Below are 115343 nucleotides of genomic sequence, written 5' to 3' on the forward strand. Positions count from 1 at the left end.
GCGGTGACAGAAGATACGATTGCGTTTATGATCGGTCCACGCATTAATGCGGCCGGACGTCTCGATTGTGCTGATCCTGCTGTGCAGTTATTGTTGACGACGGATGCGCATGAAGCGGACATGCTCGCTGAACAAATTGATATGATGAATCGCGAGCGTCAACAACTCGTAAACGACATAACAGAAGAAGCGATTCAACTCGTTGAACAACACTATGGAGACGACCGTGTGTTAGTTGTAGCGAAAGAAGGATGGAATGTTGGCGTCATTGGCATTGTTGCTTCGCGATTAGTGGAACGATTTTACCGTCCGACGATCGTTTTAAGTATTGATCAAGAAAAGGGAATCGCGAAAGGATCAGCGCGCAGCATTGAGGGATTTGATTTATTTGCCAATTTGTCAAACTGCCGCGACATTTTACCTCATTTTGGTGGGCATCCGATGGCTGCAGGGATGACGCTTTCTTTACATGATGTAGATGAATTACGTCACCGTCTAAACGAGGCAGCGATGCAACAGCTAACTCCTGAACATTTCGTGCCTGTTACGCATGTCGATGTATGCTGTTCCATCTCGGACGTTTCCATCGAATTAATTGAGCAAATGAATCGGCTTGCACCGTTTGGGATGGGCAATCCGAAACCGCGTGTGCTTCTCGAACATGTGCAGCTTGATACGTTACGAAAAATTGGAACAGACCAAAACCACTTGAAATTGTTGTTAGTTGAAGATGGAAAGACGTTAGAGGCGATCGGATTTGGTTTTGGACATATTGGCGATGAAATTGCACCGAACGCCCATCTTTCGGTCGTAGGTGAGTTATCCATTAACGAATGGAATAACTTTCGTAAACCGCAATTAATGATTCAAGATATAGCTGTGAATGAGTGGCAATTGTTTGATGTTCGTCATATTCGTCATCCAAGCAAGTTCATTGCATCGCTTCCGAAAGAAAAGCGATTATTTATTGCTTTTCATCCTGACACAGCAGATGCGTTGCAATTGTCGGCATACGCGAATGAAATTGTCTATGTGCAAAACGAACAAGCAGCGACAGTTGATGTGACTGGAAAATATGTCGTTCTTCTTGATTTACCGCCATCACAGCAAATCGTTAAAGTTTTATTAAGTTGTAGTTTACCTGAACGCATTTATGCGTTATTCTATCAAAGGGAGAGTCACTTCTTTAGCGTGTTGCCAACGCGTGAACATTTTAAGTGGCTATATTCCTTTTTGCATAAGCGTAGCCCGTTTGATGTGCGGCGTTACGCTGACGATTTAGCTCGCTCGCGCGGATGGACGAAAGAAACGATTTTGTTTATGATTCAAGTGTTCAGAGAGCTTGGTTTCATTACAGTCGAAAACGGGATCGTTTCTTTAGCTCGTGATGTACAAAAGCGGGATTTAACGGAATCGCCGTCTTATCGTTTGAAACAAGCGCAGGCAGAGCTTGAACATATGTTTTTATATTCATCTTATTCCCAACTGAAACGTTGGTTTGATTCATTGTATGAGGAGGAAAAAGTCAATGGATTTAAAACAATACGTCACGATTGTTCCTGATTTTCCAAAACCAGGTATTCAATTTAAAGATATTACAACGATTATGGATAAAGGGGAAGTATATAAATACGCGACAGATCAAATTGTTCATTACGCACGTGAAAAGAAAATTGATGTCGTCGTTGGCCCAGAAGCGCGTGGATTTATTATCGGCTGCCCAGTTGCTTATGCGCTTGGTGTCGGGTTTGTTCCTGTTCGGAAAGAAGGGAAATTGCCTCGCGAAGTCATTCGTGTGGAATATGGCTTAGAGTACGGCAAGGACGTATTAACGATGCATAAAGATGCGATTAAGCCAGGGCAACGCGTTCTCATTACAGACGATTTATTAGCGACAGGTGGAACGATTGAAGCGACGATTAAGCTCGTTGAACAACTTGGCGGCGTTGTCGCAGGTATCGCATTTTTAATTGAATTAACGTATTTAGAAGGTCGCGAGAAGTTAAAAGGATACGATATTTTAACGTTAATGCAATTTTAAGAAAGGAGGGGCAAAACGCTCCTCTTTTTCGCATCGTTGCTCTTTACATTTAAAAAATTTTTCATGATAATATTGTCAATACGTTTAAAATAAAAGGTGATTGCATGGCAAATGAACAAGTATTAACGGCGGAACAAGTCATTGAAAAGGCGAGCCGTTATTTGTCGGAAAACGACGTACAGTTTATCGAACGAGCATATGAGTTTGCGAAAGAAGCGCATCGCGAGCAATATCGGAAATCTGGAGAACCGTACATTATTCATCCGATTCAAGTGGCGGGTATTTTAGTCGATTTAGAAATGGATCCTGCAACGATTGCGGCGGGATTTTTACATGATGTTGTGGAAGATACACCTGTGACGAAGGAAGATTTAGAAAAAGAGTTTGGCAAAGAAGTAGCGATGCTCGTTGATGGCGTGACGAAGCTTGGAAAAATTAAATATAAATCACATGAAGAACAGCAAGCGGAAAACCATCGGAAAATGTTTTTAGCAATGGCGCAAGATATACGAGTCATTTTAATTAAGTTAGCAGACCGCTTGCACAATATGCGCACGTTAAAACATTTGCCGTTAGAAAAACAACGTCGCATCGCGAATGAGACGCTTGAAATTTTCGCACCGCTTGCGCATCGTCTCGGAATTTCAAAAATTAAATGGGAGCTCGAAGATACAGCGCTTCGCTATTTAAATCCCCAACAATATTATCGGATTGTCAACTTAATGAAAAAGAAGCGTGCAGAACGTGAGCAATATTTAGAAGAAGTGATTCGAGAAATGCGCGAACGGTTAAACGAAGTTGGCATTCAAGCTGAAATTTCTGGACGTCCGAAACATATTTATAGCATTTATCGAAAAATGGTTTTGCAAAATAAACAGTTTAACGAAATTTACGATTTGCTTGCTGTGCGCATTATCGTTGAAAGCATTAAAGACTGTTATGCGGTTCTAGGCATTATCCATACATGTTGGAAGCCGATGCCTGGGCGCTTTAAAGATTATATTGCCATGCCGAAGCCGAATATGTATCAATCGCTTCATACGACGGTTGTCGGCCCAAAAGGCGAGCCGCTTGAAGTGCAAATTCGGACGTTTGACATGCATCATATCGCTGAATTTGGAATTGCTGCTCATTGGGCATACAAAGAAGGAAAGACGATTCGCCCAAATACGTTTGAAGAAAAACTATCATGGTTTCGTGAAATTGTCGAATGGCAAAATGAAACGAACAACGCGGAAGAATTTGTAGAGACGTTAAAGATGGATTTATTTTCTGACATGGTGTTCGTTTTTACACCAAAAGGGGACGTTATTGAACTTCCAGCCGGTTCGGTGCCAATTGATTTTGCATATCGCATTCATTCAGAAATCGGAAACAAAACGATCGGTGCAAAAGTAAACGGAAAAATGGTGCCGCTCGATCATCCGCTTCAAACGGGAGATATTGTTGAAATTTTAACGTCTAACCATTCATACGGTCCGAGTCAAGACTGGTTAAAAATTGCGCAAACGTCGCATGCAAAAAATAAAATTCGACAATTTTTCAAAAAACAACGCCGCGAAGAAAATGTTGAAAAAGGAAAAGAGCTCGTTGAAAAAGAAATTCGCAACATGGGCTTTGATGTAAAAGAAGTGCTTACTGCAGAAAATACGAAACGTGTTGCGGAAAAATTTAATTTTGCCAGCGAAGAAGACATGTATGCCGCTGTTGGCTATAACGGCATTACCGCTGCGCAAGTGGCGCACCGTTTAACAGAAAAGTGGCGCAAACAACGCGACTTAGAAGAGCAAGCGAAACGCCTGTCGGACATGCTACAAGAAGCAAAAACGATTGCACCGATGAAAAAGCGCGATTTTGGCGTATGCGTCGAAGGGGTGGACAATTTACTCATTCGTTTGTCGCGCTGTTGCAATCCGGTTCCGGGCGATGAAATTATCGGTTTTATTACAAAAGGGCGTGGCGTTTCCGTACATCGTGCCGATTGCCCGAACGTACTTGCAGAAGAAGCAAAAGAGCGGCTTATTCCTGTTCAATGGGAGAGCAGTGCAAATTGTCAACGAGAATATACAGTCGATATCGAAATTACTGGTTACGATCGGCGCGGCTTGCTTAATGAAGTATTACAAGCTGTAAATGAAACGAAAACGAATATTTCGGCTGTATCTGGAAGAACAGATCATCGAAATAAAATGGCGACGATTCATATGACGATTTTTATTCATAACGTAAGCCATTTACAAAAAGTTGTTGAGCGTATTAAACAAATTCCAGATATTTATTCAGTAAGACGGATTATGAACTAGAAAGGGTTGTCGGAATGAGAGTTGTCGTTCAGCGTGCAAAAGATGCAAAGGTGACCGTAGCGGGCGAAATTGTTGGAGAAATTGATTTTGGGCTTGTGTTGCTAGTTGGCATTACTCATGATGATACAGAGGAAGATGCGGCCTTTGTTGCAGACAAAATTGCTCATTTGCGCATATTTGAAGATGAGCATGGGAAAATGAACGTGTCGCTCTTAGATGTTGGAGGATCGATTTTATCTATTTCACAATTTACGCTGTACGGGGACTGTCGGAAAGGGAGAAGACCGAACTTTATGGATGCGGCAAAACCGGAACATGCGAAACAGATGTATGAAGCGTTGAATGAACAACTACGTCAAAAAGGGATTCGCGTAGAAACAGGCGTATTCGGGGCGATGATGGATGTGACGTTAACGAACGTCGGACCGGTGACGCTTATCGTGGAAAGCAAATAAAAACCGCGCTCGCATATGGACGAGCTCGGTTTTTTTATCCTCGTGCTAAATGTTTTTTCAGTTTTTGTACGTCACGAAGAGTGAGTCCAAATTCAGAAGCGAGTTCAAACGATGTGAGCTCGTTTTCTTTTTGAATAAATGAGTGAAAATCAACGTGCATAAGCGGGGATTGTGAATGGATAAACTCTCCTTTTTCGCTATGGCGCATAACAAACCTCCTTTCGTGTCGAAGTCGTTCGTATTATTCCCAATTTTTCTATCTTTTCATTCAAAGAAGGATTTTTTTTTATTGACGAAGAAATAAGGTAGCGACTATTGACAACATAGGAGGATGGACAGCATGAAAAAAACGTTTATCGCGTCATTGTTCATTTGTTGTTGTTTGTTGCTGATCGTTCAAACAGCATCAGCAGCAATGAACGTGCGCATCGTTGTTGACCGATTAAACGTACGAACAGGTCCGGGATTAACGTTTACCGTACAAGAAAAAGTCGCAAAAGGAAAGCAATATCCAGTCGTCCAAAAGCGAGGGGAATGGCTACAAATTCGACTTGCTTCGAATCGAACCGGCTGGGTGCATGGGCGATACGTTCAAATTCAAAAAGAGACAACTGAAACGAAAAAACAAATTCAACAATTTGTCGTCTGTCAAGTGGATGGTTTGCGCCTTCGCAAAGGCCCGGGGACAAATTTTGCGGTCATTGGGTATGTGAATCGAAATGAGAAAGGGATGGCAACGATCGCCCAAGGTGAATGGATGTACGTGCGTTGGGATGGAAAAGAAGGTTGGGTGCATCAATCATATGTCGCCAATGTCGAGCAAAGTGAACAAAATAATGAACAACCTACATATGTCCAAATGTTATACGACAATACAAACATTCGCTCTGCTCCCTCTACGCAATCGCCTGTTATTATGAAAGCGAAGCGAGGGGATCAGTTTTCGATCATTCGTAAAGAAGGGCAATGGTATGTTATTCAAGTTGATGCGCAAACAATTGGATATGTAGCAGAATGGGTCGTTCAAGTAAGCAAACAACCATCCCCTTCCGAACCTCAAACGATCGTAGGAAAAACGATTGTCATTGATGCCGGTCATGGCGGCAAAGATTACGGTACAACAGGTGTAAACGGAACGATCGAAAAAACGTTAACGTTGCAAACCGTATTGTTGTTAAGTGAAAAACTAAAACAAATGGGCGCTCACGTCATTTTAACGCGTGAAAATGATCGGTTTTTATCTTTAAGTGAGCGAGTGCAAATAGCGGGAAAAAATAAAGCAGATGCGTTTGTTAGCATTCATTACGATAGCGCGTTAAACCGTACCGCCAGCGGTTTAACGATATATTACTATAAGCCAATCGACCGTTCGCTTGCAGATGCGCTTTTTAATCCGCTCAGCCAATTAACAGGCATTCAGCAACGAGGGGTTCGTGTCGGAAACTACCATGTGTTGCGTGAAAATAGTCGTCCTTCTGTGTTGCTTGAGCTCGGCTATTTAAGCAATCCGAACGAAGAGACGTTCATTGTGTCACCAACGTATCAACAAGCGGCGACAGAAGCGATTTGTAACGGATTAGTCCGCTACTTCGGAAAATAACGGTCATCTTGACAAATGGTTTGTTCGTACGTAATATAAAAAGAAAATTCAACATCTCGCCGATGATGGAGAAAAGTAGTTAAGAGTACACATGGCCAGAGAGGAAATGCCGTAGGCTGGAAGCATTTCTCCATGATGACTTAACGAACGAACACTCCGTAGGTTTCTCTTTGAACGCGCGATCGTTAGTAGGAGAGAACGCTTTCCGGGCGTTATCGGATAAAAGTGGAAGCATGCGCTTCAACTAGGGTGGCACCACGGGAATTCGTCTCTCGTCCCTAATTTATTAGGGGTGGGAGATTTTTATTTGCACAAAAACTAAAGGAGGGAAATATATGTCATTTCAAATTCCGCGCGGGACGCAAGATATATTGCCAGAACAAGCAGCGAAATGGCAGTATATTGAACAAATGGCGCGCGAGCTTTGTCGTCGTTACAATTACCAAGAAATTCGCACCCCTATTTTTGAACATACGGAACTATTTTTACGCGGTGTCGGCGATACGACCGACATTGTTCAAAAAGAAATGTATACATTTGAAGATCGTGGCGGTCGTAGTTTAACGCTTCGTCCAGAAGGAACAGCAGCGGTCGTCCGTTCATTTGTTGAAAATAAAATGTACGGATATCCAAATCAGCCGGTAAAACTTTATTACATGGGTCCGATGTTCCGCTATGAACGTCCGCAAGCAGGGCGTTTTCGCCAGTTTGTTCAATTTGGTGTCGAAGCGCTCGGAAGCAACGATCCAGCGATTGATGCCGAAGTCATTGCTTTAGCGATGGATATATATCGCACGCTCGGATTGAAAAAGTTGAAACTTGTCATCAATAGTTTAGGGGATATTGAAAGTAGAAAGGCGCATAGACAAGCGCTGATCGATCATTTCCAACATCGCATTCACGAATTTTGCGATGATTGCCAAGCGCGATTACATAAAAACCCGATGCGCATTTTAGACTGTAAAAAAGATCGTGATCACGAGTTGATGCGCACGGCTCCGTCTATTCTTGATTACTTAAATGAACAGTCGCGCACATATTTTGAAAAAGTTCAAATGTATTTACAAAAGCTCGGTATCGCGTTTGAAGTCGATCCGCGGCTTGTGCGCGGTTTAGATTATTACAATCATACGGCGTTTGAAATTATGAGTGAGGCAGAAGGATTTGGCGCGATTACGACATTATGCGGAGGCGGACGTTATAACGGCCTCGTTCAAGAAATTGGCGGACCTGAAACGCCAGGTATCGGATTTGCTTTAAGCATTGAGCGCTTGCTTGCAGCATTAGAAGCAGAAAGTATTTCGCTACCAATTTCTGAAGGAATCGACTGTTACGTTGTTGCGTTAGGAGAACAAGCGAAAGAAGAGGCGGTTGCTCTCGTTGCTGCCCTTCGTCAAGAAGGCATCGCGGCAGAAAAAGATTATCAAGATCGAAAAGTAAAAGCACAGCTGAAAGCAGCTGATCGTTTACAGGCGACATACGTTGCTATTTTAGGTGAAGATGAACTCGCAAAAGGCGTCATTAACGTTAAACATATGGCGACAGGAGAACAGCAAGAAGTATCGCTTCATACATTTATTTCACATATGAAAAACGTATTGCAATAGGAGGGGAAATCATGTTTGGAAGGACGCATTATTGTGGAGAAGTAACGGATCAAGCGATTGGTCAAACGGTTCGTTTAAAAGGATGGGTTCAAAAACGTCGTGATTTAGGGGGACTTATTTTTATTGATTTGCGCGATCGAACAGGCATCGTTCAAATTGTATTTAGCCCAGATGTATCGAAAGAAGCGTTACAAGTAGCGGAAACGATTCGTAGCGAGTACGTGTTAGACGTAGAAGGAAAAGTCGTTCAACGCGAAGAAGGACAAGTCAATCCAAATTTACCGACAGGAACAGTCGAAGTGCATGCGACGCACGTAACGATTTTAAGTGAAGCGAAAACACCGCCGTTTCCGATTTCTGATAAAACGGACGTATCTGAAGATGTTCGGTTAAAATATCGTTATTTAGATTTACGTCGCCCTGTGATGTTTCAAACGTTTCAATTGCGCCATCAAGTGACGAAAGCCATTCGCGACTTTTTAGATGAAGAAGGCTTTTTAGAAGTAGAAACGCCAATTTTAACGAAGAGCACGCCAGAAGGGGCGCGCGATTATTTAGTGCCGAGTCGCGTGCATCCAGGAGAATTTTATGCGTTGCCACAATCACCTCAAATTTTTAAACAATTATTAATGGTCGCTGGTTTTGAACGGTATTATCAAATCGCTCGTTGTTTCCGCGATGAAGATTTACGTGCCGATCGCCAACCGGAATTTACACAAGTCGATATTGAAACGTCGTTTATGAGTCAAGACGATATTTTAGCGATGGTTGAACGGATGATGGCACGCGTCATGAAAATGGCAAAAGGGATTGACATCCCTATTCCATTCCCGCGCATGTCATATGACGAAGCGATCGCACGCTTCGGTTCGGACAAGCCAGACACGCGTTTTGGACTTGAACTTGTCGATTTATCTGAGCAAGTGAAAAATTGTGGCTTTAAAGTGTTCGCTAGCGCAGTGGAAAACGGTGGACAAGTGAAAGCGATCAACGTGAAAGGGGCGGCGGATAAATATTCGCGCAAAGATATTGATGCGTTAACGGAATATGTGGCTCGCTACGGGGCAAAAGGATTAGCATGGTTGAAAGTCGAAAACGATGGACTAAAAGGGCCAATTGCGAAGTTTTTTAACGAAGATGAGCAAAAACAAATGATGCAAACGCTTGAAGCGGAAGTCGGCGATTTGTTGTTATTTGTAGCGGATAAAAAATCCGTCGTTGCCGATTCGCTTGGCGCGTTGCGTTTAAAATTAGGAAAAGATTTAAAATTAATTGACGAATCATCGTTCCATTTCTTATGGATTACAGACTGGCCGCTTTTTGAATACGATGAAGAAGAAGGACGTTATTATGCAGCGCACCATCCGTTTACAATGCCTGTGCGCGAAGATGTGCCAAAATTTGAAACAGATCCAGCAAGCGTGCGTGCACAAGCATACGATCTTGTGTTAAACGGGTATGAGTTAGGTGGAGGATCGCTTCGTATTTTTGAACGCGACATACAAGAAAAAATGTTTAAAGCGCTTGGCTTTACTGAAGAACAAGCACGCGAACAATTTGGATTTTTGCTTGAAGCGTTTGAATACGGTACTCCTCCGCATGGTGGTATCGCGCTCGGATTAGACCGACTTGTTATGTTGCTTGCGGGCCGTTCCAACTTACGCGATACGATTGCCTTTCCGAAAACAGCAAGCGCAAGCTGCTTGTTAACAGAAGCGCCGAGCGCAGTAAGCGAAGCGCAATTAGACGAATTGCATTTGCTCGTGAAGGACGTTCAAAAAGTAGACTAAATTTGTAACGTTGCAAATGCATGCGAAGTGTGCTAACATACAAGTAACAACAAGTCCTGATGTGTTTGTCGTATCACCTATTGTTTTGACCGAACAATGTGTGATACGGGAGCCCGGGTTTTCGAGTGGCGTACATGCCTCATTTACATAAAGAGGACGTACATAAGCTTGAAACAGGGCACCCACCTGTGAGAGAGCGGGTTCAAAACAAAGGCCATCAGCGACGGCACGATTGGGACTTAAGAAACAAAAACGAATAAAGCCTTAACGTAAAGAACATGCTTTACGTTGGGGCTTTTTTTGTGCCATAATGCATGTATATCCGATTGAAATACTTACATATGGGAGGAACAATATGTTACATCAATTTTCTCGTAACGAATTAGCGATCGGGAAAGAAGGGTTAAAACGATTAAGTGAAAGTACAGTGGCTGTTCTTGGTATTGGCGGTGTCGGATCGTTTGCGGTAGAAGCGCTCGCTCGCTCAGGCGTTGGACGCCTCATTTTAATCGATAAAGACGATATTGATATTACAAATGTCAATCGCCAAATTCACGCGTTGCTATCAACTGTCGGACGTCCGAAAGTGGAAGTGATGAAAGAGCGGATCGCTGACATTAACCAAGCGTGCGAAGTCATTGCATTAAAAATGTTTTATACGGAAGAGACGTATGAACAAATTTTTTCGTACGATATTGACTATGTCATTGATGCATCAGATACGATTTCATATAAAATTCATTTAATGAAACAATGTTTAGAACGCAATATTCCAATTATTTCGAGCATGGGTGCTGCAAATAAAATGGATCCGACTCGTTTCCGCATTGCGGATATTTCAAAAACACATACAGATCCGATTGCGAAAGTGATTCGTACAAAATTACGAAAAGAAGGAATTAAAAAAGGCATCACGGTTGTTTTTTCAGATGAAAGTCCAATCGTCATTCGCGAAGATGTGCGAAAAGAAGTAGGAAACGATGAGGCGACGATTCGGAAGGCGAAAATGCCGCCGTCGTCGAATGCGTTCGTTCCATCTGTCGCTGGCCTCATCATGGCAGCATATGTCGTGCAACAATTATTAAAAGACATCCCGATCCAACGTGTTGATCAACAGTAAGCGCAAGGGGAAATCCTTTGCGCTTTTCTTGTCGCACATTATTAGTTGCAAATGAAAAAGAATTGAATTATAGTGAAAGTGTGACTGTTCGGTCGTAATAAAACGACCGTTTGGTCATATTTCAAGAAAGAAAGGAAGAGCGGGATGAATTTTTTGACGAGGTTTAGTTTAAAAAACGCAGTCGCCGTATTTATCATTTCATTTTTACTTATATTAGGCGGATTATATTCATTTTCTTCTTTAAAAGTAGATTTACTTCCAAACATTGAGTTTCCACAATTGTCTGTGGAAGTCATTTATCCGGGTGCTTCACCAGAAGATATGAATGAACAAGTGACAGCGAAGTTAGAAGAAAAGTTTAAAGCAATTGAAGGAGTAAAGAAGCTTCAAAGTTCGTCATTTGAAAGCATCGCCATTGTCAATTTAGAATTTCCGTTTAACACCGATATGGAAAAAGTTGAGCAACAAGTTGAATCGCTGATGAAAGAAGCAAATTTGCCAGAAAACGTGCAAACGAAAGTGAATCGCTTCTCATTCGGTACGTTCCCAATTTATAATATTTCTCTATTTGCTAAAGGAGATACGAACGTACAGCAACTATTAGATGAAACAATTATTCCAGAGTTAAAAAAGATTAATGGAATTAACTCGATTTCCGTCGGCGGAATGGAAGAAAAATTCATTCAAATTACAGTAGACAAACAAAAAGCATTGCAATACGGGCTTAGCTTAACGCAAATTAAAGAACAAATTAATGAGAAGTTTTTAGCATTCCCAGCTGGAAACGTTCAAACGGAAACGGTGCAAATTCCGATTCGCGTTCAACAAAAAATTGAAACGATCGAACAGCTTGAAAATTTACCATTATCTTCTCCGATCATGAACGCATCACCAGGTGCGCCGGCAAGCGGACAAGAAGCGCCGACAACGATTACTTTAAAAGATGTCGCGAAAATTGAACCGGTTACCGAACAAGGCGAAATCACGCGCTACAATTTAAATGCAGCGCTGTCGATGGCCATTACAAAAAAGCAAGATGCGAATACGGTTGAAGTGGCAGAAAAAGTGTTAAACGTGCTTGATAAATATAAAGACAAAATCGACTATGCGATCGGATTTGATTCAGCAGAGGGAATTAAAAAGTCAGTTGAAACGCTTGTGCGTGAAGGATTGCTTGGAGCATTGTTTGCATCTATCGCGGTGCTCGTCTTTTTACGTAACGTGCGCGCAACAATTATTGCCATTGTCTCTATTCCGCTTTCGCTCTTAGTGGCATCGATTTTCTTACAACGAATGGATATTTCTTTAAACATTATGACGCTTGGGGGAATGGCGGTTGCTGTCGGACGTGTCGTAGATGATAGCATCGTCGTTATTGAAAACATTTTCCGCCGCGTTCGTAAGTCAAAGACGGGAATGACAGATGAACTCGTCGAAGATTCAACAAAAGAAATTTTAAAGGCGATTACATCATCGACTATTACGACCGTTGTTGTCTTTTTACCGCTCGGTCTTGTTGGCGGTGTGACAGGTGAGTTTTTCTTACCATTTGCGTTAACGATCGTATTTTCGCTTTTAATGTCGCTTATTGTTGCCATTACGATCGTTCCGATTTTAGCAAAATTCTCATTTAAAAAAGTGCCGCCAGAAGAAAAAGAAGGAGCGTTGCAACGAGCTTACGGCAAAGCGATTGAATGGGCGCTCGATCATAAAAAAACGGTGTTGTTCGTGTCTGTTGTATTGCTCGGTAGTTCATTTGCCATCGTACCGAAGTTAGGCTTTACATTTATTCCAAACGAAGAACAAAAAACGCTCATCGCCGCCGTCGAACTTCCTTCTTCGACGCCGTTAGAAAAAACGAATGAAGTATCGCTCCAAGTCGAGAAAATGTTTGATGAGAAGAAAGAAATTAAAGAAGTGACTGCTGGAATTGGCACGCGCGACTTCCGAAGCGGTTTAAAACGAAAAAATCAAGCGAACTATTTCATTACGTTAGAAGAGAACGTAAACGTTTCTCAATTTATTAAAGAGCTTGAAAAAGAAATGGAAGACATTGCCCAAGCGGAAGTGAAAGCGGCGAAAGTTGGCGTTCAAGAATTGCAATCTGGTGGACCGCCATCCAACAATAACGTGAACATTGACTTATACTCGACAAACTTAACGGCATTACAACAAGCAGCAAAAGATGTAGAGTCTTATTTGAAAAAACGTGACGATTTAAAATATGTGACAAACAACTTTGCAGACAAACAGAAGCAAGTCATTGTAAACATTGATCCGCAAAAAGCAGCACAATACGGAGTTTCTGGCTTCCAAATTCTTGGTACGATCGCTGATCAAACTCGTCCGGTGCAAGTGGGAACGTTAAAACTTAACGATGAAGAGCGGACGGTGCAATTGTCATATAACGAACAAATGACGTCGATGGAACAGCTAGAAAACACGCTTATTTTCACAAAGTTTGGCCCTGTTCCAGTCAAACAGTTAGCAGACGTAAAAGAAGTAGATACGTTTACATCGATTCAAAAACTAGACGGAAAAGTATTTGCGCGCGTCTCTGCTCAAATCGTAGGCGATAACATTCAAAAAGTCACACAAGACGTCATTAATGGCGTCAAACAAGACGTACAGTTACCAAAAGACGTCTCACTTGAAGGGGGCGGCGGAAGCGATGAAACGGTTGAAACGTTCCAACAGCTCGGCTTAGCGATGGCTGTTGCCATTGGGCTCGTATATATTACAATGCTCATTACGTTTGGAAAAGCGCGTATTCCGTTTATCATTTTATCGTCGCTCATATTCGTCCCAATTGGTTCATTGCTCGGTTTATTTATTGCGAATGAGCCGATGTCTGTGAGCGTCATGATCGGTTTGCTCATGCTCATCGGAATTGTCACGACTAATGCGATCGTTCTCGTTGACCGCATCGGGCAAAATCGCGAACAAAAAGGAATGGTGATTCGCGAAGCGTTAATTGAAGCAGGAAAAACGCGGCTACGCCCAATTTTAATGACAGCATTTGCGACAGTTGCCGCACTCATTCCGCTTGCGCTCACGAAATCATCAGGAACGCTCATTTCGAAAGGATTAGCGATTACAGTCATCGGTGGATTGACATCATCCACATTGTTGACGCTAATTCTCGTTCCTGTTGTGTATGAACTGTTTTTCTTCCGTCAAGCGAAAAAAGAACGTCGAGCATAATCGGTGACAGGCTGGCTGAAATTCGGTCAGCCTGTTGTGTTATAATAAAACGAGAAAACAATAAGGATGAGGGCGAATGAGCAGAAAAGAGCAAATTATTGAAGTCGCCATGAAATTGTTTGCGGAAAAAGGGTATCATGCGACATCAATGCAAGAAATTGCTGAACATAGCCATTTAGCGAAAGGGTCGCTATACAACTACTTTAAGTCAAAAGAAGAGATTGTTTTATCTATTTTTCAATATCATTACGATCAGTTGTTTCAACAATTTGCGCGCATCGCTTCAGACCGTTCGTTGACGGCGCGCGAAAAATTTTTAAAGCAACTTTCTTTACAAATTGAAGCGTTTGAACAACATAAAGAAATTGTGCAAATGCATATGGGAGATCATGCGCAAAAAGTAAGTGAAGACGTTCATGCGCTCGTTTTACGCATCCGTTCTCATTTATTTGATTGGTACATTCAGTCATTCATCGATATGTACGGAGAGCGTATTCGTCCGTTTGTGTTTGATTGTGCCATTATGTTAAATGGCATGTTAAAAGAATATTTATTTTTTGCTTTGTTCGAAAAACAACCGTTTTCTTTTCAACGTTTAGCCCCTTTTTTAATGGAGCGATTGGACGCTCTTGTCGAAAGTTTACAGCACGATATACCGCTCATTCGGCACGATGCACAAGCAGAAAAAGCGCGTGCGCTTCTGCTTATTGATGAGATGGTTGAGGAAGCACGTGATCATCATACGATGGAATTGTTGAAACAATTGAAAGAAGAAATGGAACGAGAGGAACCGCGGAAAGCGATTGTTGAAGCGTTTCTTTTATATTTACAACAAAGCGACATGCGTCAGTTCGTTCCTGCCTTACGTGCGGCGCTTGCGTTGTGAGGTGAAAAACGATGTTTACTCAAGAACCACTTGCCTATCGGATGCGTCCACGCACGATCGAAGAAGTGATCGGACAAGACGATGTGATCGGTCCACATACAGCATTATATCGAATGATTAAAAATGGATATGTTCCATCCCTTTTACTTTACGGACAACCCGGCGTTGGCAAAACGTCGCTTGCTTATGCGATTGCGGGAACGATGCAACGTCCATTTTATGCGTTAAATGCAACGACGGCAGGGAAAAAAGAAATCGAAGAAATAGTGGCAGATGCCCGCTTTGAAGGGAACGTCATTTTATTTATTGATGAAATTCATCGGTTTACAAAAGCGCAGCAAGATTATTTATTGCCGCATGTCGAAAACGGACTCATTACGCTCATAGGGGCGACGACAGAAAACCCGTTTCATTCGATTAACCCTGCTGTGCGGAGCCGTTTAGGACAAATGAAACAATTACAACCATTAACAAAAGAGAAGACGATCGAGTTATTGCATCGCGCTTTAACGGATCGTGAACGCGGATTAGGAAAGTGGCATATTGACATTAGCGATGAGGCGCTTGCCCTCATTGCCGAAGGAGCAAACGGGGATGCTCGCGTCGCATTAACGATTTTAGAAGAAGCGGTATATGCAACAAAACAAAGCGAGCATCGTGCGGTTGTTGATGCACATACCGTTTCGTTTTGCGTAGAAAAAAGGGCGTTGACGTATGATAAGCAAGGAGATACGTACTATTCTTTACTTTCAGCTTTGCAAAAAAGTGTTCGCGGCAGCGACGTAGATGCTGCGCTTCATTATTTAGCGCGGCTTCTTGAGGGAGGAGACATGACCGCAGTGTGCCGTCGCCTTGCGGTCATTGCTTATGAAGATATTGGATTGGCGAATCCGCTCATCGGTGTGAAGGTCATGAGCGCAATAGAAGCAGCGGAGCGTCTCGGGATGCCAGAAGCACGCATTCCGCTTTCGGTTGTGACGATTGAAATGTGCTTATCACCGAAATCCAATAGCGCATATAAAGCGTTAGATCAAGCGCTTGCGGATGTGCGAAGCGGAAAAGGACAGTCGATTCCGCTTCATTTACAAGACGCTCACTATGCGGGCGCGAAACATCTTGGACGCGGAATAGGGTATAAATATCCACACGATTATCCGTACGGTTGGGTGGCACAACAATACTTGCCTGATGATTTAATCGGTGTGCGATATTATGAACCGAAACGAAACGGAGAAGAAAAGCAGCTTGCTTCCGTCTATGAGCGGCTCAATGAACGAAAAAAGCAGTAACGTTCCTTTGTTCTGCACTTTTATGTTATAATGGCTTGTGTTTCTTTTGATAGTAAATAAGGGGATGATTCGTTTGAAAATATCTACGAAAGGTCGATACGGCTTAACGATTATGATTGAGTTGGCTAAGCGATATGGAGAGGGGCCAATTTCATTAAAGTCGATTGCTCAAATGAATAATTTATCGGAACATTATTTAGAACAACTCATTTCCCCATTGCGAAACGCTGGTTTAGTGAAAAGCATTCGCGGAGCGTATGGCGGCTATATTTTAGCAAATGAACCGTCGAAAATTACGGCAGGCGATGTCATTCGTGTGTTAGAAGGTCCGTTGCAAGTCGTCGAAGAGCTAGAAGACGAAGAGCCAGCGAAGCGTGAATTATGGATGCGCATTCGCGATGCGGTAAAAGAAGTATTAGATAGCACGACGCTTGAAGATTTAGCAAGCCATACTGACGATCACGGTGACGCATATATGTTTTACATTTAAGAAAGGAGAATATATTTGGAGCGCATTTATTTCGATCATGCAGCGACGTCTCCTGTTCATCCACAAGTCGTTGAGGCAATGACTCCGTATATGACGACATATTTTGGCAATCCATCAAGCATTCATTCGTTCGGCCGTGAAAGTCGACGCGCGCTTGATGAGGCGAGGGAGACAATCGCGAAAACAATTGGAGCAAAAGGAAACGAAATCATTTTTACAAGTGGCGGAACAGAAGCGGATAATTTAGCGTTGGTGGGCGTAGCGATGGCGAATCGCGATAAAGGTCGCCACATTATTACAACGTCTGTCGAGCATCATGCCGTATTAAATACGTGCAAATATTTACAAAAACAAGGGTTTGATGTGACGTATTTACCTGTTGATGAGCATGGCATCATTTCGGTTGAACAGCTAAAAAGCGCGTTGCGCGATGATACGATTATCGTATCTGTGATGTTTGGCAACAATGAAACGGGCGTTTTGCAACCGATTTATGACATCGGGCAATTGCTTCGTGACCATGGGGCGTATTTTCATACGGATGCCGTTCAAGCGTACGGTTTAGTTCCGATGGACGTTCGTGAACTTGGCGTTCATTTACTTTCCGTATCTAGCCATAAAATTAACGGGCCAAAAGGAGTCGGCTTTTTATATGTACGCGAAGGCGTTCGTCTTACCCCGCACATATACGGAGGAGAACAAGAACGAAAACGGCGTGCAGGAACAGAAAACGTACCCGGTATTGTCGGATTGCAAAAAGCGGCAGAGATCGCTCAGCAAACGATGGCTGAAAAACGAGCGTTATATGAACAGTTTCAAAAAGTGATGTTAAAGACGTTTGCACAAGAAGGGATTCATTACGCAATCAATGGTCATGAAACATATCGTTTACCACACGTATTAAATGTGTCGTTTTTCGGAACAAATGTGGAAGCATTGCTTGTCAATTTAGATTTAGCAGGCATTGCCGCGTCAAGCGGCTCGGCGTGCACAGCGGGTTCGATTGATCCGTCACATGTGTTAGTAGCGATGTACGGAAATGAATCGGAGCGCATTCGCTCATCTGTTCGTTTTAGTTTTGGGTATGGAAATACGTTGGAACAAGTAGAACAAGCATCATATGACATTGTAAAAATTGTGAAGCGACTAACGAAAGCATGAAAGGAGGGAGACGAATGGCAAGAGTTGTTGTCGGAATGTCTGGCGGTGTCGACTCATCTGTCGCAGCGCTGTTGCTAAAACAACAAGGATACGATGTGATCGGCATTTTTATGAAAAACTGGGATGATACAGATGAAAACGGGGTATGTACAGCGACGGAAGATTACGAAGATGTCGTGCGTGTATGTAACCAAATTGGTATTCCATATTATGCCGTCAACTTCGAAAAGCAATATTGGGAGAAAGTATTTACGTATTTTTTAGAAGAATATAAAGCAGGACGTACGCCAAATCCAGATGTCATGTGCAATAAAGAAATTAAATTTAAAGCATTTTTAGAACATGCGATGGCGCTTGGAGCTGACTATTTAGCGACAGGGCATTATGCGCGCGTCGCTTATCGCGATGGTGAATATCAATTGTTGCGCGGATTAGATGCGAATAAAGATCAAACGTACTTTTTAAATCAGCTCGGACAAGCGCAATTATCGAAAGTGCTGTTTCCGATTGGAGAATTGCAAAAATCGCAAGTGCGTGAAATAGCAAAAGAGGCGGGGCTTGCAACAGCAGGAAAAAAAGATAGCACGGGCATTTGTTTTATCGGTGAACGCAATTTTAAACAGTTTTTAAGCAATTATTTACCTGCACAACCGGGCAAGATGCAAACGCTCGATGGAGAAGTAAAAGGTACGCATGACGGGCTCATGTATTATACGATCGGACAGCGTCACGGACTTGGCATCGGCGGGAGCGGAGAGCCATGGTTTGTTGTCGGAAAAAATTTAAAGGAAAATGTTTTATACGTCGCACAAGGATTTGATAACGAATTGCTTTATTCGGATGCCATTATTGCGACGAATGTCAATTGGGTAAGTGATCGAAAGCCGCACGAACCGATTTCATGTACGGCAAAATTCCGTTATCGTCAACCAGATGTGCCAGTTACTGTAGAAATGATTGACGAGACGACAGCGAGTGTATCATTTAGCCAACGCGTGCGCGCAGTGACGCCGGGACAAGCGGTTGTGTTTTATTATGGTGAACAATGTCTCGGTGGCGGTACGATCGATCAAGTATTTCGCGATGGCAATCGACTCACATACGTTGGCTAACCTTCAACTCGACAGACGAGTTGAAGGCTTTTTTGTTATAATATGCATATGAGGTGAGATCAATGGATTACAATGCACAAGGCATTCAATATATGCAGCAACGTAAATATGAAGAAGCGGTCAAATGTTTTCATGAAGCAATTGAACAAAACCCGAACGATCCTGTTGGCTACATTAATTTTGGGAATGTGTTGGCAGCGGTTGGAGAAGAAGAAAAAGCGATTCGTTTTTTTAAAAAAGCGCTTGAACTTGATGAAAAAGCAGCGACAGCATATTACGGTCTCGGATCCATTTATTATAACCAGCAACAGTTCGAACGAGCGAAAGAACAATTTGAACGAGCTATTCAGGCTGGATTAACAGACGGCGATGTCTTTTTTATGCTCGGTATGTCGCTTATGTACTTAGAGCAGCCGCGTTTAGCGATGCCGTATTTACAACGGGCCGTAGAACTAAACGAGCGCGATGTGGAAGCAACGTTTCAACTTGGGCTTTGTTTAGCACAATTGCAGTTTGTGGATGAGGCGATGACTTATTTTGAACGCACTGTGCAATTAAACAATCGACATGCAGATGCTTACTACAATTTAGGTGTCGCATACGCATATAAGGACGATCCACAAACAGCCCATGCGATGTTCGAACAGGCGCTTGCTATTCAGCCGGATCATTTACTTGCAGGACACGGGAAAAAGCTAATGGAACGAGCGTTACAATAAAAAAGGGGGAGATGGCGTTGCAACAACAGCTAGATTTAGACGAGCGATCGTTTATTAAAGGCGTCCATATTGGCACGATTTTTCATAACGAAGACAATTTATATTCTGTCATTCGTGTACGCGTGGAAGAGACAAATGAAGCGCATATAGAAAAAGACGTTGTTGTAACAGGCTATTTCCCTTTGCTCGGAGAGTATGACACATATACGTTTTTCGGTTCGTTTAAAGAACATCCACGATTCGGGAAACAATATGTTGTCGAGCATTTTCGGAAAGAGTTTCCTGAAACAAAAGAAGGAGTTATTCAATATTTATCAGGTGGCATGTTTAAAGGAATCGGAAAAAAAACAGCCGCCGCCATCGTAGAAACGTTAGGCGAGAGGGCCATTTCTAAAATATTAGAAGACCCCGATGTGCTTGCGAACGTACCAAAATTGACAAAAGCAAAAGCGAAGCAGTTGTATGAAACGTTGCGCGAACATGAAGGGCTAGAACAAATTATGATCGCCTTGTCACAATTCGGATTCGGTCCGCAGTTGTCGATGAAAATTTATCAAGTGTACAAAGATGAAACGTTACAAATCATTCGCACAAATCCGTATCAGCTTGTAGAAGACGTTGAAGGGATCGGATTTGGCCGAGCGGATGATCTCGGTTTGCAGCTTGGCATTTCGGGCAATCACCCTGATCGTATTCGCGCAGGTTGTTTATATGTCATTGAACAACATTGTATGCAAGAAGGGCACGTCTATATGACGTATGAACAACTGCTTACGGAAGTGAAACAACTACTAGAAGCCAAACGTCAAGAACTCGTCGACATCGCTTGTATTTCCCGCGAAATCGTTCATTTATCTGAGGAAGGAAAGTTAATCGCTGAAGAAGATCGTTTTTACATTCCTTCGCTATATTTTGCCGAAAAAGGCATTGTGTCAAACGTAAAGCGACTGCTTGAGCAAACGGGCACGGCTACGTTTTCTGAAGCTGAATTTTTACTTGCGCTTGGAGAATGGGAAGAAGAGGCAAACATTCAATACTCGCAAAAGCAAAAAGAAGCGATTCAACAAGCACTTTGTTCCCCTTTATTTATTTTAACGGGCGGACCGGGCACAGGAAAAACGACGGTCATTAACGGCATTGTTCATTTGTTTGCGAAATTGCATGGGCTATCGCTTGATCCGGCGAGCTATGATGCGGAAGAGCCATTCCCTATTTTGCTTGCTGCTCCAACTGGACGTGCAGCGAAGCGCATGACGGAATCGACAGGATTGCCTGCGATGACGATTCATCGTTTGCTCGGTTGGAGCGGTGACGGATTTCAGCGTGGAGAAGATGAACCGATTTGCGGAAAACTATTAATCGTTGATGAAATGTCGATGGTTGATACATGGTTAGCTAATCAGTTATTAAAATCTGTCCCAACAACGATGCAAGTCATTTTCGTTGGCGACGAAGACCAATTACCTTCTGTCGGTCCGGGACAAGTGTTAAAAGATTTGCTTCGCGCAAACGTCATTCCGACCGTTCGGCTAACAGACATTTATCGTCAAGCGGAAGGTTCATCCATTATTTCGCTTGCTCATGCAATTAAAGATGGAAACATTCCTCACGATTTGACGTCTCCACAAAAAGATCGCTCATTTATTCGTTGTACGAGTGGACAAGTGGTTGACGTCGTAAAAAAAGTTGCTGAAAATGCAAAACAAAAAGGATATCGCGCAAAAGATGTGCAAGTGCTTGCGCCGATGTATCGCGGCCACGCAGGAATTGATCGGCTCAACGAGACGCTTCAACAACTATTTAATCCGAAATGTGACAATAAACGTGAACTTGTTTTTGGTGATGTCGTTTATCGCGTGGGTGACAAAGTGTTGCAACTCGTCAATCAGCCAGACGAAAACGTATTTAACGGTGACATTGGTGAAATTGTTGCTATTTTTTACGCTAACGAAAATGTTGAAAAACAGGACCTTGTCGTCGTTTCGTTTGATGGGAATGAAGTGACGTACCCAAAACAAGAATTGCATCAAGTGACGCATGCATATTGTTGTTCGATTCATAAATCCCAAGGAAGTGAATTTCCGATCGTCATTTTGCCTGTCGTAAAAAGCTATTATCGTATGCTTCGGCGCAATTTATTATACACAGCGATTACGCGCAGTAAGCAATATTTAATTTTATGCGGTGAAGAAGAAGCATTCCAACTCGGAGTGATGCGAACAGAAGATGGAACGAGACAGACGACATTATACGAAAAATTAATCGCTGCTCTTTCACCTGAACAACAACTGCTTCCGATGGAAGATGCGAACATCGGAATGGAAGGTGTTACCCCGTATGACTTTATGGAAAATGACGTAACATAATGACGGACACACATATTCGCACGCTCCTTTTTTCGTTGACGTATGTTTGCGTAAAAAAATGACAAAGATAGAAGAAAAAATAAAAAGGAGCGTGTCCTTTTATGTTAAAGTGTCCGAATTGTCAAAGTAAAGATTTAGGGAAAATCGGTGTGAATCAGTATTATTGTTGGAACTGTTTTATTGAGCTAACCGTTCAAAAAGGTATGATCCATACGCACCAAGTCGAAGAAGACGGGACGCTTAGCTCGCTCGACGATTTGTTTAGTGAACAAGAACGAACTTTGTTTTCGTAATGAAAGGAGAATGACGATGAATCGAACAATCGCTTCTTTAATTGCGATCGGTGCAGGAGTAGCCGCATATCAATTAGCGCAACGAAACGGTGGCATGAACATGCGCAACGTGCGAAAAGTCGGCAAACAAATGTTGCGTCCATTTATGTAACGAAAAACCGGCAATCTCATCTGAGGTTGCCGGTTTTTGTATAACATCTTTCTTTTCACCCTACACTATAAACAAAGGGAGGGATCATCTTGGAACATTCACATCTTCATTTTTTCGTTCGTTTCACGAAATTGTTATTCGTTTTAGTTTGCCTATATTTTATTGTAAAGCTCAAGTCCGTATGGCTACCGTTTTTACACTTATTTATAAAAATTGTGACCCCTTTTTTCATCGCTGCGTTTATTACATACTTATTGCATCCGGTCGTTGAATACGTTCATCAACGCGGCATGCCGAGGGCGCTTGCTATTCTTTCGATTTACGTCTTATTTTTTGGAGGAATCGGTTTTGCCGTCTATAAAGGGACACCGTTATTTATCGCTCAGTTGGAAGACTTAAATAAAAGTTTGCCGATGTTTGTTCGCACATACGAACAATGGACGAATGCCATTCATGAACAAACGGCAACGTGGCCTTATGATGTTCATCAACGCATCGAGGCGATGATAGCGGAAGCGGAATCATTTATTAGCCAGGCGGTCACAGGTGCGATTATCGGGCTGAAACAGATCATTAATCGAGTGATCATTTTTTTTATTATCCCGTTTATCGCTTTTTACATGTTAAAAGATGTGGAACTGATTAAAAAAACCGCGTGGGATTTAACACCGAAAAAATGGCGAAAGCAAGGTGTTCAATTTTTACGCGACGTCGATCGAACGCTCGGTGGCTATATTCGTGGCCAATTGTTCGTTTGCTTATTGATCGGGACGGCTGCCACGCTTGCGTTTTGGCTCATCGGCATGAAATATCCGCTTTTGCTCGGCATCATCGTTGGTGCGACAAATGTCATTCCTTATTTCGGGCCGATTATTGGCGCGATTCCAGCCGCCATTATCGCCGCGACGATGTCAGTAAACATGTTGTTTCTTACTGTCGGCATCGTTTTTTTATTACAGTTTATTGAGGGAAACATTTTATCACCTTTGATCGTAGGGAAAAGTTTACATTTACATCCGCTCATCATTATGTTTTCGCTATTTGTCGGTGGAGAAATAGGTGGAGTGCTCGGTTTAATTGTCGCTGTTCCAATTGTTGCGATCGCAAAGGAGACATTTACGCACATTCGTACGTTGAAAACAATGGTGCATTGACAAAAAAAAGGGGCTTGTCTATAATTTTCACAAGAGTAATACATACAAAAACGATGAAGGATCAAGTATGTTACAGTCCATCTTAAAGCGCTTTTGGCGCACAGAGAGGAATTTCCGCGGCTGAAAGAAATTCCAGATGAAGGGTAACAGAACGCTAATCCGGAGTGCAGGCAAACCCTGCCGACGAAGCCACGTTACGGCGGTTGAGGTGATGGACGCTTTGTCCATAAACAGGGTGGTACCGCGAGCAAGCTCTCGTCCCTGAGCAGGGATGGGAGTTTTTTATATTTTTAAGGGAGGAAGGAAACGTGAAAAAGCTAACATCTGCTCAAGTACGTCAAATGTTTTTAGACTTTTTTAAAGAAAAAGGTCACGCAGTTGAGCCGAGCGCATCGCTTATTCCAATTGACGACCCATCGTTGTTATGGATTAACAGCGGTGTCGCAACGTTAAAAAAATATTTTGATGGCCGTGTCATTCCGGACAACCCGCGCATTTGTAATGCGCAAAAATCGATTCGCACAAACGATATTGAAAACGTTGGAAAAACAGCGCGCCATCATACGTTTTTTGAAATGCTCGGAAACTTTTCAATCGGTGACTATTTTAAGCGCGAAGCCATTCATTGGGCATGGGAGTTTTTAACGAGCGAAAAATGGATCGGTTTTGATCCAAACCGTCTTTCTGTTACGATTCATCCAGAAGATGAAGAAGCGTTTGACATTTGGCATAACGAAATTGGTTTGCCAGAAGAACGAATTATTCGGTTGGAAGGAAACTTCTGGGATATCGGAGAAGGCCCAAGCGGTCCAAATACAGAAATTTTCTACGATCGCGGGGAACAATTTGGTAACGATCCGAACGATCCTGAATTATATCCTGGCGGAGAAAACGAACGTTATTTAGAAGTATGGAACCTCGTCTTTTCTCAATTTAACCATAACCCTGACGGCACGTATACGCCGCTTCCGAAGAAAAACATTGATACAGGCATGGGGCTAGAGCGGATGTGCTCGATTTTACAAGATGTGCCGACAAACTTCGATACGGATTTATTTATGCCAATTATTCGGGCGACGGAACAAATTTCAGGTGAAACATATCGCACCGATGCAGAAAAAGATGTCGCATTTAAAGTCATTGCCGACCATATTCGTACAGTCACGTTTGCCATTGGCGACGGAGCGCTGCCATCAAACGAAGGACGTGGTTACGTCTTGCGTCGCTTATTGCGCCGTGCGGTTCGCTATGCAAAACAATTAAACATTCAACGTCCATTTATGTATGAGCTCGTTCCTGTTGTCGGCGAAATTATGGTCGACTATTATCCGGAAGTGAAAGAAAAAGCACAATTTATTCAAAAAGTAATTAAAAACGAAGAAGAGCGCTTCCATGAAACGTTAAACGAAGGCCTTGCGATTTTAGCGAGCGTCATCGAAAAAGAAAAACAACGTGGTAGCGACACGATTAGCGGCGAAGATGTATTCCGTTTGTACGATACGTACGGCTTCCCGGTTGAATTAACGGAAGAGTATGCAGCCGAAGAAGGAATGAAAGTCGACCACGACGGTTTTGAACGTGAAATGGATCGTCAACGTGAGCGAGCACGTGCTGCGCGTCAAGATGTTGATTCGATGCAAGTTCAAGGCGGCGTATTAGGCGACATTAAAGTGGAAAGTACGTTTGTCGGCTACGAACAACTTTCTGTTTCCTCTGTCGTAGAAGTCATCGTAAAAGACGGTCAACTTGTGAATGAAGTACGTGCAGGGGAAGAAGCACAAGTCATTTTACGTGAAACGCCGTTTTATGCAGAAAGCGGTGGACAAATTGCTGACCGCGGTTGGATCGAAGGAGAAACAGGAAAAGCGTATGTCAAAGACGTACAAAAAGCGCCAAACGGTCAAAATTTACATCATATCGTTGTCGAACAAGGTGTCATTCAAACGAACGGCACATATACAGCGCATGTCGATGAAGCGGCGCGCGTCGATATCGTGAAAAACCATACAGCGACACACTTATTACATCAAGCGCTAAAAGATGTGCTTGGCGTGCATGTGAACCAAGCCGGTTCTCTCGTTGCACCTGATCGTTTACGTTTTGACTTTACTCATTTCGGTCAAGTGAAACAAGAAGAACTTGAACAAATTGAAGCGATTGTCAACGAACAAATTTGGCGCAATCTTCCTGTCAACATTGACTATAAGCCGCTTGATGAAGCGAAAGCGATGGGGGCGATGGCGCTATTTGGCGAAAAATACGGTGACATTGTGCGCGTTGTGCAAGTAGGCGATTATAGCTTAGAACTTTGCGGTGGTTGCCATGTCACAAATACAGCGGAAATCGGCTTGTTTAAAATCGTTTCTGAATCGGGCATTGGCGCAGGTACACGCCGCATTGAAGCGGTCACAGGAAAAGCAGCGTATCGTTTAATGAACGATCAAATTGCTTTGTTAAAAGAAGTAGCGGAAAAATTAAAAACGAACCCGAAAGATGTGCTTATGCGCATTGATACGCTCATGAACGACATGCGCGAATTGCAGCGTGAAAACGAATCGCTTGCTGCTCGTTTAAGCCATATGGAAGCAGAAAACTTAGTCAATCAAGCAAAAGAAATCAATGGCGTTCAACTTGTCGTAAGCAAAGTGAATAACGCCGATATGAACAGCTTACGTGCGATGGTCGATGATTTAAAACAAAAATTAGGATCAGCAATCATTGTGCTTGCTTCTGTACAACAAAATAAAGTAAACTTAATTGCTGGTGTCACAAACGACTTAATCGACCGCGGTTATCACGCTGGAAAACTCATTAAAGAAGTGGCGACGCGTTGCGGCGGCGGCGGTGGTGGCCGAGCAGATATGGCGCAAGCAGGCGGAAAAGATGCGAATAAAGTAGACGAAGCATTGAAATTTGTCGAGCAGTGGGTAAAATCTGTTTAATAAACGGTGGAAATCGTGTACAATGGATGTAAGGATGGATATGCCAGATTTCTCGGAACGTGAGAGTGGGGTGCAAAAAACGGTGAGTTCGTTTGATAACACAATGCAATTTAACTTCTCGGAAGAACCGATGAACGTCGATGTTCGAGAAGTATTGCTTACTGTATACGACGCGTTGCAAGAAAAAGGATATAACCCGATTAACCAAATTGTCGGCTACTTATTGTCTGGTGATCCAGCTTACATCCCTCGCCATAAAGATGCCAGAAACTTAATTCGCAAAGTTGATCGTGACGAATTAATTGAAGAATTAGTGAAATTCTATTTACGAACACATCGCGAGGAATAGCCATATGCGTATTTTAGGATTAGACCTTGGAACGAAAACGCTCGGCGTTGCCGTAAGCGACGAATTAGGATGGACGGCTCAAGGCATCGAGACGATTCGCATCGATGAAGAACATGGCGAATATGGTTTTGACCGTTTGCGGCAATTGATCGAGCAATATGCGGTCGAAGAAATCGTTGTCGGGTTTCCGAAAAACATGAACGGCACGATCGGACCGCGCGGTGAGGCGACAAAACGCTTTGCAGAACAAGTGAAACAAACGTTTTCACTTCCTGTCGTCTTGTGGGACGAAAGGCTGTCTACCATGGCGGCAGAGCGGATGTTGATCGCTGCGGACGTCAGTCGAAAAAAACGAAAACAAGTGATCGATAAAATGGCCGCAGTGATGATTTTACAATCGTATTTGGACCATAAACAATTGAGGTGAACATGATGGAACACGGTGAAAAACACATTACAGTCGTTGATGAAAACGGCGACGAGCAACTTTGTGAAGTATTATTTACGTTTGAATCTGAGAAATTTGGAAAATCTTATGTTTTGTACTACCCAATTGGTGCAGAAGAAGATGACAACGAAGAAATCGAAATTCACGCATCTTCCTTTATCCCAGCAGAAGATGGGCAAGCAGGAGAATTGCAGCCGATCGAAACAGAAGAAGAATGGGATATGATCGAAGAAATGTTAAACACATTCCTCGGCGAAGAGGAAGAAGAAGAGGAAGAGTAAGAGGCTGACTGCGCGTCAGCTTCTTTTTTTATTTATGTCATGTCGGTGTTTGTAGTATAATGTCAGAAGTGAGGGGAGGATAGCGTATGTTACAAGAACATGAAGCGAAAACGGTGCGTAAAATGGTCTTATATATTACTGCACCTTTGTTATTGTTAATGGTTGCCGCGTGCATTGGTATATTTGTATACATTCGTTCAGCGTTGCAGCCTGTTGATCCGAACGATAAAACACCAATTCAAGTTGAAATTCCGATTGGCTCATCTGTATCTACCATTGCGACTATACTAGAAAAACAAGGTGTCGTAAAAGATGCGACGATTTTTCGGTATTACGTAAAATTTAAAAACCATGCCGATTTTCAAGCTGGCAATTATACGTTTACAAAAGCAATGACATTTGAACAAATTGTAAAGCAGCTAAAAACAGGAAAAATCGTGAAAGAAGCGAAATTAAAAATAACGATTCCAGAAGGAAAACAGCTAACGCAAATTGCAACGATTATTTCGCAAAAAACGGGCTACTCTACAGAATACATTATGGCGAAATTAACAAACCGAACATACATTGAAGAGTTAATGAAAAAATATCCTTCTGTTTTAACAGCAGACATTTTAAATAAAAATATTCGCTATGCGCTTGAAGGATATTTATTCCCAGCAACTTATTCATTTACGGAAGAAAAACCGCCGCTTGAAGAAATGATTGAAACAATGATCGCCAAAACGGAAGAAATATTGGCAAAATATACGGAAGATATGGAAACGCGCGGGATGACGGTTCATCAATTGTTAACGATGGCATCGCTTATTGAAGAAGAAGCGACAGAAAAAGCAGATCGCGAAAAAATCGCAAGTGTATTTTACAATCGATTGGAAAAAGGTATGCCACTTCAAACAGACCCAACGGTTTTATATGCGCTCGGAAAGCATAAACAACGTGTATATTACAAAGACTTGGAAGTAAACTCACCGTATAACACATACATGTATAAAGGACTTCCACCGGGCCCAATTGCAAATGCTGGTGAAATGTCGCTTCATGCTGCGCTTCATCCAGCTGACACAGATTACTTTTACTTTTTAGCGACACCAACGGGCGATGTTATTTTTACAAAAACACTTGACGAACATAATCGCGAAAAAGCAAAATATATCGGAAAGCAATAAAACGTTCGCTTTTTATTTTGATTTATGGTAGTATATATAAAGTTATGGATCGTGATGAAACAAGAGTTCAATTCGTTTGAACTCTTGTTTTTGCGAGGAGGACAGTTCGTTGGTAAATCAGGAAATGATTCAATATCTAGAACGATTACTACCAAAAAAAGAAGAAGCAATCGTAGCGATGGAACGATATGCGCGTGAACATAACGTTCCGATTATGGATGCGCTTAGCATCGAAACGATGTTGCACATGTTAAAACTCGTTCAACCGATGCGCATTTTAGAAATTGGCACGGCGATTGGCTACTCTGCCATTCGAATGGCGAAAGCGTTGCCGCATGTACACATTGTCACGATCGAACGCGATGAAGAGCGCTATAAACAAGCGCTCGTTTATGTAGAACAAACGAATACGAAAAAGCAAGTGACGTTATTGTTTGGCGATGCGCTCGAAATGGGCGACGAAGTGAAAAAGCATACTCCTTTTGACGTATTATTTATTGACGCGGCAAAAGGACAATATCGCCGCTTTTTTGAATTGTACGAGCCGCTATTAAGCGAGCGGGGGATGATTATAACGGATAACGTACTATTTAAGGGACTTGTCGCTACACATGAACCGATTGAACAAAAACGCATTCGCCAGCTTATTAAAAAAATCCAAGCATATAACGAATGGCTAATGGCGCATCCGCGCTATGAAACGGTCATCATTCCGATCGGTGATGGAATGGCGATATCGAGAAAAAGAGGTGAATGACATGAAAAAACCAGAATTGCTTGTTACACCAACGAGCGTTGCACATATGGAACAACTTGCTCAAGCGGGAGCAAATGCTGTAATGATTGGGGAACAACGGTACGGCTTACGCTTAGCGGGGGAATTTTCAAGACAAGATATTATCGATGCCATGCACGTGGCACGAAAGTACGATGTGCGCGTATATGTTGCGATGAACGCGCTTTTTCATAACGATAAAGTAGATGAACTAAGTGATTACGTTCGCTTTTTATCCGAACAACAAGTGGATGCCATCGTATTTGGCGATCCAGCGGTGTTAATGACAGTGCGAGAAGTCGCACCGCATATGAAACTGCATTGGAACACAGAAACGACAGCGACAAACTGGTATGCGTGCAACTATTGGGGACGAAAGGGAGCGAAACGTGCCGTCTTAGCGCGAGAGTTAAACATGGAAGAAATTATCGATATTAAAAATCATGCAGAAGTGGAAATTGAAGTGCAAGTACACGGCATGACGTGCATGTTTCAGTCGAAGCGTTCCCTCATCGGCAACTATTTTGAATATCAAGGAAAGTTTATGGAAGTACAACAAATGAAATATGCGAAAGGGCTCTTTTTATACGATAAAGAGCGCGACAATAAATATCCGATTTTTGAAGATGAAAACGGTACGCATATTATGAGTCCAAATGACATTTGCATTATTGATGAGCTCGAAGACATGATTGATGCGGGCGTCGATAGCTTTAAAATTGATGGCGTGCTTCATGAGCCAGAGTATATTACCGAAGTGACAAAACTATATCGTCGTGCGATCGATTTGTGCGCAGAAAATCGCGAGCAATACGAAGAAGAAAAAGGCGAGTTGCTTGCGCGCATTGAAGCCATTCAGCCAACACATCGTCCGTTAGATACCGGCTTTTTCTTTAAAGAAACTGTATATTAAACGAAAAGGAGGGAGACGTATGAGCATATCACAAATCATCAACGGCAAGCGTGTCATTGTAAAAAAACCTGAGTTGCTTGCGCCAGCTGGTAACTTAGAAAAGCTAAAAGTAGCTGTACATTACGGAGCGGATGCTGTTTTTATCGGTGGACAAGAATATGGCCTTCGTTCAAATGCCGACAACTTTACGCTTGAAGAAATGGCAGAAGGCGTACAATTTGCAAAGCAATATGGAGCAAAAATTTACGTCACGACAAACATTTACGCTCATAATGAAAACATTCCAGGGTTAGAAGAATATTTGCGCGGCTTAGAGAGCGTTGGCGTGCACGGCATTATCGTTGCTGACCCGCTCATTATTGAAACGGCACGCCGCGTCGCACCGAAATTAGAAGTGCACTTAAGCACACAACAATCGCTCACGAACTGGAAAGCCGTACAATTTTGGAAAGAAGAAGGGCTAGAACGTGTTGTTTTAGCGCGGGAAACAAGCGCGGAAGAAATTCGTGAAATTAAAGAAAAAGTGGATATTGAAATTGAAACGTTTATTCACGGTGCGATGTGTATCGCCTATTCTGGTCGTTGCGTATTAAGCAACCATATGACTGCGCGCGATTCAAACCGCGGCGGTTGCTGTCAATCGTGCCGTTGGGATTACGATTTGTACAAGCTTGAAGGCGATCAAGCGGTGGCGTTGTTTGATGAAAATGACGACCCGTTTGCGATGAGCCCGAAAGATTTAAACTTAATTCAGTCCATTCCAAAAATGATTGAGCTCGGCATTGATAGTTTGAAAATCGAAGGGCGCATGAAGTCGATCCACTACGTCGCTACTGTCGTTAGCGTCTATCGAAAAGTCATCGATGCGTACTGTGCTGATCCGGACAACTTTGTCATTCGTAAAGAGTGGCTAGATGAACTCGATAAATGTGCGAACCGTGATACCGCGCCAGCCTTTTTTGAAGGTGTTCCTGGCTATAAAGAGCAAATGTTTGGCGTGCATAGTAAAAAGACGACGTACGATTTCGTCGGTCTCGTGCTAGACTATGATAAAGACACAGGCATCGTGACGTTGCAACAACGCAACTTCTTTAAACCAGGCGATGAAGTAGAATTTTTCGGACCTGAAATTGAAAATTTTACACAAGTCATTGAAAACATTTGGGATGAAGAAGGAAACGAGCTTGACGCTGCTCGCCATCCGCTCCAAATCGTTCGTTTTAAAGTCGATCGAGAAGTTTTCCCATACAACATGATGAGAAAGGGGCACTAACATGAGGAAGAAACCGGTTGTCATCGGAGTCGCAGGCGGCTCTGGTTCGGGGAAAACGACCGTCACAAAAGCGATTTATGAACATTTTCAAGGACATTCGATTTTAATGCTTGAACAAGATTTTTATTATAAAGACCAAAGCCATTTACCGTTTGAAGAACGATTAAAAACAAACTACGATCATCCGCTCGCTTTTGACAATGATTTATTAATCGAGCATCTTCATAAGCTTTTAAATTACGAACCAATTGATAAGCCTGTATACGACTACACGCTTCATACACGTTCAAATGAAGTGATTCGCGTCGAACCGAAAGATGTCATTATTTTAGAAGGCATTCTTGTATTAGAAGACGAACGATTGCGCAACTTAATGGATATTAAAGTGTACGTCGATACAGATGCAGATATTCGGATTATTCGCCGTTTATTGCGCGATATTAGAGAACGCGGTCGCACGCTTGAGTCGGTGATCGAACAATACGTCAACGTCGTGCGTCCGATGCACAATCAATTTATCGAGCCGACGAAACGGTATGCCGATATTATTATTCCAGAAGGTGGCCATAATCACGTAGCGATTGATTTAATGGTTACAAAAATTCAAACGATTCTTGAACAAAAGTCTATTTTGTAATACCATAGCATAGATAATATGTAAACTTTTTGTCTTTTGTACGAACAGCTCGTTCGTACATTTTCCATACATAAATAAAAAGGAGTGAGTCACATGTCAATGGAAAAAGAATACCCAATGACGAAAGCTGGGAAGGAGAAACTCGAGCAAGAACTGGAATATTTAAAAACGGTGAAGCGAAAAGAAGTGGTAGAGCGCATTCAAATCGCGCGCAGCTTCGGGGACTTATCAGAAAACTCGGAGTACGATGCGGCAAAAGATGAGCAAGCGTTCGTTGAATCACGCATTCAAATGCTTGAAAATATGATTCGCAATGCGAAAATTATCGAAGAAGATTTAGAAAGCACAGACGTCGTATCGCTTGGAAGAACGGTAACATTTATCGAGCTTCCAGATGGAGAAGAAGAATCGTATACGATCGTTGGTAGTGCGGAAGCAGATCCGTTTGAAGGAAAAATTTCAAACGACTCTCCAATCGCCAAATCTCTGATCGGTCGCCGCGTTGGTGAAGAAGTGACTGTTCATACGCCTGGTGGCGATATGGTTGTAAAAATCGTTGCAGTAAAATAGGTTTTAAAATGTAACACCTCGTCGACAATGAAGACGAGGTGTTTTTTATGATAAAAAAACGAATCATCGTCATGTTAACAATGATACAATTAGGGATACTTGTGCTCACAGGGCGACTTGTTCAACTACAACTAGTTAGCACTGAGTCGTTTCATGGGGTGAATTTAATAGAAGCAAGCGTCGCACAGCGTACGGAACAGCTTGTGATTGATAACGGACGCGGCATGTTCGTCGCCCGAAACGGCGAGCCGCTCACATATGAATACATCCCAACGCTCGTGTTATTTCCTTTTTTAAAGAAAATGGATTGGCCCATTGATCAGATCGCAACGATTGTTTCCATGCCAAAAGAAACGATAAAACAACAGCTTGAAACGGCGAAAGGCCCAATCATTTTGCACGATGGGCAACAACCGATTCAACTGCAACCTTGGCAAATGAAACGGATTAATGATTTGCGCATCCCTGGTGTGATTGCCGTTCATAAACAGTACGAACTCAAACAAAAATATGCGCAACACGTCATCGGTTTACTTGGAGAAAGTGAGAAAGTGTTAAAAGAACGCTATGCGGATCGAAACTTATCTCCAAAAACAAAAATAGGGGTGTCTGGCTTACAAAGTTCATTTGATGAATTTTTAATTCCAGACGAGGAGACGAAGCTACTGTATCACGTAGACGCCCGTGGTGAGCCGTTGTTTGGCATGGATGTGAAATATACAGAGCAGGCGAATCCGTTTTATCCGATTACGGTACAAACGACGATTGATCATACTCTGCAACAACGTGTTGAGCAAATTGTCGCGCAACATGGCATGGAAAAAGGGGCTGTCGTTTTACTTGATGTCGAAACGAATGACGTTCTTGCGTTAGCGAGCGCTCCCGCCATTGATGAACGAGATCCGTACAAAGATGGAGCGATGGAAAATAAGGCGCTTCTTCCTCAAGTGCCGGGATCTGTTTTTAAAGTCGTCGTTGCAGCTGCTGCGCTTGAACATGGACTCATTCACGGACAGACGTTTAACTGTGATCAAAAAATTAACGGTGAGCTGGAAGAAAAAAAGAAAGGGATGCGCACGTTTGAAGATAGTTTTGCCATCAGTTGCAACAGGACGTTTGGAGAGCTAGGAAAACAGTTGATAGCGATAGATAAAAACGTGTTTGAGACATATGCACAAAAACTTGGATTGTTGCCACGCGTTGGTTGGGAGGGAGATGTTTATCATTTTCCATCGTTTCGTCCGCTTCATGAAGAGAAAAAAGGGAACATTTGGGGAGATGAACGGGATAAACATATTCCGCTTGCTGTCGCACAAACGTCGATTGGACAAAAAGATGTGCGCGTCTCACCGCTTGCGGTAGCGAATATGATGGCAACGATTGCGCGAGGTGGTGAGGTGAAACAAGTGCGCATCGTTCAAAAAATGATGTATAAAAATGGAACGACATTTTTCACATTTGATGAGAAGCGGTTAACGATGGATTCATTGCGCAAAGAGACAGTGGACGAACTGCAACAACTGTTACAACTTGTTGTGACGCATCCGGAAGGGACTGGCCGTTCGTTTCAATCGTTGCCTTATGCCGTAGCAGGAAAATCAGGAACAGCGCAAACAGGAAAAAAAGACGTAGTGAACAAATGGTTTGCAGGTTATTTTCCAGCTGACCGTCCAAAATATGCGCTCGTTGTGGTACAATTAGAAACAACGTCATCTGCCGCCGTCACGAACAAAGTATTTGCCGATATCGTTCGTACTACATACGAGTTGGAACAGAAAGGAAGGTACCAAGAGTGAGCAGCCGTTTTGCCAAACGTTCAAAACAAAGAAAAGTAAATCGCTTATTAAATACGTTCATTGCGATTGTGTTTGCGCTTATTTTATTTTTCGGATGGACATGGTTGTTTGCCAACGATCGATCCGTAAAGGAAACGAACGCTTCTCCGCAACCAGTACGAGTTGAAGTCGAAACAAATGAGCCGTCAAACGACGAGCAACCATCCGAAACGGAAACAGAAACAAACGAACAACCGAATGACAACGTAGAAGAAACGGTTGTTGATGATCCGAATTCAAACGTCATTCGCGAAATTGTTAACCCGTCATGGCAGCCGATCGGCACAACGCAATCAGAACCGCATGTGACACAATATGATAAAAACTCTGTTGATTGGAAAGAAATGCTCGATGCCATTAGTTATGCGACAGGCATTCCTTCTTCTGATTTGATCGTCTGGTTTATCGGAAATGGCGGCAGTCCAAACCACGCCGTTGCCACCGTCTCCAAAAAAGATAAAACAGAACATTATAAAGTGTTTATCGAATGGGTGACCGACGAAGGATGGAAACCGACAAAAGTGCAACAACTAAAAGAAATAGAGCGCCGTCCGTGACGCTCTATTTTTTTGCTTTAAAATGCACCATCGCGCTATATAGACGTTGTCCGTTTTCTAGCAAGTGCATATGATACGATACATGATGTACTTCAAGCATAATCGCTTTGTTATGTTCAATTTGTTCATTAATTTTTTTCTCTAATGTCGCTAAATCTGTCGCTTCAAAAAACTCGACTTTATCTTGAATGAGATCAAACGTAATCATCGTCTTCCTCCTTTCTACACGTAGTTTAACACATTTCCATTGAACATCTAAAAAAAATATGATAGATTGAGAACAGCAATACATTTAATTCATACTATACTTATATGAATTATTATATTTATGGAGTGTGACATCATGGGACGTGAGTTTTTAGACATCTTTGAAACGTGGGCGCAGTCGTACGATTCGTCTGTATACGGTCACGATGAACAATACCGTGACGTCTTTGACGGATATGAGACGATTTTAAATACAGTCGTTGAAAAAAGTGGCGATGTCGTGCTAGAGTTTGGCGTCGGCACAGGAAATTTAACGAAAAAGCTTATCGAGGCGAAAAAAACGGTGTACGGCATCGAACCGTCTGCCCCGATGCGCGAGCTGGCGAAAGAAAAACTTCCGAACGTGTCGATTGAAGACGGCGACTTTTTACAATTTCCGTTGCCGAATGAACCGATCGATACGATCGTGAGCACGTATGCGTTTCACCATTTAACAGATACGGAAAAAGAAGAAGCGATCGGCAAATATAGCGCACTTCTTCGTAAAGGTGGTAAAATAGTGTTTGCTGATACAGCGTTTATCGACCGCGAAGCGCATGAGGCGATGATTGCGGAAGCGAAACAAAAAGGATTCGTTGACTTGGCGGAAGATTTACAACGGGAATATTACACGACGATTCCTGCGCTTGAACATATGTTTACAACGCACGGTTTTACCGTCACATTTACGCCAATGAATCGTTTCGTCTGGTTGATGGAGGCTGTGAAACAATAAGTGAAAGAGGTTGAAACGATGAAAATAGCAATCATTGGAGCGATGGAAGAAGAAGTAGCGATTTTGCGCGAAAAAATTGCCGATCGAACAGAAACGACAGTAGCGAATTGTTCTTTTTACAGCGGCACGTTAGATGGGGCGAATGTCGTTTTATTAAAATCAGGCATCGGGAAAGTCAATGCGGCGATGTCGACGACGATTTTACTCGAACGTTTTGCGCCAGATGTCGTCATTAATACAGGTTCAGCTGGCGGTTTTGCCCCATCGTTAAACGTCGGCGATATTGTTATTTCAACCGAAGTTGTTCATCATGATGTCGACGTTACGGCGTTCGGTTATGCATACGGTCAAGTGCCAGGCATGCCAGCGCGCTATAAGGCAGATGAACGATTAGTACAAGCGGCTGAAACGAGCGCCGTGCACATTCGCGATATACAAGTCGCAAAAGGATTAATCGCAACAGGCGATTCATTTATGCACGATCCTGCTCGCGTTGATTTTGTACGCACGCAATTTCCAGACTTATATGCTGTGGAAATGGAAGCGGCTGCGATTGCGCAAGTATGCCATCAGTTTGGTGTGCCGTTTGTCGTCATTCGTGCGTTATCAGACATCGCTGGCAAAGAGTCGAACGTATCGTTTGAACAATTTTTACAAAAAGCAGCCCTTCATTCATCTGAGCTTGTTCAATGGATGGTGAACGAGTTAAACAAATAGGAGAGTTTTCCTCTCCTTCTTTTTATCTTTTGGGAGGTCACAACATGAAAGTAGCGAAAAATGTGCATGAATTAATCGGCCATACGCCGATCGTTGAAATTACACAGTTTCCGCTTCCAAAAGGAGTACGTCTATTTGCGAAGCTCGAATATTTTAATCCGGGCGGAAGCATTAAAGATCGTCTCGGCCAAGAGCTGTTAAACGATGCACTAGCGACAGGAAAGATCAAAGAAGGCGGAACGATTATTGAACCGACGGCAGGAAATACCGGAATTGGTCTTGCGCTTGCAGCGATCGGAAAAAATATTCGCGTCATTTTTTGCGTTCCAGAAAAATTTAGTATCGAAAAACAACAGCTGATGCGCGCCCTTGGCGCAACGGTCATTCACACACCAACGAGCGAAGGGATGGCGGGAGCGATTCGCAAAGCGAAAGAGCTCGCTGCGGAAATTCCGAACTCCTATTGCCCACAACAGTTTGAAAATCCAGCGAACCCACGAACGTATTATAAAACGCTCGGACCAGAAATTTGGGAACAACTGAACGGACAAATTGACGTATTTGTCGCCGGTGCCGGCTCAGGCGGCACATTTATGGGAACAGCCAAATTTTTAAAGGAAAAAAACAAAACAATTAAAACGGTCATCGTTGAACCTGAAGGCTCGATTTTAAACGGCGGAAAACCCGGTCCGCATCGAACGGAAGGAATCGGTATGGAAAGTTTACCGCCATATATGGATGAACGTTATTTTGATGCAATTTATACAATTTTTGATGACGATGCGTTTCGCCGCGTCAAAGAGCTTGCGCAAAAAGAGGGATTGCTTGTCGGCAGCTCATCTGGGGCAGCATTTCATGCAGCGCTATTAGAGGCGGAACAAGCGAAAGAAGGAACAAACATCGTCGTTGTTTTTCCAGATAGTAGCGAACGATATTTAAGTAAAAACATTTACGAAGGCGGGATGTAACGTGAGAAGAAAAACGAAACTCATTCATGGCGGCATTGCGGGAGATGCGCATACAGGTGCTGTATCCGTTCCGATTTATCAAGTGAGCACGTATAAACAAGAAGCCGTCGGGGTGCATAAAGGATATGAATATTCGCGCACAGGCAATCCAACGCGTCATGCGTTAGAGGAGCTTATTAAAGATGTGGAAGAAGGGTATGCAGGTTTTGCGTTTAGTTCAGGTATGGCAGCAATTACAGCGGTCATGATGTTGTTCAATAGTGGCGATCACGTCATTTTAACAGACGACGTATATGGCGGCACATACCGCGTGATGACGAAAGTATTAAACCGACTTGGCATTGCGTCAACGTTTGTCGATACGAGCGACTTAGCGAACATTGAAGCGCACATTCAACCGAATACGAAAGCGATTTATATCGAAACGCCGACCAATCCGCTTTTAAAAATTACTGATTTACAAGGCGCATCAGCCATTGCGAAACGTCATGGACTATTGATGATTGTCGACAACACGTTTAGCACGCCGTATTGGCAAACGCCGATCGCATTGGGTGCAGACATCGTCATTCATAGCGCCACAAAATATTTAGGCGGACATAGCGATGTCGTCGCGGGGCTTGTCGTCGTCAATAACGAACAGCTTGCGAAAGAGATGCATTTTATTCAAAACTCAACAGGTGGCATTCTCGGTCCGCAAGATTCATGGTTATTAATGCGCGGCATGAAAACGCTCGGCATTCGTATGGAAGAACATGAACAAAATACACGAAAAATTGTTGAATTTTTAACAAACCATCCAGCGGTCACACGTGTGTACTATCCAGGGCTTCCGTCTCATCCAAACTATGACGTAGCGAAAAAACAAATGCGCGGCTTTGGCGGCATGGTTTCGTTTGACGTCGGAAGCGGCGAAAAAGCCGAACAAGTATTGACGCGCGTTCGCTACTTTACGCTTGCGGAAAGTTTAGGAGCAGTAGAAAGCTTAATTTCGTTACCAGCGAAAATGACGCACGCCTCTATTCCGAAAGAGCGCCGCGACGAACTTGACATTACGGACGGTCTCATTCGCATTTCTGTTGGATTAGAAGATGTTGACGATTTAATAGAAGATTTAGCGCGCGCGTTGGCATAAATTACATCGCCCCCTTTTTTCTTTTCTATGATACATTGAAAGGAGGAAGGGGGATGACTGTTTTGGATGAAAAAAAGCGAAATTGGTTAGGAAAAGCGCGTGACTATAAAGCATACAGTCTCGTTTTATTTGCGCTTAGTGCGTTTTTATATATCGGCACACTCATCCCAGGCGCGATCGATGAAGCAAAACGACCACTTGTACTTGGCGCAGTATTTATTCTCATGCTCGGCTCGATCTTTTTCACTCACCGTTCAAACGCATACGTACGAAAAATAGAAGAAGACGCATAAACCCCATTTTCGAATAAAGAAAAAACGTGTAAAATAAAAGAAAATGGGCAAAGGGGGAATACATGATGATGTGGATGATTACAGGCTTAGTGATCACAGCCGTCATCGGCTTTGTTATTATTGCGGAAGTGAACGCTGAAGCATAAAACAGTCTCCAAATCGGAGGCTGTTTTTTATACAACAATTGTGAATAACTTCACAACTGTCGTCGACCTCCAATCTTGCAAAAATCCCAGGGGATCGACGACAAGTTATTTTCCGGGATTTTTGCAGACGTAGCAAGGCATATAGCATATTGACTGAATTTTCAAATGTGTGTATAATGACATTGTATATATTTTCCGTATGTTGATATATCAACACTTTTTTGGGGTTTGTATCGTACCTATGAGGAATTGAAACAGGGGAATAGACGGAGCAGTGACATTGCCACTTCTCGTTTGTATCGTACCTATAAGGATTAAAAAAGCTGTTCCGACGTGTTGTTCGGAACAGCTTTTATGCTTCTATAATTTCCAAAGACCTTTCTTTTGTTGACGTGCTTTTCGTTCAGCTGTAATAAAGCGTTGTTGATATTTGACATTTGGTTGAATTGTCATCACTCGTGCATATCCGTCTTTGACAAGCGTTTCGTTATACAGCTCTTTTCCAACCCAAACATATGCTAGAAAACGACCATATTTGTCTTTCACTCCTACATCAAATTCAAGCGTAACCGTTTGATTGGTCAATCGTTTTTTCGTGTAATTAGACGCTTCTTTCCCATATTTCTCTACTGGTTTTTGAGGATGAACGGTTTCTGGCGTATTAACGCCAATGAAACGAACTCGTGATGTTGCACCGTTAGAAAAACGAACATCGATTGTGTCGCCGTCTACTACACGAATAACTTTTACGACATGTTTTGAATTAACACGAATGGCAGGGGGATGAATAGTTTTATTTGTTTGACGAATGATATTACCGTTTTTATCGTGATAATGGTATTCTCCAGATTTTAGTCCCCATTTTTCGCAATTTGTTCGACAAGTATGCCCACCGTTTGCATCTGTTTTTCCAGGATGAGCATATACAGAAGAAGTAAAGAAAATAAAGAAAGCTGTAACAAGCGATAATAGAACCCTTAACAATATCGATCCCTCCCAAGTCCTTATGTTTTTTGCTCCCTTCCCTATTATTTGTATATTTAAAAATTATGTCAAGAAAGTTTAGAGGATAGATGGATATTTTCAAGTTTTTTGATTTCGGATTTATTAATATAATGATTGAATATGCTATGTTTCGAATTGTTAAATTTCATCGAAATTTCTTTTTATTTGACAAAAAACGACAACATGTTCTTTTCTTTTTCGATAAAATGAAGCAAAGGAGGTGTCTTATGAGAGTTATTTGTTCATTCCAAGTGAAAAAACTCCCACTTCATTATCGAATGGCAATTGTGTCGATCATGAAAGGAAGTATACGGGCATCTAGCGAGGAATATTACGAAAAGTTGTACATGAATCAAAAAACAAAACCTTTCGTTTTCTCACCTTTTTTAAAAAACTTCTGTTTAAAAGGTGATGAAATTGAGTTAGATGAATTACGTGTTGTTATTAGTTCACCTGATTATGAATTTTTGCTTCATTTGTATAATGGTTTGCAAAGTAAAAAAAGGTTCGAATATAAAGGATACGAATTTATTCGAAGAAAAATAGTAATGGGAAATGAAAAAAAGATTACATCATCTGTCGTCATATTTCGAACGCTCTCCCCTTTGTTAATAGAAGATGAAAAGAAAATTCCCATTGCTCCAGATGATCCAAATTATGAAAAACATATCAATTACTTAGCCGATACGATTTTATATGAATATCGCGGGAGGGGATTATATAAACCATTGACGGTGCGACCTATTCGATTTAAAAAGATGGTCATAAAAGAATCTAATCATCAATTTACTGAAAAGTATGGGGAACAACAGCATTTATACTTCACTGCGTATCATGGCTTATTTCATATGAGCGGAGAACCTGCCGATTTACAATTGCTTTATCAACTCGGTTTATCAAAACGGCGTAATCAAGGATTTGGAATGCTTGAAGTGGAGGAGGTGAAGGAATGAAGGTTGAATTGTACATGGGGGAATGGATGATTAATATGGGACTTGTCGGGCTATATCGTGTGTTTGAATACGGACGGAAACATGAAATAATTAGCGAAGAACACAAACATAGCGTGACAGTTAAACCATGGGGAATTGAATTGGATACAGAGGTACTTCCACAATTACCAAGAGCATATTTCTTGTATTTGTTGGAGGAGTATAGTGTTGCCAGAAGAGAATGCGAAAGATTGGATGATTACATCGAACAGGTGAAGAATGAAGAACAGTTTAAAAATCATTTGACAGCAACAAAGAAAGTTATATCAGATACGGGGAAAAGAATTCTTAAATATTTCCCTAACCCTGAATTAGAAAACATCGTTGACAAAATGAAAGAAATAAAAAAATACGACCATATGGATCAGCTGCTAGAATATATTCATGCGTTTAAAAACATTGTGAATGAAGAAAAGATTAACGAAAAATTGACCTTCAATTATTTTAAAGCAGCTATATTACAATCTTTTTTTGGCCAAGTATCTTTTTTAAATGTGACAAAGAATGGTTTGGATTTGGATGGACATGAAGAGGAGTTTTATAAAAGTTATGTGTTGCCTGTGATTAACGATCTACAGTTGGAATGCTCTCTTAGAGATAGTCATTCTATTGAAGAGATAAGTTCTTTGTTAGAAAAACAGAGTGAATATCAACCGTTTAAACAATTAAAACGGGCATGGAAGAAAAAAACGTTAGAAGAAGTACAAGAATACATCAAGACAGAAATAAATAAGTGTCTGCTCTTCAATGAACGTCTTGCTTTTTACAACTTCGAAGAAATGGTGTTTTCTCCGATAGGGGTTGCGAAAGACAATGCGTTTAACTTTAGTTGGCATTTTGATAGTCAGCAACCTAAACCGTTGTCTTCATTAGCTAAACTTGTGCTTTTATTCGCACCAATTGGATCGACCATTTATTACAAAAACGAAGGAATAAATGAACAAACAGAACGACGATTGTATGCAGGTTTTGTTCAGACGGATGCCACTTTTGCGGAGGTTTTACAGAAAAACAATCATTTTAGAGAATTAAAGAAAAAAAGAGAGCCTTTTAACAAGATCGTCAGTCAACTCGTTCAAAGCGTGAAAAAAGAATCAGAGTATGTGATCGATCACTTATTTTTCCTGGAATTTTTTTCGGATTATAGCAGTAAAAAAACACACTTGCATTATTACCACCTTCCTATGTACTTAGCCTATTATTTCAAGCAATATGCTGATCGACTTGATTACATCAAACCATACGACTATCGCGAGCAGTTTGTGCAATCTGTGTTGCGCGGTGCTGATCCAATTCATGTCATCTATCACTATTTGCGCGATTGCATCAAAAATGAAAGAAGTACGAACGGTCCGTACATTGCCGTGCGGGAGCGGAATCGAATTTTGCAGTTTAAAAAAGGAGTGAGAGATATGGCCACAACAGACAAAAGAGTAACTGCGTTGTTTATGCAAGGGCGAGAAATTCGCGATGCGATCATCCGTTCAAGCGGTTCGGAGAAAAAAGTGACAAGCATTGCTTATCGTTTATTAAATGCTGCAAAAGCCGGAAATCGAAAAAGTTTTATGGATACGCTTATGCGTATTTATATGTCTACAGATCGTCCGATGTCACCTATTTTCTTAAATGCGCTACATGAACGGGATTTAGATTTTGCGACAGTGGCGAATGCGTTTATTGCTGGATTACTCGCAAACCAATATAAAGAAGAACAGGAGGAAGTTCAAGCATGAAAAAAGCGTTAACAATGACCGTCATTTTTCAAGCAAACTCATTAAACTACGGAGAAGGAATTGCTAATATTTCAGAGTTGAAAAAATTTCATCGCGGCGACGGTGAAGTATATACGTATGCATCGCGGCAAAGTATCCGTTACGATATTGTTCGACTTGGAAATGAACTGTTCGGGTGGAATTTAGATACGGTTGACAAAGCGAGTGGAGTTGTCCAATTTAAAAAAGATGTCACGATTAATGACTCTGTTGAAATGGACTTATTTGGCTACTTAAAAACAGATAAAAATTCGCAAAAACGTCCTGCTGTTGTTCGTCTGAGCCATGCGATTTCGCTTGAGCCATACAAAAGTGATTTGGAATTTCTAAACAATATGGGGCTCGCAAGTCGCATTGGACAAGATGCTAACTTAGCCAATATTGAACAACATCATAGTTTTTACACATATACGATTACCATTGATTTAAACCGTGTCGGTGTAGATGGGGAGATTGAACTTCCAAGCGAAGAAAAAGCGAACCGTGTCCTTCAGTTGCTTGAAGTGTTAAAAGTGCTAAACCGTAACATTCGCGGGCGACAAGAAAATTTATCTCCTCTTTTTGTCATTGGTGGAATGTATAATGTCGCCAATCCGTTTTTCCTCGGGCGCGTGCAACTAAGTGTAACAGGGAACGGATGGGCCATTCAAACGAAGCCAATTAAAGAAACGATGGAACAAACATTTGCTGGGGAAGCGATCGGCAAAGATACACGCATCGGTATATTGAGCGGTGTTTTTGCAAATGAAGGAGAGTTGTACGATTTATTCAACGAGCAAGTGATGCCTGTTGAACCGTTTTTCCAATATGTTTCAAAACAAATCAAAGCGTATTACGGTGTTTAAATATGAAAGCGTTACGATTAAAGTTATTTCAAGAAACAGCGTGCTACAAAAAGCCGTTTGCTTCCAAAGTGGCGGAAACGTATCCGCTTCCGCCATATTCAACAGTAAAAGGAATGATTCACGCTTTGCTTGATGCAAACCAATTCATTCCAATGCGTCTAAGTGTACAAGGGACGTATGAAGCGAAGTTGCTTGATTATCAGCGATATTATTTTTTCAAAAGGAGAGAACTATCCAGCTTTCCACTTGTACTAGATGGGTTAGCACGAATGGAATTTTCTTACGACAAAAATGAAATCACAACGATGCCAATGTACACCCATTTGTTGCACAACGTCCATTTATTAATCCATGTCGAAGCAGAGGAACACATATTAACGCAAATCATTCATGCTATCGAGCATAGTACCACTCATTATAGCCTTGGGCGTTGGGAAGATTTAGTTCGGATTGATGAGTATAAACTCGTGGAAGTCCGAGAACTTGAGGAAGATGAGACCTTGACTTTGCAGCGAGATGCCTATATTCCGAGACATCTTCTTGATCGAGAAACAAAAAGTATTCCTTATCAACTCAATTGGAAATATGAAATTGTCAATGGGATTCGGCAGTGGGAAAAAATTCATGTAGGTTATGTTCAAAAAGGAATTGAGGCTCCAGAAGGAGTATGGATGGATGAAGACGGGGAACTAGTTTTTTATCATCTGTAGGAGGGGCAATGATGGCTTTTTATGCAAAATTGGAAGGAAAAGAGACGATTCGTGAACATACGGATCGTCTCCTTCATAATTTAAATTTATTAAAAGACGCTTATGGCCACAAATTCATGTTAATGGACGAACAAATGTGGAAACTGTTAGAAATAGCTGTGCAATATCATGATGTTGGCAAAGCAAATACGGTATTTCAAAACAAGATCCGTCAGGCGATTCATGAATCGATGTTAGAAACGGATGTAGAAACAAATGTACCTCACAATTACTTATCAGCAGGATGTATCCCACTAAAACAGCTAGACCTCACGAAAGAAGAAGAGCGACTACTTATTCACGCGGTCGGTTATCATCATGAGCGTGACCAGCTTCCAGAGAAAGAAATGATTCGTCATGTTTTAGAAAACGATATAAAACAGCAGTTGCCACAACTAAGTGAACATATGGGATTACAAATGACAGAAAAATTTTCATATCGATTCGTTGATCGATTGTTAAAGCGATATACGTACCATGACGGAGAAGAATTTTGGAAATATGTCATGATTAAAGGATTACTACATCGTTTAGACCATGCGGCCTCTGCTCATATGGATGTCGAAAGGGATGTAGAAAAATCGGTCTACATAAATGTAAATGAATATATGCAAAAACAAGGATTCCATAAAAATGATTTGCAACAATTTACTGAACAACATCATGATAAGCACGTTATTGCTATTGCACAAACGGGAATGGGGAAAACGGAAGCGGCGCTTTTATGGATTCGAGAGGATAAAGCATTTTTTACATTGCCACTTCGAGTGAGCATTAACGCGATATACGACAGAATAAAAGAAAAAATGGGTTATGATGCGGTTGGGTTGTTACACTCCACGAGCGTGCATTATTTAGTAGACAAAGAGGAAAATTGGGAAGAATTAAAACAACAGTCTGAACATTATGCGAAGAAGCTATTGCTTACAACCATTGACCAAATTTTAAAGTTTCCGTTTTACTATAAAGGTTTTGAAAAGGAATTAGCAGCGATGGCGAATGCAAAAATAGTGATTGACGAGATACAAGCATATGAACCGAGGATTGCAGCGATGTTAATTAAAGCATTAGAAATGATCCATCATGTAGGTGGAAAATTTATGATTATGACTGCCACGCTTCCCACTTTGTATTTGGAAGAGTTAAAACAGCGAAATGTGATTCACGATGATGAATTTGTTACAGGGGAGTTCATTGATACAGATGTTCACCGTCACCGCATTTGTTTGCGCTCCGAGTGTATAGAGGAAACAATCGGAGAAATGTTAGAGCTAGGAGAAACGTCACAAGTGCTTGTCATTGTCAATACTGTTCGTAAGGCAATGAGTCTTTATGATAAATTTTTAGATTGTGATACACAAGTCCCTATCTACTTACTCCATTCGCAATTCACACAAGAGGATCGCCAGTTGTTAGAAAAGCGCATTAAACAATTTAATGAAAAGAATGAACGAGGAATTTGGATTACGACGCAACTCGTTGAGGCGAGTATTGACATTGATTTTGATTATTTGTTTACGGAAATGTCAACGTTAGATAGCTTGTTTCAACGTTTCGGACGTTGTTACCGTAAAAGAGCACTTGATCATGATTATGCAATATTCATATTTTCACTGAAAATATCTCCGGCATTCCAAGAGTATATAACGAACATCTTATAAATGAGAGCATTCGGCTGTTAGAGCAATACGATTACCAAATTGTTGACGAACGTGCCAAGGTAGAAATGGTAAAGCAACTATATGATCGAAAACAATTAAAGGGAACATCATTTTTGAAAGAGTTTGAAGATGCCTTATACATGTTTGATAATCTTGATCCATACGGAATGGATAAACGTGAGGCGCAACAAAAACTGCGTGATATTCAAAACATCCAAATCATCACGCGGCAAATGTATGATCAAATTGAGCATCTATTTGAGCAGTATAAGAAAGAAAAAGAATGGAAAGAGCGGTTGAAATTACGAATGGAAATTGAAAAGAAGACAGTTAGCGTTCAGCGATATGTAGCGGAAAAATATGTGTCGGAGCGTTTGCCAAAGCCATTTGACCACATATATATTGCCGATGTTCAATATGACTTTAATCGTGAACAGTTGAAAGGAAAGGGTATTTTATTAGACAAACCTTCATCCAATCAATATTAAGAGGGAGTTTATATTCATGGTTAGTGGTGTGCAAATGCAGTATTACAAAGTGTGTAAGCGGAAGCTATGGTTGTTTTCAAAAGGAATTGCGATGGAAAATGAACATGAACGTGTCATTGAGGGAAAGATTTTACACGAGCGGGCTTATCCGCGTTTGGAAGATAGGGAAATTTTAGTTGATGATATATTCAAGTTAGATGCTTTAGATAAGGAGTATGTTCGCGAAACTAAGATCTCTAGCAAAATGCCAGAAGCCGATCGATTTCAAATGTTGTATTACTTATATGAGCTAAAGAAACGGGGCATTACGAAGAAGGGATTGATTAGCTATACGAAGGAGCGGAAAACTGAAGAGGTAGAACTGACAGAAAAAGATGAGAGCGCGATTGAAAAGGCGATAAAGGAGATTTATGTCATTTTACAATCTCCTTCTCCGCCGCGGTTGAAAAAACTTCCTTACTGTACAAAATGCGCATATTATGAATTTTGTTTTGCGCTAGAGGGTGATGATTAAAATGTTGCGGGATCACTATATTTTTTCTAACGGTAGGCTGAAAAGAAAAGATAATACGCTATACTTTTTTGACGAACAAGAAAATAAAAAGAGCCTTCCTGTTCATCAAACGGATAATTTATATATATTTGGGGAAGTGGATTTAAACTCGTCGCTATTAAATTTGCTGAGCCAGCATGATGTTCATCTTCATGTATTTAATTACTACGGATTTTATGCAGGTACGTTTTGTCCGCGAAATAAAAAAGTTTCAGGATTTACGGTGGTGCAACAAAGTGTTCATTATCTGGAGCATGAGAAGCGGTTATATATGGCGAGGTCGTTTTTGCAAAGTGCCGTGCATCATATGTTGCGGAATATTCGACGATACAAAGAAAAAACGGAGCAATATGTAAAAAACATCGAAGAAGAAGCGAAAAAGATGGATAGTGCTACGACAATTCAAGAACTGATGGGAATAGAAGGACGCATTCGGCAACATTATTATCAGTCATTTAATGCAATTTTGAAACAAGATTTTATCTTTGAAAAACGAACGAAACAACCGCCGCAAGACCCGCTTAATGCCCTTATTTCGTTTGGGAATTCGCTTTGTTATACAACGGTTTTGTCGGAAATTTATAAAACACAATTAGATCCGACTATTAGCTTTTTGCATGAGCCATCAACGAAGAGATTTTCTTTATGTCTAGATTTAGCGGAGATTTTCAAACCATTACTCGTTGATGTTGTGATTATTTCGTGCATTAATAATCGCATCATCACCCAGAAACATTTCGATTTTCTTGATGGAATGGTTTTGTTAAACGAGGAAGGAAAAAAGCGTTTTATTAAAGAATGGGATGAGAAGCTATCAACAACAGTACAGCATCGGAAACTGAAGAGAAAAGTAAGTTATCGTTATTTTATTCGTTTGGAATGTTACAAACTCATTAAACATTTCATTGGCGATGAACCTTATAAACCGTTGAAGGCATGGTGGTAGTTATGTTTGTAATCATTACGTACGATGTTGGAGAAAAACGTGTAAATAAAGTGTGTAAAAAGCTGAGAGAGTACTTAACGTGGACCCAAAACTCTGTGTTTGAAGGGGAGATTTCCAAAAGTTTGCTTATGAAATGCTTGAACGAGATAGACCAAATTATTGATGAAGATGAGGATTCCATTTATATTTACGAAGTGGCTAATCCGAAGAATATCAAGAAGCAAGTATTTGGACAGGAGAAAAACTTTGATGAACTCTTTCTTTAATATTTGCAGTGAACCTCTAATTTTAAAAAATGAATAAAAATGCTTGATATATCAACAAAAAATGCGATATTTTTGGAATAAGGACAAAACACGACTGACGCTTCACTGCAAAAAGTAGGAACTTGTCATATCAACACTTCCCAAAAATCGTTGATATGACAGTACTTTGTGTTTTTAGACTTTAGGGGTTTTATCTGAACGTAGTGGGATGTAAAGCATTGCCTTTGCGAGTTGGGCGTGTGGGTGTGGCTGTTTTATCTGAACGTAGTGGGATGTAAAGGAATTTGTAATTGTACAAGGATATGATTCTAGTTCGGGTTTTATCTGAACGTAGTGGGATGTAAAGAAAGTTGCTGGCACTAAAATAGAACAACATTTCCACGTTTTATCTGAACGTAGTGGGATGTAAAGAAATATCCTCAAGCTTTTCACCAGCACGCAGCCTTTCTAGTTTTATCTGAACGTAGTGGGATATAAAGAGAGAGAAAAATAACAAGTTAAGTTCATAATAACGTTTTATCTGAACGTAGTGGGATGTAAAGTGTTGAAGAAATGATCGCCAAACACTTCTAAAATTGGTTTTATCTGAACGTAGTGGGATGTAAAGCAGATTGTCGAGTACGATGACACAGATGTGTTAAATGTTTTATCTGAACGTAGTGGGATGTAAAGTAGAAAAATTGTGGGCGGTAGGACAAATAACAGCGCAAGTTTTATCTGAACGTAGTGGGATGTAAAGCTTTATGACCATACTCAACAAAACGAGCATAGAACTCCTTGTTTTATCTGAACGTAGTGGGATGTAAAGACAGGAATTGAGACAGGTCGAGCGTCTATTGAAATTTGAGTTTTATCTGAACGTAGTGGGATGTAAAGCTAGTAGTGGTCATAACGTTTTTTAAAACGGTAGGTGATGTTTTATCTAAACGTAGGTGAAATATCCCCCTTTCACCTAATTTTCACCATTCACTCGTACACTTACGGTATACAGTACATGATATGGTGAATCAGGGGGGATATGTGTTGAAGAAAAACATCGTAAAAATCATATTGGACGTCTCAATGGCGATTGCGTTTGTGTTGTTAATGAATCCGAGAGTGTTTAATGGATTGCCGTTTCATGAAATTGCTGGAACTGTAATCGGAGTGGCGATTCTTGTTCATATCGGATTAAACTATCGTTGGGTAATCAACACGACGAAAAAAATATTTTCTTCCGAACTTCCGAAGAAAACGAGGATCAGCTTTGCCTTAAACATCTTGTTGCTTGTTTCGATGGCAGCGGTCATTGTATCGGGGATTTTGATTTCGCGTGTTTTGTTTTCGAACGTCGCACTAGAGGGGAACCATTTTGTACGGGAAATTCACGACCTTTTCGCCAACACAACGCTTGCTTTAGTCGGCCTTCATCTCGGCTTGCATTGGCAATGGATCATGGGTGTTAGTAAAAAAGTGTTCAAAGCAAAGGACGGAACGTGGCGGAAAGGAGCGTTCATTTCTAGCGTGTTGATATTTGCGCTTTTAGCTGGCGGGATGTATTGGAGTTCGCAATATGTCAAGCCAAGCGAAGGAGAGTTCAAACCGAAATTTGCCGAACAAAACGCACCATCCTTTGCTGGAAAGACGGTTGGCACACTGCCAACCCCACCGGACGGAGCGTTTCGCCATGAAAAAATCCTTAAAGAACACGGCACAAACAACCCGCTGCTTGTCTTGCTTCACTACTTTACCATTTGGACAGTGATGATCGTTCCCACATACTACATCGAAAAACGAATGCGCAATAAACGAAAACTGAGCGTATGAAAGGTGTCCCGTTTTTTCGGGACACCTTTTCGTTATGATCCTTTTTTGCCTTTATCGTGCTTATAACATTCGTGATATAGCTTCATTAATGCTCGTTTTTCAATGCGTGAAACGTAGCTGCGAGAAATGCCGAGTTCTTTCGCGATTTCGCGCTGGGTGCGTTCAGGTTGCATGTTTAAGCCGAAGCGGCTAACGATGACTTGTCGTTCACGATCGTCAAGGACGTGTAAATGTTGAGCGATATTTTCAAGCTCATTATTTTTTTCAATCATGTCGATAATGTCTTCATCTTCTGATTTTAATACATCGAGTAGGCTAATTTCATTTCCGTCGCGATCTTGCCCGATCGGATCGTGCAAAGAAACGTCTTTCCTCGTTTTTTTCAGTGAACGAAGGTGCATTAAAATTTCATTCTCGATACAACGAGCAGCATATGTCGCCAGTTTTGTCCCTTTTCCTGTTGAATAGCTTTCGATCGCTTTAATTAAGCCGATTGTGCCGATTGAAATTAAATCTTCTGGGTCTTCTCCAGTATTTTCGAACTTTTTTACAATGTGCGCAACGAGGCGCAAATTGTGTTCGATGAGCTTGTTGCGAGCGTATTCATCTCCTTTTGCCATTTGCTTTAAATACATCGCTTCTTCTTTTGCATCAAGCGGTTGTGGAAAGGCATTGTTTTTCACATAAGATACGAAAAAGACGAGCTCCTTTATAAACAAAGCAAGCGCAGAAAAAATGGCACCCATCATCGTTCACCTCGCAGGTGGTCTTTTGTTGCTTATGTATGTATATGCATTAGAAAACTTGTTCGTGTTTGGACACATGATTTTTCTTTTTTCCCCTTTGTTTGTGAAAAGAAAATCTTGTATAATCGAGGAATGTAAAATAAATATGAAAGAAGGATGAAGCGTGAGAAGGACAATGATGAAACCGTTGAAGCTCACTCCCCCTCAATTGTTAGCGGGCATGTTTCTCTTTCTTGTCGTTGTCGGTGGGGGGTTGTTGAAGTTGCCGATCGCAACAGAGAAGGAAATTAGCTGGCTTGATGCGTTCTTTTTATCGACATCCGCAGCAACGGTGACCGGCTTAGCACCAATTGATCCCGGTTCGACATTTACCGTATTTGGAGAAATTGTGTTAATGGTGCTTATTCAAGTTGGGGGACTTGGAGTTATGACATTTGCGGTGCTCGTTGTTATTGTGCTCGGGAAAAAAATCGGGATGAAGCAACGCATGTTGATGCAAGAGGCGTTAAACCAACCGTCGCTCGGTGGGGTCATTCGTTTGGCGCGCAATTTACTATTGTTTTCTTTATTTATGGAAGTTGTTGGTGCAGTGTTGCTGGCGATCGATTGGGTTCCGAAAATGGGCTGGGCGAAAGGGGTATATTACAGCGTTTTTCATACCATTGCATCGTTCAATAATGCCGGATTTGCGTTATGGCCGGATAATTTATCGCGTTTTGTCGATGATCCGATCGTCAATGTGACCGTCTCTTTATTAATTATCATCGGTGGGCTCGGTTTTACGGTCGTATTTGACGTATTGTATCAACGACGTTGGAGAAAGTTATCTATTCATACGAAGCTGATGTTAGTCATGACGCTTGTTGTGAATATTGTGGCGATTATTGCCTTCTTTCTATTCGAACATAACAACCCGAAAACGCTCGGTTCTCTTTCGCTTCGTGAGCAACTATGGGCATCTTATTTTCAAGGTATTACCCCGAGAACAGCAGGATTTAATACGATTGATATCGGTTCCCTTGAACAACCGACGGCGATGCTTATGATTTTCCTTATGTTTATTGGAGCAGGAAGCACGTCGACAGGCGGAGGAATTAAGCTGACGACGTTTGCGGTCATTATTTTTGCGGTGATGAGTTTTTTAAAAGGAAAAGAAGAAACGGTCGTTTGGATGCGAACGATTCGCCATACGATTATTTTACGAGCATTGGCCATTGCGTCGATGAGCATGTTGTTTATTTTTGTTATGACGATGATATTGACACTTACGGAAGATGCTTCGCTTCTTGCGCTTTTATTTGAAGTTGTATCCGCATTTGGTACAGTTGGTCTTTCGATGAATATGACATCGCATTTATCAACGATTGGAAAAATGCTCATTATTTTCGTCATGTTGTTTGGGAAATTAGGTCCGTTAACGCTCGTATATTCAATTGCGAAGCCGAAAAAAACGAATATTCGTTATCCGAATGGCGATATATTGACGGGATGAAAAAAGCGAGGGGGGCTCCCTCGCTTTTATTGTGCAGGTTCTTGCGGCATAATTAAAATTTCTACCCGTCGGTTTTTCGCGCGTCCTTCAGGTGTAGCATTTGAGGCGATCGGTTTAAACTCTCCATACCCTTTTGCGCTAAATAACTGCGGGTTTAATCTTGTATTTTCAAGCAATAGTTTCATAAAGTTGACGGCGCGCATAACGCTTAATTCCCAGTTGGAAGCAAATTTCGCATTGTTGATCGGCACGTTGTCGGTATGTCCGCTAATGACGATGTTGCGCGGCGGATTCATGACGAGCAAGTTCGATATTTTTTTTGCGACATCGCGATATTGTGGCTTAATATCAGCGCTGCCTGAGTCGAACAACACATCGTTCGCAATCGTTACAAGCAATCCTTCTTCTGTCATCGCGACAGACAATTCTCCGCTTAATTGATTCGTTTTGACGTATTCGTTAAATTTACTTTGAATCTTTTTTAATTCCTCGTATTCTTTTTTTGAAATTTTGACATACGGCTTTTGACTTGGAGAGTCTTTAATGACCGAATCTATTTTTTCCCTATCCATCGGGCTCAAATATTGTAGTGCCCCAGTTCCTCCTGTTAGTATGCTATTGAAAGATTTGGCGATTTGCTGGAATTTTTCTGAGTCAATTTGGCTACTAGCAAATAATACGATAAATAGTGCTAATAACAGTGTTAATAAATCAGCGTATGGAATTAGCCAACTTTCATCTATATGGTCTTCATGATGATGTTTTTTATGCTTTTTCGCCATTATTCTGAGCTCCTTGTCCTAAAAGTTTTTGACGTTCGCTCATCGGTAAATAAGAAGCTAATTTTTGTTCAATCGCTCTAGGTGCTTGTCCTTCAATGATTGAAAGCACGCCTTCAATCATCACTTGACGTACTTTCACTTCTTCTTTTGACTTGCGTTTTAATTTGTTCGCAAATGGATGCCAAAGAACGTATCCTGTAAAAATTCCCATGAGCGTCGCAACGAACGCCGCACTAATTGCGTGACCAAGACGATCAATATCAGACATATCCTGCAAGGCAGCGATCAATCCGACGACGGCCCCAAGTACCCCAAGCGTTGGAGCATATGTACCGGCTTGGGTAAAAATTGTTGCGTTTGCTAAATGACGCTCTTGCATTGCTTCAATTTCTTCAGTCATCACGTCACGAATAAATTCTTGTGACTGTCCATCAATGGCTAAACTTAATCCGTTGCGTAAAAATGGGTCATCGATTTCGGCCACTTTTGCTTCTAGCGCTAACAGCCCTTCGCGGCGAGCGATGTTTGCCCATTCGACAAACAACGGAATGAGTTCTTCAATTTTTGGCGTTTTTGGTTCTTTAAAAATGACCCCGAATAACTTTGGCACTTTCGCAATTTCTTTCGTTGGAAAGGCGATCGTGACGGCGGCCGCTGTCCCTAACAAAATGATTAAAATCGCCGCAGGGTTAATGAGCACAGCCGGACTTACTCCTTTAAACATCATTCCGACACCCACCGCAATAATGCCAAGAATGAGTCCGATTAAGGACGTACGATCCATATTTATCACCTCTAGTTGTAGAATGAAAAATAAAACCAAATTTATCATATAATTTATACGGGTATTTGAAAAGGGAAATTTGTACGAAAAAAACCCTTGAAGTGGAAAGCTTCAAGGGTTACATTTTCTTTAATCGGAATGAACCGACCATTAAAAGAGAAAGCGTAAAAATAATAAAAATAAAGACGTAAGGTGGGAAGTAATGAATTGTTAAATAACTAAGCGTCAATAAACAACCTGCCGCCGTGATCGGCAAACCGGTAAAATATCCGTTGCTTTCCGTAATGTTAAATCGTGCTAGGCGAAAAGCACCGCAACCGATATAAAAAATCGTAAAAAATGAGCCGGGTGCGCCAAATTCGTGCAATAATCCTTGATAAAGTAATAGTGCAGGTGCTACTCCAAATGATATAATATCACTCATTGAGTCCAATTGTTTCCCTAAGTCAGATTCAATATTCATTTTCCGAGCGACCGTTCCGTCAAAACGATCGGCAAGTGCTGCCAAAAAAATAAACAATACAGAGACGTTTAGCTGGCCTTTCACCGCAAATAAAATCGCAAAGCCTCCTAGGCTTAAATTTGTCAACGTCAATACGTTTGCCGTATGCGCTTTAAGTTTTTTAATGGTATGATCAATATAATCGGATAAAAACATACACGTTCACTCCTTTATTAAAATCGTGACAACCCACTTGCCAAAAATATCACTCGGTTACTAATATTTTATTGATAATAAGCAAACTAGTAAAGGACATTCTTTACTTTAGGAGGGAAAGTCGTTGGTCAAATGGCTATATCGCCTGTTTATTGAATTAACAAATCATCCTTTGACATCGAAGTGGCTTGCTTCGTTTACGCGCTCAAAATGGAGTCGGTGGGTTATTCCATCTTATGCGAAAGTATATAAAGTAGATGAAGAAGAAATGGAAAAAAAGTTGCACGAATATGAAACGCTTCAACAATTGTTCGTCCGATCGCTAAAAAAAGGACTTCGTCCGATCGATGAACACCCAGATAGTGTCGTAAGCCCTGTCGATGCCGTTATTGAAGATGTCGGCATCATTACAGACAAAAAAGAAATCATCGTGAAAGGAAAAACGTACTCCATTCGTGAGATGCTTGGCGATGATCGGATCGCTGAAAAGTATTTGCATGGAACGTTTATTATTTTGTATTTAAGTCCAAGCCATTATCATCGTATTCATAGCCCAATATGTGGGGAAGTTGTGAAGCAGTGGGAGCTCGGTGGCAAGTCATACCCTGTCAACCGTCTCGGATTGAAATATGGCAAAGATCCACTTTCTAAAAATTACAGAAGAATTACTGAACTGTGTACAAATGGTATGCATACAGCCATTGTGAAAGTCGGAGCGATGTTTGTCAACAGCATTGAATTAACACATGAACACAACTATGTGAACAAAGGCGAAGAAATCGGATATTTTTCGTTCGGTTCAACAGTAGTGTTATTGTTTGAAAAGGGCGCCTTTACGTTAGATGAACAAATTATTCCGCCGCTTGAAGTAAAAATGGGGCAACGTCTTGGATTTTTTGCGCAAAAGAAAAAGAGCCAGTAACTGAAGGCTCATTACGAAGACTGTTTAATTTTATGGTCAAGACGGCGACGGAAAATTTCTCTTTCAATGAGTTGAATAAATTCTTTGCTTAATTGTAATTCTTTTGCTTTGTAGTATGACTCAATTAACAAGTCGTCAGGCAAACATTTCATTTTTTCGCCTCCTTGGTATACACGGAAAAATGTATACATATAATGGTAGGTTTATCTTCACTTTATCATAAATCAAAAATAAGAACAATTGTTCTAATTATCCACATGTGTTGGTGGATAAGTTGTGGATTTGTTGTTTATAACGATGAGGAAATGTTGAAAAATGAATGTGGATCATGTGCATAAAGTTATCCACATGATATGAAAAATATCGGATTTTGTCGAAAAATTTTACAATTTGTTTATTTATGTAAAAAAGAGAGAAGGAATGAGAACGTATGTTAAAATATTTTTTGCCGAACGAACATGCGAAAAGTATTTTTGAAATTACTCCAGAACATTTAAAACAAAAAGGAATAAAAGGAATTATTACAGATTTAGATAACACGTTAATTGAATGGGATCGTCCGCTTGCGACGCCTGATGTTGTTCGTTGGTTTGAACAAATGAAACAAAGCGGCATTCAAGTCACCGTCGTATCCAATAACAATAAAAAGCGAGTGGAAGCGTTTGCTAAGCCGCTTGGCATTCCGTTTATTTTCGAAGCGCGCAAGCCGTTAACGCGAGCGTTTCAACAAGCGTTGCGCGACATGAAGTTGAAAAAAGAAGAAGTTGTCGTCATTGGCGATCAACTTCTCACCGATGTGTTTGGCGGCAATCGGCTCGGGTTACATACGATTTTAGTCGTTCCTGTTGCACAAACAGACGGTTTTTTCACTCGTATAAACCGAAACATTGAACGAAAAATCTTAAATATGATGCGAAAAAAAGGTATGATTCATTGGGAGTGATGAAGATGAGTGAACAAATGATTTGTATTGGATGTGGAGTAACGATTCAAACGGAAGATGAAACGAAAATCGGATATGCGCCCCCTTCAGCGCTAGAGAAAGATCCGGTGATTTGTCAGCGCTGTTTCCGATTAAAACATTACAACGAAGTGCAGGACGTCTCGTTAACGGATGACGACTTTTTAAACATTTTGCACGGCATCGGACAAGCAGACGGATTAGTCGTGAAAATTGTTGATATTTTTGATTTTAACGGTAGCTGGCTGCCGGGACTACATCGATTTGTCGGGAAAAAAGATGTGCTGCTTGTCGGCAACAAAGTCGATTTATTGCCGAAATCCGTCAAACATGAAAAAGTGACGCGCTGGATGAAACAATCGGCTCGCGAACTCGGTTTACAGCCACGCGATGTTTTTTTAGTGAGCGCCAATAAAGGCTACGGAATGAAAGAAGTGATGGCAGCGATTGATGAATATCGAAACGGAAAAGACGTGTATGTCGTCGGTTGCACGAACGTTGGAAAATCAACGTTTATTAATCGCATCATTAAAGAAGCGACAGGAAAAGGAAATGTCATTACGACATCGTATTTCCCGGGAACGACGCTCGATATGATTGAAATACCGCTCGATGACGGCTCGGCTCTTTATGATACGCCGGGAATTATTAACCATCATCAAATGGCGCATTTCGTCGATAAAAAAGATTTAAAAGTCATTACGCCAAAGAAAGAAATTAAACCGAAAGTGTATCAATTAAATGAACAACAAACGTTATTTTTCGGAGGGCTAGCTCGGTTAGATTACGTAAGCGGTGGAAGACGTCCATTTGTATGTTATATGTCAAATGAATTGTTTATTCATCGAACGAAGCGTGAACATGCAGATGAGTTGTATGAGAAACATCTTGGAGAGTTGTTGCAGCCGCCGCGCAAAAGCTATTGCGAGCAATTGCCGCCGCTCGTTGCCCACCATTTCACATTAAAAGAACCGAAAACAGATATTGTTTTTTCAGGGCTCGGTTGGGTGACATGTCATGAACCTGGTGCTCATGTCGTTGCATACGCGCCAAAAGGCGTCGGTGTGATGTTGCGCAGATCGCTCATTTAACAAAGAGGGGGAGAGGAACTTGAAATTATTTGCGCTAATCGGCTGTCCTGTTCATCATTCCTTATCACCGCTTATGCATAACGATGCGTTTCAATCGTTGCGTATCGATGCGCATTATCATGCGTTTCATGTTGAGCCTCACCTGTTAAAAGAGGCGGTGCAAGGGTTAAAAGCGTTACAATGTGCAGGATTTAATGTGACGATTCCGCATAAAACAGCAGTGATGGCGTATATGGATGAACTTGATGAAACGGCAAAACAAATGGGAGCCGTCAATACAGTCGTCAATGAAAATGGGAAGTGGATTGGTTATAATACAGATGGTGAAGGATTTGTCCGAGCGTTATGTGAGCAAATGAACATTGAATTGTCCGGTGCGCGCATTTTGCTTGTCGGCGCAGGCGGGGCGGCGCGCGGCATTTATTTTACTCTTTTGAAACATCGTGTGTCTGCCGTTGATGTATGTAATCGCACGGCAGGAAAGGCAGAGACGTTTATTGAAAAACAAATATCTTCTGTTTACTCGCTTGAGGAAGCAGAGGAACGTTTAGGGGAGTATGATATCATTATTAATACAACGTCTGTCGGCATGTATCCACATGTCGATGCGATGCCTATTTCTCTTCAAACGTTAAAAAAGGGGACGATCGTCAGCGATATTATTTATAATCCGCTGATGACAAAATGGCTGCAAGAAGCAAAAGAGAAGGGTGCGCGCGTGCAAAACGGCGTCGGCATGTTCGTTTATCAAGGTGCCCTAGCGTTTGAAAAATGGACAGGAATTTTTCCAGATACAAAACGAATGGAACAAGTTGTGATGCAACAGTTAGGAGGAAAAACATGTTAACAGGAAAACAAAAACGATTTTTACGTTCTTTAGCTCATCATTTAACGCCGATTTTTCAAGTCGGAAAAGGCGGCGTGAACGACAATATGATTAAACAAATTGCCGATGCGCTTGAAGCGAGAGAGCTGATTAAAGTGAGCGTATTAAAAAACTGCGAAGAAGAAAAAGAAGTGATTGCAGAGCAGCTAGCGAGCGGAGCAGGGGCGGAAGTCGTCCAACTGATCGGTCATACGATTGTATTATACAAAGAGTCTCGTGAACGAAAGCAAATTGTGTTACCAAAATAGGAGCGGTGCAGTGAAAAAAGTAGGCATTTTAGGTGGGACGTTTGATCCGCCTCATTATGGGCATTTATTAATTGCGGATGATGTACGAACGGAATTAAAGCTCGATGAAATATGGTTTATGCCAAACTACATTCCGCCGCATAAAGATAAAAAGGTGACTGATCATGTGCATCGCGTCAATATGTTGCGTATGGCGATTGCCAATGACCCACATTTTCGCGTTGAAACGATTGAATTAGAACGGAAAGAGCGATCGTATACGTACGACACGATCGTTTTGTTAAGAAAAAGACATCCGCATACGACATTTTACTTCATTATTGGCGGAGATATGGTCGAATATTTGCCGCATTGGTATCGCATTGATGAGCTCGTTCAACTCATTCAATTTGTCGGCGTGAAACGTCCGGGCTATTCGCTTTGTACGCCGTATCCGATTATCGAAGTGGACGTGCCGACGTTTGCGGTTTCTTCTTCGCTCATTCGCGAACGTATCCAAAACGGAAAAAGCGTGACATATTTGTTGCCAGAAGCGGTTCAATTATATATAAAGGAGAATCGATTGTATGAAACGTGAAGAGGCGTTAGCTATCGTGCGCAAGCAATTAAAAGAACAGCGGTACGTTCATACGGTAGGTGTGATGGAAACAGCTATTGAGCTAGCAAAATTGTACGGAGCTGATGTTCAAAAGGCGGAATTAGCTGCCATTTTTCACGATTACGCAAAATTTCGCACGAAAGAAGAAATGAAGCGCATCATTGTAGAACAACAAATGCCGCAAGACTTGTTGGCATATAGTCCGGAATTATGGCATGCGCCTGTTGGGGCATATTTAGTACAAACGGAAGTCGGCATTCAAGATGAAGAGATTTTGCAGGCGATTCGTTATCATACATCAGGGCGACCAAATATGACATTGCTTGAAAAAATTGTGTATATCGCCGATTATATTGAGCCGAATCGTTCGTTTCCGGGCGTTGATGAAGTGCGGGCGCTAGCGCGAGAACATTTAGATCATGCGCTTTTCCGTGCGCTTCAAAATACGATTCAATTTTTAATGGACAAACGCGAGCCCATTTACCCAGATACGTTTCATACGTATAATGATATAGCAAAAAAATTAAAGGGGGTTTCATCGTGACAGAACGAGACATTTTACGCATCGCAGTAAAAGCAGCAGATGAAAAAAAGGCAGAAAACATTGTAGCATTAAATATGAAGGGCATTTCGCTCGTTGCTGATTATTTTATGATTTGTCACGGCAATTCGGATAAACAAGTACAGGCGATTGCGCGTGAAATTAAAGAAAAAGCGGAAGAACACGATGTTGTCGTCAAACGTGTTGAAGGATTTGACGAAGCGCGTTGGATTTTAGTGGATTTAGGAGATGTCGTCGTCCATGTGTTTCATAAAGAAGACCGCGAATATTATAATCTCGAACGGTTATGGGGCGATGCGCCGCTTGAACAAATTGAGAGTGATCTTGGGGCATGACGTACGAACGGTTTGCGAGTTGGTATGATCAATTAATGAGCGATGCCCCATACGATGCATGGTGTGCTCTCGTCGAACGGGCGGTGTCATCTTACCGAACGGGAAAGCGAATTCTTGATCTCGGATGCGGTACGGGGGAACTCGCCCTTCGCTTAGCTGAAAAAGGATTTGATGTGACAGGTGTTGATTTATCGGAACAAATGTTGGTGATTGCGCAAATGAAAGCGCAAGAACGTGGAGTTAATCTTTCATTTTTTCAGCAAGATATGTGCGACTTTGGTCCGTTTGAGCCGTTTGATACGATCGTCATTTTTTGCGATTCACTCAATTATTTGTTGCAAGAAGAAGATGTGATCGCTACGTTTTCGCGCGTATACGATCAATTGAAGCCAGATGGGTTGTTTTTATTTGACGTTCATTCTTTATTTAAAATGGAAAACGTCTTTTTACACCACGGGACGTTTGCGAGTAATGATGACCAAGTAAGCTATATATGGAACTGTTATCCGGGCTCGTGGCCGCATAGTGTCGAACATGAATTGACGTTTTTTGTTCGATTAGAAGAAGGGGTATATGAGCGAGTTGACGAAATGCATGTGCAGCGAACGTACGATGTTGAACGATACGTGACGTGGTTAAAGCAAGCTGGTTTTCGCTTGTTGCACGTATGGGCGGATTTTACAGAACAACAGCCGACAAATGAAAGCGAGCGCATTTTTTTCATTGCGCAAAAATAAACGTCCCAAAAGTGTTCTCTTTTGGGACGTTTTATTTTAGAAGGATTTTTTTTATTCATCGCGAATATGATCGATTTGTTGGCGCACCTTTTCTTTTTCTTCGTCAAATTTTTCATGCGTTTTTTGAAAAATATGAACGAACAAGTCCCCGACTTCTTTTTCTAACACGTCAATGCCAGCTCCTGTAATGCCACCTTTGACACATACTTTCTCCTGTAATGTCGGTAACGTATACAATTGTTTCTCAAGCAAAGCACCTAGTCCGATCATCATTTCTGTCGCTAACATCGTTGCTTGTTCGTTTGTAATGGCTGTTTGTTGAACGGCTGCATCAATAAATTTTTGAATTAAGTAGCTGAAAAAGGCTGGTCCACAGCTCGTTAAATCAGAAGCGATGCGCGTAATAGGCTCGTCTATGTATATTGGACGAGAAATGCAACGGAATAGCCGTTCAATTGTCGCTCTCTCTTCTTTTGTACAACGCTCGCTTACGGTAATGAGAGAGCTTCCCGCAAGTGCCCGATTCGTAATGCTTGGAATGACGCGAGCAACGCTACACGGTACGAGCGATTCGAGCTGTTGAACGGAAATCGGGCTCGTAATTGACACGATGCAATGATGGTCGGTCAAATGTGGCCGTAATTGTTTTAAAACGGCTGGCATATGTAGCGGCTTTGTGCAAATGAAAATAATCGTTGCATGTTTTGCTATTTCTTCGTTCGTTTGTATGACATGAACGTTTGGATAACGTTGTTGTATACTGTACGCTTTTTCAAGCGTTCGATTCGTAATGAATAGTTGTTCTTGCTTCACAGCATTGCCGTTAATAAACGATTCAATTAAAATTGTTCCCATGTTTCCTGTTCCGATAAACCCTATATTCAACGGTACTCCCCCCTTATCCGTCACCACTATATGTCATATGTATGCGACGATGACACGTTTTATGAAAGGGTGAACGTATGAAGTGGATAAAAACGTATGAGCGTTGGATATATATTGGGGCACTTGTCATTGGAGTGATCATTTGGGTGACGCAACAAGACGAAACGACGATACAACCGTTGCCTTTCGAACAAAATGAACAACAAGTAGAACAACAAGCGGAGAAACAAGAAGAGGAAACGTCTGTTTTTGTCGATGTAAAAGGAGCGGTTAAACGAGCCGGAGTATATGAAGTCGCAGCAACAAGCCGCATTCGAGATGTGATTGAAATGGCAGGAGGATTAACAGAAGAAGCGGATGAAACGAAAATCAATTTGGCGATGAAAGTGCATGATGAAATGGTCATTTACGTGCCAAAAAAAGGCGAAGAAATAAGCGAACTAGCGGACATGCATACGATAGATCAATCAAACGGAAAAGTAAACATTAATACAGCCACAGCAGAGCAATTGCAAACGCTGCAAGGCATCGGTCCGGCAAAAGCATCTGCCATTATTGCATATCGCGAAGAGCACGGACCGTTTCAAAAAGCGGAAGATTTGTTGAATGTGAGCGGAATCGGGGAAAAATCGTTTGAGAAAATAAAAGAACAAATTGTCGTGCGTTAAAATTGGCGATAAACTAAAGGCATAATGGACAAGGGGGAGAAACAACATGAAACGAATTACATGGGATCAATATTTTATGGCACAAAGCCATTTATTAGCGTTGCGTAGCACATGCACGAGGCTAGCGGTCGGAGCAACGATCGTGCGCGATAAACGTATCATTGCAGGGGGATACAACGGCTCAATCGCAGGTGGAGCGCATTGTATAGACGAAGGATGTTATGTCATTGACAACCATTGCGTGCGCACCATTCATGCGGAAATGAACGCCATTTTACAATGTGCGAAGTTTGGTGTGCCAACAGAAGGGGCGGAAATATACGTCACTCATTTTCCTTGTTTACAATGTTGTAAAGCGATTATTCAAAGCGGGATAAAAGCTGTTTATTATGCGAACGACTATAAAAACCATCCGTTTGCTTTGCAATTGTTTGAACAAGCAGGAGTAACGGTCAAGCACGTTCCTTTTGATGTGGAATCTATTCCGACATTTTTACACGCGAAGGGGAGATGATGTATCGTTTACGTAGCAATGGCGGCCGTTTTGGCCGTCCTGTCTATATTGACAAAATCGGTTGTTTGCTTTTTGCTTTCGGTCGTGTACCATTTGTTTTTGCTTTGGCGGAAGCGGGCGCTGTTGATCGTTTGTGCTAGCGCATATTTGTTTTTTCTGTTATGGAGCAATTGGATCGATCGACATAACGTGACGACGCTTTCAGGACATGAAACAGCGCTGTTTGTGCGATTTGTTGCTCCGATTCATATCGATGGGGATCAAATAAAAACGGTTGTACAATGGAAGCATGAACGTCTGCAACTTATTTATCGCCTTCGTACGGAAGAAGAAAAATACGAATGGGATGCCCTTCAAATTGGTACGGCCTGTTTGGTGAAAGGAGCGCTTGAACAACCATCTTTACCGACGAATCCGTATGCTTTCAATTATCGCCAGTATTTGTTTTATCATCGCATCCATTGGATCGTTCGTCCAGCTTCACTCGAACGGTGCATGCGCACACATGTGACATGGGTGGAACGATTGCAAATCGTTCGTCAACAAGGCATTCGCTACATTCAAGATCATTTCCCTCGCGACGTTAGCGCGTTTATGCAGGCGCTAATTTACGGTGAACGAAGCGATATAGAGCCAACTGTTCTTTCGAGCTATCAAAAGTTAGGGCTTATTCATTTGCTAGCGATTTCAGGTTTGCATATGACATTGCTTGCTGGTGGTTGTTTTTATTTATTCATTCGCTTCGGGATCACACGGGAACGAGCAACCGTGATTTTATTATGTTGTATTCCTTTATACGTCATTTTATCAGGGGCTGCTCCGTCAGTAATGCGTGCAGCAGTCATGACAAGTTGTTTCCTTCTCTTTTCCTCTCGCCTTCGTACGCTTGATGCATTAAGCGTCGCTTGTCTTCTTTTACTACTAAAAGACCCGTATATCATATTTCATCTCGGTTTTCAATTATCTTTTCTCGTTTGTTTTGCGTTAATTATTTGTTCTTCGTTTATTCAACATGAACGTTCCGTCATTCGTCAGTTGTTTATGACATCGTTTATTGCACAAATGGGCGCGTTGCCGCTTTTGCTTTATCATTTTTACGAAGTTTCCATTTTATCGATTCCATTAAACGTCATGTTTGTTCCGCTTTATTCTTTTGTCATTTTGCCGCTCTCATTTCTCGCGTGGTTTATCCACGTCTTTATGCCGTTTGTTAGCCCGATCATCACATATGTATTGACGTTTGTGATTGAACATGCAAACAAGCTTGTCACTTCATTAGCAGATTCGTTTTTGCTCACCCTCGGTCGTCCGCCGACGTGGCTATTGATCGCTTATGTGATCTCGATTGCTCTCTTTTTTCTTTCGTTTGAGTATAAACAAATCGTCTTTCGCTTTTCGTTTAGTTTTGTCATCATCGTTCATTTCCTTTGGCCGTTTTTTCGTCCGAGCGCTGAAGTCGTTATGTTAGACGTTGGGCAAGGAGATAGTATATATATCGAACTGCCGTATCGAAAGGCGATTTATATGATTGATACGGGCGGAACGATGTCATTTGGCGATGAGCCGTGGAGAAAAAGGAAGCAATCGTTTCGCGTCGGTGAAGATGTCATCGTTCCGTTTTTGAAAGCAAAAGGGGTTCGTGCTCTTGATGCGCTCATTGTGACACATGGCGATTTCGATCATATCGGGGATGCGAGCGATGTATTGAATGCTGTCCGTGTGCGAAAACTGTTTGTCGGTATGCACAAAAATGATTTGCTGCAAACGGTCATGGCACATGCGATCAATAAAGGGACGCATGTACAAATAGTGAAAAGTGGCGATCGTTGGACGGTTGGTCAAGCGCAATTTCACATTCTTTCTCCATTTGGAAATGAAGAGACGACAAATGATGGTTCCATCGTGCTGTATGCGTTTATGGGAGGGGCATATTGGCTATTTACAGGTGATTTAGAAGAAAAAGGGGAACAACAACTCATCACGATGTATCGCTCATTGCCTGTTGACATATTAAAAGTCGGACATCACGGAAGTAATACATCGACATCTGAGCCGTTTTTACAACATATTCGTCCGAAAGTGGCGCTTATTTCCGTCGGACGTCGCAATCGATACGGTCATCCGCATCGTGAAGTGATTGATCGTTTGCGTGCCTATCATGTTCGTACGTTTCGTACCGATGAACATGGTGCGATCGTCATTCGTTTTTCGAAACGGATAAGCACCATTCAAACCTTTTCACCATAAAATGCAAGAAAAAAGAGACTGCAACATGCAATCTCTTTCGGGTGTTCATTATGCACCAAAAAATTTTACAAGTGTAGCAATAATGAACATAGTGGCGAAAAAGCCGAATGATACGATGAAGCCAACAGCCGAGTCAACGGCATCGTTGCGCGTACATTGAACGTTTTTTTCAAATTCGTTCATGACCATCCCTCCTATTTTCTCACCATTAGTATAAGGGAAAAGAGAAAGAAAATCTACATCGTTGACAACAGTTGTCACAAATAGTTCGTGCAAGATCGGAAAAGATAAAGATACCCGTTGGATAAATAAGTTCCTAGGGCTTGTTTTCCAACGTTTAAATAAATGGGAGTTGGCGATTTTCATCTGCTAACTCCCTTGTAAAATGCTCCGAAACGTTGTATGTTCTTTAAAGAAAATGGATGAAGAATGGGGAAGAGAACATGGAACAACTATATGTCATATATGGCACGGAGCATTTTTTAATGAAGCAAGCATATGAACAAATTGTTCGCCGAGCGTTGTCAGATGAAGAACGTGAATGGAATGTTAGTACATACGACTGTGAAGAAACACCGATTGAAGTGGCGCTTGAAGATGCGGAGACGCTTCCGTTTTTCGGTGAGCGAAAAATCGTCATTGTGAAGCAACCGTATTTTTTAACGGCGGAAAAAGGAAAAGAAAAAGTCGAGCACGATATGAAACGATTGGAAGCTTACATAGAAAAGCCCGCGCCGTTTTCTAGTATCATTTTCGTTGGAACGTATGAAAAGTTAGATGAGCGGAAAAAAGTGACGAAAGCGTTATTAAAAAAAGCGCATGTGATCGTTGCTAAACCGCTCAACGAAAAAGAATTAAAACAATGGGTAAAAGGACAATGCCAAATCGACGATGATGCGCTAGATATGTTGTTGACATTAGCTGGTACGGATTTAGCTACGTTGGCTAGCGAAATCGAAAAGCTCATGCTTTTCGCTGAACATCGTTCCATCACAGTAAACGATGTTCGATTGCTTGTGTCGCGCACGCTTGAACAAAATGTATTTACCCTTGTCGAACAAATTGCTAAGCGAAACGTCCCAGCTGCGTTGCAAACGCTTCAAGATTTGTTGCGCCAAAATGAAGAACCAATTAAGCTTGTTGCTCTATTAGCAAGCCAATTTCGGCTTATTTATGAAGTGAAGGAACTGATGAAAACAGGATACGGTCAACAACAAATCGCCTCGATGTTAGGTGTTCATCCGTTTCGCGTAAAAGTGGCGGCAAGTTATGCGAACGGATTTTCAGAGCAACAGCTTATGAGCATTTTATACGATTTAGCGGAAACGGATTATGCGCTAAAAAGTAGCGCAATGGATAAGCAGTTGTTATTGCAGTTGTTTTTCTTAAAGTTGCAGCGGTAGAGCGTTCCTCTACCGCTTTTGTTGTAACGCATCGACATCGATCATATAGTAGCCATCATCGTCTGTCGTAATGATTCCTTGCTGTTTGAGTTGGCTTAGTACGCGGCTAACCGTTTCGCGCGCAGCGCCAATCATATTGGCTAATTCTCGAGTTGTGAGCAATGTTTTCAGACGATAACGGCCGTTCATATACACGCCGTTTGTTGTTGCTAATCGAATGAAAAGCCGCGCCAATTGTTCAGCTGTATTGTGAAAGGCTAGTTCTTCTAATCGTGTTTGCAATTCGATAATTTTTTCGCCCATGATGCGAAACAGTTTGATGCATAGTTGTGGATAGCAAATGAGCGTTTGTTCGAATTGTTCAATCGGAATGACAATCAGTGTCGTTTCCTCCATCATTTCTGCATGTGCCGGATACGAGCCGCGTCGAAAAAAGCCGGTGTGTGGAAACATATCTCCCTCTTGTAAAATAGATACAATTTGTTCTTTTCCACTTACATCTGTTTTGTAAATTTTCACCGTCCCACGAGCGATAAAAAAGACGCGATCAAGCGGCTCTCCTTGCATAAACGCAAGCATTTTCGGCTTATACGTCCGGACGGTTGCGATATGTACAAGCGCCTCCAATTCTTCATCGGACAGTTGGGAAAATAACGAAATCATTTTTAATTGTTGCTTGACCCAATGAAACATATGCATCCCCTCCCAAAATGGAAAAAACAGCTTGCCGCGTATGACAAGCTGTTTTTTCATTATGCTGTAATGCTGTTTAATTTTTTCGCTAAACGTGATTTATAGCGATTTGCAGCATTTTTGTGGATTAAGCCTTTGCTAGCTGCTTTGTCAATTTTTTTCGTTGCAAATGCGAAAGCTTCTTTTGCTTTTTCCACGTCTTTTAACTCAACAAGCGCTTCAAACTTTTTAATTGCTGTGCGCATTGCTGATTTCATAGATGCGTTATGAGCGCGACGCTTTTCGCTTGTTTTTGCACGTTTAATTGCAGATTTAATGTTTGCCATTTTTTTCACCTCCGTTAACCGATCGCAAATATATACGTTCAATACGCGACAGTTCGATGAACAATAAGAACAAGTGATATTCTACCAAACTGCTCTTAATTATGCAATAGGGCAAAGGCGGAAAAGTGCGATTGTATGAAAAAGGAGGAAAATGGATAAAACAAATGATAAAAAATGATGGAGGAGACTGTATGATCGATTTACGTCCATATAATGTCCGAACGGATTTAGCCATTGAAGCGCACGAAATAGCTATGGAAGAACGATTGCAAAATGAACAACAAACGTCACTTGAAGGGGTATTTATTCGCGATTGGGAAGAAGATGGCGTTCATTTTTCGTTTGTCGAAGTAACAGAGGAAGGTGCAAAAACGTTAGGAAAAAAAGCTGGAAAATATTTAACGATTGAGGCGCAAGGGATTCGAACACAAGACACGGATTTGCAACAAAAAGTGGAGAAGCTATTCGCCAAACATTTTTATACGTTTTTACAGCAGCTTGGCATTTCAAAAGAAGCAAGTTGTCTTGTCGTCGGGTTAGGGAATGCGGAAGTCACCCCTGATGCGCTCGGTCCGTTAGCTGTATCGAATTTAGTTGTGACGCGCCATTTATTTCAACTGCAACCTGAAAGTGTTCAAGACGGATTTCGCTCGGTAAGTGCGCTCGCTCCAGGAGTAATGGGGATGACTGGAATTGAAACGAGCGATGTCATTGCAGGCATTGTTGAAAAAATTCAACCGGATTTTATTATTGCAATTGATGCGTTAGCTGCGCGTTCGATTGAACGAGTAAATGCTACCATTCAAATTTCTGATACAGGTATTCACCCAGGATCTGGGGTAGGGAATAAGCGAAAAGAGCTCAGTAAACAAACGTTAGGCATTCCTGTTATTGCAATTGGCGTCCCAACGGTCGTTGATGCTGTATCGATTGCAAGCGACACGATTGATTTATTGTTAAAACATCTCGGCCGCGAGATGAAAGAAGGCAATCGAGCAGCTCGTGCTCTTGCGCCAGCGAGTCTCGTATTCGGAAAGAAAAAAAAGTTGACGGAAGAAGATTTACCGAATGAGTCAGATCGTTCTGCTTTTTTAGGGATGGTCGGCATGCTTAATGAAGAAGAAAAAAGAAAGTTGATTTATGAAGTGCTTGCCCCGATCGGCCATAATTTAATGGTTACGCCAAAAGAGGTCGATGTATTTATTGAGGAAATGGCAAACATATTAGCGAGCGGTTTGAACGCCGCGTTACATCATCGCATTGATCAAGAAAACGTTGGGGCATATACGCATTAGTTTTTCGTTCTATCTTTCAAAGCGCTGTCATATTGATAGAGTAGACAAGCTTTGAAAGGGTGGAGTGAAGAAAATGATGGTGACCGTTCACGGAACAAGTATAAAAAAGTGGATTATATTCATTTTGTTTACGTTTATCAGTACGATAACAGTTGTCGCGACAATGACAGCGACGTCGACATATCGCCTTTCTTCTTCTTCTGTTCATGAAATGACGAATCGCTTTGCTGCAGAATCGCTTGTATATGTACTTTCATTTGAAAATGTGTATTTTCGTGAGATGCTCCCGAAAGAAAAACAGCAACTGCCGTATTCTACATATTTTTTTCAAATGACAACGAGCGTGAATTTTCACGATCTGCGCAGTTTGTTAGGACGGGAGTTACCCGGCTTTTCACTGTATGATAGCGAAATTATTTTAGCTGGTGAAGGAACGAACTTTACAAACATTCCGTACGAGTCACCCCCTCCGTTAGAAGTGTTGTTAGCTGAGCGAGAAGCAGCGCAAGAGCAGCTTCAGGAGGAAGAAACGCCTCCGGCTCCTGCCCCTTCACAAACGACAGGTGGGAAGAAAGTTGTTTATATTTATCATACACATACGCAAGAATCGTATTTGCCTGCATTAAAAGGGGTGACGAACCCTAACTTCGCCCATCATCCGACTGTGAATGTAACAAAAGTCGGAAAAAAATTAGGAGAAGAACTAGAGAAGCGCGGCATCGGTGTTGTTGTTGATACGACCGATTTTATCGGGAAATTGTTAAAAAATAATATGGAATATTATCAAGCGTATGATATGTCGCGTAAAACGGTTGTTGAAGCGATGGCAAACAATCGTGACGTTCAATATTTAATTGACATTCATCGTGATTCTCGACGCCGCAATGATACGACGGTGACGATTAACGGCGTTGACTATGCGAGAGTGTCGTTTATTATCGGCGGCGAGAATGCAAAGTATGAAAAAAACTTACAGCTTGTGACGAAATTGCACGAACTGCTTGAAAAAAAATATCCTGGGCTAAGCCGCGGAACATTCGAGAAAAAAGGGGTCGGAACAAACGGGAAATTTAATCAAGATTTATCGGAAAATGCGATTTTAATCGAATTTGGCGGTGTGGATAATACGTTTCAAGAATTGTATCGAACAGCATCAGCTGTAGCAGATGTATTTAGCGAATATTATTGGCAAGCAGAAAAAGTAAATGCGACACAACCGGCAGAAAAAAAGTAGGTGAGTAAGATGGTAAGATTTACGATTCAAAGTTTACTCATCGCCGTCATTTTTTTAGTAGGTGTATTGCTCGGCATGCAGCAAGCGAACGAAGGGATGCGCAAAATGAAAGGGTATAACGATCCATCGCTTGAGCGAGTTGTACACGTATCAAAAGATGAAACGATCGTGCTTGGGCAATCGATTGAAGAAAAAAAAGAAAAGCTGCAACAAATGGAAACGTTTAACATGTTTTCGAAAGCGGGACAAAAACTTGCGATGTTCGTTCATTCGCTCGTTGAACATATGCTTTCATTTATGCAAAAGGCGGGATAACGATCCGCCTTTTCATTATTTTGCGTTGAATATTGCAAACGTTGTTGCTATAATCAAAGCTAGCGTATTTCGGAAATTATAGGAGTGGAACATAGATGAATCGTGAAGAGAGACTAAAAAGAAGGGATCGCATTCGCAACTTTTCCATTATTGCACATATCGACCACGGCAAATCTACGCTTGCTGACCGCATTCTTGAAAAGACGGGTGCGCTATCTGAGCGCGAGATGAAAGAACAAGCGCTCGATTCAATGGAGTTAGAGCGCGAGCGTGGCATTACGATTAAATTAAATGCAGTCCAGCTTCATTACAAAGCGAAAGATGGAGAAGATTACATTTTACATTTAATTGATACACCTGGTCACGTCGACTTTACGTACGAAGTGTCGCGTAGTTTAGCGGCGTGTGAAGGGGCGATTTTAGTCGTTGACGCGGCGCAAGGCATTGAGGCTCAAACGCTTGCTAACGTATATTTAGCGATTGATAACAATTTAGAAATTTTGCCGGTCATTAATAAAATTGATTTACCAAGTGCGGACCCTGAGCGTGTTCGTCAAGAAATTGAAGATGTGATCGGTCTTGACGCATCAGAAGCTGTATTAGCATCAGCGAAAGTTGGCATTGGAATTGATGAAATTTTAGAGCAAATTGTTCAAAAAATTCCTGCCCCATCTGGAGATCCAGATGCACCGCTTAAAGCGCTTATTTTCGACTCGCTTTATGACCCGTATCGCGGCGTTGTCGCATATATTCGCGTCGTAGAAGGAACGGTGAAAGCAGGTCAAAAAATTAAAATGATGGCGACAGGAAAAGAATTTGAAGTCGTTGAAGTCGGGGTATTCACACCGAAAGCGAAAATCGTTGATGAATTGACCGTCGGAGATGTCGGCTACTTAACGGCATCGATTAAAAACGTAAGCGATACGCGTGTTGGGGATACGATTACGCATGCGGACAATCCAGCAAGTGAACCGCTTCCAGGGTATCGTCGCTTAAATCCGATGGTATTTTGCGGTTTGTATCCAATCGATACAGCGCGCTACAACGATTTGCGTGAAGCGTTAGAAAAGCTCCAGTTAAACGATGCGGCATTGCAGTTTGAACCAGAGACGTCCCAAGCGCTCGGTTTCGGTTTCCGATGCGGCTTTTTAGGGCTTTTGCATATGGAAATTATTCAAGAGCGATTAGAGCGCGAGTTTAACATTGATATTATTGCGACAGCGCCAAGTGTTATATATAAAGTATATTTAACGGACGGAACAGAGTTAGCAGTCGATAACCCGTCAAACATGCCAGATCCACAAAAAATTGATCGCGTCGAAGAGCCGTACGTGAGAGCAACGATTATGGTACCGAACGACTACGTCGGTCCTGTCATGGAACTATGCCAAAAGAAACGCGGCATTTTTGGCGATATGCAATATTTAGACGAGCGACGTGTGACGCTCACATATGAATTGCCGCTTGCTGAAATTGTGTACGATTTCTTTGACATTTTAAAATCGAGCACGAAAGGATACGCATCGTTTGACTACGAGTTGATTGGCTATAAGCCGTCTAAACTTGTAAAAATGGACATTTTATTAAACGGTGAAAAAGTCGACGCTTTATCGTTTATTGTTCATCGCGATTCAGCATACGATCGCGGAAAAGTTATCGTTGAAAAGTTAAAAGATTTAATTCCGCGTCAACAATTCGAAGTACCTGTGCAAGCTGCTATCGGCAATAAAATTATTGCGCGCTCAACAATTAAAGCGTTGCGCAAAAACGTATTAGCGAAATGTTACGGTGGGGACATTTCACGTAAGCGGAAGTTGCTTGAGAAGCAAAAAGAAGGGAAAAAGCGCATGAAACAAGTCGGCTCCGTTGAAGTGCCGCAAGAAGCGTTCATGGCTGTGTTAAAGATGGACGATCAAAAATAAACCGCAGAATGTTTCTGCGGTTTTTTGCATAGAAAAGGGTGAAGTAAATGATTCAAGCAGCATATATTCATATTCCGTTTTGTACGCACATTTGTCATTATTGTGATTTCAATAAAGTATTTTTACATCAGCAACCGGTTGACGCTTATATCGATGCGTTAATCATCGAAATGGAACGGACGTTTGAACGTGTTCCGACATCGCAATTGCAAACGGTATTTATCGGAGGAGGAACACCGACGTCGTTGACTGCCAAACAGCTTGATCGATTATTGCGTGCCATTCACCGCATCGTTTCGCTCGCTTCCGATGTCGAGTTCACCGTTGAAGCGAATCCGGATGAAGTGAGCGATGAGCAGTTATACGTGCTCAAGGAATGGGGAGTGAACCGCCTCAGTTTTGGCGTGCAAACGTTCGATCGTGAATTGCTCCAACGCATCGGACGTACCCATACGAAAGAAACGGCAATCGAGACGATTGAGCGCGCGCACAAGCTCGGCTTTCATAATATAAATATCGATTTAATGTACGGATTGCCGACACAAACGATCGACCATCTAAAAGAAACGTTACGCATAACGTTTTCGCTTCCGATTCAACATGTGTCTGCCTACTCGCTCATTATTGAGCCTAAAACCGTATTTTACAACTTGATGAAAAAACAGACGTTGCCGTTGCCGAGTCAAGAAGAAGAAGCATATATGTATGAAATGATTATGGAACAAATGGAACAACATGGATATAGACAATATGAATTAAGCAACTATGCTCAAAAAGGGTTTGATAGCCGTCATAATATGACATATTGGAATAACGACGATTACTACGGATTTGGTGCAGGCGCCCATGGCTATATGAACGGCATAAGACATGTAAACGCTGGACCGATTAAAAAATATATACAGCTCATTGAGCAAGGGCAGTGGCCACATGTAGACGAGCATGTTGTGTCAAAAGAAGAACAAATGGAAGAGCATATGTTTCTTGGTTTACGAAAAATCGAAGGGGTAAATAAAAATGAATTTTTTATGCGATATGGAAACACGGTGCATGACGTGTTTGGTGAAGCCATTGCCTTGCAAAAACGAAACGGATTGCTTGAAGAGACGGAGCAAGCGATTTTCCTTACCCATCGCGGCAAATTGCTCGGAAACGAAGTATTTCAATCGTTTCTTGGCGTTTCATCTTGACACGACAAGTGCAATTTGATACCTTAATAGTAGATTTAGCACTCGCTTTGTTAGAGTGCTAACAGAGGTGATGAGCGTTGCTAACAGATCGCCAATTGTTAATTTTAAAAATTATTGTCGATGATTTTATTCGTTCTGGGCAACCTGTTGGTTCACGAACGTTATCGAAAAAAGAGCAAATCACGTTTAGTTCAGCGACCATTCGCAACGAAATGGCCGATTTAGAAGAGCTTGGTTTTATTGAAAAAACACATATTTCTTCTGGTCGCGTTCCGTCTCAAAAAGGATATCGTTATTACGTTGACCATTTATTGCCGCCTGTTCGGTTAACACAAAAAGATGTACAAACGATTCAATCGATTTTTCATGAGCAAATATACGAATTAGAAAAGCTTATTCAAAAATCGGCGCAAATTTTATCGGACTTAACGAACTATACAACCGTTGTGCTCGGTCCTTCAGTAAAGGAACATAAGCTAAAAACGATTCAAATCGTTCCGCTAAATGCAGAAACAGCCGTTGCCATTATTGTGACGGATACGGGGTATGTAGAAAAGCACGTCGTGACGCTCCCACCGTCTATTCCGCCATCAGACGTCGAAAAGATGGTCAACATTTTAAATGAGCGGTTGACAGGTGTTCCTTTAGAAGATTTAACAGATAAAATTCAAACAGAAGTTGCGCACGTGCTTCGCGAACACATCCAAAGCTACGACCACATGTTGCGAATGATTTCGTCTTCTTTAGATTTAAACGCGCCTGCGCAAATGTTTTTAAGCGGAAAAATGAACATGCTTCGTCAACCGGAGTTTAGCGACATCGATAAGCTTCGCGCATTGCTGAATGTCATTGAACAAGAAAAAGAGTTTTATCGTTTGTTAAGGAAGCATAAGCAACAAGGTATTCAAGTGAAAATTGGCACAGAAAACGATGTAGCAGGAATGGAAAACTGCAGTTTAATTACAGCGACGTATTCTGTCGATGGTGAAAAGCTTGGTACGATCGCTGTTCTTGGACCAACTCGCATGGAATATTCGCGCGTCATTTCACTATTAAACCTTGTTGCGACGGATTTGTCGAAGGTGTTATCGATGTGGTATCAAAAAGATTAGCGATGTCAATATTATGGATGGGGAATTTCCCCATCTGCTTTTCAAGTTTTTTAGGGAGGTGAGAAGATGGAGAAAGAACAGCGTACATATGATGAAACTGTTGAACAATCTGAAGACGTACAAGATGAGCAAGTGCAAGAGGAGCAAGCGCAAAGTGAAGAAACACAACAAGAAGAGCAAGACGAATTAGCGCTTGCATACGAAAAAATTGCTCAATTGGAAGCGAAGTTAGCAGAAACAGAAAATCGTTTTCTTCGCCTCCATGCCGACTTTGACAATTATCGTCGCCGTGTGCGTTTAGATATGGAAGCTGCAGAAAAATACCGCGCGCAAAGTTTAGTTTCTGATTTATTGCCGATTTTAGATAACTTTGAACGCGCGTTACAAGTGCAAGTAGAAGATGAAAAAGCAAAGTCGTTATTGCAAGGAATGGAAATGGTTTATCGCGCATTCATTGAAGCGCTCAAAAAAGAAGGGGTCGAAGTCATTGAATCGGTTGGAAAACCGTTCGACCCGCATGTGCATCAAGCGGTGATGCAAGTAGATGATCAAAACTACGAGCCAAATACAGTTATAGAAGAATTCCAAAAAGGCTACAAATTAAAAGATCGTGTCATTCGTCCAGCAATGGTCAAAGTAAATCAATGAGGAGGGATTATGTATGAGCAAAATTATCGGTATTGACTTAGGTACAACAAACTCTTGCGTCGCTGTGTTAGAAGGCGGGGAGCCAAAAGTTATTCCAAACCCAGAAGGAGGTCGCACGACACCGTCTGTCGTTGCGTTTAAAAACGGTGAGCGTTTAGTCGGTGAAGTGGCAAAACGCCAAGCGATTACAAACCCAAATACAATTATTTCGATTAAGCGCCATATGGGCACAGACTATAAAGTACAAGTAGAAGGAAAAGAATACACACCGCAACAAATTTCTGCAATGATTTTGCAATACTTAAAATCATATGCGGAAGCGTATTTAGGTGAACCTGTTACACGTGCTGTGATTACTGTTCCAGCTTACTTTAACGATGCACAACGTCAAGCGACAAAAGATGCTGGCCGCATTGCTGGTTTAGAAGTCGAGCGCATCATTAACGAGCCAACAGCAGCTGCGTTAGCATACGGATTAGATAAAATGGATGAAGATCAAACAATTCTCGTATATGACCTTGGCGGAGGTACGTTTGACGTATCGATTCTTGAATTAGGTGATGGTGTATTCGAAGTAAAAGCGACGGCTGGTGACAACCACCTTGGTGGTGACGACTTTGACCAAGTCATCATCGATTATTTAGTTGAGGAGTTCAAAAAAGAACACGGCATCGATTTATCAAAAGATAAAATGGCGTTGCAACGTTTAAAAGACGCGGCAGAAAAAGCGAAAAAAGAGCTTTCTGGCGTGATGCAAACGCAAATTTCATTGCCGTTTATTAGCGCAAACGAAAACGGTCCGCTTCACTTAGAAATGACGTTAACGCGCGCAAAATTTGAAGAATTATCAGCGCACTTAGTTGAGCGTACGATGGGACCTGTTCGTCAAGCGTTAAAAGATGCTGGATTGACGCCTGCAGATATCGACAAAGTCATTCTTGTTGGTGGTTCAACGCGCATTCCAGCTGTTCAAGAAGCGATTAAAAAAGAAATTGGCAAAGAGCCTCATAAAGGAGTAAACCCAGACGAAGTTGTTGCGATCGGTGCAGCGATTCAAGGTGGAGTAATCGCAGGGGACGTAAAAGACGTCGTATTATTAGATGTAACACCGCTTTCGCTCGGTATTGAAACGATGGGTGGCGTCTTTACAAAATTAATTGAGCGCAACACAACTATTCCGACAAGCAAGTCGCAAATTTTCACAACGGCAGCAGATAACCAAACGGCTGTAGACATTCACGTTTTACAAGGTGAACGTCCGATGGCTGCCGATAACAAAACGCTCGGTCGCTTCCAATTAACAGACATTCCGCCAGCTCCGCGCGGTGTACCACAAATTGAAGTCACATTTGACATTGACGCAAACGGTATTGTGCACGTGCGCGCGAAAGACTTAGGTACAAATAAAGAGCAATCGATTACAATTAAATCTTCTTCTGGTTTGTCTGAAGAAGAAATTCAACGCATGATTAAAGAAGCAGAAGAAAATGCAGAAGCAGACCGGAAGCGAAAAGAAGAAGTGGAACTTCGCAACGAAGCAGACCATCTCATTTTCACAACAGAAAAAACGTTAAAAGAATTAGAAGGAAAAGTAGACGAAGCGGATGTGAAAAAAGCGCAAGAAGCAAAAGATGCATTAAAAGCAGCGCTTGAGGGCAAAGATATCGAAGACATTCGCGCGAAGAAAAACGCGTTGCAAGAAGTTGTGCAACAGCTTTCTGTTAAGCTATATGAACAAGCGGCTAAACAAGCGCAAGCACAACAAAGCGAAGGCAAAAAAGACGACAACGTCGTCGATGCGGAATTTGAAGAAGTGAAAGAAGATAAGTAAACAAACAAAAAGTCAAAGTCAGGCCTGCCTTGGCTTTGACTTTTTTGCTATGGAAACATCAAATGTATTGCGCAACAAGTTGAGACAATGATAAAATTACGTTCATGTGAACGAGTCGGGAGTGGGTGATCATGAGTAAACGAGACTATTATGAAGTGCTCGGCGTGAGTAAAAACGCAACAAAAGAAGAAATTAAAAAAGCGTATCGAAAATTATCAAAGCAGTATCATCCAGATATTAATAAAGCGCCCGATGCAGCTGAAAAGTTTAAAGAAATTAAAGAAGCATACGAAGTGTTAAGCGATGACCAAAAGCGTGCCCATTACGATCAATTCGGCCATACGGATCCGAACCAACAGTTTGGTGGATTTGGCGGGGCTGATTTTGACTTCGGTGGGTTTGGTGGCTTTGAAGATATTTTTAGTAGTTTTTTTGGCGGTGGGCGTCGACGTGATCCGAACGCACCGCGTGCAGGGGCAGATTTGCAATATACGATGCGTTTAACATTTGAAGAAGCGGTTTTTGGAAAGGAAACAAATATTGAAATTCCACGTGAAGAAACGTGCGATACGTGCCATGGCTCTGGAGCGAAGCCAGGAACGAAAAAAGAAACGTGCGCACATTGCCACGGTACAGGGCAATTAACGATTGAACAAGCGACGCCGTTTGGCCGCATCGTAAATCGTCGCCCGTGTCATCATTGCGGCGGCACAGGACATTTTATTAAAGAAAAATGTTCGACATGTCATGGAACAGGTCGTGTGAAAAAACGGAAAAAAATTCATGTCAAAATTCCTGCCGGTGTCGATGACGGTCAACAATTGCGCTTAGCAGGTCAAGGTGAGCCTGGAATAAACGGGGGACCACCTGGAGATTTGTACATCGTTTTCTATGTCGAACCGCACGAGTTTTTTGAACGTGATGGCGATGATATTTATTGTGAAATGCCAATTACGTTTACGCAAGCCGCGCTTGGTGCGGATATTGAAGTGCCGACGTTGTATGGAAAAGTGAAATTGAAAATTCCAGCAGGTACGCAAACAGGTACGAAATTCCGCTTAAAAGGAAAAGGAGTACCGAATGTGCATGGCTATGGAAAAGGAGATCAACATATTCGCGTTCGCGTTGTCACACCAACGAAGTTAACCGAACGTCAAAAACAATTGTTGCGTGAGTTTGAACAACTCAGTCAAGGGAATGGACAAGAAGATAGCTTTTTTGCGAAAGTGAAGCGAGCATTTAAAGGGGAGTAACGTGAAGGAGGAGTTGGTAGATCATGAAATGGTCTGAAATAAGCATTCATACAACACACGAAGCGGTCGAGGCGATTTCAAATATTTTACACGAAGCAGGTGCGGGTGGCGTCGTCATTGAAGATCCGTTTGAATTAACGAAAGAACGAGAAACGACTTACGGGGAAATCTACCAACTCAATCCTGACGATTACCCCGAGGAAGGAGTTATTATTAAGGCATATTTGCCGGTAAATAGCTTTTTAGGTGAGACGGTCGAAGAAATTAAACAGGCGATTAACAATTTAATGTTATATAACATCGATATTGGGCGAAACAAAATTACGATTAGCGAAGTGAACGAAGAGGAATGGGCGACAGCGTGGAAAAAGTATTACAATCCGGTCAAAATTTCTGAGCGGTTTACGATCGTTCCGACATGGGAAACGTATGAACGTGTTTCAAGCGACGAATTAATTATTGAATTAGATCCGGGCATGGCGTTCGGCACGGGGACGCATCCGACGACAGTGATGTGTATTCAAGCGCTTGAGAAGACGGTCAAACAAGGTGATATGGTCGTCGATGTCGGTACGGGGTCAGGCATTTTAAGTATTGCTGCTGCGATGTTAGGAGCGAAACGTGTTCATGCGCTCGATTTAGATCCTGTCGCAGTAGAAAGTGCAAAATTGAACGTGAAATTAAATAAAGTACACGATGTCGTCACCGTTTCGCAAAACAATTTACTTGATCGGATCGATGAACAAGCGGATGTCATCGTTGCAAACATTTTAGCTGAAATCATTCTTCGTTTTGTCGATGATGCGTATCGTTTGTTGCGTCCGGGAGGCGTATTTATTACATCAGGAATTATTCAAACGAAAAAACAAGAAGTGAAAGAAGGTCTTCTTCGCGCTGGTTTCACGATTGAAGAAACGTTAACGATGGAAGATTGGATCGCATTTATTGCGAAAAAACAATAAAAAGGGTGTTCGCGTTGCAACGATATTTCGTACGTAACGAGCAAATCGTTGGCGATCACGTCATGATTTCTGGCGATGACGTCCATCACATTGGGCGGGTCATGCGCATGAATGAAGGTGATCGCCTTCTTTGTTGTAATGAGCGTAGTGAAACGATGCTTTGTGAGATCGAACAAATTTCCAATGATTTTGTCCGATGCCGTATTATACAATGGATAGAGGGAAATGTTGAACTGCCTGTGCACATTTATGTCGCAAGCGGACTGTTAAAAGGAGATAAATACGAACTCGTTTTACAAAAAGGAACAGAGCTTGGAGCAAGAGGCTTTCTTCCGCTCATCACATCCCGTTCGATCGTTAAATGGGACGAGAAAAAAGGCGATAAAAAAGTGGAGCGTTGGCAAAAAATTGTGAAAGAAGCGGCTGAACAATCCCACCGAGCATATATGCCGTCTGTTTATGCTCCGATGACGATTCGGGAACTCATTGCATGGGCGAGCGACATGGATTATACATGTATTGCTTATGAAGAAGAAGCGAAAGAGGGAAAACATCGTGCTTTTGCCGATCTTCTTCAAAAGATGGATGAAGGGAACTCCCTCTTAATTGTTTTTGGACCAGAAGGCGGTTTATCCGAGCAAGAAGTGACGTTATTGAAACAACATGGTTTCATCGCATGTAGTCTTGGACCGCGCATTTTACGAGCAGAAACGGCACCGTTATATGCGTTATCAGCGGTGTCTTATGAATGGGAACTTAAGTGAGGTGATATACATGCCAACGGTTGCATTTCATACGTTAGGATGCAAAGTGAATCATTACGAAACAGAGGCGATTTGGCAATTGTTTAAACAAGCAGGATATGAGCGAAAAGATTTTGAAAGCCATGCCGATGTATATGTTATTAATACATGTACAGTCACGAATACAGGGGATAAAAAAAGCCGCCAAGTCATTCGACGTGCGGTGCGTCGCAATCCGGATGCGGTCGTTTGTGTAACGGGCTGTTATGCGCAAACGTCCCCAGCGGAAGTGATGGCTATTCCAGGTGTCGATATCGTCATCGGTACACAAGATCGCGGAAAAATTTTAGAGTACATCGAGCAGTTTAAACAACAGCGTGAACCGATTAACGGTGTGCGCAACATTATGAAAACGCGTGTATATGAAGAATTGGATGTACCGGCGTTTACAGATCGGACGCGCGCATCGCTGAAAATTCAAGAAGGTTGCAATAACTTTTGTACGTTTTGTATTATTCCATGGGCGCGCGGCTTAATGCGTTCACGCGATCCGAAAGAAGTCATTCGTCAAGCGCAACAGCTTGTTGATGCAGGCTATAAGGAAATTGTATTAACAGGCATCCATACAGGTGGATATGGAGAAGATATGAAAGACTACAATTTTGCCATGTTGTTGCGCGACATCGATGAGCAAGTGAAAGGATTAAAACGATTGCGTATTTCGTCGATTGAAGCGAGTCAAATTACAGATGAAGTCATTGATGTATTAAAACAGTCGGATAAAATCGTCCGCCATTTACACATTCCGTTGCAATCGGGCTCAAATACGGTGTTAAAGCGGATGCGTCGCAAATATACAACGGAATTTTTTGCGGAACGGTTAGCGCGTTTGCGTGAAGTATTCCCAGATTTAGCTGTTACGTCTGACGTCATTGTCGGTTTCCCAGGTGAAACGGAAGAAGAGTTTATGGAAACATATGCGTTTATTCGTGAACAGCGTTTTTCTGAACTGCATGTTTTCCCATATTCGAAGCGGACAGGCACGCCAGCAGCAAGAATGCCAGATCAAGTAGATGAGGAAGTGAAAAATGAGCGCGTTCATCGCTTAATTACACTTTCTGATCAACTAGCAAAAGAATATGCATCGAAGTTTGAAGGGCAAGTGCTTGAAGTCATTCCAGAAGAGCCGTACAAAGAAGATCCAGCGAGCGGCTTATATGTTGGCTATACGGACAATTATTTGAAAGTAAAATTCCCGGCAACAGAAGAGATGGTCGGTCAACTTGTTAAAGTAAAAATTACAAAAGCTGGATATCCGTATAACGAAGGGGAATTTGTACGTGTCATGAATGATCATCACGAAGCTGTTCGATTAAGCTCATAAAAAGAAGTTGACTTATGAACTTGGTTATATTATACTTTGAAAGTACATGTTCCACATGTACCAAGGATTAGCGGTTTTGTTCGGAGGGAGGGAAGTAGGATGTCGAAAACGATCGTTCGTAAAAACGAGTCGCTTGAAGATGCTCTTCGTCGCTTCAAACGTGCGGTTTCAAAAACAGGTACGTTGCAAGAAGCAAGAAAGCGCGAATTCTATGAAAAGCCAAGCGTAAGACGTAAGAAAAAGTCTGAAGCGGCTAGAAAGCGCAAATATTAAAAGAGGGTGTATTTATGAGTCTTCTCGAACGTTTGAACAATGATATGAAGCAAGCGATGAAAAACAAAGAGAAGGACAAATTGTCGGTCATTCGCATGGTGAAATCCGCTTTGCAAAACGAAGCGATTAAACTTGGCAAAACGTTGACCGAAGATGAAGAATTAACCGTACTTTCTCGCGAATTAAAACAGCGTAAAGACTCCCTCCAAGAATTTGAAAAAGCTGGTCGCACAGACCTTGTTGATAAAGTCAAGGAAGAGATTACGGTTCTTGAACTTTACATGCCGAAGCAGTTGAGCGAAGAAGAGCTAGTGCAAATCGTGAAAGAAACGATTGCCGAAGTCGGCGCTTCCTCAAAAGCGGATATGGGTAAAGTGATGGGAGCGATCATGCCGAAAGTGAAAGGAAAAGCGGACGGCTCGCTCGTAAACAAACTTGTTCAACAACATTTAAGTTAAACACCTTACGATATCGTAAGGTGTTTTTCAATTTTTGAAACTTTTTCTTCTTTCATACGTACATAATAAGTGTGAAGGGAGGAAAAAGCATGGCCGGTCTCATTGTTGCTTTCACGCATCCATTTCTCGCTGCGCTTTTGTTAATTGCCGGCAGCGTCACGTTCGTTTGGCAACTGTACGATGCGCGTTGGGGATGGAAAGGAGCTGTAAGCATCATTTGTTTTTTGCTTTTTTTCTCATCGCATTTAGCAGCTGGTTTAACAACCGTTGGGGCGATGATGTTGTTTGCGATTGGTCTTATTTTGTTAGTCATTGAGTTGTTTGTACCAGGTGGCGTCATTGGCTTTCTTGGGCTCGGTACGCTCGTCTGGAGCTTATTTTTAGCCGCCAAACATTCCCCGTTTGTTACGATGTCGTTAGCAGTAGCTGTCGTGAGTGCGCTAATGGTGGGCTTATGGCTTAGCCGGGTGAGCAAAAAGAAGATGGCGCTTTTTGAAAAAATTGTGCTTACCGACGAACAGCGGAATGAAGAAGGATATGTGTCTCATGAAGCGCGCATGGATTTCATCGGGAAACGCGGAGTGGCCATCACTGTATTGCGGCCAGCAGGAACGGCGCTCATTGACGGCGAACGTGTAGATGTTGTCACAGAAGGAGAATATATTGAACGACATCGACCGATTGAAGTTATTCACGTCGATGGGTTAAAAGTCGTCGTTCGAGAATGTAAAAAAGAGGAGGAAATCGTATGACACCGGATCAACTTTTACTTATTATTGCGATTGCGTTAGGGTTTGTGTTGTTAGCTGTATTCTTTTCGTTCGTTCCCGTTATGCTTTGGATTTCCGCACTTGCTTCTGGTGTGCCAATTAGCATTTTTACACTTATTGGGATGCGTTTACGCCGCGTCATTCCGTCGCGCGTCATTAATCCATTAATTAAAGCAAAAAAAGCAGGGCTTGATGTGACGACGAACCAGTTAGAAAGCCACTATTTAGCGGGAGGAAATGTTGACCGCGTCGTTAATGCGTTAATTGCTGCGCAGCGAGCAAATATTAATTTAACGTTTGAACGTTGTGCGGCAATTGATTTAGCCGGTCGAAACGTATTAGAAGCGGTGCAAATGAGCGTCAATCCAAAAGTCATTGAAACCCCGTTTATTGCTGGTGTAGCGATGGACGGTATTGAAGTGAAAGCGAAAGCACGCATCACTGTACGTGCGAATATTGATCGATTAGTTGGTGGTGCGGGAGAAGAAACGATTATTGCACGTGTGGGAGAAGGGATTGTTTCTACGATCGGGTCGCAGGACGATCATAAAAAAGTGCTTGAAAATCCAGATATGATTTCACAAACCGTATTAGCAAAAGGGTTAGACTCAGGAACAGCGTTTGAGATTTTATCCATTGACATTGCTGATATTGATATCGGGAAAAACATTGGTGCTGAACTGCAAACAGACCAAGCGGAAGCGGATAAAAAGATTGCACAAGCGAAAGCGGAAGAACGTCGGGCGATGGCAGTTGCACTGGAACAAGAAATGAAAGCGCGCGTGCAAGAAATGCAGGCGAAAGTCGTAGAAGCCGAAGCGCAAGTGCCGCTTGCGATGGCGGAAGCACTTCGTTCCGGCAAACTTGGTGTGATGGATTACATGAACTTAAAAAACATTATGGCAGATACGAACATGCGCGATTCCATTGGAAAATTGACACAACATCCGGATGACGAGAAAAAGTGAGGAATACATGATGGCGCTAATTGAATGGCTCCTAAACAACATATTTGTCGTTTTCATTTTGGCAGCATTTGTCTCATGGGTTGGAAAACGAATGAAAGCGGGAGAAGAAACGATTGAACGAAAACAACAGCAAGAAAAACAACAAGAACAAGAACAGAAATTACCAGTTGTGATGGCCGAAGTGAAACCGCGAACGAGACGATCGATGAAAAAAGAACAAGAGCAAATGATCGCACCGCAACGAACGGAAGAGCAACGAGTGGAGAGGAGAAAATTACCTAAACACCCGCTCGTGCAAGGCGTGATTTTTTCAGAAGTGCTCGGTCCACCGCGAGCAAAGCGTCCGTTTGGTAGAAAATAAGTGCTACAACCCCCGTTTCACTCATACATATGAGATGAAAGGGGGTTTTGTTTATGATCGGAAAGTGGAAAAGCAAAATGCGACAATGGTTAACGAATCAAATGGAACTACCTGCGGATGTTGTCGCTGACCTCCCCCGTATTACGATGATTGGACATATTCATATCTACATAGAGAATCATCGTGGTTTGCTTCTGTTTACAGATCGCGAACTACGTTTGTTATTAAAAAACGGGCAGCTGCTTGTCAAAGGGGAATCGTTTAGCATTAAAACGATTTTGCCGGAAGAAATTTTGCTCGAGGGGAAAATTAGTCAAGTTTTATATTTGGAAGAATAGGGGGGGCGGGTGTGAAAAACGAATGGGTACATCAACTGACTGGGAATTTGCGAGTACGTATTGTTGGAAAAGGATTAGAGCGGTTATTAAATGAATTTACACGCCGTGGGATATATGTATGGAACGTCAGGCGAGAGCGGGACGATTCGCTAACATGCCATATGCTCCTTCGCGACATTCATCATGTGCGAGCGGCGATGCGAAAAAGCGGTTGTAAATTATATGTTCTCGATCGTCGTGGGGCGCCGTTTTGGCTAAAAGCATCGTGGAAAAATAGCGGCATCGTTATCGGAGTCGTTACATTTATATGTATCGTTTTTATATTATCTAACATGATTTGGCGCATTGAAGTCACAGGGGCGAATCCAGAAGTCGAACATACCGTTAGGCAGGAATTGAAAAAAATAGGGGTTGAGCGCGGTGCGTTGCAATTTGTTACTCCACCTCCTGAAGCGATTCAACGAACGCTAACCAACAAGATAGATGCGATTACGTGGATTGGTGTGGAGTGGCGTGGAACGACGTTATATTGCCAAGTCGTTGAAAAAAAGCAGCCGACAGAAACGAAATCGAATACCCCCCAGCATCTTGTTGCGAAGAAAAAAGCGGTCATTACGTACATGTTTGTTGAACAAGGTCAAGCAGTGGTAGAAGTGAACGATCATGTCGTTCCGGGACAATTGCTCGTTTCCGGCTTTATTGGGAAAGAAGGGCAAACAGAGATCGTGCCAGCGCGCGGTCAAATTTTAGGCGAGACGTGGTACAAGTCTACTGTTGCTGTTCCGATGAAAACGACGTTTTATATGTTGACGGGAAAAAAACGTGAAACACATTACGTTCGTTTTTGGTCGTGGAAAATTCCGATTTTTTGGGATCATGAAGAGCAGTTTTCACAATTTGAAAAACAAGTAGATGAAAAAACGTTCCGCTTTTTCACATGGACGTTACCGATTGTTTATGAAAAAGTCGTGTGGCGTGAAAAAGAAATCGCTGTTCGTGAGTATTCGTACGAACAAGCAAAAGCGGTAGCGAAACAAATTGCGCGTGAGCAGTTACAGCGACAATTACCTGCGGATGCGAACATTCAAGGTGAAAAAGTTTTGCATGAGGCGAAGGAGAATGGTAAAGTAAAAGTAGAAATGCATTACCAAGTCATTGAAAACATTGCGATACCACAACCAATTATTCAAGGAGACTGAGGAATGTCGGAACAGTTTGTCACGATTCACCTTAACGTACAAAATGCAGATGAAGCGCTCGCTTTGTTCGGTACGCACGATGTTCATTTAAAGCGCATTGAGCAAGAACTTGGTGTGTCGATTGTGACGCGTGGAGAATCGTTAAGCGTGTCAGGAAACAAACAACATATTGAGCTTGTTGATGAGTTGTTGCGTCATTTGTTGCTTGTTATTCGCAAAGGCATTGTCATTAGCGAGCGTGATGTGCTTTATGCGCTGAAAATGGCCAAAAATGGAACGATTTCTCACTTTATTGAATTGTACAATGAAGAAATCGGAAAAAATGCAAAAGGGAAAGCGATTCGCGTCAAAACGCTCGGTCAGCGTCAATACGTTTCTGCCATTCAGCGCCATGATTTAATTTTCGGCATTGGTCCAGCAGGAACGGGAAAAACGTATTTAGCAGTTGTGATGGCTGTACAAGCGTTAAAAAACGGACAAGTCAAGCGAATTATTTTGACGCGTCCAGCTGTGGAAGCTGGGGAAAATTTAGGCTTTTTGCCGGGGGATTTAAAGGAAAAAGTCGATCCGTATTTACGCCCACTTTATGATGCGCTTCATGACGTACTTGGTCATGAACATACCCAACGATTAATTGAGCGCGGTGCGATTGAAATTGCTCCGCTTGCATATATGCGCGGGCGAACGTTAGATGATGCGTTTGTCATTTTAGATGAGGCGCAAAATACGACGCCTTCGCAAATGAAAATGTTTTTAACACGTCTCGGCTTCGGCTCGAAAATGGTGATTACCGGCGATATTTCACAAGTCGATTTACCGAAAGGAGTTCGTTCTGGGCTTGCGATTGCAAAAGACATTTTGACGAATGTAAGCGGAATTTCATTCGTCTTTTTGGAGCAAGCTGATGTTGTACGTCATCCTCTCGTCGGTAAAATTATCGCTGCGTACGAAGATGCTGGAATGTAAATGCGACCCATATTCACGTGGGTCCTTTTTGCACTTTAACAGAAGAAAGAGGGAGATTTTATGTTAGTGATTGACTTTATGGATGAAACAAATGAAATAACAGAAGAGCAAATAGAACGAATTGAAAAACTATTGCAACATGCGGCAAAGGAAGAAAATGTGCCAGATGGTGCAGAGGTGAGCGTTACGTTTGTTGACAATGAAAAAATTCGGGAAATAAATCGCGATTATCGCGGAAAAGATCAGCCGACAGATGTCATTTCGTTCGCCCTTGAAGAAATGGGCGAAGAAGAGATTGAAATTGTCGGTGTAGATGTACCACCTGTGCTCGGGGATATTATCATTTCTGTGCCGAAAGCACGCGAGCAGGCGGAGCAATACGGTCATTCTTTTATGCGTGAACTCGGTTTTTTAGCGGTGCACGGCTTTTTACATTTGCTTGGCTATGATCATGAAACAGAAGAAGAAGAAAAAGAGATGTTTACGAAACAAGAGCTCATATTACAACAATTTGGATTAACGAGATGATCGATGATGCGTTGGAAGCAATTTGTCGCTAGCGTATTATATGCTTTAAATGGCATTCGAATTGCCATTTGTCATGAGCGAAATATGCGCATTCATTTCGCAGCAACGATTGCTGTTATCGTTGCTGCAGCTATATTTCGTATCTCAAAAATGGAATGGCTTGTGTTGCTTTTGACGATTGGAGCAGTGATGAGTTTAGAAATCGTCAATAGCGCAATAGAGCGGACGGTTGATTTAGTGACGGATGAGTATCGGCCATTAGCGAAAGAAGCAAAAGATTTAGCAGCTGGCGCTGTACTTATGTTTGCTTTTATATCCGTGATCATAGGGATTTCCATTTTATTTCCTTATATGTATGTATTTTTTAAAAATTCTTTACATTTTCATAAATAGTAGTGAAATCGCGTTCATATTTTGGTAAAATAAAAAGCAAGCATACTTTATGCGATGGAGGGTTTTATGATTCGAGAAGGATATAAATCAGGATTCGTAGCAATTATCGGAAGACCGAATGTAGGAAAATCTACATTTTTAAATCGCGTCATCGGGCAAAAAATTGCAATTATGAGCGATAAGCCGCAAACGACGCGCAATAAAATTCAAGGTGTGTACACAACAGATGACGCGCAAATCGTTTTTATTGATACGCCGGGCATTCATAAACCGAAACATAAGCTTGGCGATTTTATGGTAAAAGTAGCGCAAAGCGCGTTGCAAGAAGTTGATTTAATTTTATTTATGGTGAATGCTGTAGAAGGGCTCGGTCGCGGGGATGAGTTTATTATTGAACGTTTAAAACAAGTACAAACACCGGTGTTTTTAGTCATTAATAAAATTGACGAAGTGCACCCGGACGATTTATTGCCGCTGATTGAGCAATATCGCTCACTCCATTCGTTTGCCGAAGTCATCCCTATTTCAGCGTTGCAAGGCAACAATGTAGAAACGTTGTTGCAACAAATTAAACATTACTTGCCTGAAGGACCGCAATATTATCCAGCACATCAAATAACGGATCATCCTGAACGATTTATCATTGCTGAGTTTATTCGTGAAAAAGCGCTCCATTTGACGCGAGAAGAAGTGCCACATTCCATTGCTGTTGTGATTGATTCGATTGAACGTCGCGAAAATGGCGATACGGTATATGTTGCAGCGACCATTATCGTTGAGCGTGATTCGCAAAAGGGAATTATTATCGGCAAGCGCGGTCAAATGTTGAAGGAAATTGGTCAACGTGCGCGCGCGGATATTGAGGCGCTACTCGGTTCAAAAGTGTTTTTAGAATTATGGGTAAAAGTACAAAAAGATTGGCGCAATAAAATGGCACAGTTGCGAGACCTTGGCTATCGTGAAGATGAGTATTAATGCTGTAAAATTTTAAAAGACATTGCAACAGCGCAAAAAGGGCAAACTACAAGTGAGCTGCTCAATCACCGTCAACTAACGAGAGAAAGGTGTGGTTCGATGCTCGATTTTACCTGGAAATTGTTCAGCCAAACCGGGAATATTGACACGTATCTTTTGTTTAAGGAGCTAGAACGCGAAACGCAAGAGCAAGCCAGCGATTCCACGTATCATATAACGGAAAGAGATTATCACGTCCTTTAACTTTGGAAGGTTATGTTATATGTTTGAAAAATGTGAAGGCATTGTTATTCGAACGATTGACTATGGAGAGACGAATAAAATTGTGACGATATTTACACGCGAATGGGGGAAGGTTGCTGCAATGGCAAGGGGAGCGAAAAAGCCAAGCAGCCGCCTTTCTTCTGTTACGCAAATATTTACATACGGCATATATCTTGTTCAAAAAAGTCGCGGTGTTGGTAGTTTGCATCAAGGGGAATTGCTTTCGACGATGCGCCATATACGAGAAGACATTTTTTTAACAGCATATGCCTCGTACATTGTTGAATTGACAGATAAAGCAACCGAAGAAAGACGACCAAATCCGTATTTATTTGAACTTCTTTTACAAACATTGACGTATATGAATGAAGGGCTCGATGCCGAAGTATTAACGTACATATATGAAATGAAATTGCTTCCGGCATTCGGATTATATCCGAAGTTAGATGGCTGTGCTATTTGTGGAGAAAAAGAAGGAACGTTTGCCTTTTCGATTGCACACGGAGGATTTCTTTGCCACCGTTGTTTTGAGCACGATCCACACCGCATCCCGATGACTCCATCGGTTTTAAAATTACTTCGCCTATTTTACTACGTTGATTTGTCTCGCATCGGTCAAATCGCTGTCAAACAAGAAACGAAACGACAACTACAAACGATCATTTCAGCTTATTACGATGAATATTCAGGTCTTTCGCTGAAAACAAAACGGTTTTTACAGCAAATCCATACGTTAAAAGGTGAAAGCGGACAAATGTAGCGTTGTCCGCTTCCCACTTTTGTTTGCAAAATATAAAGATGAATTATAATATGGTCTTATAGTGTAGCCTATTGTAAGGTGGTGAGCGACAATCGAACTCAATAAACGTCAAGAACAAATTTTACAAATCGTCAAAGACCACGGGCCGATTACAGGTGAGCATATTGCGGAAAAGCTCAATTTAACGCGGGCGACGTTACGGCCTGATTTAGCCATTTTAACGATGGCTGGGTACTTAGAAGCAAGACCTCGTGTTGGCTATTTTTATACAGGAAAAACAGGGACGCAATTGCTTGCTGATAAAATTAAAAAAATGAAAGTGAGCGATTATCAGTCCATTCCTGTTGTGATTAATGAAAATGTGAGCGTCTATGATGCGATTGTCACGATGTTTTTAGAAGATGTTGGCACGTTATTTGTTGTAGATGACGAGTCGTTGCTTGTCGGTGTGTTATCTCGTAAAGATTTGTTGCGTGCGAGCATCGGAAAACAAGAGTTGACATCTATTCCTGTCAATATTATTATGACGCGCATGCCGAATATTACATTTTGCGAAAAAGATGATTTGCTTATTGATGTCGCCCAAAAATTAATCGAAAAACAAATTGATGCAATGCCTGTTGTCAAAAAGGTGGACAAAGGGTACGAAGTCGTCGGGCGCATTACGAAAACGAATATGACGAAGGTGCTTGTCGCGTTAGCGAAAGAAGACGTGCTTTAAAGGGGGAAAATCATGAGTCAAATCGTATACGTCGTATCCGACTCAGCAGGGGAGACGGCCGAGCTCGTTGTAAAAGCAGCAGCGAGCCAGTTTCAGGGGGCGCTCGTTCAATTTCGACGTGTTCCTTATGTCGAAGATGTGGAGACGTTATCAGAAGTCGTCGCTTTAGCAAAAATGAATCGAGGCATTATTGTATTTACGTTAGTTGTACCGGAAATGCGTCAATTTTTATTAGCTGAAGCGGCACGTGAAGGAGTGCCTGTATACGACATTATCGGACCGCTTATTGAACAAATGGGAAAGTTATTACAAATGTCGCCACGTTGCGAACCGGGCCCTGTTCGTGTGTTAGATGAAGACTATTTCCGAAAAATCGAAGCCATTGAATTTGCGGTGAAGTACGATGATGGACGCGATCCACGCGGTATTTTGAGAGCGGATATCGTTTTAATTGGTGTATCGCGCACGTCCAAAACACCGTTATCACAATATTTAGCCCATAAACGATTTAAAGTGGCGAACGTCCCGATCGTTCCAGAAGTAGATCCACCTGAAGAATTATTTCAAGTGCCGCCGGAAAAATGTTTTGGTTTAAAAATTAGTCCAGAAAAGCTAAATGAAATTCGTCGTGAGCGGTTAAAATCGCTCGGATTAGATGACCGTGCCATTTATGCAAACATTGATCGAATTAAAGAAGAACTACAATATTTTGATGGGATTGTGAAAAAAATTGGCTGCGAAGTCATTGATGTGACAAATAAAGCAGTCGAAGAAACAGCGAACGTCATTATGAATATTATGCGTAAAAGGGAAAAATAAGCAGTCAAAGCACAGTCACAACGTGTGATATGTGCTTTTCCTTTTTTATAAAAAACTTTATAGCCAATTGATGTTTTTTATATTATAATAAAAAATTGTGATAAAACAGGTTTAGACTGAACATAGGACGAATAAACTATTTATAGCTAATTGTCAAGTGACAATGCATCGGGATTTTCGACAATATTTTTTTCTTAAAAAGAAGGATTGTTTCGCGCGATGGAGAATAAAAACATACAAAACATTTCTATTTCAGAAACAAGTTTTGTCGAAATATGTTTGGAGCTGTTGAAATATGGGACAACGCATTCCTGAGGAAACGGTTGAGCACATTCGTCGCTCAGTCGATATTGTAGACATCATCCAACAGTATGTCTCACTGAAAAAGCAAGGACGCAACTACTTTGGGTTATGTCCTTTCCACGGGGAGAAAACACCTTCTTTTTCTGTTTCGCCAGAAAAGCAAATTTATCATTGTTTTGGCTGTGGAGCAGGCGGAAATGTGTTTTCGTTTTTGATGGACATCGAAGGGATTACATTCATAGAGGCAGTGAAACGATTAGCACCGCGAGCAAATGTCGATTTATCGCACGTCGTTGATGCGCATCCGACAGCGGAACGGAAAGAAACAGCGACGATGATTGCTGCGCACGAGCTATTAAAAAAGTTTTATCATCATTTGCTGATGCATACAAATGAAGGGGAAGAAGCATTAAATTATTTGCTTCAACGAGGCTTTACGCGCGAGCTCATCGAACAGTTTGAAATTGGCTATGCTTTGCCGTCTTGGAATGCGACCGTCACATTTTTAGCAAACAAAGGCTTCTCACTTCCACTGATGGAACAGGCCGGACTCATTGTGAAAAAATCGGGAGAGGACTCATACTTTGATCGTTTCCGTCATCGCATTATGTTTCCTATCCATAACCATCAAGGAGAAACGGTTGCTTTTTCGGGGAGAGCGCTCGGAAACGAAGAGCCGAAGTATATGAATAGCCCCGAGACTCCAATTTTTAATAAACGTCATATTTTATATCACTTTCATGAAGCGCGTTTACCGATGCGTCAAAAACAGCAAGTTGTACTGTTTGAAGGATTTGCAGATGTGATCGCTGCTGTGCAAGCTGGCATTTCCCATGCTGTAGCAACGATGGGAACAGCTTTATCGGAAGAACAGGCGCGCATGCTTCGTCGCAATGCTTCATCGGTCATTGTTTGTTATGATGGGGATCGAGCAGGAATCGACGCTGCTTTGAGAGCATCTGAGACGCTCGTTGAAGCTGGCTGTTATGTAAAAGTTGCGATGATGCCAGATGGGCTTGACCCTGATGAGTATGTACAAAAATATGGTGCTGATCGTTTTCGTCATCACGTGCTTGATGCAAGCTTGTCGCTGACAGCGTTTAAGCTTGAATATTTAAAGCGCGGCCGCCATTTACAAAACGAAAGTGAGCGTCTTCGTTATATTGAAGAAGCGGTGAAAGAAATTAGCCGATTATCTAATGCGATTGAAGCGGATTATTATTTACGACAACTAGCTAATGAATTTTCCATTTCCATGGATGCGCTACGCGAGCAAATGATGGTTTATGGAAAAAAACAAGTCGAACAAAAGCAAGAACGTCGTGAAACGGTCGTTGCACCTGTGAAAGCGAAATTGTTACCAGCTTTTCAAAAAGCAGAGCGGATGTTACTTGCTCATATGTTGCGCGATAAAGCGATCGCATACACGGTTCAAGAAGCGATCGAAGGCGCATTTAACGTCGAAGAACATCGCGCTATTGCCGCCTATTTATATGCGTTTTACGAAGAAGGACACGAACCCGATGTAAGCTCGTTACTTGAACGCATTCATGATCCGCAATTAAAACGCATCGTTACAGAGCTGTCCATGATGCCGATCAACGAAGACATCTCGTCAGCTGAGTTACGAGATTACATTCAATGCGTGCTCAACTACCCAAAAGAGCAGTTGCTCAAGCAAAAAGAAGCGCAGTTGCGCGATGCCGAACGGCAAAAAGATTATGAGTGCGCAAAACGCATTGCAAGCGAAATGATTGCCTTGCGAAAGTCTTTGCATTTTGGAAGGAGGGGAATAAATGGCTGAAAAGTCAACACATTCCGATTTAACGTTAGAACAAGCAAAAGAACAATTAGTCGAGCTAGGTAAAAAACGTGGCGTTCTTACCTATGAAGAAATCGCTGAGCGATTATCCGCATTTGATCTTGATTCGGATCAAATGGATGAATATTATGAGTATTTAAATGAACAAGGGATCGAAGTCGTCGCCGAGTCCGATTTAGATGATGCTGATTTAGACGACCCAGACTTCGATGATTTAAAAGATGAAGAGTTCGATTTAAACGATTTAAGCGTTCCTCCAGGGGTAAAGATTAACGACCCTGTTCGCATGTATTTAAAAGAAATTGGTCGCGTACCGCTATTGTCAGCAGAAGAAGAAATTGAGCTAGCGAAACGCATTGAACAAGGAGACGAAGAAGCAAAACGTCGTCTAGCTGAGGCAAACCTTCGCCTCGTTGTTAGCATTGCGAAACGTTACGTTGGTCGCGGCATGCTTTTCCTTGACTTAATTCAAGAAGGAAATATGGGTTTAATTAAAGCGGTCGAAAAATTCGATTACCGCAAAGGATATAAATTTAGCACATATGCAACATGGTGGATTCGCCAAGCGATTACTCGTGCGATTGCTGACCAAGCGCGTACGATCCGTATCCCTGTTCATATGGTCGAAACGATTAATAAGCTTATTCGCGTTCAACGTCAACTTTTGCAAGACCTCGGTCGCGAACCATCTCCTGAAGAAATTGCGGAAGAGATGGACTTAACGCCGGAAAAAGTGCGCGAAATTTTAAAAATTGCCCAAGAGCCTGTATCGCTTGAAACGCCAATTGGCGAAGAAGACGACTCTCATTTAGGCGATTTTATTGAAGATCAAGATGCAACATCTCCAGCTGAACACGCAGCGTATGAGCTGTTAAAAGAACAACTCGAAGATGTGTTAGATACGCTAACAGACCGAGAAGAAAATGTGCTTCGCCTTCGTTTTGGTCTTGATGATGGACGTACGCGAACGCTTGAAGAAGTGGGCAAAGTGTTTGGTGTGACACGCGAACGCATTCGCCAAATTGAAGCAAAAGCGTTGCGAAAACTGCGCCACCCAAGCCGTAGCAAACGTTTAAAAGACTTTTTAGAATAACCGTTTACAAGAAATAGTTTACTTCTTACAATGGAAGTAAGCTATTTCTTTATTTAGGAAGGAATGCGTATTCAATGGAACAAAAACGAAAAGAAATCATCATTAATGAAATTAAATATTGGAAACAAACGCGATTGCTGCCGGAACAATATTGTGATTTTTTGCTTGCATTGTACACGGAAGGAAATCGCGATGATGTTGAAACACCGACAAAGCAAGTTCCAGCGTGGGCGATTCGAGCAACCGCGGTGATGATCGGTATATGTTTATCTTTTGCCCTTCTTGTCATTTATTTTACTGAATTGTCGTTCGTTTTGCAAACGCTCATTTTGTCACTTTTTGTCATAATTTGTTTTATTGCTGTTCGTTTTTTTGTAAAACATAAAATCGTTGTTCATATGGCTCTCATGATCGGTGCTTTGTCGCTTCTTTTACTTTCTATTCGTACATGCGATGTTTATTTTTCTGGGAGCACAAGTGCATTAGCGCTCACGGTGATGGGAAATTGTTTTGTTTGGCTGCTCATCGGTTGGCGTTTTTCGCTTATGTATTTTGTCATTTCGGGCGTTGTCGGCATCATTCTTCTTTTTTCTTCATTTTTCATTTAAAAAAATTTACATACAGGGCTTTTCCTTTATGGGAATTTAAAGTACAATAAAATTGTTTGTAACGTTTTCATTTTGAAAAACATGCTTTATTACATAAGGGAGGGTAAAGTATGAATCGCAATCCGTTAATCCCATTTGCACTTATTATGGTGATGGGAATTGGTCTCATTTTCTTTCTGTCTGTGAAAGGCCTCGGAGATATGAAAGAAGTTGCGAAAGAGAAAGAAGGCGGCGCGAAGACAGAAGAAACAGCAGCTGCAGGGCCAGAAGACATTTACAAAAAAAGCTGTGTTGCATGTCACGGCGCGAACTATGAAGGTGGCGTTGGTCCGGCATTAAAAGGTGTCGGTGATCGTCTATCTGTTGACCAAATTAAAGACGTGTTAGTAAACGGTCGCGGAAGCATGCCAGCTGGATTAGTTCCTGCGGATCAAGCAGAAGAAATGGCAAAATGGCTTTCTGAATTAAAATAAACGGAGAAGAAAGATCCCTTTACTTCGGTGAAGGGATTTTTCGTTTCTTATAAAACATGATAAACTGAAGAAAAAAGTGTGGTGATCATTGTGAACGAATTACAGCTATCTAAGCGATTGCAAACAGTTGTTTCATTTATTCCAAAAGGAAGCGTATTAGCAGACATCGGTTCAGATCATGCGTATTTGCCGTGTTATGCGTATTTGCACGGATACATAACAAAAGCAGTGGCAGGTGAAGTAGCGGACGGACCGTTTCACTCTGCCAAACAACAAGTCGAAAAGTGCGGACTGTCCCACGTCATTTCCGTTCGAAAAGGGGATGGGCTACAAGTAGTAGCACCGAATGAAGTCGATTGTGTAACAATTGCAGGGATGGGAGGAACGCTCATCTCAAATATTTTAGAAGCAGGAAAGGAAAAATTGGCATCCGTTCAACGTTTAATTTTACAGCCAAATGTCGGTGCACATATTGTGCGAAAATGGTTGTTAGACAATGAGTGGGAATTAATTAATGAACGCATTTTAGAGGAAGATGGGCAAACGTACGAAGTGCTCGTTGCAGAGCGTGGCGATCCTTATCGTCCGTATACGCAACTTCATGTTGAGCTATTGCTCGGTCCGTTTTTACTAAAAGAACGAAACGAAGTATTTGAAAAAAAATGGGCGATGGAAATGAAGCATTGGCAAAACGTCATCGAGCAATTGAAATATGCGAAAACGGAAGAGGCAGTCAAAAAGCGACAACAATTTGTTGACACGTTGCAAATGGTAGAGGAGGCTTTGAAGCGATGAAGACACCAAACGGATATGAAGTCATTCAACTATTTGAACAGTTTGCCCCAAAACACTTGGCGATGGAAGACGATAAAATCGGATTGCAAATCGGCACGCTAAATAAACCGATTCGCCGTATCATGATTACGTTAGATGTATTAGAACATGTCGTCGATGAAGCGATCGAACAAAACATTGATTTAATCATTGCGCACCATCCGCCAATTTTCCGTCCACTTAAACATATTGTGACCGATCAGCCGTACGGTCGTATGATTGAAAAATGTATAAAACATGATATTGCGATTTATGCAGCACATACAAATTTAGATATTGCAAAAGGCGGGGTAAATGATTGGCTCGCTGAAGCGCTTCAATTACAAAACGTTGACGTCCTTGTTCCGACGTATGAAGAGCCGTTGAAAAAGCTTGTTGTATATGTGCCGCGCACACATGCCGATGCGGTGAGAAAAGCGATTGGTGATGCAGGGGCTGGACATATCGGAAATTATAGCCATTGTACATTTAATAGCGAAGGAATCGGGACGTTTCGACCAGAGGAAGGCGCTAATCCATTTATCGGGCAACAAGGAACGTTAGAAACAGTGGAAGAAGTGCGTGTAGAAACGATTGTTCCTGCGCGTCTGCAAAGAAAAGTTGTTCAAGCGATGTTGCAAGCACATCCGTACGAAGAAGTGGCATATGATATATATCCGCTTGAAAATAAAGGAGAGACATATGGGCTTGGACGAATCGGGACATTAAGCGAGGAAATGACGTTACAACAATTTGCTGAACATGTCAAACAGGCATTGCGTGTACCAGCTGTTCGTGTCGTTGGCGAATTGACGAGTCGTGTACGAAAAGTTGCAGTTATCGGTGGAGATGGAAACAAATATATTCATCAAGCGAAAATGAGGGGAGCGGATGTGTACGTCACTGGCGACTTATATTATCATGTGGCACATGATGCACTCATGCTCGGCTTGAATGTCGTTGATCCGGGACATCATGTCGAAAAAGTGATGAAAGAAGGGGTAGCGAACGTATTAAGAACGATGTTTGTGCAGCAAAAATTTGATGTTGATATATACGTATCACAAGCCCATACGGAACCGTTTACGTTTATATAAAAAAGAGGCTTATTCGCCTCTTTTTTTCACTTTTGGTAAAACTTTTGTGAGCGGCACTTTTCGTTCTCGTTTCCATGTTTCAGGATTGTTCGGATCGAACTGTTCCAAAAAGTCAATGACTTCTTTTGTAATCGGTGTTGGTGTAGATGCGCCGGCAGTGACTGCAACTTTTTTGGCGTCTTTAATCCATTCGATGTCAATTTCAGTCACATCAGCGACACGATATGCTTTCGTTCCCGCAATTTCTTCAGATACTTGGGCAAGTCGATTCGAATTATTGCTTCTCGGATCACCGACAACGATCGTGACATCTGCTTCTTTTGCTTGTTCAGCGACCGCTTCTTGCCGCACTTGTGTTGCTAAACAAATTTCACGATGCATTTCAACATGTGGATATTTTTCTTTTACTTTTTCCATAATATGTGCAACGTCCCATTGGCTCATTGTCGTTTGGTTCGTCACAATAATATGTTTTGCTTGAATATTCAGTTGTTCTACATCTTCAGGTTTTTCAATTAAATGAACGGCATGTGGCGCAACGCCGACAGCCCCTTCTGGTTCAGGGTGCCCTTTTTTTCCGATGTAAATGACTTCGTATCCATTCGCTACTTTTTCACGAATAAGCTCGTGTGTTTTTGTCACATCTGGGCATGTAGCGTCAATGGTGACAAGCCCTTTTTCTCTTGCGCGCTGTTTTACTTCAGGTGAAACGCCGTGAGCGGTAAAAATGACTGTGCCGCGGTCAATGTTTTCTAAAATTTCAAGTCGATTCGGACCGTCAAGTGTAATAATTCCTTCTTCCGCAAATGCATCGGTGACATGTTTATTATGAACGATCATGCCTAAAATGTAGATCGGTCGTGGCAGCGTCGGATCGAGCGCGGCGTTGCGAGCGATGACCATCGCATCAACGACTCCGTAACAATATCCGCGTGGCGTAATTTTAATGACTTCCATATGGATCGCTCCTTCTTGGCGTGTTTGTCGTATTCATTATATAAAAGAAGGGGCGAACATACAAAAGTTAAATATATAGTTTTGGCACAGATTTCCCTTTTTCATTCGCTTTTTCTTGTTTTCGTTCGCTTTTTGTTGGAATTGGTCGTTGTTTTTTTAGGGTTTTTTGCTCTGTCGTTGCTGCGCTTGTTGCGCGTGCTGTTTCGTTCGTTTCACTTGCTGTTTTCGTTGCTTCGTTTGTTGTGTCTGATTGTTTAAATTCGCGAAAAAGACGCATCATCGATGGGACGCTTTTAATGAGTGGACCGTATTGTTGCACCATTGGTGTAATCGTTTGGACCATGTTTAACATTTTTTGTACATTTGTTAACATCGAATCGATACTTGGCAATGCCCCGCCAGCGCCAAGCGTTTGGGCAGGAAATTGGTTGCCAAACAATCGTGAAAACATGCCCCCTTGTGCTTGACGCATCATCGGTTGCGACCACATAGGCGGCATAGGCGAACGTGAAGGTGGAAACATAAATGGACGCCGCAATGAAGTTCCTCCTTTCTGTATGAAGTGAAGGTTTATGCTTTTTTCATCTATACTACGATATGCAGAAAAGCTCATATAGTTGAATGAACGGTTTATGTTCGTATATAATATGTAACTGGTCTATTTTTTTACTGAAGAAGAAAGGGGATGAGAAACTATGTTTGAACGTTTTTCGTTTCATCCGTTTATTATAGAGGCGCTTCATCATTTAAAGTTTCATAAACCAACACCTATTCAAGAGCGTGTCATTCCGGCTGTCTTGCGTGGAGAGAGCGTCATCGGGCAATCGCAAACGGGAACAGGAAAGACGCATGCGTATTTATTGCCGATCATCGAACGCATTGATCCACATGTTGACGAAGTACAAGCGGTTATTACAGCACCGACGCGTGAGTTAGCTACGCAAATTTATCATGAAGTATTAAAAATAACGAAATTTTGTCCAAACGATCATCGCATTACAGCGCGCTGTTTTGTCGGCGGAACAGATAAATTACGATCGATTGAAAAGTTGAAAACACAACCTCATATCGTCATTGGCACACCGGGGCGCGTGTATGATCTCGTTCGTGAACAAGCGCTATTTGTTCATACGGCTCGGATGCTTGTCATTGATGAGGCAGATGTTATGCTTGATATGGGATTTCTTACAGATGTCGACCAAGTGGCAGGATGCATGCCAGAAGACTTGCAAATGCTCGTCTTTTCAGCAACGATTCCAGAAAAGTTAAAGCCGTTTTTGAAAAAATATATGGAGCACCCGACACATATCCATATTGCTCCGAAGCAAGTAGCCGCATCAACCATTGAGCATATTTTAATCCCGCTTCGCCATCGCGATCGTTTGCAGCTTTTACACGATATATTAGTTGGTTACAACCCATATTTAGCCATTGTTTTTGTAAACACGCGTAAAACAGCTGATGAAGTGGCAAACGGTTTAATTGAAAAAGGATTAAAAGTAGGCGTGTTACACGGGGATTTAACTCCGCGCGAGCGAAAAAAGATGATGAAAGCAATTCGTGATTTACAATTCCAATACATTGTCGCGACAGATTTAGCTGCGCGCGGAATCGATATTGAAGGCGTCAGCCACGTCATCAATTATGAACTGCCAACGGATTTAGATTTTTACGTACATCGTACAGGTCGAACAGGGCGTGCAGGTTATGCTGGTACGGCCACAACGATTTACGAACCATCTGATCAACATGCGTTAGTGAAGTTAGAGAAAAAAGGAATTCATTTCCTTCATCGTGATTTTCGTCATGGTGAATGGATTGAGCTCGATGCGTGGAATGGACGGAAAAAAGAGAAAAAAGATGAAGTTGAGCAACTCGTTGAAAAAATAGCGAAAAAACAAAAGAAAGTCAAACCGGGATATAAGAAAAAATTACGAGAGCAGTTGAAAAAACAAAGAGCGAAAAAGAAATAAGGGAGAGAAAGATGTGTTAAAAATTGGTTCGCACGTCTCGATGAGCGGAAAAGAAATGTTATTAGCTGCAAGTAAAGAAGCGGTATCGTATGGAGCAAATACGTTTATGATTTATACGGGGGCACCACAAAACACAAGGCGTAAACCGATTGAGGAGCTAAACATTGATAAAGGACTTGCCCATATGAAAGCACATGGGATTGAAGAAATTGTTGTACACGCCCCGTACATTATTAATATCGGCAATACAATGAACGTAGATACGTTTTCTCTTGGCGTTTCTTTTTTACGTTCCGAAATTGAACGAACAGAAGCGATTGGTGCAAAGCAGCTCGTCCTTCATCCTGGTGCGCACGTCGGTGCGGGTGTGGAAGCAGGGATTGCAAAAATTATTGAAGGGTTGAATGAAGTCATAACAAATGACCAGCAAGTGCAAATTGCTTTAGAAACGATGGCGGGAAAAGGGTCTGAATGTGGCAGTCGCTTTGAAGAATTAGCGAAAATCATTGACGGTGTGACGCATAACGATAAGCTTTCTGTTTGTTTTGATACATGTCATACACATGATGCTGGATATGATATTGTTAACGATTTTGATGGTGTATTAGAACAATTTGATCGCATTATCGGGCTTGATCGTCTAAAAGTATTGCATATTAATGATAGTAAAAATCCGTGTGGAAGTCGGAAAGACCGTCATGAAAATATCGGCTTTGGTTATATCGGTTTTGATGCGCTAAATTATATTGTGCATCACCCGCAACTTATGCACGTGCCAAAAATTTTAGAAACGCCATATGTTGGAGAGAAAAAAAATGCGAAACCGCCATATCAATTTGAAATCGCGATGTTGCGTGCGCAACAGTTTGACCCAAATGTTCGAGAAAAAATTGTCGAGTAGAAGGCTGTCCGTAGGCAGCCTTCTTACTGTATAAATTGGCGAATAAACTCATTAGCTTGTTTTGCAAGTTGCGGTGATGTGCGATGAGCGAGTTCACGAATCCAATTTTTCCTCGCTTGTTCATTAAACATATCGATCGTTTTTTCGCGCATCATTTGAACAATTGTTTCGGCGTCTTTTTGGGAAAGTGGAACGTTGTATTCCTTGGCATACATCATTAATTCATTTGCGGTAATCGATTTCATTTTATGCTGGACGATTTTATGATACACATTCACGTAGCATCCCTCCTTATTTACCATATGAGAGGAAAGAAGGAAGGGTGCAATGGTATAATGAAATAGATGAAGGGGGAGATTTGTTTGAAAAGACAACATAAAAAAGAAACGATTAGCCATTTAATGTATCGTGTCGTCATGATGACGATCGGTGCCACGCTTGCTGCTTTATCGATCGAATTGTTTTTAGTGCCTAATGAAATTATTGATGGTGGGGTCATCGGTATATCCCTTATTCTTGATCGCATTCTTCCAAACTATGCATGGTTGAACTTTGCCACGCTTGTTATTTTACTCAATGCGCCATTTATGTATTTCGGTTATAAACAAATCGGAAAAACGTTTATGCTCTCCTCTCTCTATTCGATCATTGTATTAGCTGTCATGGAGCGGTTGTTTCATCATGTATCTCCATTTACAACAGATTCCATTTTAGCAACTGTGTTTGGTGGAGCCATTCTCGGCGCTGGTGTAGGGCTTGTGATTCGCCATGGTGGTTCATTAGATGGCACAGAAATTTTAGGTATTTTAATGACGAAAAAGTTGCCATTTTCTGTTGGGGAATTTGTCATGTTTACAAACGTTTTTATTTTTACTTGGGCGGCATTTGTATTCGGACCAAAGCAAGCGATGTACTCCGTTTTAACTTATTATATTGCTTTTAAAACGATTGATACTGTCATTCAAGGATTAGATGAAACAAAAGCAGTGCTCATCGTATCCGATCGTTACGAAGAAGTATCAGATGCCATTTTAAATCGACTTGGCCGTGGAACGACGAAGTTGATGGGAAAAGGCGGATATACAGACGAACAAAAAGAAGTGATTTATGCTGTTGTTACTCGTCTGGAAGTGACGAAGCTAAAATCAATTGTATATGAAATTGATCCGAATGCGTTTATTACGATTATGAATACACAAGAAGTGCGTGGAGCAAAATTTAAGTCTGCTATTCATTAATGAAAATAAATGCGTTATACTATGAATCGGAATCATTTTGAATTAAGGTGGTCAAACGATGGACGATATTTTACGGATAGAAGACGTATCGTTTCGATATGATGATGAAGATGTACTACAACATATTGATTTTCACATTCCGAAAGGTGCTTTCGTTGGTTTAGTTGGTCCGAACGGATCAGGAAAATCAACGCTGTTAAAATGCATTTTGCGATTGCTAAAGCCGCAAACGGGGCGCATTTTTTTATTCGGCACGCCGATTGAGCAGTTTAAAGATTGGCATAAAATTGGTTTCGTCTCTCAAAAAGCAAACAGTTTTAATACCGGATTTCCTGCGACAGTATATGAAGTTGTAGCGAGCGGTTTAGCTGGAAAGCTCGGGTTATTTCGTCGATTAAAAAAAAGCGACGAAAAAGCAGTATATGAAGCGATTGATGCGGTCGGCATGAGCCCTTTTATTCATCGAAACATTGGCCAACTTTCAGGAGGTCAACAACAACGCGTATTTATCGCACGTGCGATCGTGTCGCAGCCTGAATTTTTAATTTTAGATGAGCCGACTGTCGGGGTCGATGTGCATCATGTACAAAGCTTTTACGATATGCTTGAACGATTGAATAAACAACATCATATGACATTGCTTCTCGTGACGCACGATATCGGAACGATTACGGAAAAAGTCACACATGTCGCTTGTTTAAACAAACATTTGCATTTCCATGGGAGCGTGCAACAGTTTGCGCAGCTAAAAACAGAAGATTTAGCATCATTTTACGGGCATCATCTTCACCTACTTGCCCATGACCATGCGTAGAAAGGGGGGAGATTATGGTAGAGGCGTTATTTCAATATGAATTTTTACAAAATGCGTTTATTGTCGGCATATTGATCGGACTCATCGCCCCTCTTTTAGGTGTGTTTATTGTCGTTCGGAGATTATCGCTTATTGCGGATGCGTTAAGTCATGTCACGCTCGCAGGAATTGCAGCCAGCTTACTTGTACAAAAAACGTTTTTCATGGGAGCGACATTCAATCCGATTTATGTGGGCATGGCGTTTTCCGTTGTTGGTTCGTTATTTATTGAAAAATTGCGTACCGTATATAAGCACTATCAAGAATTAGCGATTCCAATCATTTTATCAGGAGGCATCGGCTTAAGCGTCATTTTTATTTCGCTTGCGGATGGCTTCAATACCGATTTGTTTTCATATTTGTTCGGAAGCGTTAGCGCGGTGAGCCGGACGGATGTATGGACCATTGGCATCATTTTTTTCATCGTGTTTGCTGTTATTTTTCTGCTCTATAAAGAGTGGTTTATTTTATCATTTGACGAAGAATATGCACAAGCATCGGGAGTAAAGGTAAGGGCGCTTCATTTTGTTTTCATCGTGCTCGTTGCTCTCGTCATTGCAGCATCGATGCGAATTGTCGGCATTTTGCTCGTTTCATCACTCATGACGCTTCCTGTTGCTGCGAGCATTCGAATCGCAAAAGGATTTAAACAAGCGTTATGGTTGTCCGTTCTATTTGGTGAGCTTGCTGTCATTGTTGGTTTGTTTCTTTCTTATTATTTAAATTTAGCTCCCGGCGGGACGATTGTGTTGTTAGCTGTTTGTATATTAATTGGTGCGATCATGTGGAAAAAATGGAAGAGAGGATGACGAAGCGTGAACGTTTCTGAAGCGCTACGGTTAATGAAAGAAAAGGGGTTTAAGTATACAGGAAAGCGCGAAGAAATGCTTGAGCTGTTTGCAAAAACAGATAAATATTTAACGGCAAAAGATGTGCTTGATGTCATGAAAGATCGGTATCCGGGGTTGAGTTTCGATACAGTTTATCGCAACTTAGCGTTATTTGTTGAGCTCGGCATTTTAGAAATGACTGAGCTGTCTGGAGAGAAGCGCTTTCGGTTTACATGTAATGTGCATCACCACCATCACCATTTTATTTGCATGTCGTGCGGAAAAACGAAAGAACTTGTAACGTGTCCGATGAATGAATTAGTGGAAGATTTGCACGGATATACGATTTCAGGGCATAAGTTTGAAGTGTACGGAACATGCCCGATGTGCCAGCAACAAGCTGACGTGTAATGTCAGCTTGTTGTTGTGAGTAATTGTTCTACTCGTTGTTTTGCTTCATACCAATTGTACACGCGAATGACGCCTTTTGGGAGCGGACCGCGATTATAAGGAGTATCAAATAAAATGACAGGAATGAGACATTGTTCAGCGATATCGCAAGCGTTATCGTATTTATCTTCAAAAAACATGTCGATTTTATATTTCTTTACGGCTTCAATTTTATCGTGTGAACCGATCAGTTCGATATGATGGTAATGAACGCCTTGTTGTTGAAACCATTTTTCTGTGATTTCATATAAGTGGCGACCTCGTGCACTAATGTAATACAACTCATATTCATCTTTCCAACTATTAATGACCTCTAATGCTCCGTTCGCAAGAGGTGCTTCGCTGTAGATGATCGGTTCGTATTGTTCCATCCATTCATTTAATTTTTCTTCCGTTGTATCTAAAAAAGGAACTAAATCGTAATCCGTAATATCATCAAGCGTTAAATTTTTTTGGAACGATTTGTTTAAATATGGAATAAACGTACTTGGACATGTTACTGTCCCGTCAATATCGATCCCAAATCGCCGTTTGATCATGTTTGTTCATCCTTTCTATGATGTGCTTTTCTCGCCCATTATACCATTGACATAAAGTAACATCTATAATGACGTATCGCTTATTGCATAATAATAGTGCTCCTCATTTTACGAAAGCGAGGGAATTGTCATGGACAATGAACGTCAGCGTCGAGCGTATGATAACGAACGAATAGATACTGTTCCGAATGTTGAGCGAGATTTTATGGAAGAAACAGCAGGTGAAATTGCTGAGCCGATCCGATTTTCTGAAAGAAAAGTCGATCGTGAAGAAAACGGTCGTGGCGTTGGTTGGCTTGCACTTGCTTTATCGGTTGTTTCTCTTTTCTTAATGCCAGTCATTATGGGGGCAGCCGGCATTGTTTTTGGATTTATTGCCCGACGTCGAGGAGCGGAAACGTTAGGGGCTTGGGCAATTGGAGTTGGGGCTGTTTCCATTATTTTAAGCTTTTTCGTCCGATTTTGGTAAATAAGAGGGGAATATTCCCCTCTTATTTTTTTCCTTTCAATGCATATTCTTCTGCTAATTTGTCAATTTCTTTTTTCAACTCTTCAACCATTGTTTCTTCTGGCACTTTACGAACAATTTTTCCGTGGCGGAACAATAATCCTTCGCCGCGTGCCCCAGCAATGCCGATGTCAGCTTCGCGTGCCTCTCCTGGTCCGTTGACGGCGCAACCGAGGACTGCTACTTTAATCGGCGCTTTAATTTGGGCGATATATTCTTCAATTTCATTTGCGATGCGAATTAAGTCAATTTCAATTCTTCCGCATGTCGGACAAGAAATTAATGTCGCAGCGTTTGCTGCAAGGCCGAAAGTTTTCAACAATTCACGTGCCACTTTTACTTCTTCGACAGGATCAGCGCTAAGGGATACACGTACTGTATTGCCGATTCCTTTGCTTAAAATCGCACCAAGTCCTGCAGCACTTTTTACCGTTCCGGCAAATAACGTACCTGATTCTGTAATGCCGAGATGTAGCGGATAGTCGAATGTGCGCGCGGCTTTTTCATATGCTTCAATCGCTAAACGAACATCCGAAGCTTTTAATGAAACGATAATGTCTTGGAAATCAAGGTCTTCTAAAATGCGAATATGATGCAAAGCGCTTTCGACCATGCCATCCGCAGTTGGATAGCCGTATTTTTCTAAAATGCGTTTTTCAAGTGACCCAGCGTTTACCCCAATGCGAATAGGGACGCCACGTTCTTTTGCTGCTTTCACAACCGCTTCTACTTTTTCCCGCTTTCCGATGTTTCCAGGGTTAATGCGAATTTTATCCGCTCCGTTTTCAATCGCTTTTAAAGCAAGGCGATAGTCGAAATGAATATCGACAACGAGCGGAATATTGATGCGTTTTTTTATTTCAGCAATCGCATCTGCTGCTCTTTCATCTGGGCAAGCGACGCGAACGATTTGGCATCCAGCTTCTTCGAGTCGATGTATTTGAGCAACGGTTGCATCTACATCATGCGTTTTTGTTGTCGTCATACTTTGAATGACGACTTCGTTATTCCCGCCAATTGTAATGTTCCCGACGCGAACCGGGCGGGTTTTTGAACGATGAATGATTTCACTCACGCGTCAATCGCTCCTTTAACGTATTAATTCAATCATTTTTTATTGTAGCAATGTTTCTTATTCGTTGACAACGTTTTTGCTATTTCTGCTTATAGTACGGGATGCGGTACGTTTTTCCGATTTGAAGCGAATGGGCGTTAACATGTGGGTTTAACGTTTGAAAATCAGTAATGAGCCGATCGATGGACACCGGTAATTTTCCATTCATTTCACGCTCGACAATCGAGAGAAGTGTATCCCCTCGTTGAATGGTCACTTCGCGATACGGAAGCTCTTTCTTTTGTTCAATCGTTTTTTCTGCACGAATTGTACGAATCGTTCCGTTCGTTATATCTTGATAAGCAATGGCACATATCGCAATGCATACGAGAAAAATGAAAACTTTTTTCATGACATTCCCCCGTTTATTTCTTCTGTTTTATCCATATGGCATGTCCAAACGAGATATGCGTAAAAATTACATTTCTTTTACATTGCTTTACACATTCTTCACATGACGTTGACATGTTTTTGGTATTCTTTGTCTGTATTTGTCGAAGGGGGGACGTGCCGTGCGTGCACAAATAAAACAGCGATTAGAAAATATAAAGAAGCTTTTCCGAGTACCTGTCTTTCAATCATCACCAAAAATAAAACAATGGCTATTAAAAATTAGCTTACAAAATCGCTTATTTATTTTATTTTTGAGCGTGTTAATTTTTTCGTTAAGTGCTGTCGGGATGATTGGTTATCATCAAGCGAAACAAACGACCGTAAAAGCGATCGAAAATCGCCTCGAGCGCGAGGCAACGATGATGTTTGAAGTAGCTCGCAATCTTATGTATATTCATGCTGGAAATGAACAAATGTTTGAAAAAAGTTTGCGTTCGGCAGTAAAACAACAAAAAGCGGAACTGATGCAAGATGGGTTAAGCGTAGACATATTTTTAATTGAGGATGGACAAGTAAAAACATTTGAAAGAAATGAACAGCTCAATGTACCGAAATTGGTCCAAGAAACAATTAAAAAACAAAAAAACGGTGTGTCACATTTGGAATGGAACGGACGTACATATACGTTTGCGTATAAAACGATCCAAGAGCTAAAAGGAACATATGTTGTCGCTGTACCAGATGAACAATTTATGAAGCCGATTCAACAGCTTGCCAAGCTAACCATTGTAACGATTATGATTAGTGTCATTATCTCAACGATCATGATTAAATGGTTAGTGACCGGATTAACGAAGCCGATTGCCCAACTTCGCCATGCCATGAGCCGATTGTCGCGTGGAGATTTAACGGTTGACGAACATATTTATTCAACAACGCCCGAAATCGATTCGCTTGCGCGCAGTTTTCAACGCATGTTGACGAGCATGAAAAATGTCATTCGTGAAATGGACGAAACAACAAGACAGCTAGCCATTACAGGAGGCGACTTAGAGCATGTGTCGGAACATGTCCTTGAGTCGAACGATCAGCTCATGGCAGCCATTTCTACGGTAAAACAAGGGGCGGAAGAAACGGCCAATGCTTCAGACGAAAGCATTCATCGTGTAGATGAGATGAAAAAGCGAATGCAGCATGTATTAGTGAGCGTGCAAAACATTTCAGCAAGCACTAGCGATATGAATCAGTCTTCGAAAGGTGGAGAAGAGAGGCTGTCGCATTTAATCGCGGATATTCATTCGTTTGCCGAGCAATTTAAAAAAGTAAATGACACGATTCAAAGTGTGAAACACCATTCTATGTCGATTACAAAAGTGGTAGATGTCATTCGACAAATTGCCGAGCAAACGAAGTTATTGGCGCTTAATGCAACAATTGAAGCGGCGCGTGCGGGAGAAGCAGGAAAAGGGTTTGCGGTTGTCGCTACAGAAGTAAGAAAGTTGGCGGAACATGCTTCAAAAGCAACGGAAGAAATTACATCATCTATTTTCGCGATGGAGGAAGTGTCCATTCATGCGACAAATCAGTTTGAAGGGATGGTCACGCATTTACAACACCAACTCACCTCTGCAAATGAAGCGAAGCGCTCGTTTGATCATTTATTAACAGAAATTCAGCGCGTGAATCGAAACGTAGCACAAATGGAAGGTGAATTGGAGCAGTTTGAACAATTATTACCGATGATCGAGACGGTAACGGTGGCATTTGCTTCAGTTGCTCAACAAACGCTAGCAAGCGCAGAAGAAATGATGTCTGTTTCGTATGATCAAACGAAGCAGATGAATAATATGTATCGTGTTGGTGAACGATTAAATGAATTATCGCAATCGTTATCTACAATCACTGCATCATTTAAACTATAAGAAGCAGGCTATCAGCCTGCTTCTTTCATAGAAGGGAGTTCTTTAATGGAAACGAACAAAATCGTGACAGAAACGAACCAGTCTAAAGCAACTGCATAAGGAACAACAATTTGTAACGATTCCATGATTGTAAAAAAGATAGTTGATAATGTAATCGAATAAGCGGAGATACTCCACATATGACGGTACGTCCCACGCTTATTTAATGTGCCGCGAAAAATGAGACCGATGAATGCAAGAACGGTAACGTAAAGAAATTTGCTTGTGCATGTGAAAAAGTATAATACGAGAAACGATAGCGAAATCACAATAGGAAGCAACGATTGAAGCGTACGGGCAAATTCATATACATCTTCGTTTGTAAAACGTTCTGCTTGCATCAAAGCATACGGATATGACTGAACGTGCCCATTAGCAACAAGTACAAACTCTTCCTTTAAAAATGCCACCGCGTTTGTGTAACGTTCTGCATCATCTGTTGTCAGTGTGCCTGTACTATCGAATAAAATAGTCACGTTCGGATGCGTAAGCTCAATCGGTTCTTGTTCGTTTGATGTCAATATTCCATCGACGACTTCAAATGGAGGAAGTTCTTCTTTTAATAATTGATGTGTTGAGCTAATCATTTTGTTTATGCTCATTGTAAAGTAAATGGCAATTGGCAATGTCGCAATCAGCGATAAAAAAAACACGTAACTAATCGCTTTTCCAATTGGATGAAAACGAAAGCGTGCAATATGTACAGGGGAATAAAGACTTTGTAACAACCGTTTCCACATCATCATTCACATCCTTTAAACATCATCATTTCTCATTCTACTTCTTTTTCTATTTGCTACACAACCTTTTTGTTTCGTATGTTGCACGTATTGACGCTCTCCATCTTTTTTGCTAAAATTACCATCGGATATGGCGGACCCTTAGCTCAGCTGGTTAGAGCGGACGGCTCATAACCGTCTGGTCGCAGGTTCGAGTCCTGCAGGGTCCATTTCACCTCGCTAAGTAAATGAGCGAGTTTTTTTTTGCAAATAATTTGAAACATTCGATGTATTTTGGTACTCTTAAGGTAGGTTCACTTATGAAACTTTTCTGTTTCTTAATCTAGTTTATCGGTTTCATTTGTGAACAATTACATAACGAATGAGGAGGAATGAAACATGGCATTTGAATTACCACAATTGCCTTATGCTTACGACGCGTTAGAACCACATATTGACAAAGAAACGATGAACATTCATCACACAAAACATCATAACGCGTATGTAACAAATTTAAACGCAGCGCTTGAAGGTCATCCAGAATTGCAAAACAAAACAATTGAAGAGTTAATGGCGAATTTAGATGCAGTACCTGAAAATATTCGCACAGCTGTTCGTAACAACGGAGGCGGACATGCGAACCATTCGCTCTTTTGGACTATTCTTTCACCAAATGGCGGCGGTGAACCTACAGGTGAACTCGCTGAAGCAATCAATCGTACGTTTGGAAGCTTCGAAAAATTTAAAGAAGAATTTTCGAAAGCTGCTGCAACACGTTTCGGTTCTGGATGGGCTTGGCTTGTTGTTCATAACGGTCAACTTGAAGTAACAAGCACGCCAAACCAAGATACACCGTTAATGGAAGGAAAAACACCAATTTTAGGATTAGACGTATGGGAGCATGCGTATTACTTAAAATATCAAAACCGCCGTCCAGATTATATTTCAGCATTTTGGAATGTTGTTAACTGGGACGAAGTTGCAAAGCGTTACGCAGCAGCGAAATAATGAAGAAGGGCTCGACAATTTGTCGAGCTCTTTTTGTATATCGTTGTAAAAGAGTAGGCAAACTACTTGTCAAGAAAGGAAGTTTGCCTATGAATAGATGGAAACGAATGGTGGAGCATATTCGCACACATCGACAATTGTTTCTTTTGTTAGCAATTGGCGGGTTATATTCCCTTAGCATCGCCTTGTCAAATACGTTTGTAAACGTATACGTTTGGAAAAAAGTAAACAGTTTTCAAGCACTAGGTGTGTACAATTTAGCTATTGTGACATGGCAGCCATTGGCGTTTGTCGTCGCTGGGCAAATGGCTAAAAAAATTGATCGTGTCATCGTTTTACGAATGGGTGTGACGTTTTTAGCGTTCTTTTTTTTAGGCGTACTATTTAGCGGAGATCGAGCGATGAACCATTTATTTTTACTCGGCGGCTTGCTCGGCATCGGTTACGGATTTTATTGGCTCGCATTTAACGTATTAACGTTTGAAATTACTGAACCAGATACGCGTGATTTATTTAACGGATTGCTTGGTGCGATGACGTCTGTCGCGGGAATGATTGGCCCACCGCTTGCAGGATGGGTCATTGCTTCAAGCGAGAAGTTTACCGGGTATATGGCGATTTTTTTAGCTTCTTTATGCTTATTTATTGCTGCTGTCATATGTAGCTTTTTTTTGCATCGCCGTCGTTCAGCAGGACAATTTGCGCTTCGTTCTGTATATGATGAGCGAAAGAAAAATAAAAATTGGCGAATGATTACAAACGCCCATTTTTTTCAAGGATTTCGTGAAGGAACGTTTGTGTTTATTGTTTCCATTTTTTTATTTATGGCGACAGGAACTGAAAAATCGCTCGGTGTATTTGGATTTGTTAATGCAGTCGTTTCGTTTATGACGTACTCGTTTGCGTCTAAGTGGATGAAGCAACAATGGCGGTTGCGTGCCATTTTGTTCGGTGGTGTACTGTTGTATGCTTCCGTCTTTTTCATTGTTTTTGATTTATCGTATGTAAAGTTAATTATCTATGGTGCGTTAATCGCCATCGGATATCCTATTTTACTCGTTCCATATTTATCGCTTACATTTGACGTCATTGGTCAAAGCAATCATGCGAAAGAATGGCGAATTGAATATATTGTCATGCGGGAATTGTTTTTAAACGGTGGTCGCGCAACGTCTGTTTTATTGTTTTTATTAGCTATTACGTTATTTGACGCAAAAGAGGCGATTCCATCATTAATGTTAATTGTTGGATCTGGTCATTTCATTATTTATTTTTTTGTGCGTCGCATTCGACTTTCTATGTAGAAATTTGCGAGCGTTTCTTTTACAATGAGGAAGGAGCAAGTAAAGGAGGTGCTCGCGCGTTTTGAAACAAATACAACATGCTCAAAAAGCGAAGAAAAAGAAAAAACGAATGCAGTTGCCATTTCGGTTAAACGTGCTATTTTTTATTGTATTTTTACTCTTTTCCGCGCTTATTTTACGGTTAGGTGTCATTCAAATTGTTTACGGTGAACAATATCGGAAAGAAGTTGAGCGTACAGAAAACGTTACAGTCAATACACCAGCACCGCGCGGAAAAATTTATGACCGCAACTATCAAGTCGTCGTCGATAACGAGCCGCTTCATGCGATTACGTATACACGCACACAAACAACGAAGCCGTCGGAAATGATTGAAGTAGCTAAAAAGTTAGCTGCATATATTGAAAAGCCGACTGAACGTGTCACAGAGCGAGATATAAAAGATTATTGGATTTTAACAAACGAGGAGAAGGCAAAAGAAAAAATTACAGAAAAAGAATGGAAGTTGTTTCGAGAAAAAAAATTAAAAGATAAAGACATTTATCAATTGCAACTTGAGCGCATTACAGAAGAAGATGTACAAAAGATTAAAGAACGTGAGCTTGAGGTTGTTGCTATTTTTCGGGAAATGAATAGCGGATACGCTTTAACTCCGCAAATGATCAAAAACGAAGGAGTCACAGATGAAGAATATGCAGTCGTTAGCGAGCATTTAGAAGAGCTACCAGGCGTAGATGTGACGACAGATTGGAACCGCCAATACACATATGGGGATACGTTTCGTACAGTGCTCGGAAATATAACATCGTCAGAAGAAGGGGTGCCGCGCGAAAAGCTTGACTATTATTTAGCGCGCGATTATAGTCGAAATGATCGTGTAGGAAAAAGTTACATTGAAGCACAATATGAAGATGTATTGCGCGGGCAAAAAGCAAAAATAAAAAACGTGACTGATAAAGCGGGAAATATTATCGAAACGATTGAAGTGTCGCAAGGACAACGTGGAAAAGATATCGTTTTAACGATTGATATGGAGTTACAAAAACGTGTGGAACAAATTATTGAAGAAGAACTCATGACAATGAAGCGACGCGGCGGAACAGAACTGCTTGATCGCGCTTTCGTTGTGATGATGGATCCGAATACAGGAGAAATTTTATCGTTAGCTGGGAAGCGGTATACGCGTGATGAAAACGGAAAAGTCGTGTTAAAAGATTATGCCCTTGGAACGATTACATCTGCTTATGCCATGGGATCAGCGGTAAAGGGAGCGACCGTATTAACAGGGTTTCAAACGGGTGTCATTCAACCGGGCACGGTGCTGATTGACGAACCGTTATATATTAAAGGGACGCCGACGAAAAAATCGCATAGCGGTATTCGTCCAGGACCGATGAATGATTTAAAAGCGCTTGAAATGTCGTCAAACGTTTATATGTTTAAAACGGCCATTGCGATTGCAGGTTCTACGTATCGTCCGCATCAACCGCTCCCGATTAAAAAAGAGGCGTTTTCCATTATGCGGCGCTATTTTAATCAGTTTGGCTTAGGGGTGAAAACAGGCATCGATTTGCCTGGGGAAATTATCGGATGGCCTGGACAAAGTACGCTTCCGGGGCATTTGCTCGATTTAGCCATTGGACAGTTTGACGTATACACGCCAATTCAAATGGCGCAATACGTTTCGACGATTGCGAACGGTGGATATCGCATTCAACCGCACGTTGTCAAAGAAATTCGTGAACCGATTAGCGAAAAAGATCAAATGGGGAACATCATCTACTCGTTTGAACCGAAAGTGTTAAACCGAATTGATATGAAAACAGAGTATATTGAGCGGGTGCGTGAAGGTTTTTATCGCGTCATGCACGGTTCAAACGGAACAGCACGGGCGTTTTTTGCCAACGCTCCATATGACCCAGCGGGAAAAACAGGGACGGCACAGGCGTTTTACGATGGACCGATCAAATCAAGACGAATGGCACAAACGTACAATTTAACGTTAGTTGGCTTTGCTCCGTACAACAATCCAGAGGTGGCGTTTGCTGTCGTCGTGCCGTGGGTATATCAAAATCCGAGAAACCATTATCCGATCAATAACTATATCGGAAGAAAAATTTTAGACGCGTATTTTGAGTTGAAAAAGCAACGTCAATTTGGTGAACCATCTCCTACTGAACCGTTGAATAATGAGGAACAAACAATGGAAAGATAAAAGAAAGCGAATTTACAAAAGCTTAACATTCGTTTAAAACGAATTTAATACCTTTCCATTATTCTATAACTCGTGGGACAAAATTAATTGAAAAAGTAGGGGGAAATCAAACGATGAAGAAAAACAAATGGTTTGCACTCGCAGGTGTAACAAGCGCTGTATTAGCATTCACAACAGCATGTGGCGGCGGCGCTGAG

General features: G+C 41.7%; 124 protein-coding genes, 1 tRNA gene, 1 other RNA gene, 1 CRISPR repeat array and 1 other annotated feature (2 of these 128 only partly in view). Of the genes, 107 read left to right on the forward strand and 19 right to left on the reverse strand.

Annotated elements, in window-relative coordinates; all coding sequences use genetic code 11:
• From recJ to dtd, 4 genes are all read left to right on the forward strand, one after another.
• On the forward strand, positions 1-1563 hold the 3' portion of the coding sequence (recJ, locus tag K1I43_RS04580; RefSeq protein ID WP_136260271.1) for a single-stranded-DNA-specific exonuclease RecJ. The gene continues 798 nt to the left of window position 1, outside the view; the window shows 1563 of its 2361 coding nt (coding positions 799-2361); the start codon falls outside the window, past its left edge; its stop codon occupies positions 1561-1563.
• Positions 1529-2041 carry an adenine phosphoribosyltransferase gene (locus K1I43_RS04585; protein ID WP_009361699.1) on the forward strand — a complete coding sequence of 171 codons (513 nt, stop codon included), beginning with the start codon at positions 1529-1531 and terminating at the stop codon, positions 2039-2041. Before recJ ends, K1I43_RS04585 begins: the two co-directional genes overlap by 35 nt.
• Before the next feature lie 104 nt (positions 2042-2145).
• Positions 2146-4344 (forward strand): RelA/SpoT family protein, encoded by a 2199-nt coding sequence (locus K1I43_RS04590; protein WP_009361698.1) that lies wholly within the window; start codon positions 2146-2148, stop codon positions 4342-4344.
• A gap of 14 nt (positions 4345-4358) precedes the next feature.
• Positions 4359-4799: a D-aminoacyl-tRNA deacylase gene (gene dtd, locus K1I43_RS04595; protein WP_136260270.1), complete on the forward strand. Its 441-nt coding sequence runs from the start codon at positions 4359-4361 to the stop codon at positions 4797-4799.
• A 34-nt stretch (positions 4800-4833) separates the two neighbouring features.
• Here the strand turns inward: dtd and K1I43_RS04600 are convergent, their stop codons facing one another.
• Positions 4834-5007: a hypothetical protein gene (locus K1I43_RS04600; RefSeq protein WP_009361696.1), complete on the reverse strand. Its 174-nt coding sequence runs from the start codon at positions 5005-5007 to the stop codon at positions 4834-4836.
• A gap of 132 nt (positions 5008-5139) precedes the next feature.
• On the opposite strand from K1I43_RS04600, the gene K1I43_RS04605 reads away from it, so the two are divergent.
• The 28 genes from K1I43_RS04605 to K1I43_RS04740 all read left to right on the forward strand — a co-directional run bounded on the left by K1I43_RS04605 (position 5140) and on the right by K1I43_RS04740 (position 35490).
• The gene (locus tag K1I43_RS04605) at positions 5140-6399 is read left to right on the forward strand and encodes an N-acetylmuramoyl-L-alanine amidase family protein (protein ID WP_136260269.1); all 1260 of its coding nucleotides are present in this window, start codon (positions 5140-5142) and stop codon (positions 6397-6399) included.
• A gap of 53 nt (positions 6400-6452) precedes the next feature.
• Positions 6453-6682 (forward strand) — a binding site (T-box leader).
• Positions 6683-6734: 52 nt separating this feature from the next.
• Positions 6735-8006, forward strand: coding sequence for a histidine--tRNA ligase (hisS, locus tag K1I43_RS04610; protein ID WP_136260268.1), 1272 nt, complete (start codon positions 6735-6737; stop codon positions 8004-8006).
• An 11-nt stretch (positions 8007-8017) separates the two neighbouring features.
• Positions 8018-9796, forward strand: coding sequence for an aspartate--tRNA ligase (aspS, locus tag K1I43_RS04615; protein ID WP_019416808.1), 1779 nt, complete (start codon positions 8018-8020; stop codon positions 9794-9796).
• 50 nt (positions 9797-9846) lie between these two features.
• A non-coding RNA gene (ssrS, locus tag K1I43_RS04620) (6S RNA) lies at positions 9847-10039 on the forward strand.
• A 112-nt stretch (positions 10040-10151) separates the two neighbouring features.
• Positions 10152-10916, forward strand: coding sequence for a tRNA threonylcarbamoyladenosine dehydratase (locus K1I43_RS04625; protein WP_136260267.1), 765 nt, complete (start codon positions 10152-10154; stop codon positions 10914-10916).
• 144 nt (positions 10917-11060) lie between these two features.
• On the forward strand, positions 11061-14120 hold the full coding sequence (locus tag K1I43_RS04630) for an efflux RND transporter permease subunit (protein WP_009361691.1): 3060 nt from the start codon (positions 11061-11063) through the stop codon (positions 14118-14120).
• Positions 14121-14196: 76 nt separating this feature from the next.
• Positions 14197-15006, forward strand: a complete 810-nt coding sequence (locus tag K1I43_RS04635; RefSeq protein WP_136260266.1) for a TetR/AcrR family transcriptional regulator — start codon at positions 14197-14199, stop codon at positions 15004-15006.
• A gap of 11 nt (positions 15007-15017) precedes the next feature.
• Entirely contained in the window at positions 15018-16295 is a 1278-nt protein-coding gene (locus K1I43_RS04640; protein WP_136260265.1) for a replication-associated recombination protein A, read from the forward strand.
• A gap of 73 nt (positions 16296-16368) precedes the next feature.
• Positions 16369-16785: a cysteine metabolism transcriptional regulator CymR gene (gene cymR, locus K1I43_RS04645; RefSeq protein ID WP_009361688.1), complete on the forward strand. Its 417-nt coding sequence runs from the start codon at positions 16369-16371 to the stop codon at positions 16783-16785.
• Between the two features lie 15 nt (positions 16786-16800).
• Positions 16801-17946, forward strand: a complete 1146-nt coding sequence (locus tag K1I43_RS04650) for a cysteine desulfurase family protein (RefSeq protein ID WP_136260264.1) — start codon at positions 16801-16803, stop codon at positions 17944-17946.
• A complete protein-coding gene (gene mnmA / locus K1I43_RS04655) occupies positions 17943-19058 on the forward strand; it encodes a tRNA 2-thiouridine(34) synthase MnmA (protein ID WP_019416814.1) in 1116 nt (371 codons plus the stop codon). Before K1I43_RS04650 ends, mnmA begins: the two co-directional genes overlap by 4 nt.
• Positions 19059-19120: 62 nt before the next feature.
• Positions 19121-19777, forward strand: a complete 657-nt coding sequence (locus K1I43_RS04660) for a tetratricopeptide repeat protein (protein WP_009361685.1) — start codon at positions 19121-19123, stop codon at positions 19775-19777.
• Between the two features lie 11 nt (positions 19778-19788).
• Entirely contained in the window at positions 19789-22143 is a 2355-nt protein-coding gene (gene recD2, locus K1I43_RS04665) for an SF1B family DNA helicase RecD2 (protein WP_019416816.1), read from the forward strand.
• A 101-nt stretch (positions 22144-22244) separates the two neighbouring features.
• Positions 22245-22436: a hypothetical protein gene (locus K1I43_RS04670; protein WP_009361683.1), complete on the forward strand. Its 192-nt coding sequence runs from the start codon at positions 22245-22247 to the stop codon at positions 22434-22436.
• Positions 22437-22446: 10 nt separating this feature from the next.
• The gene (locus tag K1I43_RS04675; protein WP_006320530.1) at positions 22447-22587 is read left to right on the forward strand and encodes a YrzQ family protein; all 141 of its coding nucleotides are present in this window, start codon (positions 22447-22449) and stop codon (positions 22585-22587) included.
• 89 nt (positions 22588-22676) lie between these two features.
• Positions 22677-23741, forward strand: a complete 1065-nt coding sequence (locus K1I43_RS04680; RefSeq protein WP_019416817.1) for an AI-2E family transporter — start codon at positions 22677-22679, stop codon at positions 23739-23741.
• A 308-nt stretch (positions 23742-24049) separates the two neighbouring features.
• Positions 24050-26683, forward strand: a complete 2634-nt coding sequence (gene alaS / locus K1I43_RS04685) for an alanine--tRNA ligase (protein WP_019416818.1) — start codon at positions 24050-24052, stop codon at positions 26681-26683.
• An 82-nt stretch (positions 26684-26765) separates the two neighbouring features.
• The gene (locus tag K1I43_RS04690; protein ID WP_026011524.1) at positions 26766-27032 is read left to right on the forward strand and encodes an IreB family regulatory phosphoprotein; all 267 of its coding nucleotides are present in this window, start codon (positions 26766-26768) and stop codon (positions 27030-27032) included.
• A 4-nt stretch (positions 27033-27036) separates the two neighbouring features.
• Entirely contained in the window at positions 27037-27459 is a 423-nt protein-coding gene (gene ruvX, locus K1I43_RS04695) for a Holliday junction resolvase RuvX (protein WP_009361678.1), read from the forward strand.
• A gap of 5 nt (positions 27460-27464) precedes the next feature.
• Positions 27465-27761: a DUF1292 domain-containing protein gene (locus K1I43_RS04700; RefSeq protein WP_026011525.1), complete on the forward strand. Its 297-nt coding sequence runs from the start codon at positions 27465-27467 to the stop codon at positions 27759-27761.
• A gap of 86 nt (positions 27762-27847) precedes the next feature.
• Positions 27848-28930 carry an endolytic transglycosylase MltG gene (gene mltG / locus K1I43_RS04705; protein ID WP_019416821.1) on the forward strand — a complete coding sequence of 361 codons (1083 nt, stop codon included), beginning with the start codon at positions 27848-27850 and terminating at the stop codon, positions 28928-28930.
• A gap of 109 nt (positions 28931-29039) precedes the next feature.
• Positions 29040-29687, forward strand: coding sequence for an O-methyltransferase (locus tag K1I43_RS04710; RefSeq protein WP_019416822.1), 648 nt, complete (start codon positions 29040-29042; stop codon positions 29685-29687).
• Between the two features lies 1 nt (position 29688).
• Complete coding sequence (locus K1I43_RS04715; RefSeq protein WP_009361674.1) at positions 29689-30618, forward strand: peptidase U32 family protein; 930 nt, start codon at positions 29689-29691, stop codon at positions 30616-30618.
• Between the two features lie 19 nt (positions 30619-30637).
• The gene (locus K1I43_RS04720; RefSeq protein WP_019416824.1) at positions 30638-31891 is read left to right on the forward strand and encodes a peptidase U32 family protein; all 1254 of its coding nucleotides are present in this window, start codon (positions 30638-30640) and stop codon (positions 31889-31891) included.
• Between the two features lies 1 nt (position 31892).
• Positions 31893-32528 carry a uridine kinase gene (gene udk, locus K1I43_RS04725; protein WP_009361672.1) on the forward strand — a complete coding sequence of 212 codons (636 nt, stop codon included), beginning with the start codon at positions 31893-31895 and terminating at the stop codon, positions 32526-32528.
• Between the two features lie 93 nt (positions 32529-32621).
• Positions 32622-33098 carry a transcription elongation factor GreA gene (gene greA / locus K1I43_RS04730; protein ID WP_009361671.1) on the forward strand — a complete coding sequence of 159 codons (477 nt, stop codon included), beginning with the start codon at positions 32622-32624 and terminating at the stop codon, positions 33096-33098.
• Between the two features lie 47 nt (positions 33099-33145).
• Positions 33146-34894, forward strand: coding sequence for a peptidoglycan D,D-transpeptidase FtsI family protein (locus K1I43_RS04735; protein ID WP_136260263.1), 1749 nt, complete (start codon positions 33146-33148; stop codon positions 34892-34894).
• Positions 34891-35490 carry a YrrS family protein gene (locus tag K1I43_RS04740; protein WP_019416827.1) on the forward strand — a complete coding sequence of 200 codons (600 nt, stop codon included), beginning with the start codon at positions 34891-34893 and terminating at the stop codon, positions 35488-35490. The genes K1I43_RS04735 and K1I43_RS04740 overlap by 4 nt, the downstream gene beginning before the upstream one ends.
• 4 nt (positions 35491-35494) lie before the next feature.
• Here the strand turns inward: K1I43_RS04740 and K1I43_RS04745 are convergent, their stop codons facing one another.
• Positions 35495-35698, reverse strand: coding sequence for a DUF2536 family protein (locus tag K1I43_RS04745; protein ID WP_009361668.1), 204 nt, complete (start codon positions 35696-35698; stop codon positions 35495-35497).
• 135 nt (positions 35699-35833) lie between these two features.
• On the opposite strand from K1I43_RS04745, the gene K1I43_RS04750 reads away from it, so the two are divergent.
• Genes K1I43_RS04750 through K1I43_RS04770 form a run of 5 tightly spaced genes read left to right on the forward strand, consistent with a single transcriptional unit; the run spans position 35834 to position 39585 of the window.
• Complete coding sequence (locus K1I43_RS04750) at positions 35834-36472, forward strand: class I SAM-dependent methyltransferase (protein WP_009361667.1); 639 nt, start codon at positions 35834-35836, stop codon at positions 36470-36472.
• An 18-nt stretch (positions 36473-36490) separates the two neighbouring features.
• Complete coding sequence (mtnN, locus tag K1I43_RS04755) at positions 36491-37189, forward strand: 5'-methylthioadenosine/S-adenosylhomocysteine nucleosidase (RefSeq protein WP_019416829.1); 699 nt, start codon at positions 36491-36493, stop codon at positions 37187-37189.
• A gap of 44 nt (positions 37190-37233) precedes the next feature.
• Positions 37234-38157: a PLP-dependent cysteine synthase family protein gene (locus K1I43_RS04760; RefSeq protein ID WP_019416830.1), complete on the forward strand. Its 924-nt coding sequence runs from the start codon at positions 37234-37236 to the stop codon at positions 38155-38157.
• Position 38158: 1 nt separating this feature from the next.
• Positions 38159-39292, forward strand: a complete 1134-nt coding sequence (locus K1I43_RS04765; RefSeq protein ID WP_019416831.1) for a bifunctional cystathionine gamma-lyase/homocysteine desulfhydrase — start codon at positions 38159-38161, stop codon at positions 39290-39292.
• A 53-nt stretch (positions 39293-39345) separates the two neighbouring features.
• On the forward strand, positions 39346-39585 hold the full coding sequence (locus K1I43_RS04770; RefSeq protein ID WP_009361663.1) for a YrhC family protein: 240 nt from the start codon (positions 39346-39348) through the stop codon (positions 39583-39585).
• 506 nt (positions 39586-40091) lie between these two features.
• Here the strand turns inward: K1I43_RS04770 and K1I43_RS04775 are convergent.
• Positions 40092-40715, reverse strand: a complete 624-nt coding sequence (locus K1I43_RS04775) for a thermonuclease family protein (RefSeq protein ID WP_019416832.1) — start codon at positions 40713-40715, stop codon at positions 40092-40094.
• 248 nt (positions 40716-40963) lie between these two features.
• Here K1I43_RS04775 and cas6 point away from each other — a divergent pair, with 248 nt between their 5' ends.
• The 10 genes from cas6 (at position 40964) to K1I43_RS04820 (ending at position 50814) form a co-directional block, all read left to right on the forward strand.
• Entirely contained in the window at positions 40964-41689 is a 726-nt protein-coding gene (gene cas6 / locus K1I43_RS04780; protein ID WP_019416833.1) for a CRISPR-associated endoribonuclease Cas6, read from the forward strand.
• Positions 41686-43461 carry a type I-B CRISPR-associated protein Cas8b1/Cst1 gene (cas8a1, locus tag K1I43_RS04785; RefSeq protein ID WP_220382620.1) on the forward strand — a complete coding sequence of 592 codons (1776 nt, stop codon included), beginning with the start codon at positions 41686-41688 and terminating at the stop codon, positions 43459-43461. The genes cas6 and cas8a1 overlap by 4 nt, the downstream gene beginning before the upstream one ends.
• Positions 43458-44345, forward strand: coding sequence for a type I-B CRISPR-associated protein Cas7/Cst2/DevR (gene cas7i, locus K1I43_RS04790; RefSeq protein WP_009361659.1), 888 nt, complete (start codon positions 43458-43460; stop codon positions 44343-44345). The genes cas8a1 and cas7i overlap by 4 nt, the downstream gene beginning before the upstream one ends.
• A gap of 2 nt (positions 44346-44347) precedes the next feature.
• Entirely contained in the window at positions 44348-45055 is a 708-nt protein-coding gene (cas5b, locus tag K1I43_RS04795; protein ID WP_019416835.1) for a type I-B CRISPR-associated protein Cas5b, read from the forward strand.
• 8 nt (positions 45056-45063) lie between these two features.
• Positions 45064-46755, forward strand: a complete 1692-nt coding sequence (gene cas3 / locus K1I43_RS04800; RefSeq protein ID WP_238148399.1) for a CRISPR-associated helicase Cas3' — start codon at positions 45064-45066, stop codon at positions 46753-46755.
• Between the two features lie 65 nt (positions 46756-46820).
• Positions 46821-47243 (forward strand): hypothetical protein, encoded by a 423-nt coding sequence (locus K1I43_RS15635; RefSeq protein ID WP_238148400.1) that lies wholly within the window; start codon positions 46821-46823, stop codon positions 47241-47243.
• Positions 47244-47259: 16 nt separating this feature from the next.
• Complete coding sequence (gene cas4 / locus K1I43_RS04805; protein WP_019416836.1) at positions 47260-47757, forward strand: CRISPR-associated protein Cas4; 498 nt, start codon at positions 47260-47262, stop codon at positions 47755-47757.
• Between the two features lies 1 nt (position 47758).
• Positions 47759-48742: a type I-B CRISPR-associated endonuclease Cas1b gene (gene cas1b / locus K1I43_RS04810; RefSeq protein WP_009361655.1), complete on the forward strand. Its 984-nt coding sequence runs from the start codon at positions 47759-47761 to the stop codon at positions 48740-48742.
• A 2-nt stretch (positions 48743-48744) separates the two neighbouring features.
• Positions 48745-49008, forward strand: coding sequence for a CRISPR-associated endonuclease Cas2 (gene cas2, locus K1I43_RS04815; RefSeq protein ID WP_009361654.1), 264 nt, complete (start codon positions 48745-48747; stop codon positions 49006-49008).
• A gap of 187 nt (positions 49009-49195) precedes the next feature.
• Positions 49196-49884: a CRISPR direct-repeat array (repeat unit 29 nt; unit sequence GTTTTATCTGAACGTAGTGGGATGTAAAG).
• A 144-nt stretch (positions 49885-50028) separates the two neighbouring features.
• A complete protein-coding gene (locus K1I43_RS04820) occupies positions 50029-50814 on the forward strand; it encodes a DUF4405 domain-containing protein (protein ID WP_019416837.1) in 786 nt (261 codons plus the stop codon).
• 32 nt (positions 50815-50846) lie between these two features.
• Here K1I43_RS04820 and sigK read toward each other — a convergent pair whose 3' ends face one another.
• Entirely contained in the window at positions 50847-51560 is a 714-nt protein-coding gene (sigK, locus tag K1I43_RS04825) for an RNA polymerase sporulation sigma factor SigK (protein ID WP_035066617.1), read from the reverse strand.
• A 178-nt stretch (positions 51561-51738) separates the two neighbouring features.
• On the opposite strand from sigK, the gene K1I43_RS04830 reads away from it, so the two are divergent.
• Positions 51739-53052, forward strand: coding sequence for a TrkH family potassium uptake protein (locus tag K1I43_RS04830; protein ID WP_136260217.1), 1314 nt, complete (start codon positions 51739-51741; stop codon positions 53050-53052).
• 26 nt (positions 53053-53078) lie between these two features.
• On the opposite strand, the gene motB is transcribed toward K1I43_RS04830, so the two are convergent.
• The 3 genes from motB to pssA form a co-directional block, all read right to left on the reverse strand.
• Positions 53079-53834: a flagellar motor protein MotB gene (motB, locus tag K1I43_RS04835; RefSeq protein WP_019416873.1), complete on the reverse strand. Its 756-nt coding sequence runs from the start codon at positions 53832-53834 to the stop codon at positions 53079-53081.
• A complete protein-coding gene (gene motA, locus K1I43_RS04840; protein WP_026011531.1) occupies positions 53818-54618 on the reverse strand; it encodes a flagellar motor stator protein MotA in 801 nt (266 codons plus the stop codon). Before motA ends, motB begins: the two co-directional genes overlap by 17 nt.
• Positions 54619-54736: 118 nt before the next feature.
• Positions 54737-55276 (reverse strand): CDP-diacylglycerol--serine O-phosphatidyltransferase, encoded by a 540-nt coding sequence (pssA, locus tag K1I43_RS04845; protein ID WP_009374081.1) that lies wholly within the window; start codon positions 55274-55276, stop codon positions 54737-54739.
• A gap of 124 nt (positions 55277-55400) precedes the next feature.
• On the opposite strand from pssA, the gene K1I43_RS04850 reads away from it, so the two are divergent.
• Entirely contained in the window at positions 55401-56198 is a 798-nt protein-coding gene (locus K1I43_RS04850; protein WP_019416874.1) for a phosphatidylserine decarboxylase, read from the forward strand.
• Positions 56199-56209: 11 nt separating this feature from the next.
• On the opposite strand, the gene sda is transcribed toward K1I43_RS04850, so the two are convergent.
• On the reverse strand, positions 56210-56350 hold the full coding sequence (sda, locus tag K1I43_RS04855; RefSeq protein ID WP_009374076.1) for a sporulation histidine kinase inhibitor Sda: 141 nt from the start codon (positions 56348-56350) through the stop codon (positions 56210-56212).
• A gap of 278 nt (positions 56351-56628) precedes the next feature.
• On the opposite strand from sda, the gene K1I43_RS04860 reads away from it, so the two are divergent.
• The 8 genes from K1I43_RS04860 to K1I43_RS04895 are packed head-to-tail and all read left to right on the forward strand — an operon-like array spanning position 56629 to position 61616.
• Complete coding sequence (locus K1I43_RS04860; protein ID WP_009374074.1) at positions 56629-57141, forward strand: YqeG family HAD IIIA-type phosphatase; 513 nt, start codon at positions 56629-56631, stop codon at positions 57139-57141.
• A 5-nt stretch (positions 57142-57146) separates the two neighbouring features.
• Entirely contained in the window at positions 57147-58250 is a 1104-nt protein-coding gene (gene yqeH, locus K1I43_RS04865) for a ribosome biogenesis GTPase YqeH (protein WP_026011532.1), read from the forward strand.
• 19 nt (positions 58251-58269) lie between these two features.
• Positions 58270-59097: a shikimate dehydrogenase gene (aroE, locus tag K1I43_RS04870; protein WP_019416876.1), complete on the forward strand. Its 828-nt coding sequence runs from the start codon at positions 58270-58272 to the stop codon at positions 59095-59097.
• A complete protein-coding gene (yhbY, locus tag K1I43_RS04875; RefSeq protein WP_009374068.1) occupies positions 59091-59384 on the forward strand; it encodes a ribosome assembly RNA-binding protein YhbY in 294 nt (97 codons plus the stop codon). Before aroE ends, yhbY begins: the two co-directional genes overlap by 7 nt.
• A gap of 10 nt (positions 59385-59394) precedes the next feature.
• On the forward strand, positions 59395-59961 hold the full coding sequence (locus K1I43_RS04880) for a nicotinate-nucleotide adenylyltransferase (protein WP_026011533.1): 567 nt from the start codon (positions 59395-59397) through the stop codon (positions 59959-59961).
• On the forward strand, positions 59951-60526 hold the full coding sequence (yqeK, locus tag K1I43_RS04885; RefSeq protein ID WP_009374066.1) for a bis(5'-nucleosyl)-tetraphosphatase (symmetrical) YqeK: 576 nt from the start codon (positions 59951-59953) through the stop codon (positions 60524-60526). Before K1I43_RS04880 ends, yqeK begins: the two co-directional genes overlap by 11 nt.
• Positions 60523-60879, forward strand: a complete 357-nt coding sequence (gene rsfS, locus K1I43_RS04890; RefSeq protein WP_009374065.1) for a ribosome silencing factor — start codon at positions 60523-60525, stop codon at positions 60877-60879. The genes yqeK and rsfS overlap by 4 nt, the downstream gene beginning before the upstream one ends.
• Positions 60876-61616 (forward strand): class I SAM-dependent DNA methyltransferase, encoded by a 741-nt coding sequence (locus K1I43_RS04895; protein ID WP_019416878.1) that lies wholly within the window; start codon positions 60876-60878, stop codon positions 61614-61616. Before rsfS ends, K1I43_RS04895 begins: the two co-directional genes overlap by 4 nt.
• Before the next feature lie 51 nt (positions 61617-61667).
• Here the strand turns inward: K1I43_RS04895 and comER are convergent, their stop codons facing one another.
• Positions 61668-62501 carry a late competence protein ComER gene (comER, locus tag K1I43_RS04900; protein WP_019416879.1) on the reverse strand — a complete coding sequence of 278 codons (834 nt, stop codon included), beginning with the start codon at positions 62499-62501 and terminating at the stop codon, positions 61668-61670.
• A 77-nt stretch (positions 62502-62578) separates the two neighbouring features.
• Here comER and K1I43_RS04905 point away from each other — a divergent pair, with 77 nt between their 5' ends.
• The 3 genes from K1I43_RS04905 to K1I43_RS04915 are packed head-to-tail and all read left to right on the forward strand — an operon-like array spanning position 62579 to position 65930.
• On the forward strand, positions 62579-63169 hold the full coding sequence (locus K1I43_RS04905) for a helix-hairpin-helix domain-containing protein (RefSeq protein WP_019416880.1): 591 nt from the start codon (positions 62579-62581) through the stop codon (positions 63167-63169).
• 46 nt (positions 63170-63215) lie between these two features.
• Entirely contained in the window at positions 63216-63683 is a 468-nt protein-coding gene (locus tag K1I43_RS04910) for a ComE operon protein 2 (protein WP_009374060.1), read from the forward strand.
• Between the two features lie 18 nt (positions 63684-63701).
• Complete coding sequence (locus tag K1I43_RS04915) at positions 63702-65930, forward strand: DNA internalization-related competence protein ComEC/Rec2 (RefSeq protein ID WP_026011534.1); 2229 nt, start codon at positions 63702-63704, stop codon at positions 65928-65930.
• 48 nt (positions 65931-65978) lie between these two features.
• On the opposite strand, the gene K1I43_RS04920 is transcribed toward K1I43_RS04915, so the two are convergent.
• Positions 65979-66113: a YqzM family protein gene (locus K1I43_RS04920; RefSeq protein ID WP_003393868.1), complete on the reverse strand. Its 135-nt coding sequence runs from the start codon at positions 66111-66113 to the stop codon at positions 65979-65981.
• Positions 66114-66352: 239 nt separating this feature from the next.
• Here K1I43_RS04920 and holA point away from each other — a divergent pair, with 239 nt between their 5' ends.
• Positions 66353-67333: a DNA polymerase III subunit delta gene (gene holA, locus K1I43_RS04925; protein WP_026011535.1), complete on the forward strand. Its 981-nt coding sequence runs from the start codon at positions 66353-66355 to the stop codon at positions 67331-67333.
• 9 nt (positions 67334-67342) lie between these two features.
• On the opposite strand, the gene K1I43_RS04930 is transcribed toward holA, so the two are convergent.
• Together K1I43_RS04930 and rpsT are read right to left on the reverse strand one after the other, a co-directional pair.
• The gene (locus K1I43_RS04930; protein ID WP_026011536.1) at positions 67343-68026 is read right to left on the reverse strand and encodes a Crp/Fnr family transcriptional regulator; all 684 of its coding nucleotides are present in this window, start codon (positions 68024-68026) and stop codon (positions 67343-67345) included.
• A 59-nt stretch (positions 68027-68085) separates the two neighbouring features.
• Entirely contained in the window at positions 68086-68352 is a 267-nt protein-coding gene (gene rpsT, locus K1I43_RS04935) for a 30S ribosomal protein S20 (RefSeq protein WP_004889444.1), read from the reverse strand.
• 191 nt (positions 68353-68543) lie between these two features.
• Here rpsT and gpr point away from each other — a divergent pair, with 191 nt between their 5' ends.
• The 33 genes from gpr (at position 68544) to K1I43_RS05100 (ending at position 98243) form a co-directional block, all read left to right on the forward strand.
• The gene (gpr, locus tag K1I43_RS04940) at positions 68544-69647 is read left to right on the forward strand and encodes a GPR endopeptidase (protein WP_020424507.1); all 1104 of its coding nucleotides are present in this window, start codon (positions 68544-68546) and stop codon (positions 69645-69647) included.
• 64 nt (positions 69648-69711) lie between these two features.
• The gene (gene spoIIP, locus K1I43_RS04945; RefSeq protein WP_019416884.1) at positions 69712-70881 is read left to right on the forward strand and encodes a stage II sporulation protein P; all 1170 of its coding nucleotides are present in this window, start codon (positions 69712-69714) and stop codon (positions 70879-70881) included.
• Between the two features lie 9 nt (positions 70882-70890).
• Positions 70891-71196: a YqxA family protein gene (locus K1I43_RS04950; RefSeq protein ID WP_019416885.1), complete on the forward strand. Its 306-nt coding sequence runs from the start codon at positions 70891-70893 to the stop codon at positions 71194-71196.
• Positions 71197-71291: 95 nt separating this feature from the next.
• Entirely contained in the window at positions 71292-73118 is a 1827-nt protein-coding gene (lepA, locus tag K1I43_RS04955; RefSeq protein ID WP_009374047.1) for a translation elongation factor 4, read from the forward strand.
• 47 nt (positions 73119-73165) lie between these two features.
• Positions 73166-74308, forward strand: coding sequence for a radical SAM family heme chaperone HemW (gene hemW / locus K1I43_RS04960; protein ID WP_033383231.1), 1143 nt, complete (start codon positions 73166-73168; stop codon positions 74306-74308).
• A 77-nt stretch (positions 74309-74385) separates the two neighbouring features.
• Complete coding sequence (gene hrcA, locus K1I43_RS04965; protein ID WP_019416886.1) at positions 74386-75420, forward strand: heat-inducible transcriptional repressor HrcA; 1035 nt, start codon at positions 74386-74388, stop codon at positions 75418-75420.
• Between the two features lie 66 nt (positions 75421-75486).
• Positions 75487-76068: a nucleotide exchange factor GrpE gene (gene grpE / locus K1I43_RS04970; RefSeq protein WP_019416887.1), complete on the forward strand. Its 582-nt coding sequence runs from the start codon at positions 75487-75489 to the stop codon at positions 76066-76068.
• A gap of 13 nt (positions 76069-76081) precedes the next feature.
• A complete protein-coding gene (gene dnaK / locus K1I43_RS04975; RefSeq protein ID WP_019416888.1) occupies positions 76082-77899 on the forward strand; it encodes a molecular chaperone DnaK in 1818 nt (605 codons plus the stop codon).
• Positions 77900-78030: 131 nt separating this feature from the next.
• Positions 78031-79152 carry a molecular chaperone DnaJ gene (gene dnaJ, locus K1I43_RS04980; protein ID WP_009374033.1) on the forward strand — a complete coding sequence of 374 codons (1122 nt, stop codon included), beginning with the start codon at positions 78031-78033 and terminating at the stop codon, positions 79150-79152.
• A gap of 23 nt (positions 79153-79175) precedes the next feature.
• Complete coding sequence (prmA, locus tag K1I43_RS04985; protein WP_009374032.1) at positions 79176-80114, forward strand: 50S ribosomal protein L11 methyltransferase; 939 nt, start codon at positions 79176-79178, stop codon at positions 80112-80114.
• A 14-nt stretch (positions 80115-80128) separates the two neighbouring features.
• A complete protein-coding gene (locus K1I43_RS04990) occupies positions 80129-80878 on the forward strand; it encodes a 16S rRNA (uracil(1498)-N(3))-methyltransferase (protein WP_026011538.1) in 750 nt (249 codons plus the stop codon).
• A gap of 10 nt (positions 80879-80888) precedes the next feature.
• A complete protein-coding gene (mtaB, locus tag K1I43_RS04995; protein ID WP_009374029.1) occupies positions 80889-82241 on the forward strand; it encodes a tRNA (N(6)-L-threonylcarbamoyladenosine(37)-C(2))-methylthiotransferase MtaB in 1353 nt (450 codons plus the stop codon).
• A gap of 99 nt (positions 82242-82340) precedes the next feature.
• On the forward strand, positions 82341-82514 hold the full coding sequence (gene rpsU / locus K1I43_RS05000) for a 30S ribosomal protein S21 (RefSeq protein WP_003393897.1): 174 nt from the start codon (positions 82341-82343) through the stop codon (positions 82512-82514).
• 14 nt (positions 82515-82528) lie between these two features.
• Positions 82529-82972 carry a GatB/YqeY domain-containing protein gene (locus K1I43_RS05005; RefSeq protein ID WP_003393899.1) on the forward strand — a complete coding sequence of 148 codons (444 nt, stop codon included), beginning with the start codon at positions 82529-82531 and terminating at the stop codon, positions 82970-82972.
• An 89-nt stretch (positions 82973-83061) separates the two neighbouring features.
• A complete protein-coding gene (locus tag K1I43_RS05010) occupies positions 83062-83724 on the forward strand; it encodes an NfeD family protein (protein ID WP_019416893.1) in 663 nt (220 codons plus the stop codon).
• The gene (gene floA / locus K1I43_RS05015) at positions 83721-84710 is read left to right on the forward strand and encodes a flotillin-like protein FloA (RefSeq protein WP_019416894.1); all 990 of its coding nucleotides are present in this window, start codon (positions 83721-83723) and stop codon (positions 84708-84710) included. Before K1I43_RS05010 ends, floA begins: the two co-directional genes overlap by 4 nt.
• Positions 84711-84717: 7 nt before the next feature.
• On the forward strand, positions 84718-85071 hold the full coding sequence (locus K1I43_RS05020) for a hypothetical protein (protein WP_019416895.1): 354 nt from the start codon (positions 84718-84720) through the stop codon (positions 85069-85071).
• Between the two features lie 53 nt (positions 85072-85124).
• Positions 85125-85409, forward strand: coding sequence for a sporulation protein YqfC (gene yqfC, locus K1I43_RS05025; RefSeq protein ID WP_009374025.1), 285 nt, complete (start codon positions 85125-85127; stop codon positions 85407-85409).
• Between the two features lie 11 nt (positions 85410-85420).
• The gene (gene yqfD / locus K1I43_RS05030) at positions 85421-86608 is read left to right on the forward strand and encodes a sporulation protein YqfD (RefSeq protein WP_009374024.1); all 1188 of its coding nucleotides are present in this window, start codon (positions 85421-85423) and stop codon (positions 86606-86608) included.
• Between the two features lie 3 nt (positions 86609-86611).
• On the forward strand, positions 86612-87574 hold the full coding sequence (locus K1I43_RS05035; protein WP_019416897.1) for a PhoH family protein: 963 nt from the start codon (positions 86612-86614) through the stop codon (positions 87572-87574).
• Between the two features lie 60 nt (positions 87575-87634).
• Positions 87635-88102: an rRNA maturation RNase YbeY gene (gene ybeY, locus K1I43_RS05040; RefSeq protein ID WP_026011539.1), complete on the forward strand. Its 468-nt coding sequence runs from the start codon at positions 87635-87637 to the stop codon at positions 88100-88102.
• A 6-nt stretch (positions 88103-88108) separates the two neighbouring features.
• On the forward strand, positions 88109-88495 hold the full coding sequence (locus K1I43_RS05045) for a diacylglycerol kinase family protein (protein ID WP_220382621.1): 387 nt from the start codon (positions 88109-88111) through the stop codon (positions 88493-88495).
• 66 nt (positions 88496-88561) lie between these two features.
• Positions 88562-89470 carry a GTPase Era gene (era, locus tag K1I43_RS05050; protein WP_009374020.1) on the forward strand — a complete coding sequence of 303 codons (909 nt, stop codon included), beginning with the start codon at positions 88562-88564 and terminating at the stop codon, positions 89468-89470.
• Positions 89471-89569: 99 nt separating this feature from the next.
• A complete protein-coding gene (locus K1I43_RS05055) occupies positions 89570-89713 on the forward strand; it encodes a YqzL family protein (protein WP_019416900.1) in 144 nt (47 codons plus the stop codon).
• A 19-nt stretch (positions 89714-89732) separates the two neighbouring features.
• A complete protein-coding gene (gene recO / locus K1I43_RS05060) occupies positions 89733-90494 on the forward strand; it encodes a DNA repair protein RecO (RefSeq protein WP_009374019.1) in 762 nt (253 codons plus the stop codon).
• Positions 90495-90585: 91 nt separating this feature from the next.
• Entirely contained in the window at positions 90586-91215 is a 630-nt protein-coding gene (ccpN, locus tag K1I43_RS05065) for a transcriptional regulator CcpN (protein ID WP_026011540.1), read from the forward strand.
• 12 nt (positions 91216-91227) lie between these two features.
• Entirely contained in the window at positions 91228-92034 is an 807-nt protein-coding gene (locus K1I43_RS05070; RefSeq protein WP_019416901.1) for a pyruvate, water dikinase regulatory protein, read from the forward strand.
• Between the two features lie 295 nt (positions 92035-92329).
• Positions 92330-94141: a DNA primase gene (gene dnaG / locus K1I43_RS05075; protein ID WP_009374016.1), complete on the forward strand. Its 1812-nt coding sequence runs from the start codon at positions 92330-92332 to the stop codon at positions 94139-94141.
• A complete protein-coding gene (gene rpoD / locus K1I43_RS05080) occupies positions 94134-95252 on the forward strand; it encodes an RNA polymerase sigma factor RpoD (protein ID WP_019416902.1) in 1119 nt (372 codons plus the stop codon). Before dnaG ends, rpoD begins: the two co-directional genes overlap by 8 nt.
• 74 nt (positions 95253-95326) lie before the next feature.
• Positions 95327-95860 (forward strand): hypothetical protein, encoded by a 534-nt coding sequence (locus tag K1I43_RS05085; protein WP_019416903.1) that lies wholly within the window; start codon positions 95327-95329, stop codon positions 95858-95860.
• 110 nt (positions 95861-95970) lie between these two features.
• Complete coding sequence (gene cccA / locus K1I43_RS05090) at positions 95971-96333, forward strand: cytochrome c550 (protein WP_019416904.1); 363 nt, start codon at positions 95971-95973, stop codon at positions 96331-96333.
• A gap of 90 nt (positions 96334-96423) precedes the next feature.
• Positions 96424-97128, forward strand: a complete 705-nt coding sequence (locus tag K1I43_RS05095; protein WP_026011541.1) for a tRNA (adenine(22)-N(1))-methyltransferase — start codon at positions 96424-96426, stop codon at positions 97126-97128.
• Positions 97125-98243 carry a Nif3-like dinuclear metal center hexameric protein gene (locus K1I43_RS05100; RefSeq protein ID WP_009374007.1) on the forward strand — a complete coding sequence of 373 codons (1119 nt, stop codon included), beginning with the start codon at positions 97125-97127 and terminating at the stop codon, positions 98241-98243. The genes K1I43_RS05095 and K1I43_RS05100 overlap by 4 nt, the downstream gene beginning before the upstream one ends.
• Positions 98244-98252: 9 nt before the next feature.
• On the opposite strand, the gene K1I43_RS05105 is transcribed toward K1I43_RS05100, so the two are convergent.
• On the reverse strand, positions 98253-99200 hold the full coding sequence (locus K1I43_RS05105) for a 4-hydroxy-3-methylbut-2-enyl diphosphate reductase (protein WP_019416906.1): 948 nt from the start codon (positions 99198-99200) through the stop codon (positions 98253-98255).
• 67 nt (positions 99201-99267) lie between these two features.
• A complete protein-coding gene (vrrA, locus tag K1I43_RS05110) occupies positions 99268-99738 on the reverse strand; it encodes a VrrA/YqfQ family protein (protein WP_019416907.1) in 471 nt (156 codons plus the stop codon).
• 157 nt (positions 99739-99895) lie between these two features.
• Here vrrA and K1I43_RS05115 point away from each other — a divergent pair, with 157 nt between their 5' ends.
• On the forward strand, positions 99896-101173 hold the full coding sequence (locus tag K1I43_RS05115; RefSeq protein WP_019416908.1) for a DEAD/DEAH box helicase: 1278 nt from the start codon (positions 99896-99898) through the stop codon (positions 101171-101173).
• A gap of 13 nt (positions 101174-101186) precedes the next feature.
• The gene (locus tag K1I43_RS05120) at positions 101187-102074 is read left to right on the forward strand and encodes a deoxyribonuclease IV (protein ID WP_009374002.1); all 888 of its coding nucleotides are present in this window, start codon (positions 101187-101189) and stop codon (positions 102072-102074) included.
• A gap of 23 nt (positions 102075-102097) precedes the next feature.
• Here K1I43_RS05120 and K1I43_RS05125 read toward each other — a convergent pair whose 3' ends face one another.
• Complete coding sequence (locus tag K1I43_RS05125; RefSeq protein ID WP_019416909.1) at positions 102098-102352, reverse strand: DUF2624 domain-containing protein; 255 nt, start codon at positions 102350-102352, stop codon at positions 102098-102100.
• Between the two features lie 66 nt (positions 102353-102418).
• Between K1I43_RS05125 and K1I43_RS05130 the strand changes: the two genes are divergently transcribed.
• The 4 genes from K1I43_RS05130 to K1I43_RS05145 are packed head-to-tail and all read left to right on the forward strand — an operon-like array spanning position 102419 to position 105406.
• Positions 102419-103312 carry a YitT family protein gene (locus K1I43_RS05130; RefSeq protein WP_019416910.1) on the forward strand — a complete coding sequence of 298 codons (894 nt, stop codon included), beginning with the start codon at positions 102419-102421 and terminating at the stop codon, positions 103310-103312.
• Between the two features lie 58 nt (positions 103313-103370).
• Entirely contained in the window at positions 103371-104126 is a 756-nt protein-coding gene (locus K1I43_RS05135; protein ID WP_019416911.1) for a metal ABC transporter ATP-binding protein, read from the forward strand.
• 14 nt (positions 104127-104140) lie between these two features.
• Positions 104141-104974 carry a metal ABC transporter permease gene (locus K1I43_RS05140; RefSeq protein WP_009373997.1) on the forward strand — a complete coding sequence of 278 codons (834 nt, stop codon included), beginning with the start codon at positions 104141-104143 and terminating at the stop codon, positions 104972-104974.
• A gap of 6 nt (positions 104975-104980) precedes the next feature.
• The gene (locus tag K1I43_RS05145) at positions 104981-105406 is read left to right on the forward strand and encodes a Fur family transcriptional regulator (RefSeq protein WP_009373996.1); all 426 of its coding nucleotides are present in this window, start codon (positions 104981-104983) and stop codon (positions 105404-105406) included.
• A gap of 2 nt (positions 105407-105408) precedes the next feature.
• On the opposite strand, the gene K1I43_RS05150 is transcribed toward K1I43_RS05145, so the two are convergent.
• Entirely contained in the window at positions 105409-105984 is a 576-nt protein-coding gene (locus K1I43_RS05150; protein WP_009373995.1) for a haloacid dehalogenase, read from the reverse strand.
• Positions 105985-106114: 130 nt separating this feature from the next.
• Here K1I43_RS05150 and K1I43_RS05155 point away from each other — a divergent pair, with 130 nt between their 5' ends.
• Positions 106115-106453, forward strand: a complete 339-nt coding sequence (locus K1I43_RS05155; protein WP_019416912.1) for a membrane protein — start codon at positions 106115-106117, stop codon at positions 106451-106453.
• A gap of 22 nt (positions 106454-106475) precedes the next feature.
• On the opposite strand, the gene ispG is transcribed toward K1I43_RS05155, so the two are convergent.
• Complete coding sequence (gene ispG / locus K1I43_RS05160) at positions 106476-107567, reverse strand: flavodoxin-dependent (E)-4-hydroxy-3-methylbut-2-enyl-diphosphate synthase (RefSeq protein ID WP_019416913.1); 1092 nt, start codon at positions 107565-107567, stop codon at positions 106476-106478.
• A gap of 79 nt (positions 107568-107646) precedes the next feature.
• Complete coding sequence (locus K1I43_RS05165; protein ID WP_009373992.1) at positions 107647-107958, reverse strand: type IV pilus assembly protein FimV; 312 nt, start codon at positions 107956-107958, stop codon at positions 107647-107649.
• A 160-nt stretch (positions 107959-108118) separates the two neighbouring features.
• Here K1I43_RS05165 and K1I43_RS05170 point away from each other — a divergent pair, with 160 nt between their 5' ends.
• Complete coding sequence (locus K1I43_RS05170; RefSeq protein WP_019416914.1) at positions 108119-109861, forward strand: methyl-accepting chemotaxis protein; 1743 nt, start codon at positions 108119-108121, stop codon at positions 109859-109861.
• 11 nt (positions 109862-109872) lie between these two features.
• On the opposite strand, the gene K1I43_RS05175 is transcribed toward K1I43_RS05170, so the two are convergent.
• The gene (locus K1I43_RS05175; protein ID WP_026011543.1) at positions 109873-110646 is read right to left on the reverse strand and encodes a DUF1189 domain-containing protein; all 774 of its coding nucleotides are present in this window, start codon (positions 110644-110646) and stop codon (positions 109873-109875) included.
• A 129-nt stretch (positions 110647-110775) separates the two neighbouring features.
• On the opposite strand from K1I43_RS05175, the gene K1I43_RS05180 reads away from it, so the two are divergent.
• The 5 genes from K1I43_RS05180 to K1I43_RS05200 form a co-directional block, all read left to right on the forward strand.
• Positions 110776-110849 (forward strand) — tRNA-Ile (locus K1I43_RS05180).
• A 169-nt stretch (positions 110850-111018) separates the two neighbouring features.
• Positions 111019-111627, forward strand: a complete 609-nt coding sequence (sodA, locus tag K1I43_RS05185) for a superoxide dismutase SodA (RefSeq protein ID WP_009373988.1) — start codon at positions 111019-111021, stop codon at positions 111625-111627.
• A gap of 89 nt (positions 111628-111716) precedes the next feature.
• A complete protein-coding gene (locus K1I43_RS05190) occupies positions 111717-112931 on the forward strand; it encodes an MFS transporter (RefSeq protein WP_026011544.1) in 1215 nt (404 codons plus the stop codon).
• A gap of 61 nt (positions 112932-112992) precedes the next feature.
• Positions 112993-115146, forward strand: coding sequence for a peptidoglycan D,D-transpeptidase FtsI family protein (locus K1I43_RS05195; RefSeq protein WP_019416916.1), 2154 nt, complete (start codon positions 112993-112995; stop codon positions 115144-115146).
• 113 nt (positions 115147-115259) lie between these two features.
• Positions 115260-115343 carry the 5' end (the start) of a PstS family phosphate ABC transporter substrate-binding protein gene (locus tag K1I43_RS05200; protein WP_009373984.1) on the forward strand. It continues 879 nt past the right edge of the window, so the window shows 84 of its 963 coding nt (coding positions 1-84); the start codon lies at positions 115260-115262; the stop codon falls past the right edge of the window.

The sequence above is a fragment of the Anoxybacillus sp. ST70 genome (assembly GCF_019553625.1).
Classification (GTDB): Bacteria; Bacillota; Bacilli; order Bacillales; family Anoxybacillaceae; genus Anoxybacillus; species Anoxybacillus gonensis.

Excerpts from the sequence above, each read along its gene's own strand:
- K1I43_RS04585 (WP_009361699.1), top strand. The coding sequence starts at position 1,529 with ATGGATTTAAAACAATACGTCACGATTGTTCCTGATTTTCCAAAACCA.
- K1I43_RS04590 (WP_009361698.1), top strand. The coding sequence starts at position 2,146 with ATGGCAAATGAACAAGTATTAACGGCGGAACAAGTCATTGAAAAGGCG.
- dtd (WP_136260270.1), top strand. The coding sequence starts at position 4,359 with ATGAGAGTTGTCGTTCAGCGTGCAAAAGATGCAAAGGTGACCGTAGCG.
- K1I43_RS04600 (WP_009361696.1), bottom strand. The coding sequence starts at position 5,007 with ATGCGCCATAGCGAAAAAGGAGAGTTTATCCATTCACAATCCCCGCTT.
- K1I43_RS04605 (WP_136260269.1), top strand. The coding sequence starts at position 5,140 with ATGAAAAAAACGTTTATCGCGTCATTGTTCATTTGTTGTTGTTTGTTG.
- hisS (WP_136260268.1), top strand. The coding sequence starts at position 6,735 with ATGTCATTTCAAATTCCGCGCGGGACGCAAGATATATTGCCAGAACAA.
- aspS (WP_019416808.1), top strand. The coding sequence starts at position 8,018 with ATGTTTGGAAGGACGCATTATTGTGGAGAAGTAACGGATCAAGCGATT.
- K1I43_RS04625 (WP_136260267.1), top strand. The coding sequence starts at position 10,152 with ATGTTACATCAATTTTCTCGTAACGAATTAGCGATCGGGAAAGAAGGG.
- K1I43_RS04630 (WP_009361691.1), top strand. The coding sequence starts at position 11,061 with ATGAATTTTTTGACGAGGTTTAGTTTAAAAAACGCAGTCGCCGTATTT.
- K1I43_RS04635 (WP_136260266.1), top strand. The coding sequence starts at position 14,197 with ATGAGCAGAAAAGAGCAAATTATTGAAGTCGCCATGAAATTGTTTGCG.
- K1I43_RS04640 (WP_136260265.1), top strand. The coding sequence starts at position 15,018 with ATGTTTACTCAAGAACCACTTGCCTATCGGATGCGTCCACGCACGATC.
- mnmA (WP_019416814.1), top strand. The coding sequence starts at position 17,943 with ATGAAAGGAGGGAGACGAATGGCAAGAGTTGTTGTCGGAATGTCTGGC.
- K1I43_RS04660 (WP_009361685.1), top strand. The coding sequence starts at position 19,121 with ATGGATTACAATGCACAAGGCATTCAATATATGCAGCAACGTAAATAT.
- recD2 (WP_019416816.1), top strand. The coding sequence starts at position 19,789 with ATGGCGTTGCAACAACAGCTAGATTTAGACGAGCGATCGTTTATTAAA.
- K1I43_RS04670 (WP_009361683.1), top strand. The coding sequence starts at position 22,245 with ATGTTAAAGTGTCCGAATTGTCAAAGTAAAGATTTAGGGAAAATCGGT.
- K1I43_RS04675 (WP_006320530.1), top strand. The coding sequence starts at position 22,447 with ATGACGATGAATCGAACAATCGCTTCTTTAATTGCGATCGGTGCAGGA.
- ruvX (WP_009361678.1), top strand. The coding sequence starts at position 27,037 with ATGCGTATTTTAGGATTAGACCTTGGAACGAAAACGCTCGGCGTTGCC.
- K1I43_RS04700 (WP_026011525.1), top strand. The coding sequence starts at position 27,465 with ATGGAACACGGTGAAAAACACATTACAGTCGTTGATGAAAACGGCGAC.
- mltG (WP_019416821.1), top strand. The coding sequence starts at position 27,848 with ATGTTACAAGAACATGAAGCGAAAACGGTGCGTAAAATGGTCTTATAT.
- K1I43_RS04715 (WP_009361674.1), top strand. The coding sequence starts at position 29,689 with ATGAAAAAACCAGAATTGCTTGTTACACCAACGAGCGTTGCACATATG.
- K1I43_RS04720 (WP_019416824.1), top strand. The coding sequence starts at position 30,638 with ATGAGCATATCACAAATCATCAACGGCAAGCGTGTCATTGTAAAAAAA.
- udk (WP_009361672.1), top strand. The coding sequence starts at position 31,893 with ATGAGGAAGAAACCGGTTGTCATCGGAGTCGCAGGCGGCTCTGGTTCG.
- greA (WP_009361671.1), top strand. The coding sequence starts at position 32,622 with ATGTCAATGGAAAAAGAATACCCAATGACGAAAGCTGGGAAGGAGAAA.
- K1I43_RS04735 (WP_136260263.1), top strand. The coding sequence starts at position 33,146 with ATGATAAAAAAACGAATCATCGTCATGTTAACAATGATACAATTAGGG.
- K1I43_RS04745 (WP_009361668.1), bottom strand. The coding sequence starts at position 35,698 with ATGATTACGTTTGATCTCATTCAAGATAAAGTCGAGTTTTTTGAAGCG.
- K1I43_RS04750 (WP_009361667.1), top strand. The coding sequence starts at position 35,834 with ATGGGACGTGAGTTTTTAGACATCTTTGAAACGTGGGCGCAGTCGTAC.
- mtnN (WP_019416829.1), top strand. The coding sequence starts at position 36,491 with ATGAAAATAGCAATCATTGGAGCGATGGAAGAAGAAGTAGCGATTTTG.
- K1I43_RS04760 (WP_019416830.1), top strand. The coding sequence starts at position 37,234 with ATGAAAGTAGCGAAAAATGTGCATGAATTAATCGGCCATACGCCGATC.
- K1I43_RS04770 (WP_009361663.1), top strand. The coding sequence starts at position 39,346 with ATGACTGTTTTGGATGAAAAAAAGCGAAATTGGTTAGGAAAAGCGCGT.
- cas6 (WP_019416833.1), top strand. The coding sequence starts at position 40,964 with ATGAGAGTTATTTGTTCATTCCAAGTGAAAAAACTCCCACTTCATTAT.
- cas8a1 (WP_220382620.1), top strand. The coding sequence starts at position 41,686 with ATGAAGGTTGAATTGTACATGGGGGAATGGATGATTAATATGGGACTT.
- cas7i (WP_009361659.1), top strand. The coding sequence starts at position 43,458 with ATGAAAAAAGCGTTAACAATGACCGTCATTTTTCAAGCAAACTCATTA.
- cas5b (WP_019416835.1), top strand. The coding sequence starts at position 44,348 with ATGAAAGCGTTACGATTAAAGTTATTTCAAGAAACAGCGTGCTACAAA.
- cas3 (WP_238148399.1), top strand. The coding sequence starts at position 45,064 with ATGATGGCTTTTTATGCAAAATTGGAAGGAAAAGAGACGATTCGTGAA.
- K1I43_RS15635 (WP_238148400.1), top strand. The coding sequence starts at position 46,821 with ATGGTAAAGCAACTATATGATCGAAAACAATTAAAGGGAACATCATTT.
- cas4 (WP_019416836.1), top strand. The coding sequence starts at position 47,260 with ATGGTTAGTGGTGTGCAAATGCAGTATTACAAAGTGTGTAAGCGGAAG.
- cas1b (WP_009361655.1), top strand. The coding sequence starts at position 47,759 with ATGTTGCGGGATCACTATATTTTTTCTAACGGTAGGCTGAAAAGAAAA.
- cas2 (WP_009361654.1), top strand. The coding sequence starts at position 48,745 with ATGTTTGTAATCATTACGTACGATGTTGGAGAAAAACGTGTAAATAAA.
- sigK (WP_035066617.1), bottom strand. The coding sequence starts at position 51,560 with ATGGGTGCCATTTTTTCTGCGCTTGCTTTGTTTATAAAGGAGCTCGTC.
- K1I43_RS04830 (WP_136260217.1), top strand. The coding sequence starts at position 51,739 with ATGAAACCGTTGAAGCTCACTCCCCCTCAATTGTTAGCGGGCATGTTT.
- motB (WP_019416873.1), bottom strand. The coding sequence starts at position 53,834 with ATGGCGAAAAAGCATAAAAAACATCATCATGAAGACCATATAGATGAA.
- motA (WP_026011531.1), bottom strand. The coding sequence starts at position 54,618 with ATGGATCGTACGTCCTTAATCGGACTCATTCTTGGCATTATTGCGGTG.
- pssA (WP_009374081.1), bottom strand. The coding sequence starts at position 55,276 with ATGTTTTTATCCGATTATATTGATCATACCATTAAAAAACTTAAAGCG.
- sda (WP_009374076.1), bottom strand. The coding sequence starts at position 56,350 with ATGAAATGTTTGCCTGACGACTTGTTAATTGAGTCATACTACAAAGCA.
- K1I43_RS04860 (WP_009374074.1), top strand. The coding sequence starts at position 56,629 with ATGTTAAAATATTTTTTGCCGAACGAACATGCGAAAAGTATTTTTGAA.
- yqeH (WP_026011532.1), top strand. The coding sequence starts at position 57,147 with ATGAGTGAACAAATGATTTGTATTGGATGTGGAGTAACGATTCAAACG.
- yhbY (WP_009374068.1), top strand. The coding sequence starts at position 59,091 with ATGTTAACAGGAAAACAAAAACGATTTTTACGTTCTTTAGCTCATCAT.
- yqeK (WP_009374066.1), top strand. The coding sequence starts at position 59,951 with ATGAAACGTGAAGAGGCGTTAGCTATCGTGCGCAAGCAATTAAAAGAA.
- K1I43_RS04895 (WP_019416878.1), top strand. The coding sequence starts at position 60,876 with ATGACGTACGAACGGTTTGCGAGTTGGTATGATCAATTAATGAGCGAT.
- K1I43_RS04905 (WP_019416880.1), top strand. The coding sequence starts at position 62,579 with ATGAAGTGGATAAAAACGTATGAGCGTTGGATATATATTGGGGCACTT.
- K1I43_RS04910 (WP_009374060.1), top strand. The coding sequence starts at position 63,216 with ATGAAACGAATTACATGGGATCAATATTTTATGGCACAAAGCCATTTA.
- K1I43_RS04915 (WP_026011534.1), top strand. The coding sequence starts at position 63,702 with ATGGCGGCCGTTTTGGCCGTCCTGTCTATATTGACAAAATCGGTTGTT.
- K1I43_RS04920 (WP_003393868.1), bottom strand. The coding sequence starts at position 66,113 with ATGAACGAATTTGAAAAAAACGTTCAATGTACGCGCAACGATGCCGTT.
- holA (WP_026011535.1), top strand. The coding sequence starts at position 66,353 with ATGAAGAATGGGGAAGAGAACATGGAACAACTATATGTCATATATGGC.
- K1I43_RS04930 (WP_026011536.1), bottom strand. The coding sequence starts at position 68,026 with ATGTTTCATTGGGTCAAGCAACAATTAAAAATGATTTCGTTATTTTCC.
- rpsT (WP_004889444.1), bottom strand. The coding sequence starts at position 68,352 with ATGGCAAACATTAAATCTGCAATTAAACGTGCAAAAACAAGCGAAAAG.
- gpr (WP_020424507.1), top strand. The coding sequence starts at position 68,544 with ATGATCGATTTACGTCCATATAATGTCCGAACGGATTTAGCCATTGAA.
- K1I43_RS04950 (WP_019416885.1), top strand. The coding sequence starts at position 70,891 with ATGGTAAGATTTACGATTCAAAGTTTACTCATCGCCGTCATTTTTTTA.
- lepA (WP_009374047.1), top strand. The coding sequence starts at position 71,292 with ATGAATCGTGAAGAGAGACTAAAAAGAAGGGATCGCATTCGCAACTTT.
- hemW (WP_033383231.1), top strand. The coding sequence starts at position 73,166 with ATGATTCAAGCAGCATATATTCATATTCCGTTTTGTACGCACATTTGT.
- grpE (WP_019416887.1), top strand. The coding sequence starts at position 75,487 with ATGGAGAAAGAACAGCGTACATATGATGAAACTGTTGAACAATCTGAA.
- dnaK (WP_019416888.1), top strand. The coding sequence starts at position 76,082 with ATGAGCAAAATTATCGGTATTGACTTAGGTACAACAAACTCTTGCGTC.
- dnaJ (WP_009374033.1), top strand. The coding sequence starts at position 78,031 with ATGAGTAAACGAGACTATTATGAAGTGCTCGGCGTGAGTAAAAACGCA.
- prmA (WP_009374032.1), top strand. The coding sequence starts at position 79,176 with ATGAAATGGTCTGAAATAAGCATTCATACAACACACGAAGCGGTCGAG.
- mtaB (WP_009374029.1), top strand. The coding sequence starts at position 80,889 with ATGCCAACGGTTGCATTTCATACGTTAGGATGCAAAGTGAATCATTAC.
- rpsU (WP_003393897.1), top strand. The coding sequence starts at position 82,341 with ATGTCGAAAACGATCGTTCGTAAAAACGAGTCGCTTGAAGATGCTCTT.
- K1I43_RS05005 (WP_003393899.1), top strand. The coding sequence starts at position 82,529 with ATGAGTCTTCTCGAACGTTTGAACAATGATATGAAGCAAGCGATGAAA.
- K1I43_RS05010 (WP_019416893.1), top strand. The coding sequence starts at position 83,062 with ATGGCCGGTCTCATTGTTGCTTTCACGCATCCATTTCTCGCTGCGCTT.
- floA (WP_019416894.1), top strand. The coding sequence starts at position 83,721 with ATGACACCGGATCAACTTTTACTTATTATTGCGATTGCGTTAGGGTTT.
- K1I43_RS05020 (WP_019416895.1), top strand. The coding sequence starts at position 84,718 with ATGATGGCGCTAATTGAATGGCTCCTAAACAACATATTTGTCGTTTTC.
- yqfC (WP_009374025.1), top strand. The coding sequence starts at position 85,125 with ATGATCGGAAAGTGGAAAAGCAAAATGCGACAATGGTTAACGAATCAA.
- K1I43_RS05035 (WP_019416897.1), top strand. The coding sequence starts at position 86,612 with ATGTCGGAACAGTTTGTCACGATTCACCTTAACGTACAAAATGCAGAT.
- ybeY (WP_026011539.1), top strand. The coding sequence starts at position 87,635 with ATGTTAGTGATTGACTTTATGGATGAAACAAATGAAATAACAGAAGAG.
- K1I43_RS05045 (WP_220382621.1), top strand. The coding sequence starts at position 88,109 with ATGCGTTGGAAGCAATTTGTCGCTAGCGTATTATATGCTTTAAATGGC.
- era (WP_009374020.1), top strand. The coding sequence starts at position 88,562 with ATGATTCGAGAAGGATATAAATCAGGATTCGTAGCAATTATCGGAAGA.
- K1I43_RS05055 (WP_019416900.1), top strand. The coding sequence starts at position 89,570 with ATGCTCGATTTTACCTGGAAATTGTTCAGCCAAACCGGGAATATTGAC.
- recO (WP_009374019.1), top strand. The coding sequence starts at position 89,733 with ATGTTTGAAAAATGTGAAGGCATTGTTATTCGAACGATTGACTATGGA.
- K1I43_RS05070 (WP_019416901.1), top strand. The coding sequence starts at position 91,228 with ATGAGTCAAATCGTATACGTCGTATCCGACTCAGCAGGGGAGACGGCC.
- dnaG (WP_009374016.1), top strand. The coding sequence starts at position 92,330 with ATGGGACAACGCATTCCTGAGGAAACGGTTGAGCACATTCGTCGCTCA.
- rpoD (WP_019416902.1), top strand. The coding sequence starts at position 94,134 with ATGGCTGAAAAGTCAACACATTCCGATTTAACGTTAGAACAAGCAAAA.
- K1I43_RS05085 (WP_019416903.1), top strand. The coding sequence starts at position 95,327 with ATGGAACAAAAACGAAAAGAAATCATCATTAATGAAATTAAATATTGG.
- cccA (WP_019416904.1), top strand. The coding sequence starts at position 95,971 with ATGAATCGCAATCCGTTAATCCCATTTGCACTTATTATGGTGATGGGA.
- K1I43_RS05100 (WP_009374007.1), top strand. The coding sequence starts at position 97,125 with ATGAAGACACCAAACGGATATGAAGTCATTCAACTATTTGAACAGTTT.
- K1I43_RS05105 (WP_019416906.1), bottom strand. The coding sequence starts at position 99,200 with ATGGAAGTCATTAAAATTACGCCACGCGGATATTGTTACGGAGTCGTT.
- K1I43_RS05115 (WP_019416908.1), top strand. The coding sequence starts at position 99,896 with ATGTTTGAACGTTTTTCGTTTCATCCGTTTATTATAGAGGCGCTTCAT.
- K1I43_RS05130 (WP_019416910.1), top strand. The coding sequence starts at position 102,419 with ATGAAGGGGGAGATTTGTTTGAAAAGACAACATAAAAAAGAAACGATT.
- K1I43_RS05135 (WP_019416911.1), top strand. The coding sequence starts at position 103,371 with ATGGACGATATTTTACGGATAGAAGACGTATCGTTTCGATATGATGAT.
- K1I43_RS05140 (WP_009373997.1), top strand. The coding sequence starts at position 104,141 with ATGGTAGAGGCGTTATTTCAATATGAATTTTTACAAAATGCGTTTATT.
- K1I43_RS05150 (WP_009373995.1), bottom strand. The coding sequence starts at position 105,984 with ATGATCAAACGGCGATTTGGGATCGATATTGACGGGACAGTAACATGT.
- K1I43_RS05155 (WP_019416912.1), top strand. The coding sequence starts at position 106,115 with ATGGACAATGAACGTCAGCGTCGAGCGTATGATAACGAACGAATAGAT.
- K1I43_RS05165 (WP_009373992.1), bottom strand. The coding sequence starts at position 107,958 with ATGAAAAAAGTTTTCATTTTTCTCGTATGCATTGCGATATGTGCCATT.
- K1I43_RS05175 (WP_026011543.1), bottom strand. The coding sequence starts at position 110,646 with ATGATGATGTGGAAACGGTTGTTACAAAGTCTTTATTCCCCTGTACAT.
- sodA (WP_009373988.1), top strand. The coding sequence starts at position 111,019 with ATGGCATTTGAATTACCACAATTGCCTTATGCTTACGACGCGTTAGAA.
- K1I43_RS05190 (WP_026011544.1), top strand. The coding sequence starts at position 111,717 with ATGAATAGATGGAAACGAATGGTGGAGCATATTCGCACACATCGACAA.